The organism is Modicisalibacter radicis, from assembly GCF_900961225.1.
Classification (GTDB): domain Bacteria; phylum Pseudomonadota; class Gammaproteobacteria; order Pseudomonadales; family Halomonadaceae; genus Modicisalibacter.
The window spans coordinates 170,509-280,554 of sequence record NZ_CAAHFN010000054.1 but is presented as its reverse complement, the minus strand read 5'-3'; the positions used below and the strand labels follow the sequence as shown (position 1 = coordinate 280,554).

The 110,046-nt window shown below is 66.7% G+C and carries 105 protein-coding genes and 9 tRNA genes (2 of these 114 cut by a window edge); 61 read left to right on the top strand and 53 right to left on the bottom strand.

Annotated elements, in window-relative coordinates:
• Positions 1-962 carry the 3' portion of a D-alanyl-D-alanine carboxypeptidase/D-alanyl-D-alanine endopeptidase gene (gene dacB, locus HR9077_RS06930; protein ID WP_136066283.1) on the top strand. It extends 481 nt beyond the left edge of the window, so only the last 962 of its 1,443 coding nucleotides appear in the window; the start codon falls outside the window, past its left edge; it ends in the stop codon at positions 960-962.
• A 151-nt stretch (positions 963-1,113) separates the two neighbouring features.
• Complete coding sequence (locus tag HR9077_RS06925) at positions 1,114-2,451, top strand: deoxyguanosinetriphosphate triphosphohydrolase (protein WP_136066282.1); 1,338 nt, start codon at positions 1,114-1,116, stop codon at positions 2,449-2,451.
• Positions 2,452-2,562: 111 nt separating this feature from the next.
• Here HR9077_RS06925 and HR9077_RS06920 read toward each other — a convergent pair whose 3' ends face one another.
• A complete protein-coding gene (locus HR9077_RS06920; protein ID WP_136066281.1) occupies positions 2,563-2,766 on the bottom strand; it encodes a cold-shock protein in 204 nt (67 codons plus the stop codon).
• A 226-nt stretch (positions 2,767-2,992) separates the two neighbouring features.
• Here HR9077_RS06920 and HR9077_RS06915 point away from each other — a divergent pair, with 226 nt between their 5' ends.
• The 3 genes from HR9077_RS06915 to HR9077_RS06905 are packed head-to-tail and all read left to right on the top strand — an operon-like array spanning position 2,993 to position 5,962.
• On the top strand, positions 2,993-3,808 hold the full coding sequence (locus tag HR9077_RS06915; RefSeq protein ID WP_136066280.1) for a ribonuclease T2 family protein: 816 nt from the start codon (positions 2,993-2,995) through the stop codon (positions 3,806-3,808).
• Between the two features lie 47 nt (positions 3,809-3,855).
• Positions 3,856-5,484 (top strand): sodium:solute symporter family protein, encoded by a 1,629-nt coding sequence (locus HR9077_RS06910; protein ID WP_136066279.1) that lies wholly within the window; start codon positions 3,856-3,858, stop codon positions 5,482-5,484.
• Entirely contained in the window at positions 5,477-5,962 is a 486-nt protein-coding gene (locus HR9077_RS06905; RefSeq protein WP_136066278.1) for a hypothetical protein, read from the top strand. Before HR9077_RS06910 ends, HR9077_RS06905 begins: the two co-directional genes overlap by 8 nt.
• Here the strand turns inward: HR9077_RS06905 and HR9077_RS06900 are convergent.
• A complete protein-coding gene (locus HR9077_RS06900) occupies positions 5,959-6,870 on the bottom strand; it encodes a nuclease-related domain-containing protein (RefSeq protein ID WP_136066277.1) in 912 nt (303 codons plus the stop codon). The genes HR9077_RS06905 and HR9077_RS06900 overlap by 4 nt on opposite strands.
• An 86-nt stretch (positions 6,871-6,956) precedes the next feature.
• Positions 6,957-8,021, bottom strand: coding sequence for a diguanylate cyclase (locus tag HR9077_RS06895; protein ID WP_136066276.1), 1,065 nt, complete (start codon positions 8,019-8,021; stop codon positions 6,957-6,959).
• Between the two features lie 92 nt (positions 8,022-8,113).
• On the opposite strand from HR9077_RS06895, the gene HR9077_RS06890 reads away from it, so the two are divergent.
• Both HR9077_RS06890 and HR9077_RS06885 read left to right on the top strand, forming a co-directional pair.
• Positions 8,114-9,013: an NAD-dependent protein deacetylase gene (locus HR9077_RS06890; protein ID WP_136066275.1), complete on the top strand. Its 900-nt coding sequence runs from the start codon at positions 8,114-8,116 to the stop codon at positions 9,011-9,013.
• Positions 9,014-9,125: 112 nt separating this feature from the next.
• Entirely contained in the window at positions 9,126-9,785 is a 660-nt protein-coding gene (locus HR9077_RS06885) for a hypothetical protein (RefSeq protein ID WP_136066274.1), read from the top strand.
• Between the two features lie 90 nt (positions 9,786-9,875).
• Here the strand turns inward: HR9077_RS06885 and HR9077_RS06880 are convergent, their stop codons facing one another.
• The 13 genes from HR9077_RS06880 to HR9077_RS06820 form a co-directional block, all read right to left on the bottom strand.
• Positions 9,876-10,868 (bottom strand): aldo/keto reductase, encoded by a 993-nt coding sequence (locus tag HR9077_RS06880; protein WP_136066273.1) that lies wholly within the window; start codon positions 10,866-10,868, stop codon positions 9,876-9,878.
• A gap of 73 nt (positions 10,869-10,941) precedes the next feature.
• Positions 10,942-11,367, bottom strand: coding sequence for a YbaY family lipoprotein (locus HR9077_RS06875; protein WP_168380905.1), 426 nt, complete (start codon positions 11,365-11,367; stop codon positions 10,942-10,944).
• A 62-nt stretch (positions 11,368-11,429) separates the two neighbouring features.
• Positions 11,430-11,804, bottom strand: a complete 375-nt coding sequence (locus tag HR9077_RS06870; protein WP_136066271.1) for a translation initiation factor Sui1 — start codon at positions 11,802-11,804, stop codon at positions 11,430-11,432.
• 100 nt (positions 11,805-11,904) lie between these two features.
• Positions 11,905-12,600 carry an HAD-IA family hydrolase gene (locus tag HR9077_RS06865; RefSeq protein WP_136066270.1) on the bottom strand — a complete coding sequence of 232 codons (696 nt, stop codon included), beginning with the start codon at positions 12,598-12,600 and terminating at the stop codon, positions 11,905-11,907.
• Between the two features lie 181 nt (positions 12,601-12,781).
• Positions 12,782-14,089, bottom strand: a complete 1,308-nt coding sequence (locus tag HR9077_RS06860) for a TRAP transporter large permease (RefSeq protein WP_136066269.1) — start codon at positions 14,087-14,089, stop codon at positions 12,782-12,784.
• The gene (locus tag HR9077_RS06855; RefSeq protein WP_136066268.1) at positions 14,086-14,676 is read right to left on the bottom strand and encodes a TRAP transporter small permease; all 591 of its coding nucleotides are present in this window, start codon (positions 14,674-14,676) and stop codon (positions 14,086-14,088) included. The genes HR9077_RS06860 and HR9077_RS06855 overlap by 4 nt, the downstream gene beginning before the upstream one ends.
• Before the next feature lie 69 nt (positions 14,677-14,745).
• Positions 14,746-15,765, bottom strand: a complete 1,020-nt coding sequence (locus HR9077_RS06850; RefSeq protein WP_136066267.1) for a TRAP transporter substrate-binding protein — start codon at positions 15,763-15,765, stop codon at positions 14,746-14,748.
• Between the two features lie 35 nt (positions 15,766-15,800).
• Positions 15,801-16,904 (bottom strand): LacI family DNA-binding transcriptional regulator, encoded by a 1,104-nt coding sequence (locus HR9077_RS06845; protein ID WP_136066266.1) that lies wholly within the window; start codon positions 16,902-16,904, stop codon positions 15,801-15,803.
• A gap of 183 nt (positions 16,905-17,087) precedes the next feature.
• Positions 17,088-18,074, bottom strand: coding sequence for a 2-hydroxyacid dehydrogenase (locus HR9077_RS06840; RefSeq protein ID WP_136066265.1), 987 nt, complete (start codon positions 18,072-18,074; stop codon positions 17,088-17,090).
• Positions 18,075-18,117: 43 nt separating this feature from the next.
• On the bottom strand, positions 18,118-19,086 hold the full coding sequence (locus HR9077_RS06835) for a sugar kinase (RefSeq protein ID WP_136066264.1): 969 nt from the start codon (positions 19,084-19,086) through the stop codon (positions 18,118-18,120).
• Positions 19,087-19,171: 85 nt separating this feature from the next.
• Positions 19,172-20,245, bottom strand: a complete 1,074-nt coding sequence (locus HR9077_RS06830; RefSeq protein ID WP_136066263.1) for a LacI family DNA-binding transcriptional regulator — start codon at positions 20,243-20,245, stop codon at positions 19,172-19,174.
• A 370-nt stretch (positions 20,246-20,615) separates the two neighbouring features.
• Positions 20,616-21,671 (bottom strand): aldo/keto reductase, encoded by a 1,056-nt coding sequence (locus tag HR9077_RS06825; RefSeq protein WP_136066262.1) that lies wholly within the window; start codon positions 21,669-21,671, stop codon positions 20,616-20,618.
• A 260-nt stretch (positions 21,672-21,931) separates the two neighbouring features.
• Entirely contained in the window at positions 21,932-23,359 is a 1,428-nt protein-coding gene (locus HR9077_RS06820) for an NAD-dependent succinate-semialdehyde dehydrogenase (protein ID WP_168380904.1), read from the bottom strand.
• A gap of 214 nt (positions 23,360-23,573) precedes the next feature.
• On the opposite strand from HR9077_RS06820, the gene HR9077_RS06815 reads away from it, so the two are divergent.
• Positions 23,574-24,632: a right-handed parallel beta-helix repeat-containing protein gene (locus HR9077_RS06815; RefSeq protein ID WP_168380903.1), complete on the top strand. Its 1,059-nt coding sequence runs from the start codon at positions 23,574-23,576 to the stop codon at positions 24,630-24,632.
• A gap of 43 nt (positions 24,633-24,675) precedes the next feature.
• Here the strand turns inward: HR9077_RS06815 and HR9077_RS06810 are convergent, their stop codons facing one another.
• Positions 24,676-25,032, bottom strand: coding sequence for a hypothetical protein (locus HR9077_RS06810; protein WP_244613070.1), 357 nt, complete (start codon positions 25,030-25,032; stop codon positions 24,676-24,678).
• 204 nt (positions 25,033-25,236) lie between these two features.
• On the opposite strand from HR9077_RS06810, the gene HR9077_RS06805 reads away from it, so the two are divergent.
• Together HR9077_RS06805 and HR9077_RS21880 are read left to right on the top strand one after the other, a co-directional pair.
• A complete protein-coding gene (locus HR9077_RS06805; protein WP_136066259.1) occupies positions 25,237-25,536 on the top strand; it encodes a DUF4235 domain-containing protein in 300 nt (99 codons plus the stop codon).
• Positions 25,537-25,659: 123 nt separating this feature from the next.
• Complete coding sequence (locus tag HR9077_RS21880) at positions 25,660-25,812, top strand: hypothetical protein (RefSeq protein ID WP_168380902.1); 153 nt, start codon at positions 25,660-25,662, stop codon at positions 25,810-25,812.
• A gap of 67 nt (positions 25,813-25,879) precedes the next feature.
• Here the strand turns inward: HR9077_RS21880 and HR9077_RS06800 are convergent, their stop codons facing one another.
• The 3 genes from HR9077_RS06800 to HR9077_RS06790 form a co-directional block, all read right to left on the bottom strand.
• Positions 25,880-27,268, bottom strand: a complete 1,389-nt coding sequence (locus HR9077_RS06800; protein ID WP_136066258.1) for an SLC13 family permease — start codon at positions 27,266-27,268, stop codon at positions 25,880-25,882.
• A gap of 114 nt (positions 27,269-27,382) precedes the next feature.
• Positions 27,383-28,258 carry a DMT family transporter gene (locus HR9077_RS06795; RefSeq protein WP_136066257.1) on the bottom strand — a complete coding sequence of 292 codons (876 nt, stop codon included), beginning with the start codon at positions 28,256-28,258 and terminating at the stop codon, positions 27,383-27,385.
• Positions 28,259-28,332: 74 nt separating this feature from the next.
• Positions 28,333-29,187 (bottom strand): DMT family transporter, encoded by an 855-nt coding sequence (locus HR9077_RS06790; protein WP_136066256.1) that lies wholly within the window; start codon positions 29,185-29,187, stop codon positions 28,333-28,335.
• A 222-nt stretch (positions 29,188-29,409) separates the two neighbouring features.
• Between HR9077_RS06790 and HR9077_RS06785 the strand changes: the two genes are divergently transcribed.
• Together HR9077_RS06785 and HR9077_RS06780 are read left to right on the top strand one after the other, a co-directional pair.
• Complete coding sequence (locus HR9077_RS06785) at positions 29,410-29,646, top strand: DUF4175 domain-containing protein (protein WP_136066255.1); 237 nt, start codon at positions 29,410-29,412, stop codon at positions 29,644-29,646.
• The gene (locus HR9077_RS06780) at positions 29,639-31,168 is read left to right on the top strand and encodes a sodium:solute symporter family protein (RefSeq protein WP_136066254.1); all 1,530 of its coding nucleotides are present in this window, start codon (positions 29,639-29,641) and stop codon (positions 31,166-31,168) included. The genes HR9077_RS06785 and HR9077_RS06780 overlap by 8 nt, the downstream gene beginning before the upstream one ends.
• Here HR9077_RS06780 and HR9077_RS06775 read toward each other — a convergent pair.
• The 5 genes from HR9077_RS06775 to HR9077_RS06755 all read right to left on the bottom strand — a co-directional run bounded on the left by HR9077_RS06775 (position 31,165) and on the right by HR9077_RS06755 (position 36,024).
• Positions 31,165-31,485, bottom strand: coding sequence for a hypothetical protein (locus tag HR9077_RS06775; RefSeq protein ID WP_136066253.1), 321 nt, complete (start codon positions 31,483-31,485; stop codon positions 31,165-31,167). The genes HR9077_RS06780 and HR9077_RS06775 overlap by 4 nt on opposite strands.
• 61 nt (positions 31,486-31,546) lie before the next feature.
• Positions 31,547-32,611, bottom strand: coding sequence for a class II fructose-bisphosphate aldolase (gene fba / locus HR9077_RS06770; RefSeq protein ID WP_136066252.1), 1,065 nt, complete (start codon positions 32,609-32,611; stop codon positions 31,547-31,549).
• 90 nt (positions 32,612-32,701) lie between these two features.
• Positions 32,702-33,865 carry a phosphoglycerate kinase gene (locus tag HR9077_RS06765; protein WP_136066251.1) on the bottom strand — a complete coding sequence of 388 codons (1,164 nt, stop codon included), beginning with the start codon at positions 33,863-33,865 and terminating at the stop codon, positions 32,702-32,704.
• 60 nt (positions 33,866-33,925) lie between these two features.
• Positions 33,926-34,960 (bottom strand): type I glyceraldehyde-3-phosphate dehydrogenase, encoded by a 1,035-nt coding sequence (locus tag HR9077_RS06760; protein WP_136066250.1) that lies wholly within the window; start codon positions 34,958-34,960, stop codon positions 33,926-33,928.
• A gap of 86 nt (positions 34,961-35,046) precedes the next feature.
• Entirely contained in the window at positions 35,047-36,024 is a 978-nt protein-coding gene (locus HR9077_RS06755) for an MDR family oxidoreductase (RefSeq protein WP_136066249.1), read from the bottom strand.
• 217 nt (positions 36,025-36,241) lie between these two features.
• Here HR9077_RS06755 and HR9077_RS06750 point away from each other — a divergent pair, with 217 nt between their 5' ends.
• The 5 genes from HR9077_RS06750 (at position 36,242) to HR9077_RS06730 (ending at position 40,243) form a co-directional block, all read left to right on the top strand.
• On the top strand, positions 36,242-36,613 hold the full coding sequence (locus HR9077_RS06750) for a diacylglycerol kinase (protein ID WP_136066248.1): 372 nt from the start codon (positions 36,242-36,244) through the stop codon (positions 36,611-36,613).
• A gap of 229 nt (positions 36,614-36,842) precedes the next feature.
• Positions 36,843-37,499 (top strand): adenylate kinase, encoded by a 657-nt coding sequence (gene adk / locus HR9077_RS06745; protein WP_136066247.1) that lies wholly within the window; start codon positions 36,843-36,845, stop codon positions 37,497-37,499.
• Between the two features lie 144 nt (positions 37,500-37,643).
• On the top strand, positions 37,644-38,330 hold the full coding sequence (tsaB, locus tag HR9077_RS06740; protein ID WP_136066246.1) for a tRNA (adenosine(37)-N6)-threonylcarbamoyltransferase complex dimerization subunit type 1 TsaB: 687 nt from the start codon (positions 37,644-37,646) through the stop codon (positions 38,328-38,330).
• A gap of 327 nt (positions 38,331-38,657) precedes the next feature.
• Complete coding sequence (locus HR9077_RS06735) at positions 38,658-39,473, top strand: undecaprenyl-diphosphate phosphatase (protein WP_136066245.1); 816 nt, start codon at positions 38,658-38,660, stop codon at positions 39,471-39,473.
• The gene (locus HR9077_RS06730) at positions 39,470-40,243 is read left to right on the top strand and encodes a class I SAM-dependent methyltransferase (RefSeq protein WP_136066244.1); all 774 of its coding nucleotides are present in this window, start codon (positions 39,470-39,472) and stop codon (positions 40,241-40,243) included. The genes HR9077_RS06735 and HR9077_RS06730 overlap by 4 nt, the downstream gene beginning before the upstream one ends.
• On the opposite strand, the gene plsB is transcribed toward HR9077_RS06730, so the two are convergent.
• A complete protein-coding gene (gene plsB, locus HR9077_RS06725) occupies positions 40,222-42,744 on the bottom strand; it encodes a glycerol-3-phosphate 1-O-acyltransferase PlsB (protein WP_136066243.1) in 2,523 nt (840 codons plus the stop codon). The genes HR9077_RS06730 and plsB overlap by 22 nt on opposite strands.
• Before the next feature lie 111 nt (positions 42,745-42,855).
• Between plsB and HR9077_RS06720 the strand changes: the two genes are divergently transcribed.
• Positions 42,856-43,977 carry a phospholipase D-like domain-containing protein gene (locus HR9077_RS06720; RefSeq protein WP_136066242.1) on the top strand — a complete coding sequence of 374 codons (1,122 nt, stop codon included), beginning with the start codon at positions 42,856-42,858 and terminating at the stop codon, positions 43,975-43,977.
• A 184-nt stretch (positions 43,978-44,161) separates the two neighbouring features.
• Here the strand turns inward: HR9077_RS06720 and HR9077_RS06715 are convergent, their stop codons facing one another.
• On the bottom strand, positions 44,162-44,809 hold the full coding sequence (locus tag HR9077_RS06715; RefSeq protein WP_136066241.1) for a YecA/YgfB family protein: 648 nt from the start codon (positions 44,807-44,809) through the stop codon (positions 44,162-44,164).
• A 73-nt stretch (positions 44,810-44,882) separates the two neighbouring features.
• Here HR9077_RS06715 and HR9077_RS06710 point away from each other — a divergent pair, with 73 nt between their 5' ends.
• The 3 genes from HR9077_RS06710 to HR9077_RS06700 all read left to right on the top strand — a co-directional run bounded on the left by HR9077_RS06710 (position 44,883) and on the right by HR9077_RS06700 (position 48,503).
• Positions 44,883-45,431, top strand: a complete 549-nt coding sequence (locus HR9077_RS06710; RefSeq protein ID WP_136066240.1) for a SprT family zinc-dependent metalloprotease — start codon at positions 44,883-44,885, stop codon at positions 45,429-45,431.
• Positions 45,432-45,603: 172 nt separating this feature from the next.
• Complete coding sequence (gene acs, locus HR9077_RS06705) at positions 45,604-47,553, top strand: acetate--CoA ligase (protein WP_136066239.1); 1,950 nt, start codon at positions 45,604-45,606, stop codon at positions 47,551-47,553.
• 287 nt (positions 47,554-47,840) lie between these two features.
• Positions 47,841-48,503, top strand: coding sequence for a response regulator (locus tag HR9077_RS06700; RefSeq protein ID WP_136066238.1), 663 nt, complete (start codon positions 47,841-47,843; stop codon positions 48,501-48,503).
• A gap of 108 nt (positions 48,504-48,611) precedes the next feature.
• On the opposite strand, the gene mntR is transcribed toward HR9077_RS06700, so the two are convergent.
• The 6 genes from mntR to HR9077_RS06670 all read right to left on the bottom strand — a co-directional run bounded on the left by mntR (position 48,612) and on the right by HR9077_RS06670 (position 57,194).
• Entirely contained in the window at positions 48,612-49,025 is a 414-nt protein-coding gene (gene mntR, locus HR9077_RS06695; protein WP_136066237.1) for a manganese-binding transcriptional regulator MntR, read from the bottom strand.
• Between the two features lie 16 nt (positions 49,026-49,041).
• Complete coding sequence (locus HR9077_RS06690; protein WP_136066236.1) at positions 49,042-50,319, bottom strand: Nramp family divalent metal transporter; 1,278 nt, start codon at positions 50,317-50,319, stop codon at positions 49,042-49,044.
• A gap of 155 nt (positions 50,320-50,474) precedes the next feature.
• Positions 50,475-54,425 (bottom strand): hybrid sensor histidine kinase/response regulator, encoded by a 3,951-nt coding sequence (locus HR9077_RS06685; protein WP_136066235.1) that lies wholly within the window; start codon positions 54,423-54,425, stop codon positions 50,475-50,477.
• Positions 54,426-54,538: 113 nt separating this feature from the next.
• A complete protein-coding gene (locus HR9077_RS06680) occupies positions 54,539-55,054 on the bottom strand; it encodes a hypothetical protein (protein WP_136066234.1) in 516 nt (171 codons plus the stop codon).
• Positions 55,055-55,145: 91 nt separating this feature from the next.
• A complete protein-coding gene (locus HR9077_RS06675; RefSeq protein WP_136066233.1) occupies positions 55,146-56,927 on the bottom strand; it encodes a sodium:solute symporter family protein in 1,782 nt (593 codons plus the stop codon).
• A 6-nt stretch (positions 56,928-56,933) separates the two neighbouring features.
• On the bottom strand, positions 56,934-57,194 hold the full coding sequence (locus tag HR9077_RS06670; RefSeq protein ID WP_136066232.1) for a DUF4212 domain-containing protein: 261 nt from the start codon (positions 57,192-57,194) through the stop codon (positions 56,934-56,936).
• Between the two features lie 766 nt (positions 57,195-57,960).
• Between HR9077_RS06670 and HR9077_RS06665 the strand changes: the two genes are divergently transcribed.
• From HR9077_RS06665 to ttcA, 3 genes are all read left to right on the top strand, one after another.
• Complete coding sequence (locus HR9077_RS06665; RefSeq protein WP_136066402.1) at positions 57,961-59,778, top strand: putative nucleotidyltransferase substrate binding domain-containing protein; 1,818 nt, start codon at positions 57,961-57,963, stop codon at positions 59,776-59,778.
• Positions 59,779-59,788: 10 nt separating this feature from the next.
• Positions 59,789-60,406 carry a 3'-5' exonuclease gene (locus tag HR9077_RS06660; RefSeq protein WP_136066231.1) on the top strand — a complete coding sequence of 206 codons (618 nt, stop codon included), beginning with the start codon at positions 59,789-59,791 and terminating at the stop codon, positions 60,404-60,406.
• A 140-nt stretch (positions 60,407-60,546) separates the two neighbouring features.
• The gene (ttcA, locus tag HR9077_RS06655) at positions 60,547-61,419 is read left to right on the top strand and encodes a tRNA 2-thiocytidine(32) synthetase TtcA (RefSeq protein WP_136066230.1); all 873 of its coding nucleotides are present in this window, start codon (positions 60,547-60,549) and stop codon (positions 61,417-61,419) included.
• An 86-nt stretch (positions 61,420-61,505) separates the two neighbouring features.
• Here ttcA and hpxO read toward each other — a convergent pair whose 3' ends face one another.
• The 3 genes from hpxO to hemN all read right to left on the bottom strand — a co-directional run bounded on the left by hpxO (position 61,506) and on the right by hemN (position 65,030).
• Positions 61,506-62,681 carry an FAD-dependent urate hydroxylase HpxO gene (gene hpxO, locus HR9077_RS06650; protein WP_136066229.1) on the bottom strand — a complete coding sequence of 392 codons (1,176 nt, stop codon included), beginning with the start codon at positions 62,679-62,681 and terminating at the stop codon, positions 61,506-61,508.
• A gap of 106 nt (positions 62,682-62,787) precedes the next feature.
• Positions 62,788-63,534, bottom strand: a complete 747-nt coding sequence (fnr, locus tag HR9077_RS06645) for a fumarate/nitrate reduction transcriptional regulator Fnr (RefSeq protein WP_136066228.1) — start codon at positions 63,532-63,534, stop codon at positions 62,788-62,790.
• 71 nt (positions 63,535-63,605) lie between these two features.
• Complete coding sequence (gene hemN, locus HR9077_RS06640) at positions 63,606-65,030, bottom strand: oxygen-independent coproporphyrinogen III oxidase (protein ID WP_136066227.1); 1,425 nt, start codon at positions 65,028-65,030, stop codon at positions 63,606-63,608.
• Between the two features lie 114 nt (positions 65,031-65,144).
• Here hemN and HR9077_RS06635 point away from each other — a divergent pair, with 114 nt between their 5' ends.
• The 11 genes from HR9077_RS06635 (at position 65,145) to HR9077_RS06585 (ending at position 74,981) form a co-directional block, all read left to right on the top strand.
• On the top strand, positions 65,145-65,867 hold the full coding sequence (locus HR9077_RS06635) for an alpha/beta family hydrolase (RefSeq protein WP_168380901.1): 723 nt from the start codon (positions 65,145-65,147) through the stop codon (positions 65,865-65,867).
• 81 nt (positions 65,868-65,948) lie between these two features.
• Positions 65,949-66,024 (top strand) — tRNA-Val (locus tag HR9077_RS06630).
• 20 nt (positions 66,025-66,044) lie between these two features.
• A tRNA-Asp gene (locus tag HR9077_RS06625) sits at positions 66,045-66,121 on the top strand.
• An 83-nt stretch (positions 66,122-66,204) separates the two neighbouring features.
• Positions 66,205-66,281 (top strand) — tRNA-Asp (locus HR9077_RS06620).
• A 41-nt stretch (positions 66,282-66,322) separates the two neighbouring features.
• Positions 66,323-66,399 (top strand) — tRNA-Val (locus HR9077_RS06615).
• Between the two features lie 14 nt (positions 66,400-66,413).
• A tRNA-Asp gene (locus HR9077_RS06610) sits at positions 66,414-66,490 on the top strand.
• A gap of 190 nt (positions 66,491-66,680) precedes the next feature.
• Positions 66,681-68,693, top strand: coding sequence for an NADPH-dependent 2,4-dienoyl-CoA reductase (locus tag HR9077_RS06605; protein ID WP_136066226.1), 2,013 nt, complete (start codon positions 66,681-66,683; stop codon positions 68,691-68,693).
• Between the two features lie 152 nt (positions 68,694-68,845).
• Positions 68,846-69,910 (top strand): threonine aldolase family protein, encoded by a 1,065-nt coding sequence (locus HR9077_RS06600; protein WP_136066225.1) that lies wholly within the window; start codon positions 68,846-68,848, stop codon positions 69,908-69,910.
• Positions 69,911-70,111: 201 nt separating this feature from the next.
• Positions 70,112-72,034, top strand: coding sequence for a PrkA family serine protein kinase (locus tag HR9077_RS06595; protein ID WP_136066224.1), 1,923 nt, complete (start codon positions 70,112-70,114; stop codon positions 72,032-72,034).
• Positions 72,035-72,112: 78 nt separating this feature from the next.
• Positions 72,113-73,396 carry a YeaH/YhbH family protein gene (locus HR9077_RS06590; RefSeq protein ID WP_136066223.1) on the top strand — a complete coding sequence of 428 codons (1,284 nt, stop codon included), beginning with the start codon at positions 72,113-72,115 and terminating at the stop codon, positions 73,394-73,396.
• A 37-nt stretch (positions 73,397-73,433) separates the two neighbouring features.
• A complete protein-coding gene (locus HR9077_RS06585; RefSeq protein WP_136066222.1) occupies positions 73,434-74,981 on the top strand; it encodes a SpoVR family protein in 1,548 nt (515 codons plus the stop codon).
• Positions 74,982-75,010: 29 nt separating this feature from the next.
• On the opposite strand, the gene HR9077_RS06580 is transcribed toward HR9077_RS06585, so the two are convergent.
• On the bottom strand, positions 75,011-75,322 hold the full coding sequence (locus HR9077_RS06580) for a high-potential iron-sulfur protein (RefSeq protein ID WP_136066221.1): 312 nt from the start codon (positions 75,320-75,322) through the stop codon (positions 75,011-75,013).
• A 271-nt stretch (positions 75,323-75,593) separates the two neighbouring features.
• On the opposite strand from HR9077_RS06580, the gene HR9077_RS06575 reads away from it, so the two are divergent.
• From HR9077_RS06575 to HR9077_RS06565, 3 genes are all read left to right on the top strand, one after another.
• The gene (locus tag HR9077_RS06575) at positions 75,594-76,130 is read left to right on the top strand and encodes a methylated-DNA--[protein]-cysteine S-methyltransferase (RefSeq protein ID WP_136066220.1); all 537 of its coding nucleotides are present in this window, start codon (positions 75,594-75,596) and stop codon (positions 76,128-76,130) included.
• Between the two features lie 68 nt (positions 76,131-76,198).
• A complete protein-coding gene (locus HR9077_RS06570; protein WP_031382355.1) occupies positions 76,199-76,474 on the top strand; it encodes an Lrp/AsnC family transcriptional regulator in 276 nt (91 codons plus the stop codon).
• Between the two features lie 13 nt (positions 76,475-76,487).
• Positions 76,488-77,363: a DNA/RNA non-specific endonuclease gene (locus HR9077_RS06565; protein WP_458692913.1), complete on the top strand. Its 876-nt coding sequence runs from the start codon at positions 76,488-76,490 to the stop codon at positions 77,361-77,363.
• A gap of 80 nt (positions 77,364-77,443) precedes the next feature.
• Here the strand turns inward: HR9077_RS06565 and HR9077_RS06560 are convergent.
• The 4 genes from HR9077_RS06560 to HR9077_RS06545 form a co-directional block, all read right to left on the bottom strand.
• Positions 77,444-77,530, bottom strand: a tRNA-Leu gene (locus HR9077_RS06560).
• 39 nt (positions 77,531-77,569) lie between these two features.
• Positions 77,570-77,656: transfer RNA gene (locus tag HR9077_RS06555), tRNA-Leu, on the bottom strand.
• 24 nt (positions 77,657-77,680) lie between these two features.
• Positions 77,681-77,767, bottom strand: a tRNA-Leu gene (locus HR9077_RS06550).
• 86 nt (positions 77,768-77,853) lie between these two features.
• Positions 77,854-77,940, bottom strand: a tRNA-Leu gene (locus tag HR9077_RS06545).
• A gap of 204 nt (positions 77,941-78,144) precedes the next feature.
• On the opposite strand from HR9077_RS06545, the gene rnr reads away from it, so the two are divergent.
• The 9 genes from rnr to HR9077_RS06500 all read left to right on the top strand — a co-directional run bounded on the left by rnr (position 78,145) and on the right by HR9077_RS06500 (position 86,135).
• On the top strand, positions 78,145-80,559 hold the full coding sequence (rnr, locus tag HR9077_RS06540; RefSeq protein WP_136066219.1) for a ribonuclease R: 2,415 nt from the start codon (positions 78,145-78,147) through the stop codon (positions 80,557-80,559).
• Positions 80,556-81,404, top strand: coding sequence for a 23S rRNA (guanosine(2251)-2'-O)-methyltransferase RlmB (gene rlmB / locus HR9077_RS06535; protein ID WP_136066218.1), 849 nt, complete (start codon positions 80,556-80,558; stop codon positions 81,402-81,404). The genes rnr and rlmB overlap by 4 nt, the downstream gene beginning before the upstream one ends.
• A 150-nt stretch (positions 81,405-81,554) precedes the next feature.
• Positions 81,555-81,953, top strand: a complete 399-nt coding sequence (gene rpsF / locus HR9077_RS06530; RefSeq protein ID WP_136066217.1) for a 30S ribosomal protein S6 — start codon at positions 81,555-81,557, stop codon at positions 81,951-81,953.
• 26 nt (positions 81,954-81,979) lie between these two features.
• On the top strand, positions 81,980-82,207 hold the full coding sequence (gene rpsR / locus HR9077_RS06525; RefSeq protein WP_031382360.1) for a 30S ribosomal protein S18: 228 nt from the start codon (positions 81,980-81,982) through the stop codon (positions 82,205-82,207).
• 13 nt (positions 82,208-82,220) lie between these two features.
• The gene (locus HR9077_RS06520) at positions 82,221-83,072 is read left to right on the top strand and encodes a hypothetical protein (RefSeq protein WP_136066216.1); all 852 of its coding nucleotides are present in this window, start codon (positions 82,221-82,223) and stop codon (positions 83,070-83,072) included.
• A 15-nt stretch (positions 83,073-83,087) separates the two neighbouring features.
• On the top strand, positions 83,088-83,534 hold the full coding sequence (gene rplI / locus HR9077_RS06515; RefSeq protein WP_136066215.1) for a 50S ribosomal protein L9: 447 nt from the start codon (positions 83,088-83,090) through the stop codon (positions 83,532-83,534).
• A 196-nt stretch (positions 83,535-83,730) separates the two neighbouring features.
• Positions 83,731-85,119: a replicative DNA helicase gene (gene dnaB, locus HR9077_RS06510; protein WP_136066214.1), complete on the top strand. Its 1,389-nt coding sequence runs from the start codon at positions 83,731-83,733 to the stop codon at positions 85,117-85,119.
• A gap of 123 nt (positions 85,120-85,242) precedes the next feature.
• Complete coding sequence (locus HR9077_RS06505) at positions 85,243-85,542, top strand: hypothetical protein (RefSeq protein WP_136066213.1); 300 nt, start codon at positions 85,243-85,245, stop codon at positions 85,540-85,542.
• A gap of 290 nt (positions 85,543-85,832) precedes the next feature.
• Complete coding sequence (locus tag HR9077_RS06500) at positions 85,833-86,135, top strand: DUF6482 family protein (protein WP_136066212.1); 303 nt, start codon at positions 85,833-85,835, stop codon at positions 86,133-86,135.
• Between the two features lie 27 nt (positions 86,136-86,162).
• Here the strand turns inward: HR9077_RS06500 and HR9077_RS06495 are convergent, their stop codons facing one another.
• Complete coding sequence (locus tag HR9077_RS06495) at positions 86,163-86,555, bottom strand: thiol-disulfide oxidoreductase DCC family protein (RefSeq protein ID WP_136066211.1); 393 nt, start codon at positions 86,553-86,555, stop codon at positions 86,163-86,165.
• A gap of 220 nt (positions 86,556-86,775) precedes the next feature.
• Here HR9077_RS06495 and hemH point away from each other — a divergent pair, with 220 nt between their 5' ends.
• On the top strand, positions 86,776-87,765 hold the full coding sequence (gene hemH / locus HR9077_RS06490; protein WP_136066210.1) for a ferrochelatase: 990 nt from the start codon (positions 86,776-86,778) through the stop codon (positions 87,763-87,765).
• A gap of 21 nt (positions 87,766-87,786) precedes the next feature.
• On the opposite strand, the gene HR9077_RS06485 is transcribed toward hemH, so the two are convergent.
• The 7 genes from HR9077_RS06485 to HR9077_RS21875 all read right to left on the bottom strand — a co-directional run bounded on the left by HR9077_RS06485 (position 87,787) and on the right by HR9077_RS21875 (position 93,983).
• A complete protein-coding gene (locus HR9077_RS06485; RefSeq protein ID WP_136066209.1) occupies positions 87,787-88,176 on the bottom strand; it encodes a Na+/H+ antiporter subunit G in 390 nt (129 codons plus the stop codon).
• Positions 88,177-88,224: 48 nt separating this feature from the next.
• On the bottom strand, positions 88,225-88,494 hold the full coding sequence (locus HR9077_RS06480; protein ID WP_136066208.1) for a K+/H+ antiporter subunit F: 270 nt from the start codon (positions 88,492-88,494) through the stop codon (positions 88,225-88,227).
• On the bottom strand, positions 88,488-88,985 hold the full coding sequence (locus HR9077_RS06475) for a Na+/H+ antiporter subunit E (RefSeq protein ID WP_136066207.1): 498 nt from the start codon (positions 88,983-88,985) through the stop codon (positions 88,488-88,490). Before HR9077_RS06475 ends, HR9077_RS06480 begins: the two co-directional genes overlap by 7 nt.
• On the bottom strand, positions 88,982-90,577 hold the full coding sequence (locus HR9077_RS06470; protein WP_136066206.1) for a monovalent cation/H+ antiporter subunit D: 1,596 nt from the start codon (positions 90,575-90,577) through the stop codon (positions 88,982-88,984). Before HR9077_RS06470 ends, HR9077_RS06475 begins: the two co-directional genes overlap by 4 nt.
• Positions 90,574-90,924, bottom strand: coding sequence for a Na+/H+ antiporter subunit C (locus HR9077_RS06465; protein ID WP_136066205.1), 351 nt, complete (start codon positions 90,922-90,924; stop codon positions 90,574-90,576). The genes HR9077_RS06470 and HR9077_RS06465 overlap by 4 nt, the downstream gene beginning before the upstream one ends.
• Positions 90,924-93,728 (bottom strand): monovalent cation/H+ antiporter subunit A, encoded by a 2,805-nt coding sequence (locus HR9077_RS06460; protein WP_136066204.1) that lies wholly within the window; start codon positions 93,726-93,728, stop codon positions 90,924-90,926. Before HR9077_RS06460 ends, HR9077_RS06465 begins: the two co-directional genes overlap by 1 nt.
• 93 nt (positions 93,729-93,821) lie before the next feature.
• On the bottom strand, positions 93,822-93,983 hold the full coding sequence (locus HR9077_RS21875) for a hypothetical protein (RefSeq protein WP_168380900.1): 162 nt from the start codon (positions 93,981-93,983) through the stop codon (positions 93,822-93,824).
• 289 nt (positions 93,984-94,272) lie between these two features.
• On the opposite strand from HR9077_RS21875, the gene HR9077_RS06455 reads away from it, so the two are divergent.
• Both HR9077_RS06455 and HR9077_RS06450 read left to right on the top strand, forming a co-directional pair.
• Positions 94,273-95,574 carry a lytic murein transglycosylase gene (locus HR9077_RS06455; protein ID WP_136066203.1) on the top strand — a complete coding sequence of 434 codons (1,302 nt, stop codon included), beginning with the start codon at positions 94,273-94,275 and terminating at the stop codon, positions 95,572-95,574.
• A gap of 52 nt (positions 95,575-95,626) precedes the next feature.
• A complete protein-coding gene (locus HR9077_RS06450) occupies positions 95,627-96,673 on the top strand; it encodes a DUF748 domain-containing protein (RefSeq protein ID WP_136066202.1) in 1,047 nt (348 codons plus the stop codon).
• A 36-nt stretch (positions 96,674-96,709) separates the two neighbouring features.
• Here HR9077_RS06450 and HR9077_RS06445 read toward each other — a convergent pair whose 3' ends face one another.
• On the bottom strand, positions 96,710-97,423 hold the full coding sequence (locus HR9077_RS06445; RefSeq protein WP_136066201.1) for a 16S rRNA (uracil(1498)-N(3))-methyltransferase: 714 nt from the start codon (positions 97,421-97,423) through the stop codon (positions 96,710-96,712).
• A gap of 132 nt (positions 97,424-97,555) precedes the next feature.
• On the opposite strand from HR9077_RS06445, the gene phaR reads away from it, so the two are divergent.
• The 7 genes from phaR (at position 97,556) to HR9077_RS06410 (ending at position 102,534) form a co-directional block, all read left to right on the top strand.
• On the top strand, positions 97,556-98,011 hold the full coding sequence (gene phaR, locus HR9077_RS06440) for a polyhydroxyalkanoate synthesis repressor PhaR (RefSeq protein ID WP_136066200.1): 456 nt from the start codon (positions 97,556-97,558) through the stop codon (positions 98,009-98,011).
• Positions 98,012-98,092: 81 nt separating this feature from the next.
• A complete protein-coding gene (gene purD, locus HR9077_RS06435) occupies positions 98,093-99,379 on the top strand; it encodes a phosphoribosylamine--glycine ligase (protein WP_136066199.1) in 1,287 nt (428 codons plus the stop codon).
• A gap of 49 nt (positions 99,380-99,428) precedes the next feature.
• Positions 99,429-99,878, top strand: coding sequence for an acyl-CoA thioesterase (locus HR9077_RS06430; protein WP_136066198.1), 450 nt, complete (start codon positions 99,429-99,431; stop codon positions 99,876-99,878).
• Position 99,879: 1 nt separating this feature from the next.
• Entirely contained in the window at positions 99,880-100,752 is an 873-nt protein-coding gene (locus HR9077_RS06425) for a phosphoribulokinase (protein WP_136066197.1), read from the top strand.
• A gap of 28 nt (positions 100,753-100,780) precedes the next feature.
• Positions 100,781-101,122, top strand: a complete 342-nt coding sequence (locus HR9077_RS06420) for a histidine triad nucleotide-binding protein (RefSeq protein WP_136066196.1) — start codon at positions 100,781-100,783, stop codon at positions 101,120-101,122.
• 148 nt (positions 101,123-101,270) lie between these two features.
• The gene (gene coq7 / locus HR9077_RS06415) at positions 101,271-101,912 is read left to right on the top strand and encodes a 2-polyprenyl-3-methyl-6-methoxy-1,4-benzoquinone monooxygenase (protein ID WP_136066195.1); all 642 of its coding nucleotides are present in this window, start codon (positions 101,271-101,273) and stop codon (positions 101,910-101,912) included.
• Positions 101,913-101,925: 13 nt separating this feature from the next.
• A complete protein-coding gene (locus tag HR9077_RS06410) occupies positions 101,926-102,534 on the top strand; it encodes a DNA-3-methyladenine glycosylase family protein (protein ID WP_136066194.1) in 609 nt (202 codons plus the stop codon).
• 2 nt (positions 102,535-102,536) lie between these two features.
• On the opposite strand, the gene HR9077_RS06405 is transcribed toward HR9077_RS06410, so the two are convergent.
• The 3 genes from HR9077_RS06405 to HR9077_RS06395 form a co-directional block, all read right to left on the bottom strand.
• Entirely contained in the window at positions 102,537-102,965 is a 429-nt protein-coding gene (locus HR9077_RS06405) for an OsmC family protein (protein ID WP_136066193.1), read from the bottom strand.
• Between the two features lie 71 nt (positions 102,966-103,036).
• A complete protein-coding gene (gene murU / locus HR9077_RS06400; RefSeq protein WP_136066192.1) occupies positions 103,037-103,714 on the bottom strand; it encodes an N-acetylmuramate alpha-1-phosphate uridylyltransferase MurU in 678 nt (225 codons plus the stop codon).
• Positions 103,711-104,751 (bottom strand): aminoglycoside phosphotransferase family protein, encoded by a 1,041-nt coding sequence (locus HR9077_RS06395; RefSeq protein WP_136066191.1) that lies wholly within the window; start codon positions 104,749-104,751, stop codon positions 103,711-103,713. The genes murU and HR9077_RS06395 overlap by 4 nt, the downstream gene beginning before the upstream one ends.
• Before the next feature lie 164 nt (positions 104,752-104,915).
• On the opposite strand from HR9077_RS06395, the gene HR9077_RS06390 reads away from it, so the two are divergent.
• The 4 genes in view from HR9077_RS06390 to rsmA are tightly spaced (at most 29 nt apart) and all read left to right on the top strand, a layout consistent with a single transcriptional unit that may run on beyond the window.
• The gene (locus HR9077_RS06390) at positions 104,916-107,333 is read left to right on the top strand and encodes an LPS-assembly protein LptD (RefSeq protein ID WP_136066190.1); all 2,418 of its coding nucleotides are present in this window, start codon (positions 104,916-104,918) and stop codon (positions 107,331-107,333) included.
• A gap of 14 nt (positions 107,334-107,347) precedes the next feature.
• The gene (locus HR9077_RS06385) at positions 107,348-108,655 is read left to right on the top strand and encodes a peptidylprolyl isomerase (protein ID WP_136066189.1); all 1,308 of its coding nucleotides are present in this window, start codon (positions 107,348-107,350) and stop codon (positions 108,653-108,655) included.
• Entirely contained in the window at positions 108,648-109,676 is a 1,029-nt protein-coding gene (gene pdxA / locus HR9077_RS06380; RefSeq protein ID WP_136066188.1) for a 4-hydroxythreonine-4-phosphate dehydrogenase PdxA, read from the top strand. Before HR9077_RS06385 ends, pdxA begins: the two co-directional genes overlap by 8 nt.
• A 29-nt stretch (positions 109,677-109,705) precedes the next feature.
• Positions 109,706-110,046, top strand: the 5' portion of a protein-coding gene (rsmA, locus tag HR9077_RS06375; RefSeq protein WP_136066187.1) for a 16S rRNA (adenine(1518)-N(6)/adenine(1519)-N(6))-dimethyltransferase RsmA. 487 nt of this gene lie beyond the right edge of the window; 341 of the gene's 828 nt are visible here — the first part of the coding sequence; its start codon is at positions 109,706-109,708; its stop codon lies off the right edge, out of view.

Sequence of the window (110,046 nt, the reverse complement as noted above, 5' to 3'; positions counted from 1 at the left end):
CGCGGACCGACAACGCCTACAGTGCGCTGCTCTCCTCGGCGGCGGTGAATTACGGCAACTGGTGTCTCAACGTGCTGCCCGGCGGCCGCCAGGGCGACGAAGCACGCATCCTGAGCTGCGATACCGTCGAGCCCACCACGCGCATCGACAATCACGTGACCACCGTGGCCCGCGGCGGCGACACGCGTATTAGCGCCGAGCGCATCACCGACGCCCAGGGCGACGTGCTGGCGATCCGTGGCCAGATCCCCCTGCAAAGCTATCCACAGGCGGTCTATCGTGCCAGTTCCGATCCGGCCGGCCAGGCCGCGCAGACGCTGATGGCGATGCTCGCACGGGCCGGAATAGCGGTCACCGGGGGCAGCGCGATCAGCGATACCCGGCCGCCCGACAGTGCCCGGCAGCTTGCCGCGGTGGATGGCAAGCCGCTGCAGGAGCTGCTGCTGCGCACGCTGAATTATTCCAACAACTTCATGGCCGACACCCTGAGCCTGGACCTGGTCGACACCCCGCGGGCGAACCTGGCCGAGGGCGGCGAGGCGCTCGAGGCGTTCGTCGACGGCGTGCCCGGCCACGGGCCGGTCACCCTGCTCAGCGGCAGCGGCCTGACCACCGAGAACCGCACCTCGGCCCGGGGCGTCAATGCCCTGCTCGAGGCGATGTACCGGCGTCCGGCGCTGTTCCCGACCTTCGTGGCCGGGCTGCAACTGCCGGAAAACGGCCCGATGCGCTTCATCCGCCGCGGCGACCCGCTGTTCCAGAGCCATGTGATGCTCAAGACCGGGACTCTCAACCAGCCCTATGCGGTACGCTCGATCGGCGGCTACTTCCGCACCCTGGAGGGTCGCTGGGGCTCGTTCAGCGTGCTGGTCAACGGTACTTCGCAGACCCCGTACCTGTCCTGGTCGCAGGTCCTCGACCCGCTGTCCGAGGACCTGGCGGCGATGATCCGAGCTTACTGAGTGCGCGCGAGCGACGATAGCCATGCTGGTGCCTTGAGCTGCCGCCGGGATGGCGCTTCGAGCAACACGGGGTTGGTCCCGTGGCCCGGCTAGTGACGTAGAATAACGACAGGCCCTATCACCACGCCGTCGCCACGACCAAGGGAGCACCATGACGCAGATGCACTGGGAACGCCTGCTCGATCCGCATCGGCTCAACGACAAGCCGCGCGCCGCGCGTGACGAAGTCGGTCGTAGCCCGTTCCACAAGGATCACGATCGCATCGTCTTCGCCGGCTCGTTTCGGCGCCTGGGACGCAAGACGCAGGTGCATCCGTTGACCGACAACGACCATATCCATACTCGCCTGACCCATTCGCTGGAGGTCGGCTGCGTGGGGCGTTCGCTGGGCATGATCGTCGGCGAGAAACTGTCCCACCGCCTGCCGGACTGGATCACTCCGGCCGACCTGGGGGTGATCATCCAGGCTGCCTGCCTGGGGCACGACATCGGCAATCCACCCTTCGGCCACGCCGGCGAGTACGCCATCCGCGACTGGTTCAAGCGTGCCGGAAGCGACGGCAGCGGCCTGCTCGAGGGGCTCACGGAGACCCAGCGCGAGGATCTGCTGACCTACGAGGGCAACGCCCAGGGCTTTCGTATCGTCACCCAGATCGAATACAACCAGTTCCGCGGCGGCATGCGCCTGACCGCGGCGACGCTGGGCACCATGCTCAAGTACCCGTGGACGGTCGAGCATGGCGGTCGCGCCGGCAAGTTCGGCGCCTACCAGTCGGAACGGGTCACGCTCGCCGAGGTCGCCGAGCGCCTGGGTCTCAAGCGACGCGACGACTGGGCCTGGTGCCGCCATCCCCTGGCCTACCTGGTCGAGGCCGCCGACGATATCTGCTATGCACTGCTCGATCTCGAGGATGGCCTGGAAATGGGCATTCTGCGTTTCGACGAAGTCGCCGATGTGCTGACTCAGATCGCCGGGGGCGAGCCGGCCGAGTACCCCGATATGCGCGCCGCCGGCGTCTCGCAGCGGCGCTGCATCGCCGCGTTGCGCGGAGCGGCGATGGAGCGTGCGGTCAACGATGTCGGCGAGGTGTTCGTCCAGCATGAACAGGAGCTCCTCAACGGCGCGTTGCAGGACGATCTGCTCGAGCTCTGCCACCCGGACCTGGGCTGGGGCGTCACCTCGGCCAAGCAGCTGGCGCGCGAGCGAATCTTCCAGAACGAGCGCAAGGCCAAGCTGGAGATCGGCGCCTATACCACGCTGGGCATTCTGCTCGAGGCGTTCATCGGCGCCGCCCACGAACTCCATCATCACGGCAGCTCGACCTTCAAGCATCAGCGCGTGCTGGCGCTGATCGGCGAGAACACCCCCAGGCCGACCTGGACGCTGTACGACAGCTATCGGCGGATGCTCGATTTCATCGGCGGGATGACCGATCACTACGCCGTGGACCTGGCGCAGGAGATGGGCGGGCGCCTGAAGGGGGACTAATAGTGCGGGTCTGGAAGGGGCGGCTCGAGCGTCAGACACAAAAAAACCGGGCCCGCCTGAGCGGGCCCGGTCACTCGAAGCCTTGCGGTTCGAGAGCGATCCAACCGGAAGTTAGAGCGCCTTGATGTTCGCGGCTTGCAGGCCTTTCTTGCCCTGAGTCACGTCAAAGGAAACCTCTTGACCGTCCTGCAGAGACTTGAAGCCTTCGGCCTGAATTTCCGAGAAGTGGGCGAAAAGGTCGTCACCGCCGTCGGCGGGAGAGATGAAGCCGAAGCCTTTGCTGTCGTTGAACCACTTGACTGTGCCAGTTGCCATTTTGACTATCCTTGCGCGCTAGGCGCTCTTTACGATTTGCCGGGTGATACCCCGAGATGCAGTGGGTAAAACAAAGGAGATATACCAGGCTACCGAAGGACTCGAGTACAACTGACTATATGCAACTTGCTAACCTACTGAGTTCAATGTGCCACAGTCCCGTGCGGATCGTCAAGGTCCACGCCGGCCCGAGGCCATCGACATCAACGACAGGCGGTAAGACACCATGAAGCGAGCCATCCAGGGGGTCGTCCCGGGCGGGGGATTCGTCGCCGCGCTGTTGCTGGGCGCCTGCCTTGCCGTGTCGGCATCGGCCCAGGCGCAGCCGGCCCTCGACGCCGGGGGGTTCGCTCACTACACGCTGGCGCTGACCTGGCACCCCGGGTTCTGCGAAACACGCAATCAGCCGCCTCGCGAATGCCGCGATCCGCGCCTGCGCGATGCCGCCGATGAGGGGTTCGTGCTGCATGGCCTGTGGCCCTCGCTGCCCGAACGCTTCGCCGCGCGGGGCATGACGCGCCAGCGCTGGTGGGCCGAGGGGTGCTTCGCCGAGCGGTCGCGTCCCCGGGGCGGCTTTTGCCGCGCGCACTCGCCGTTCGAACTGCCCGAGGCGCTGGCCGATGAGCTCGACGAGGCCATGCCGGGTCGCGCGAGTTGTCTCGATCGTTATCAGTACGCCAAGCATGCCGCCTGCCTGAACCTGCCTGCCGAGGCCTATTTCGACACCGCCGTGGACCTCGTCGCGGCGGTCAATGCCAGTGCCTTCGCCGATTTCGTGGTGCTCAACCAGGGTGGCACGGTGGCGCGCAACGCATTGATCGAGGCCTTCGGGGCGGCCCTCGGCGGCGCTGACGGGCGCGCCCTGCAGCTGGTTTGCGGCGGGCGCGGCAACCGGCTGCTGACCGAAGTGCGCATCGGTATCGATGCCGACGCGCTGGCGACGTTCCCGGCCGCGGAGAGCCTGATGCCGCTGCGTCGCGGGCGCTGTGCCGCGAGGGTGCGCATCGCCGATTTCGAACTCGGCCAGCCGGCAATGCAGTGAAACCCTGCTAATTTAGAGTCGTATGTGTCTTTGAAAAGGGCAGGGACGTGAGCGAGTTCACTTGGCTGGATAGCACGGTTCTGGTGATCTATATCCTGGCGATCGCCTTCATCGGCGCGCGTTTCGGGCGTGGCCAGAGCGATACCCAGGATTACTTTCTCGGCGGTCGCAAGATCCCCGGCTGGGCGATCGGCCTGTCGGTGATGGCCACCCAGGCCAGCGCGATCACCTTCATCGGCGCGCCGGGCTGGGGCTTCGACGGAGGCCTGGAACGACTGGTCACCTTCATCAACGTACCGATCGCCATGGCGGTGCTGATCTTTCTACTGGTACCGGTCTTCCACCGCGCCGGAGTCTACAGCATCTACGAACTGCTCGAGCGCCGCTTCGGCCCGGCGACGCGCAGCTTGAGCGCGGCGCTGTTTCTGGTCGCCCGCGGGCTGGCCACCGGGGTGGTGCTCTATGCCCCGGCGCTGGTGCTGTCGGTGGTCACCGGCTGGGACGTCAACCTGACGATCGTGGTCATGGCGGTGCTGGCGGTGAGCTATACGGTGCTCGGCGGGATCAGCGCGGTGATCTGGACCGACGTGATCCAGATGTTCGTGCTGTGGATGGGTGCCATCGTCAGCATGTTCCTGCTGATCGGCAGCCTGCCCGGCGGCTGGAGCGATGTCCTCGCCTTCGGTGCCGCCCAGGGCATGTTCGATGCCATCGACCTGTCGCTCGATCCCACCGTGACCTACTCGCTATGGGCGGGACTGATCGGCGGGGTATTCCTGCACATCGCCTATTTCGGCACCGACCAGAGTCAGATCCAGCGGGTGTTGACCAGCCCCAGCATCCAGGAGGGACAGCGGTCGCTGTTGATAGGCGGCTATCTGTTGATTCCGCAGATGCTGCTGTTCCTGTTCATCGGCGTGATGCTTGCCACCTACTACGACCAGCACGGCCTGACGGCGCCGGACAATCTCAACGAGCTGTTTCCCCGCTATGTGGTCAATGCCTTTCCCCCGGGGCTCGCCGGGCTGGTGATCGCCGGGGTGTTCGCGGCGGCGATGTCGAGCCTCGATTCGGCGCTCAATTCGCTGTCGGCGGTCAGCGTGCGCGACTTCTACAGCCGCTACGCCAAGCGTGACGCCAGCGAGGCGCACTACCTCAAGGTGTCGCGCTGGGCGACGGTGTTCTGGGGCATCTACGCCACGTTGTTCGCCTTCTTCGCCGGTAACCTCGGGCCGGTGATCGAGGCCGTCAACCGCATCGGCTCGTGGTTCTACGGTGCGCTGCTGGGGGTCTTCCTGCTGGGGATGCTCAGCCATCGCACCAATGCCCGCGGCGCGATGGCCGGGCTGATCGCCGGCATGGCGGCGGTGTGGCTGGTGTCGAGCACGCAGGACATCTCCTGGCTCTACAACAACGTCATCGGCGTGGCGGTGTCGCTGGCGGTGGGTTATGGCGTCAGCCTGACGTCGCCGGCGCCGAACCGCGAGCAGCTCGCCGACGTGGTGATCGACGAGACCGCGCCGGACATGCAGGCGGTGCTGTCGACGCGCGCCGGCAAGGCCAGCGAGGTCACCGCCGAAGCGCGGCTGACGCGTCGGCGCTGCATCGGGCTGCTGGTCTGGTTCTGCGTGGTACTCACGGCGCTCGCGCTGTTCCAGAGCTGGGCCAATGGCTGATTACGCGCTGCCGCGGCGTATCGACGAAGCCACGGCCATGGCACGCCTGGCCCGGCTGGGGGCGCGGCGTTTCGAGTCGGCGCGACTGGGACTGTGGGCCTATCCGTTGGGCCTGGCGGACGCCTCGCCGAGCGCCTGGCTACTGTGCCACCGCCAGGCACGCCGGGCCTTGCTGTGGCCGGGGCCACTGCCCGAAACGCGCGATGCCGCCGACGAGGTGTCGCTGGCCGGGGGAGAGCCGGTGCCGCCCGAGCGTGTGGCGCGGCTGTGGTTCTGGGAGCGGCTGGCCTCGCGGCGGCTGCGCAGCGCCCGGCTCCAGGAACGCGCGCCCGATGCGGTAACGCTGCCGTTGTGGCTGGGCTATGGCGGGGGGCGGGCGACGCGTCGGCTGATCGTGGTCAGCGCCGTTTCCGGCGAGGCGCTGGTGGCGCTGAAGCCGGCGGTGCTGGCCGGGTTGCGCGGGGCCGGCGAGGGCTAGACCGACGCGCGTTCGCGGCGGCGATCGTCGAGCAGCGCGGCGCGCCGGGTCAGCGCGCGGGCCACGTCGTCGTGCATGGCATCGCTGAACTCGCCGAGTCGCGCCTCGGCGAGCAGCCGGGCCAGCCCCTCGCCGCTGACCACCAGCAGGTCGTCGGGTGCCTCGCCGTTGTCGATCCGCCAGCCGGGCAGCACCAGCACGCCACGCACCGGCACGTCGAGCCCGCACTCGCGGGCCAGCCAGTGGCGCATCCAGCCCGCCGCCTGGCGGGTCTTGCGCAGCGGCTGGCGCTCGCTCCAGCCGGGGAAACGCAGTCGCTGGCTTTCCACGGTGACCTTGTCCCGGGGCTGGCCGGCGGCATCCAGCGGATGAGTGCGCGCGCGGGTCTCGATCACGAACACTCCGAAGGGCGTCAGCGCCACGTGGTCGATGGTGAAGGTATCGCTGGGGATATCGTGGAACACGAAGTAAGGATGGTCCTCGGGGCGAATCAGGCGTTCGAGTTCCTGGCCCACCGCCAGCTCGCAGGCCAGGCCCAGCTTGAGCCGGCGGATGCGCTGGAAGTCGCGCATCAGCAAAAAGCAGAACAGCAGCACCAGCGCCGAGCAGAGCAGCCCGTAGAGTGCCCACTCGAACCAGATCTGTTCGTCGGCGAAGAGCATGCGGCCCATGCCGAAGGTCAGCGGCGCGAGGATCACGATCGGCCCCAGCGCGCCGTTGAGGAACAGGCTGGTGAAGGCGCGGTCGAGCCGGTCGCGCAAGGCCTGGCCGGGCTCGCGCAGCGGCCGGGCGTCGAACGGCGAATGCACGCGGGCATCGTGCAGGTTGCGCAACGCCACCACGATGCCGGCGGTGGCGCCGAGCGGTGCCAGGAAGATCAGCGGTAACAGGTATTCCAGCCAGACCATCTCATACATCCTTGCCGCGACGGGGCGAATGAAACGCCCATTCTAGCCAAGCCCGCCGTCGCTCACCATGCATCCGCCGGCACGGTTCAGGCCGAGCGGGTGACGGGGGTATAGGCGACCACCCGGTTGCGGCCCTGGGTCTTGGCGCTGTAGAGCGCCTGGTCGGCGTGGCGCAGCCAGTCGTGATAGTCGCTCAGGGTGTCGGCCGGCTCGGCCAGTCCGATACTCAGCGTGCAGGGCAGCAGGGTGTCGCCCTGGACATCGGGATGCGGAAAGCGTTCGCGCAGCCCGTCGAGCAGTGCCAGCGCCTGGTCGATGGGCGTGTCGGGCAGCAGCACGCCGAACTCCTCGCCGCCGTAACGGCCCACCAAGGCCCGCTCGCCCAGCGCCTCGCGCAGGAAGGTCGCGGCGCGACGCAGGATCTGGTCGCCCATGGCATGGCCGAAGGTATCGTTGATCTGCTTGAAATGGTCGAGATCGATGAGGGCCAGGGTGACCGGAGGGTGTTCGTCGGCGAAGTGGCGTTCGACCAGGGTTTCCCAATGACGGCGGTTGTACAGTCCGGTGAGGCCGTCGGTACGGCTGAGCCGGGTCAGCAGGCGTTTCTGTTCGACCAGCGCCTTGGCCTGGCGGTAGACGATCTGGCCGATCGTCAGCGGGTAGACGATCAGCAGCGGCAGGCTGGCGAGCAACGTCAGCGGCGTGGGCACCAGTGCGAAGGTCGGCGGATCGAGGATCAGCCAGCCGCCGGCCGCGCCGCCAGTCAATGCGATGAGCCCGTGGGCGAGCATGCGCAGCCCGCCGACGGCGATGTTGTTGAAGCACAGCAATGTGGCGAAAACCGCGCTGGGTAGTACGCTGAAACCCATCGCCGCGATCCACATGCCGCCGAGCAGGGTATCCAGCAGCAGCAGCCGGCGTTCGTGCGTATGCGGGTCGCCGCTGCGCGTGGACCACCAGCGGGCAATGTGCGGCCAGGCCAGGCCGTTGATCGCCAGCAGCATCCACAGCGGCCACCCGGCGGCGTTTTCATGAAGCGTCGCCGCGACGCACAACGAGCCCAGCCCCAGGCCGATAATGCGAGGCAGGTAGGCGCGCCGGGAGAGGGCGAGGCGCGGATCGCGGCGGGGTGTGGAGGCGTCGGCAGACATGCGGCGTTACGGTCCTGATCTGGCACCCGGGCAGGGTGTGTGAGACGTTTTACCTTGACGCAAAACCCGACTTGCGGCCAGTGGAAAATGGCATGACAACGATCAACGATAGTCCCCCGGCGTCGGCTCCCGGGCTAGCGCCGGGTGGCGCTGACGGCACCGCGTCGCAGGATCGGCTCGAGGCCCTGCTGGCGTTCGTCGAACGTCACCCGCGGCTGATGGTGCTCACCGGCGCCGGGGTCAGCACCGAATGCGGCATCCCCGATTACCGTGATGCCAAGGGCGCCTGGAAGCGCTCGCCGCCGGTCCAGCATCAGGCGTTCATGGCCAGCTTGGCGACCCGGCAGCGCTACTGGGCGCGCAGCCTGATCGGCTTTCGTGCCATCGAGGGCGCCCGCCCCGGTCCGGCGCACCACGCCCTGGCGCGGCTCGAGGCGCTCGGGCGCGTCGCCACGCTGGTTACCCAGAACGTCGACGGATTGCACCAGCGTGCCGGCTCCCGGCGCGTCATCGATCTGCACGGGCGCGCCGAGATCGTGCGCTGCATGGGCTGTGGCGCCAGCCGCATGCGTCATGCGCTGCATCAGCAGCTGGCGGCCCGCAACCCCGACTGGCTCGGGCTGGACGCGACGGTCGGCCCGGACGGTGACGCGGATCTCGACGGCCTGGATTTCTCGCGCTTCTGCGTGCTCGATTGCACCCGCTGCGGCGACGGCATCTGGAAACCCGACGTGGTGTTCTTCGGCGACAACGTGCCGCGCACGCGGGTCGATGCCGCCTTCGCGGCCCTGGCCGAGGCCGATGCGCTGCTGGTCGCCGGTTCGTCGCTGATGGTCTATTCGGGGTTCCGTTTCGCCCGTCAGGCGGTGCGCGACGGCAAGCCGATCGCCTGCATCAACCGCGGCCACACCCGGGGCGATCCGCTCTATTCCCTCAAGCTCGACGCGCCGGTGGGCGAGACGCTGACGGCCCTGGCCGAGGCGCTGAGCTAAGCTAAGCCTGCCTCGTGCCGGCATCAAGTTTTCCCTGCGACGGCCGTTATCGGCTATTCGACCGGCGAACGACGCCGGCTGGATTACCCGATAAAGCAGGGAAGGGAACGTCATGCAACTCGTCAGCAAGATTCTCGTCGCCGCGGCGCTGGCCGCCGTTTCCGCTCCGGCGGCCGCGGGCCAGTGGTCGCTGGGGGCCGGCGTCGGCACCACCGGTTACGAAGGCAGCGTCAGTTACCGCTTTCACGACAACGTCGCGCTCACCGGTAGCTACAGCGGCTTCGCCTACGACGACATCGATTACGACAGCGACGATGTCGACTACCGCGGCGATTTCGATCTCGACGTCTACGGCCTGAGCGTCGACTACTTCCCGTTCGCCGGGCGCTTCTACCTCTCGGCGGGGGTGGTGCGCCCGGATATCGCCATGCAGGTGGTGGGTCGGCCCAAGGCGGGGGGATCCTACGAATTCAACGGTCAGACCTACACGGCCGCCGAGGTGGGCACCCTCCAGGGTAACGTCAGCCTGGGCGATTCCGTGCAGCCCTACCTGGGGCTGGGCTGGCGCGGCAGTCATCAGCCGGGCCTGGGCGTGTTCGGCCGGCTCGGGGTCTTCCTGACCGATGCCGAGGTCGATCTGCGCGCCACCGGCGCGGCCAGCGACCCGCGCCTGGCCAGCGACGTCCAGCAGGAGGAGGATGATCTGCAGGACGACGTCGACGAATTCGGCGTCTATCCGGTGGCGATGGTGGGGCTCGAGTATACCTTCTAAGACGGCGCCGCTTTGCCAGCCGACACGCCAAAGCCCGGGCCGACGAGCCCGGGCTTTTGCATGATGCGCGCGTTTCAGTGTTTCAGCGTTTCAGCGTGTCGGCGGGGCCATGAATTCCGGACCCACCGGATCGCTGACGTGCTCGGCGAGGAGCCGGTCGATCTCCGCCAGGTCGTCGGCGCCGAGCTTCCAGCCGTCGATGGCCTCGAGCGGCGCCATCTGGTCGGGGCGCCGGCCGCCCCACAGCGCGATGCCGTTGGCGTGGCTGTCGAGCAGCCAGCGCACGGCGAGTTCCAGGACGTGCTTGCCGTGACGCTCCCGGGCGAGGCGCTCGAGGGCGTCCACCGCGGCCAGGTACTGGCCGTAGCGCGGCTCCTGGAACTTGGGGTCCTTGTTGCGCAGGTCGTCGCCCTTGAACTGCGTGTCGCGCTGCATCTTGCCGCTGAGCAGGCCGCGACACAGCGCGCCGTAGGTCAGCATGGTCAGCCCTTCGCGCTCGGCGTAGGGAACGATGTCGCGTTCGGCGTCGCGCTCGAACAGGTTGAGCGGCGGCTGCACGCTGTGCAGCGGCGCGACCTCGCTGAAGGCCCGGCACTGCTCGACGCTGAAGTTGCTGACACCGATGGCGCGGATCTTGCCGTCGCGATAGAGCCGCTGCATGGCGCTGGCGGTTTCCTCCATCGGCACCTCGGGGTCGGGCCAGTGGATCTGGTACAGATCGATCGTCCCGGTACCCAGCCGGCGCAACGAGTCCTCGACTTCCCGTTCGATGCGCGCTGCCGTGGCGTTGCGTACCAGCGCGGCGATGCCTTCGCCCCACTCGAGGCCGGCCTTGCTGGCGATCACCAGTTCGTCGCGGCGGCCATGCTCGGCGAGCGCCTTGCCGACGACCTCCTCGGAGTGGCCGAAGCCGTAGGCCGGGGCGGTGTCGATCAGCGTCACGCCCCGCTCCAGCGCGGCGTGAATGGTGCGGATCGCCTGGGCGTCGTCGCTGCCGCCCCACATCCTGCCGCCGATCGCCCAGGTGCCCAGGCCGATGCGCGAGGCGGACAGGCCGGTGTCGCCGATCTCGAGGGTTTCCATGGGAACGCTCCCTGTTGTGGTGGATAGGTGCAACAAGGCTGGTAGGTTCCGTCGGCCTTGGCAAGCCGCCGGATCAGGGTCGGTTGGCGGCTGCCGGCTCGACGGTGACCTCGACCGGGCCTGCCGCGGTGTCGTCGGCGAGTACCACGACCGGTTCGGGCGAGGCGTAGAGCAGCCGGCCGTCGGCGCGGATCTCGGCGCGCAGCACGTAATCGCGACCGGCCGTGACGGCGTTGGCGTCGTAGCGCAGCACGATGGGGATCGGCCCGGCCCCCAGGCGTGTGTAATTGCCTTCGGCGATCACCCCGCCACTGGCCGAGCCTTCGCGCAGGGTGACGTTGAGTTCGGCGTTGCGCGGCAGGTCGAACGATTCATCGGCGCTGACGCGCGCCTCGAGATTGGCGAAGCGCGGCGTCAGCGCACAGGCGCCCAGGGCGAGCAGGACGAACAGTGCCAAGGCCAGTCGCAGGGGCTGTTGCAGGCCGGGGTGGCGGGTCATGACGACTCCTGATGCAGTAGGAAATGACATTGAGGGGCACCGACCGCGGCACACGCCGTCGTTCAGCCGCCGGCCAGCTTGACCGTATAGCCCCGGGATTCGAGCTCGGCCTTGAGCACCTGGCGATGATCGCCCTGGATCTCGATGACCCCGTCCTTGATCGCGCCGCCGGTGCCGCAGCGCTTCTTGAGCGCCTTGGCCAGTGTCTTGAGTTCTGCGTGGACGAGCGGCACGCCGTGCAGCGTGGTCACGCCCTTGCCCTTGCGACCGCTGGTCTCGCGGCGGATGCGCACCACGCCATCGAGCGCGGCGATGCGTTCGGCCTCGGCCTGATCGGCGCACTGGCAATCGGCGAGCGGCTGGCGGCAGGCGGGGCAGGTATCGCCATGCTCGGTGGAGTAGACGAGCCCGCGGAGCTGGTCCTGAAGTGAGGCCATCAAGCGGTTCCTGTCGAAGGGCACATGGAGTGTCGATGATAGCGCAGCACGGCGCCGGCGACGATGGCCGGCGGGATGATGTGACCGCCCCCGGTCGGCGTCAGCGGGCGGCGGCGATCGGCGCGGAGCGGCGCTCGGATCCGGCGAGATGGGCGAGGATGCCGGGCAGCTGGCCCATGTCGGTCATCGAAATGGCGCCATCGGGGGTCTCTTCCTCGGCGGGGAAACGGTTGATGTGCACCACGCGCATGCCGGCGGCGAGCCCGGCGGCGACACCCACCGCGGCGTCGTCGATCACCACGCACTGCCCGGGGGCGAAGCCCATGCCACGCGCGGCATGCAGGAACAACCCCGGGTCGGGCTTCCAGCACTGCAGCGTATAGCCGCTGTACAGGCGTTCGTCGAAATAGCCCCGCAGGCCGGTACTGTCCAGCGCATTGCGGATCTTGTGCTCGGGGCCGTTGGAGGCCACGCAGCGGGGGTGGGCGGACAGGGCCTCGAGGGCTTCGCGAACGTGCGGGATGGGCTGAAGCTCGCGGGCCATGCGCAGGGCCATGGTCTTGCGCATCTCGGCCTCGGCGGCGCTGCGCACCGCATCGTCGAGGGTGCCGTGACGGCGTTCCAGCTCGGCGACGATGGTCATGAAACGCACGCCGCGGAACTCTTCCATGTACTGTCGTGCGGCGAAGGGCAGGCCCACGCGATTCAGCGTATCGGCCATCACTTCCGCCAGCAGCGGTTCGCTGTCCACCAGGGTGCCATCGCAGTCGAAAAGCAGACAGAGGGGTTGGGACATTGGTCGCGTCTCTTGCGGCTAGCCTCGATACAGCGGGCTCATACTCTTGGTTATCGGCAAGGCCGGCACGCGGTTGAGGGTGAATTGCCTTTGTTTCAAGAACACTGTTTTATAACACTCTAGCGTAACCTGGCGGATTTGTCGCCCGGATCGTGGGATCCGGGCGAGACATTGCAAAAACCTAGACGAAGTCCGGCGTCAGCCAGCGCGGGATGGTCAGCACCAGCTCTGGAAAGACGATCAGCAGCACGATCACCGCCACCATCACCGCCAGGTAGAGCAGCGTGGTGCCCAGTGCCTTGAGCAGCGGGATGCCGCCGATCTTCGCCGAGATCATCAGGCACAGGCCGTAGGGCGGGGTGATCAGTCCCAGGCCCAGGGCCATGACGCCGATTACCCCGAACTGCACCGGGTGCACGCCGGCCTGCATCGCCAGCGGCTGGAAGATCGGCGCCAGGATCGCCATCGCCGGCAGCGAGTCCATGAAGGTGCCGAGGATCAGCATCACCACCGCCATGACGATCAGCAGCGTGGTCGGGTCGTCGATGGTGACCCCGGCCATCAGCTTGGGCGGAATCTGGTAGAAGCTGATCAGGTAGCCGAAGATCGCCGCGCCGACCAGGCTGAACAGCGACAGCGAGCACAGCCGCACGGTGCTGGTCGAGGCTTCGAGCACATGCCTGAAGGTCAGCTCGCGGTAGACGAAGAAGCCCAGCGCCAGGGCATAGAGCACGGCGATCACCGCGGCCTCGGTGGGGGTGACCAGGCCCAGGGTGATGCCGCCGATGATGACGATGGGGATCCCCGCCGCCAGCAGGCCGTCCTTGCCCGAGCTCATCAGCTCGGAGAACGTCGCGCGCTGGCGCACCGGCACGTCGTAGCGGCGCACGTAGAGCAGGTTGAGCAGCAGCTGGGCGACGCCGATCATCACCCCCGGCAGGATGCCGCCGAGGAACAGCCCGGCGATCGATGTGTTGGTCAGCGCGCCCCACACGATCATGTTGATCGACGGCGGAATGATGATGCCCATCACCGAGGAGGCGGCGGTGACGGCCACCGCGAAATGGGTCGGGTAGCCTTCGCGCTTCATCGCCGGGATCAGCACCGTGCCGACGCCTGCGCTGTCGGCGGTCGACGACCCCGAAACGCCGGCGAACAGCATGCTGACCATGACGTTGACATGCGCCAGCGCGCCCTTGAAGTGACCGACCAGGCGCATGCACAGGGTGATCAGACGGTCGGTGATATGCGCCGAATTCATCAGGTTGCCGGCGAGCAGGAACAGCGGCACGGCGAGCAGCACGAAGGAGTCCATGCCGTTGTACATGCGCTGGAACATCACCCACATGGTCAGGCGCGGATCGAGCAGGATCATGCCGAAGGCGGTCAGCACCAGCGACATGGCGATGGGGATGCCGGCGACGATCAGCACGCCGAGCAGGGCGAACAGCAGCCAGGGCAGGATGAAGGCCCATTCCATTGGCATCATGAGCGTGGCCCTCGCGGTTGTTCGCTGACGGCAAGCGTCGCGTCGTCGGCGCTGGCGAGCTCGTCCAGTTCATTGGGCGTGTTGAGGGCGGCTTCCATGGCGTTCATGCCGTGCAGCGCGGCATGCAGCAGTCGCTCGAGGCTGTACAGCACGATGAACACGCCGCTCACAGTGAACGCCGAATAGACGTAGATCATCGGCAAGCCGGACGCGGTGGCGCTACGCCGCAGGCCGGAGATGGCGAAGTCCTTGCCGTAGACGATGAAGATCACGCCCACGGCGAAGCAGGACAGATCGCGGATCAGGCGGGTCGCCAGATCGGCCCGGGTGCCGCGCGGAAACGCCTCGAGCACGAAATGGTCGGCGTGATAGACGCCGATCGCCGTGCCCAGCATGATCAGCCACTGGAAGGCGAAGCGGCTGAACTCCTCGGTCCAGTAGAGTCGCGGTAGCAGGGGCAGGTTGCGGCTGACGATCTGGTAGACGATCAGCAGGATGAAGCCCAGCAGCAACGCCAGCAGGATCGCGTTGAGCAGGCGCTCGAGCCCCCGGTTGAGGCGTGACAGGCCATGCAGCAGTGCGGCCATGGCATTGTCCTCGTGATTGATGAGATGAAAAGACCGGCAGGGCACCGCTCACGGTGCCCTGCTGCAGAGTCACTTGCCTGCGTTGACGATCTTCCGGTGCAGTTCGCTCAGGCCCATCTCGTCGATCACCTGCTCAAGCGGATCGGCGACGATCTCCATCATGCGCTGGCGATCCATGGGGTAGAGCGTCGCGCCCTCCTGCTCGAGGGTCTCGAGGGCTTCGGCATCCTGCTTGAGCTGGACGTCACGCGCATAGCTGGCGGCTTCCTCGGCGGCGGCCATTACCGCCTGCTGCTGACTGTCGTCGAGCCCTTCCCAGCTCATCTGCGACAGGGTCAGCAGGCGCACGGTGATGTCATGCTCGGACAGGCCGATATGCGGCGCGACCTCGTGAAAGCGCATGCGCTCGATCCACTCGGCCTCGTTGAGCAGGCCGTCGATCGCGCCCAGTTGCAGGCCGGTATAGATCTCCTTCCAGGCCATCACCGTGGGTTCGGCGCCCAGTGCCTGCCAGGCGGTGATCAGCGGCTTGGTGGGGTTGGTGCGCAGCTTCATGCCCTCGAGGTCGTCGAGGCTCTCGAGCGGGTGCGTACTGACGATCTGGCGCTTGCCGCCGCCGAAGAAGGCCAGCACCTTGACGTCGGTCTCGTCCTCGATCCTGTCGGCGATCTCGCGGCCCACCTCGCCGTCGAGCACCGTGCGCCAGTGCGCGACGTCGCGGTACATGAAGGGAATCGAGAACACGTTGGCGGTGTCCGAGAAATCGGTGATCAGGCCGGGGTTGATGATCGACAGGTCCAGCGCGCCCGCCATCTGCTGCTCGAACATCTCGGTCTCGTGGCCGAGCACCGAATTGCCCATGATGGTCACGCCGATGTCGCCATCGCTCTTCTCGGCAACGAGTTCCTTGAACTTCTCGGCGCCCAGTTGATAGGCGGTGTCCTCGGCGCCGCCATGGCCGAAGCGCAGCTCCACGGCCTGGGCGGCGCCGGCGAGACCCAGCGAGAGGGCCAGCATCGCCCCGGCGAGCAGCCCGCGACCTGGTCCAGTATTCCTGAACGGTTTTGGATCGATCCATCTATGAGTCATGAGTCACCTCGTTGTTATCGCCTGCATCGGGCAGGTCAGGGGGTGGTGAGCCGTCTGGCGTGCTGTGCGCTGGCCTTCGACGTCGTGGCCGGATCCTGATGGCGTTCGGCCGCGTCGCTCGATTCGCGCACCTGGAGTCGGGGCGAAAGTATCACTTGCTCCCGCGCCCCATCGGGGTCGGCGATGCGGCGAAGGGCGAGACGCGCCGCCTCTTCGCCGATGGCGTAGGGGTGGGTGGCCACACTAGTCAACGGCGGGTCGCTGAGCGCGGCTTCCTCGACGTCGTCGGTGCCCACCACCGCGCAGTCGACGCCGGGTGTCAGGCCCAGCCGCTTGAGGCCGAGCATGGCGCCGAAGGCCATCAGGTCGTTGTGGCAGACCACCGCGCTGGGCGGCGTCGGTTCGGCCATCAGGGTCTGGATCGCCTCGAAACCGGCACGCCGGGTCAGCGCGGTACGCAGATGTCGCGGGGCCAGGCCGTGGTCGGCGATGGCCGCGAAGTAACCGCGCCAGCGCGCCAGGGTCGCCGAGTGCTCGGCCTCGCCGCCGATGAAGGCGATCTGGCGGTGGCCCCGCGCGACCAGGTGGTCGACGGCCAGCCGCACGCCCTGCTCGAAGTCGGTGCCGGCGTAGTCGAAGGGGGGCTCGCCGACATGCCGCAGGACCTGCACGCAGGGTAGGTTCCAGTCGCTCAGGGTCGCGATCAGCGCGGGGTCGGTCCCCTCGGAGGGGCACAGCAGGATACCGTCGACGCGGTGCTCGCGCATGCGCTCGAGAAAACGCAGCTGGCGCTGCGGCGAGTCCTCGCTATTGGCCAGGAAGGACACGTAGTTCTCGCGGTGCAGCGCAGCATCGATGCCCGCGACCATGGCGCCGAAGAACGGATTGGCGATGTCGTAGACCACCACGCCCAGGGTATGCGTGCGGCTGCTGCGCAGTGCCGCCGCGCCTCGGTTGTAGACGTAGCCCAGCGTCTTGATCGAGGCCCGCACGTTGTCCCGGGTGCGCTCGGCGACCAGCGGGCTCTCGCGCAACACCAGCGATACCGTCGAGCGCGACACGCCGGCGTGCGCGGCGATGTCCTCGAGGGTCACGCTGCCGGGGCGGGGTGAGCTGGGGTGTGTGGGTTGCCGGGCCATCGTGGCTCCACTCGAACGCTTTTGGATTGATCTAAATCGTAGGAGAGCATTGCCGGGGCACCAATTACCCTTTAGTGGCAAGTCATCATCGAATGGACCTTCCCAGGTGCCCTTGTGGGTGAGGCGCGCCGAGAAACGCCGCCCGGGGAGGGCGGCGCTTGGTCGGGCCGGATCGGCGCGGGGTCAGCGTTGGCGACGTTCCCAGGCGGCTTCGTTGACCAGGCTGAGGGGGCGTTCGCCGTTGAGCGCGAGCGTGACATTGTCGACCGCGCGCTGGGCCATGGCGGTGCGCGTCTCGTGGGTCGCCGAGCCGATGTGCGGCAGCGCCACGACGTTGGCCATCTGCGGCAGCGGTGAATCGGCGGGCAGCGGTTCGCGCTCGAAGACGTCGAGCCCCGCGGCACGGATATCGCCGGCTTTCAGCGCGGCGATCAACGCGGCTTCGTCGACCACCTTGCCGCGGGCGATGTTGATGAAGATCGCGCTCGCGCGCATGCGCGCGAACTGCGCGGCACCGAACAGGTGGGTTGTCTCGGCGGTCAGCGGCACGGTGACGCAGACGAAGTCGGCGCTCTCGAGCAACTCGTCGAACTCGCAGCGCCGGGCGCCGAGCTCGGTTTCCAGCGAGGGCTTGGGCGAGGCGTGGGTGTAGAGCACGTTCATGCCGAAGCCCAGTGCGCCGCGCCGCGCCACGGCGGCGCCGATACGACCCAGTCCGACCATGCCCAGGGTCTTGCCGTGCACGTCGGTGCCGTACAGCGGCGCGCCGATGCCTTCCTTCCAGTCGCCGCGCTTGACGAAGTCGGCCAGCTCCACGACCCGCCGCGCGGTGGCCATGATTAGCGAGAAGCCGGTATCGGCGGTGGTTTCGGTGAGCACGTCCGGCGTATTGCAAAGCAGGATGCCACGGCGGGTCAGTTCATCGACCGGGTAGTTGTCGTAGCCCACCGAGATGCTGGCGATCGCTTCCAGGTGCGGGGCTCCGTCGAGCAGTTCGGGGGTAATCCCGAGGCTGGCCCCGACCAGCCCGTGGGCCTCGCCAAGTGCCTCGCGGAACGCCGGATCGTCCGCCGAATCGAGATCGGGGAAGTAGTCGACATGGAACTGCTCGCTGAGCTGCTCCAGATGCTGATCGGCGAGTCGCCGAAAGGCGACGATACGTTTTTGCATGGTGGCTCCTGTTGTCATGGTCGTCGGCGTTGTCGCTGCCGATTCAATCCAGCGTGGGCAACGCGCTTTCCAGCTGCTGCAGGCGTCCTCGGTGCGGCAGGCCCTCCATGTCGCCGGGCACCTGCACCGCCTCGGCACCGATCAGGTTGCCGCGGCGCAGCGCGGCGTGCGGTGACAGGCCGTCGAGCAGTGCGCTGACCACGCCCACCGCGAAGCCGTCTCCGGCGCCCACGGTATCGACGACCTTGTCCACCTTGACGCCTTCCACGGTGAAACTCTCCGTGTGGCTGCGGTAATAACTGCCCTCGGGGCCGAGCTTGACGATCACCGCCCTGGCGCCCCGCTCGAGATAGAAACCCGCGATGTCGTGGGCCGAGTCGAGCCCTGTCAGCCGGCGGCCTTCGGCGAGTCCGGGCAACACCCAGTCGGCGCGCGCGGCCAGGTCGTTGAGGGTATCGCACATCTCGCGTTCGCTGGGCCACAGGCTGGGGCGCAGGTTGGGATCGAAGGAGATGCTGGCGCCGGCCTTGCGGGCACGCTCGAGCATGTGCTCGGAGAGCGCCCGCGCGGTGTCCGACAATGCCGGGGGAATACCGGTGGCATGCAGGTGGCGAACCGCCGCGAAGTCCACCGCGCCGGCATCGGCGGGGCTCAGGTGGCTGGCGGCGCTGCCGCGGCGCACGTACTCGACGTGGGGGTCGGAACCGTCCTCGGTGCGGGCCTTGAAGACCAGTCCGGTGGCGTGTTCGGGGTCGCGGACCAGGTGACGGCAATCGAGCCCTTCGCTTTCCAGCATGCGGCGAATGAAGCGGCCGAAGCTGTCGTCGCCGACCCGGCTCAGCCAGCCGACGTGAAAGCCCAGCCGGGCCAGGCCGATGGCGACGTTGGTGTCGGCTCCGGCGATGCCGCGGGTGAAGCGCTCCACCTCGGCCAGGTCGCCGGGCGCCTCGGCGGCGAACAGTGTCATCGCCTCGCCGAAGGCGAGGATTTCCGGATTGTCTGCGCGGCTCATGGGTAGGCTCCTGTGGCGTTTCATTGAGGGTGGCTGTTCGGCAGGCTCGTCGACGGGGCCGGCTCGCACCGGCCAGGGGAGAGGGTCATCGAGAGCATCCGTCGGCGGGTTCGCGGCGTCGTGGCCGCTGCGTCGAGCCGCGCGGAATCAGCCGCGCCACGAAGTCGGTGCGCCGTGACGGCGCGTGGCGAGGATTCTCGTCGAGTCGTCGCAGCAGGCTGTCCACGGCGGCCCGGCCGATCGCCTCGGTGGGCTGGGCGAGGGTGGTGATCCCCGGGCCTGCCAGCGCGCACCAGTCGAGCTCGTCGATGCCCAGCAGGCCGGTTTCACCGAGCGTCACATCGAGCGCACGCAGGGCATGGGCCACCGCCAGGGTGACGTTGCCGTTGGCGCACAGCAGCGCCCGGGGGCGCTCGTCCGCGCCGTTCACGAAGGTCGCCAACGTCTTGCGCAGCGTTGCTTCCCGGGTCTCGCCGGCGTGGGGGTCCTGAACGTACACCTCGCCGTCGAAATCGCCCTGTGCCCGACGTTCGTGAAAGCGTAGCAGGCGAGCCTGGCGCGAGCTGGCCGCCTCCGGCGGCTCGCTGACATAGAGCAGGTGCCGGTAGCCCCGCTCGAGCAGATGATCCACCGCCGTGTCGATGACACGGGCATTGTCGAGCCCCACCACGTCGGCCTCGAAAGCGCCGAGAGTGCGGTCGAGAAGCACCAGCGGGGTGCCCTGTTCGGCGAGCGCCACGAGCTCGTCGCTGGGTCGGCCGGCGGCGTTGACCACCAGCCCCTCGACCCGATAGGCGGCGAGCAGCGCCAGATGTTCGCGCTCCTGAGCCGGGTCGTTGTCGGTGTTGCACACCAGCAGTGAAAAGCCGCGCTCGCGGCAGGCTTGCTCCACGCCGTGGAGCACGTCGACACTGAACGGGTTGCGGATGTCCGCCACGACCATGCCCAGCAATCGCGAACGCCCACCCTTGAGGCCGCGCGCCATCTGGTTGGGGCGATAGCCCAGGCGCGCGATCGACTGGCCGATACGCCCCTGCAGCGTCGCCGAGAGCCGCTCCCGCTCACCGCCCAGGTAGCGCGACACACTGGTCTTGGAAACCCCGGCGTCGCGGGCGACCTCGAGGATGGTCGAGCGGGCGGCGTTCTTGCTGTCACTCATGGGTGTCGTTCGTCATGGGCTGATGTCAGCGTCGGGCTACGAGCTACGAGCTACGAGCTACGAGCTACGAGCTACGAGCTACGAGCTACGAGCTACGAGCTACGAGCTTAGAGCTACGAGCTTAGAGCTTAGAGCCTAGAGCCTAGAGCCTAGAGCCTAGAGCCTAGAGCCTAGAGCCTAGAGCCTAGAGCCTAGAGCTTTCGGCGATGATTGATGGAACCGTTCCCATCGTAGAGCTGTCGGGTCTCTCGGGCAACGCAGAAGCGCCTAGACAAAGGTCTTGGTAGGGGCTCGAGGCGGCGGGTCGATCGGTGCCAAGAAAAGCACCGCCCGGTGGGCGGCGCGATGGAAGCCGGAAAAGCGCAGGGTTTCACTCCCCCAGGTGATTGGCGTGCAGCACCCGGTCGGCGGGGCCGAAGCGGTCGGCCGCGGTATTGTGCTGGTGCCAGTAGGGGTAGAGCAGCGCCGGGCGGCTGACTTTCTCGATGGCGGCGATCTCGTCGGGCTTGAGGGTAAGCTCGGCGCTGGCCAGATTGTCCTTGAGCTGAGCGTCCTTGCGCGCCCCGATCACCGCGGTGGAGACGCCGGGGCGGGTCAGTGTCCAGGCCAGCGCGACCTGGGCGGCGGAAACGCCGTGGCCGTCGGCGATCTCGACCAGGGTGTCGATCAGATCGAAGAGCTTTTCCTCGTCATGGATCGGCGGCTCGGTCCAGCCATGGCTGAAGCGCGTGCCGTCGGGATTGCGCTGGCCGCGGCGATACTTGCCGGAGAGCAGGCCACCGGCGAGCGGGCTCCAGACCATGGTGCCGAGTCCCTGGTCGACGGCCGCCGGCATCAGTTCGAACTCGGCGTCGCGGGCCTGGGCGGTATAGTGGATCTGTTGGCAGACCGGCTCGATGAAGTTGTTGCGTTCGCAGATCTTGAGCGCCTTCATGACGTGCCAGGCGGACCAGTTGGAGACGCCGTAATAGCGGATCTTGCCGTCGCGCACCAGTTGATCCATGGTCGCCAGCGTTTCTTCCAAGGGCGTCAGGCCGTCCCACTGGTGCATCAGGTAGAGGTCGAGATGCTCGGTCTGCAGCCGTTTCAGGCTGGCCTCGCACTGGCGCAGGATGTGGTGGCGCGACAGCCCGCCGTCGTTGGGTCCCTCGCCCATCGGGAAGCGCACCTTGCTGGCGATCAGCACGTCGTCGCGCTTGGCCTTGAGCGCCTCGCCGAGGATCTCCTCCGAGCGACCCTCGGAGTACATGTTGGCGGTATCGAAGAAGTTGACGCCATGGTCGATGGCCATGTCGATCTGACGCTGGGCGTCGCCCAGGCCGGTGTCGCCGACGCTGGCCATCTTGCCGACGCCGCCGAAGGTCATGGTGCCCAGGGTCAGCGACGAGATGCGCAGGCCGGACTGGCCGAGATTGCGATAGTCCACAGTGCTTTCCTTGTGCATGCAGCCTCACGCGTGAGGCCTGTTGGATTAGGGTGATCGCAGATAGCGTTGTCACTCGGGGCTGATCCATCGACAAGTCTGCGAGGAGGCGCTGTAAATACCTCCATGTACGCTACCGACGCCTTCCATGGCGTCGGACCTCCTCTTCGGCTTGTCCCCGGCGCCCCTCGTCAGATTCAAATGCGATTGACCTGCCTGTCGTATGAAGCCTGTTGCAAGGCGAGGGGGCTAGCAGGGTGCAATCAGGCCGCGACGTAGACGGTGCGCACGTTGAGGAACTCGCCGAAGCCGTATTCGCTCTGCTCGCGTCCGTAGCCGCTGCCCTTGACGCCACCGAACGGCAGCTCGGCGAACGGCGTGGTCGGGCGGTTGACGAAGCTCATGCCCACCTCCAGACGACGCGCGACCTGCTCGGCGCGCTTGACGTCCTGGCCGACCACGGTGCCGCCCAGCCCGTAGGGGCTGTTGTTGGCCAGCTCGATGGCATGCTCGGTGTCGTCGGCGGTCACCACCGAGGCCACCGGGCCGAACAGCTCCTCGTCGAAGGCCGGATTGCCGGGCGCGACGTTGGTCAGCACGGTCGGCGCGTACCAGGCGCCGGGCTTGTCGAGGATCTCGCCGCCGGTCTCGATCTGGGCGCCGTTCTGTACGGCCCGCCTGACCTGGTCGTGCAGGTCGTCGCGCAGGTCCTTGCGCGACATCGGGCCGATGTTGGTGCTTTCGTCCATCGGGTCGCCCACGCGCAGTTTCTGCACCCGGTCGACGAGGCGCTCGGTGAAGCGCTCGACCAGCCGCTCGACCACGATCAGCCGCTTGGAGGCCGCGCAGCTCTGACCGGTGTTGTCGAAGCGCCCGTCGATGGCGATCTCGACCGCCTTGTCGACGTCGGCGTCGTCGAGCACGATCAGCGGATCGATGCCGCCGAGTTCCAGCACGCTGGGCTTGGCCAGTTCGCCGGCGGTGGCGGCCACCGCCTTGCCGGCCTCCTCGCTGCCGGTCAGCGTCACCCCGCAGACGATCGGATCGCGCATGATGTCGGCGATCTCGCTCGAGGACACCGGCAGCCAGGTGAAGGTGCCGTCCTCGAAGCCGGCGTCATGGAACAGCTGGGTGATCAGCTTGGCGCTGCCCGGCACGTTGGAGGCGTGCTTGAGCAGGCAGGCGTTGCCGCCGGCCAGGTTGGGTGCGGCGAAGCGCACGACCTGATAGAGCGGGTAGTTCCACGGCATCACGCCGAGTACCGCGCCCATCGGGTCGCGGACCACCTCGGCCTTTTGCGCGCCGGCCACCTGCTTGGGCTTGGGCGCCATGAAGTCTTCGGCATTGTCGGCGTAGAAGCGCACGATGGCCGCCGAGATCTGGGTCTCGGCGATGACGTCGCCGAATTTCTTGCCCATCTCGTGACAGATCACCTCGGCGATATCGGCCTGGCGCTTTTCGATCAGGTCGGCCACGGCGTGCAGCTTCCTGGCGCGTTCGGCGACCGGCAGCGTGCGCAACTCGTCGAAGCCGCGGCGGGTAGCGTCCAGCTTGGCCCTGATCGCCGCTTCGTCGAGCATATCGTGTTCACCGATCACCTTGGCGTTGGCGGGGTTCACGGCGGTTAGCGTCTTGCGGCTCATCACATCCTCCTTGGCGTTGATGGCTTGGGCGTGCGTCCCTTCGTTCATTCGCCTGCTCACAGTGTAGAAGTGATGACGAGGGTCTGCTTCTTCAAGGCGTGACATCGGTTCGTGTCGTGCACCGGGGCGTATTCGCGCGATGGCTAGGCAGGCCGATTTCGTTCACAGTAGCGGGCTGTGGTCCGACGACGAGGGCCTGATAGAGGAGGAGTTCGTGAAGCCGTTAGCTGACCCAAGACAGATCGGAAGGCGCGTCTGCTCAATGCTGGTGCTGATCATGGCTCTTGCCGCGGGGCTGGCATCGGCCGACCCCGAGGCGGATTGCGACCGCCGCGTCAGGCCGGGCGAGGATCTGCAGAATGCCCTCGACGGCCTGCCGCAGAACGACCGGCACCTGACGGTATGCCTGGACGCGGGCACTTATCAGCTCAACGAAATGGTGGTGATAGAACGCGGCAACCTGACGCTGCGCGGCCAGGCGAGCGAGGGGCAGGAGGCCACGCTGCTGCGAATGCAGGAGGGCATTTCCAGCCCGGTGCTGGTGCTGGGCGATGCCTACCATCGCGAGCCGCAACGCCCCATTCGCCGGGTCACGGTGGAGCGCCTGGCGATTCGTGGCGACGCCAGTACGGCGCGTGAATTCAAGCCGGCGCTGCCTTATCTGAGCAACAGCGGGCTGATCGTCAGGCGCGGTGAAGGCATCGTGCTGCGCGACCTGGACATCCGCCACTGTCGCAGCGCCTGTCTGCTGACCGAGTATCACAGCAGCGACGTGCTGATCGAGAACAACACCATGAGCCAGGCCGAGTGGGATGGCTTGTCGCTCAACCGGGCCGGACCGACGCGGGTCGTCGGCAACGTCATCGAGGACAACGTGGCGGCGGGCATCACCGTCGAATACCTGCAGGGCAGCGAGGTCGTCGATAACGTCATCGCCGATAACGGCTCGCATGGTCTGTACCTGGCCGACGCCGAACACAACCGCTTCAGCAACAACCTGATCAGAAACAACCAGCTGGCCGGGGTCTTCCTGACCTGCTCGATCCGTCACCGCGATCCGGTGCTGTGCTGGGACGACAGCTTCAGTCGCGACAACGTGTTCAGCAACAATCGCTTCGAGCACAACCGCTACGGCTTCCGCATCGCGGTGGACAAGGCCGCCAACTGCCAGGAGCGCGGCGGGCCGCCGACCAATGTCTCGCGGGGCGATGTCTTCGTCGACAGCCCCAACAAGGAGCCCGCCTGGGAGGAGTATGGCCGGTGCATCGCCTATGACGGCAGCCGGACCCTCGAGGCGTCGAATCCGCAGAGCCCCGGGTGAGCGCCGCTCGTGTGGGGTCTACCGTTCGGCCCCGGGCGTGCGTTCAAAGTGCTGCCAGGCGGCGCGAATTGGCGGTGCTGCGACGGTGATAGGGTTCCAGCGTGCGTTGGCCGGTTTCCCACCAGGGCGCGCAGCTGCCGGTGCACAGGCTGAACAGCGATTGCTGAAGCTGGGCGGCGACCTCGATGCCGGCATCGAGCTTCTCGGTGACCATGCGCTGGTTCTCGTCGAGCATCGCCGGGCTGGTGGGCACTCGGGTACACCAGAGGTTGTTGCGCAGGGCGATCGTCGACAGCGACGAGGCCCAGAGTTCGTAGGTCATCAGGCTGACTGACCAGATGCCGCTGAGGGCTGCCGGGGAGAAGGGCATCAGCGGGTCGAGAGCGGAGGTTTGACGCATGGGCGAATACCGTGGTGGGCTTGGCTATATGGGTTTATCGGCAAGGGCACCGATCGTCTTCAATGCATACTACAGGGATACCGGCTGTCGTGCTGCATTGCAACATCGGCATCCGCAACCGTCTCGACTACGCTGAAATGCGTGGCGCCTCGCCGTCATCCGACGGCACGGCGATCAGGGAAGGGCCGCAAACAGGAGACGCTCATGAGAGATGAAATGCTTTGGTCGTTGCTCAGCACCGGGGCAGCTATTGCCGCGGGCGTGGCCGCCAGGAATGGTGCGCGCAAGGCCTACGAACGCAAGATCGGCAAGCCCCCGCTCGATCCTTACGAGCGGGATGTGAAGTGGCGTCATGCGCTGCTATGGGGGGCGAGCACCGGCATGATCGTCGGCATGTCGCGAATCATCGGCCGGCGCGCCGGCAGCGAGGCGGTGCGTCGCGTCCAGCGTCGCCGTCTGCGGCGCCAACGGTTGCTCGATTACGATCGCCGCCCGCTGGGCTAGCGCGGCTCATCGGCTTCATGGCCGGCACGCGCCGGCCATGCGACTAAAGACCAATTGATTAGACTAAAGTCTAAGACTGGGGCATAATGGTCGTTAACTTGTAACCAGCAGGGGCAAGAGACCATGACTACCCAGACTTCATCCCTTTCCAACGTCGCCCAGGCATCCGTGTTGAAGCGTGTCGGCGCGAAAGCCTATCGCCTGCTCGAAAGCATGACCGAGAGCGCCTATCGGGGCTTCCTGGCCCAGAGCGCAGGCCGCTACGGCATCGAGTGAGACATCGGCCACGCTGGCCAGCAGGCGGCAATGCCGCCTGCGTACGGCCCGCCTCGGCGTATCGATTTCAGATCCAGCCCAGCAATTGCCACCATAGATAGTCCAGCGGCCACAGCACGATCAGGCTGACGGTCGCCATGACCAGCAGTATCCGCATGGCGTCGCGCAGCGGCAGTCGGGCGCTGATCAGGCCGACCACCAGCGGCGGTGCCTGGTAGGGCAGCAGCACGGTGGAAAACCCCACTACCTGGCTCATGGCGATCGCTTCCGGCGACCAGCCGGTGATCGTGGCCATTTCCGGTGCCAGCGGGGTCAGCACCGCCGGTACGCCGGGCAGCGTGATCAGCGACCCCAGCGCCATCGCCAGCCCTCCCAGCAAACCGAAGGTCGCCGCATCGCCGGCCTCGCCCAGGGGCAGCGCGACGAGCAGTGAATGCGCCAGATACGCGCCGAGCCCGCTTTCATGCGCCAGTGCGCCGAGGCTGACGATCCCCGCCACATAGATCAACGACTCGACGTTGAGCGACTGCAGCGGCTGGGCTTTCATCAGCCCGCTGCCCGGGAACAGGCAGACGAGCGCGATCGCCATGCCGATCCAGGCCGGCGAGACGCCGTGCCAGGCATCGCTCAGCCACAGCAGTACGGCGGCGACGAGCAGCCAGGCGAGCCCCTTCTGCGCCCCGCTCAAGGCGGGCGAGTCGGCGGCTTGCCGCGCCTCGGGACGCGGGTCGCCATCCGGGAAGAGCCGCAGCATCACCCACACCAGGATGACCGCCTTGAGCAGCCCGAGCACCGGGAAGTGCAGCAGCAGGTAGGCACTGTAGCTCGGCGGGGCGCCGAGTACCGTCTCGGCGGCGCCCATCAGCACGTTGTTGGGCACGTTGGCCGGCAGGATGGCGTAGGTGGGCAGGAATGTGCCCATCATGCCGCCGAGAATCACGCCGGTGCGTCCGCGCCGGCCTTCCGTATAGCCGAGATGATCGGCCAGGGTGATCAGGATCGGCGTCAGCAGGACGATGCGTCCCATGCCCGAAGGCATGACGAAGGCCATCGCCAGGCCCAGGGCCACCACCCCGCCTACCGCCAGCCGATAGGAAGGCGACAGCAGCGGCCCGGCGCGGCTGGCCAGGTTGCTCCCCAGCCCGGTGTAGTGGATGGCGGCGCCGATCACCAGCCCCGAGAACACCAGCCAGGTCGCCGCCGACGAGAAGCCGGCGAACACCGTGTCGGCACTCGCCACGCCGGCCACCGTGCACAGCGTGAAGAACACCAGGGCGGTCAGCCACTGTGCCAGCCAGCCGGTTGCCCACAAGGCGATCGACAACACCATCACGCTGGTGACGCGCAGCAGCGGATCGGCCGCAGGCCAGCCCAGCAGGAATCCCGCCACCCCCAGCAGCCCTGCCAGGACGATCAGGGTTCGGACCGGTAAGCGCAGGAGCAGGAGGGCGGGCATGGCGTTTTCCGAGGGGGCTGGGTGCGGGGGAAGCGCCGAGTTTAGCAGGCGAACCAGCGGCCCACGAGGCTCGGCCAGGACGCCGTGGCTGTCGTTCGGGGATGAAGTGCTGAATCAATGCCGGCGAACGCTCAATGTCGTGACGGTGATGACGATCATCGCCATGCCCAGCCACTGGCTGAGGCCGAGGGTTTCGCCCAGCACCAGCAGACCGAACAACGATGCCGTGACCGGCTCCACCATGGCGATCATCGAGGCCAGGCTGGCCGGGGTGCGGCGCAGGCCGGGCAGGTAGACGGCAAACGACAGGCCGACACCGAAGAACCCGAGCAGCAGAAAGCCGCCGAGGTCGGCGGAGTGCAGCGCGGCCATTACCCGGGTGCGATCCACCAGCAGTGCAAGCACGATTACAAAGGTGGCAAAGGCGATGGCCAGCGTGGTAGGCACGGTGCCGCGTGCGGCGGCATTCTGAAAGGCCAGGATGAACAGGGTGTACGACAGCGCCGAGGCGATCCCCGCCGCCACACCGACCGCGGTTATGTCTGATGCGCCGCCATCGAGGAGGCCGGTGAGCAGAGCGACGCCGAGCAGGACCAGCGCGATGGCCGCTGCCTTTCCCCAGTCGGCGCGCTCGCGGCCGGCCAGGAAGGCGGCCAGCAGCACATAGATCGGCGCGGTGTACATCAACGTGGCGGCGACCGCGACACTGGTGCGGTCGATGGCAATCGCGTAGAAGGTCAGATTGCCGGCGACCCCCAGCCCCGCCAGCACCGACCATGGCCAGTGATGCCGGCCGCCCACCCGTTGCGAACCGCCGGCTAGGCGATGTAGTGCCCACCAGAGGAGGATGCACGCCAGCCCGACCGCACCGCGATAGAAGGTCACGACCAGCGGACTCCAGCCGTGGGTCATCAAGAGCCCGCCGATCCCGCCGGACACGCCCCATAGAAATGCCGCCAGCATGACCAGCGCCGGGCCCTTGAGCTGCATACCTATCCTCCTTGATGAATGCATATTGCGCTGCACTATCTACAGCGCGTTGTCAGGCTAGTCGATAACCGTCGTCAGCGCTGGCGAACGCTCAGATAGGTCACCGTCACCAGGATGATCGCCATGCCCAGGGCCTGGGCCGGGCCGAGGGTGGTGCCGAGTACCACGATCCCGAACCACGACGCGGTGACCGGTTCCACCATGGCGATGATCGAAGCCACGGTGGGCGAAGTCCTGCGTAATCCGACGATATACAGCAGGAACGACAAGCCAACGCCGAACAGACCGAGCAGCACGAACCAGCCGATATCGGCCGAGCGCAGCGCGGCAACGGCCTGGGCGTGGTCGATGAAGGGAAACAGGCAGGCCAGCACGGTCAGGAAGGCGACCACCAGCACAAGATGCGGGCGACCCTGGAGCGACGCGTACTTGAAGCCGAAGATGAACAGCGCATAGGCCAGCCCCGCGCCGATGCCACAGGCGATGCCGAATGCGGTGAGGCCGCCGGCGCCGGTCACGCCGGTCAACAGCACGACACCGACGAGGACCAGGGCCAGGCATAGCCAGGTAATCAGCGAATTGCGCTCGAGGCCGGCGATGAAGGCCACCAGGTAAACGTACACCGGGGCGGTGTACATCAGCGTTGCCGCGACCGCTACGTTGGCGTGCCGGATGCTCAGGAAATACAGCGCGAAGTTGCCGGCGATGCCCACCCCGGCCAGCACCGCCCAGAATAGCTGGTTGCGATTGCTGCGCAGGCCTTCCCCGGGTTGCAGGCACAGCCAGGCGCACAGGCAGAGGAAACCGATGGCGGCCTGATAGAACGCGACCACGAGCGGTTCCCAGCCGTGCTCGATGAGAATGCCCGCCAAGCCACCGGCCACGCCCCACAGGGCAGCCGCCGCGATGATCCACGGAATGCCCGTCACGGACTCCTCCTTGAGTCGGCCCCTGAACGGGGCGAAATACTGAACCTGACAGTATGGCCGACCCGGCGAGAGGACCCAAGGTCATGAGCTCGATGGCTGCACTTGGCGGTGTGACTGGGGTAGGCTGTGTTGCCAATTTCCAGCGAGTCGCAATGGAGCGTGCCGGCGAGCGCGACGCCATGGCGATGTCGTGGGTCATTCACCGCACAAGAGAGTCGCTTCATGCATCGCTATTTCGTCCTGCCCACCACCTTGCCTGGGTGGGGGCTGTTGATCGCCTTCTTGGCGGTGTTGGCGCTGGGGCTGTGGCCGGTCATCGGCTGGGTCAACCATGCGCCTGGCTGGCTGGGCATGCCTGCCATCGTCGTCTGGAGCTACGTGGTCGTGTTTGCCAGTTGCACCGTGATGGCGATCGCCAATCGCTTCGTCGACGACGACGCAGGGTCTGGCGATGACTAGTTCGCTCCCGCTGACGATCACCCTGGGCTATGTGCTTGTGGTCATGGCGGTCGGCCTGCACGCGCGGCGCGGACGGCGCATGGACAGTCTCGAGGAGTGGGGCGTGGCCGGGCGCAGCATGGGGCCGGTGACACTGTACCTGCTGATCGCCGCCGGCAGCGTCAGCGCCTACACCTTCATGGGCGCGCCGGGGTGGGCCTACGCCAAGGGCGTGCCGGTGTTCTACGTGGTGGTGTATCTCGCCTACCTGGCGCTGGTGGCGTGGTATTGCGGGCCCCGGGTGTGGGCGTTCGGCGAACGCTTCGGGCACGTCACCCAGGCCAGTGCCATCGCCGACCGCTACCAGAGTCCGTTCCTGGGCGGCCTGTCGGCGCTGGTGATGTCGGTGGGGTCGCTGGCCTACGCGGTGCTGCAGACCGTCGGTTCCGCCTACATCCTCACGGTGATGAGCGGCGGGGCGATTCCGGTATGGCTGGGGGTGATCGGCGTGCTGAGCTGCATCGCGCTGTACCTGTTCGTCAGCGGCCAGCGGGCGATCGGTCGTACCAATGCCTTTCAGGGCGTGCTGATGTTCGTCGTCGCCTGGGCGGTGGGGCTGTGGGCGGTGCACTCCGCCACCGGTGGCTGGCGCTTTGCCGCGGTGTTCGATCGGGTGCGCGACGAGCATGCCGCCTGGCTGAGCCTGCCCGGCGCCGGCGGCGACATGAGCTTCCGCTTCTGGACCACCTCGGTGATCGTCTCGATGCTCTCCTTCATGCCGCCGGTGTGGACGCAGTGGATGAGCGCCGCCTCGGCCGCCACCATCCGCCGCAGCGCCACCTGGCTGCCCGGCTATTATCTGGTGATCCTGCCCATGGTGATGGTGGGCTTCATCGGCATCTATACCCTGCCGGAGCTGGCGCGCAGCGACACCGTGGTGCTGGAATACGCCATGCAGCACCTGCCGGCGCTCCTGGTGGGGCTGCTCGGCGCCGGCACGCTGGCGGCGTCGATGTCGTCGTGCGAGCCGTTCATCCACTCGGTGGCGCTGAGCTACGGCAAGGACGTCATCCAGCCGCTGTGCGGGCTCTCGGACGCCACCACCGCGCAGCTCACCCGCTGGTTGATCGTGCCGCTGATGGCGTTGATTGTAGCTCCGCTGGCGATCGCCGAACCGGGCAGCCTGGTGATGATCCTGCTGGTGGGGCTGGGCTTCGCCACCCAGGTGTTGCCGGCGTTCATCGGCATGTTCCTGTGGCCGCGCGCCTCCCGCGCCGGGGTGATCGCCGGCATCGTCGTCGGCTTCGTCGTCACCACCGCCTTCACCACGCTGTGGAAGCATCCGCTGGGCATTCACGCCGGTTTCTGGGGCCTGATGGCCAACCTGCCGATCTTCGTCGCGGTGTCGCTGGCCACCCGGCCGGTGGAGGCCGCGGTGACCGAGCGGTTCTTCCGTATCGCCGCGCCGCACTGGTACCGGCGTCGCGGTGAACAGGCGATTCGGGCCCACAACACCCGAGAAAGCGCAGCACGCGGCGATTAGCGCGCGTCGCAGTTCGCCCGGTAGTCTCGGGCGTCGACGCCGAGTGTCACGTGTTCGCTGACCTTGCTGTAGAAGAACGCGTCGCTGTCGTCTTCCGGCGAGGCGAGCGTATACGTTCCACAGACGCCATAGCCCTTGTTGACCGCGTGGGTGGCGGTCAGCTCGACCTCGATTTCGCCGGGGCGTTCGCCAGCCAGCGAGGTGGCGATGGCCCGCTCGATATGCTCGTCGAGCTGGCTATCGGTGTACGCCTGGTAGCCGAAGATCGCGGCGAAGGCGATGACGCAGGTGACGAGCGGGATGATCAGGTTGTGCATGGCTTGTCTCCGGTAGCCAAGGCCACCGCCGGCGTCGGCGGCGAGCGTTGTTACGTTGCCTTCAGCCGGCCAGCGCCGCCGGCTCGCTCGCGGCGTAGCGCTGGGCCATCGCCTCCAGACCGAGCGGCTTGATGCGGCTGGCATTGCCGGCTGTGGCGAAGGTCTCGAAGCGATGGACGCACAGCTCGCGCATGGCGGCTACCGATTCCTTCAAGTACTTGCGCGGGTCGAATTCGGCCGGGTTGTGGGCCAGGAAGCGGCGAATGGCACCGGTCGAGGCCAGCCGCAGGTCGGTGTCGATATTGACCTTGCGCACGCCGTGGCGGATGCCCTCGACGATCTCCTCGACCGGCACGCCGTAGGTCTCGGGGATCTTGCCGCCGTGTTCGTTGATGACCGCGAGCCACTCCTGGGGCACCGAGGAGGAGCCGTGCATCACCAGGTGCGTGTTGGGAATGCGTTCGTGAATATGCCGGATGCGCGCGATGGACAGCGTGTCGCCGGTGGGCGGCCGGGTGAACTTGTAGGCGCCATGGCTGGTGCCGATGGCGATCGCCAGGGCATCGACGCGGGTCGCGGCGACGAAGGCGGCGGCTTCCTCGGGGTCGGTGAGCATCTGCTCGTGGGAGAGCGTGCCCGAGGCACCGATGCCATCCTCCTCGCCGGCCTGGCCGGTTTCCAGGCTGCCCAGGCAGCCCAGCTCGCCCTCGACGGAGACCCCGCAGGCGTGCGCCATCTCGACCGTGCGGCGGGTGACCTCGACGTTGTAGGCGTAATCCGCTGGCGTCTTGCCGTCTTCCTCGAGCGAGCCGTCCATCATCACCGACGAGAAGCCCGCCTGAATGGCGCGCTGGCAGATCGCGGGGCTGGTGCCATGGTCCTGGTGCATGACCACCGGAATGTGCGGAAACTCCTCGATCGCGGCCAGGATCAGGTGGCGCAGGAAGGGCGCCCCGGCGTACTGGCGGGCGCCGGCGGAGGCCTGGACGATCACCGGCGAATCGGTGGCGTCGGCGGCTTCCATGATGGCGCGCATCTGTTCCAGGTTGTTGACGTTGAAGGCGGGCACGCCGTAGCCGTAGTCGGCGGCGTGGTCGAGGAGCTGGCGCAGGCTGATCAGGGCCATGTGGGTGCGTTTTTCCTGAAGGTCATAAATGGGCGGCCAGAGCGCCGCCCCGGGTCGGTGATGCTGGATTTGTCGGGTTTTCAGCTCGGCTTACCTGGCCGCATCCTGCAGGGCCGCCACCGCCGGCAGTTGCTTGCCCTCGACGTACTCGAGGAAGGCGCCGCCGCCGGTGGAGATATACGAGACCTTGTCCTCGATGGCGTACTTGTCGATCGCCGCGAGGGTATCGCCGCCGCCGGCGATGGAAAAGCCGTTGCTCGCGGCGATCGCCTTGGACAGCGCTTCGGTGCCCTTGCCGAACTGGTCGATCTCGAACACCCCGACCGGGCCGTTCCAGAGGATGGTGCCGGCGTCCTTGAGCAGCGCGCCGAAGCGCGAGGCGGTATCGGGGCCGATATCGAGGATCATCTCGTCGTCGCCGACCTGATCGACCGGGCGCACCACCGCCTCGGCCGATTCGGAGAACTCGTTGGCCACCACCACGTCGCTGGGCAGCGGGATCTCGACCTTGGCCATCAACGCCTTGGCCTGGTCGATCAGGTCGGCCTCGTGAAGCGACTTGCCGACGTTGTGGCCCGCCGCGGCGATGAAGGTGTTGGCGATGCCGCCGCCGACGATCAGCTGGTCGCATTTCTCGGACAGTGCCGTGAGTACATCGAGCTTGGTCGAGACCTTGGAGCCGCCGACGATGGCGACCATCGGGCGCGCCGGCGTGGCCAGGGCCTTTTCCAGCGCCTCGAGCTCGCGGGCCAGTAGCGGTCCGGCACAGGCGTCGTCGGCGTAGCGCGCCACGCCGTGGGTCGAGGCCTGGGCGCGGTGCGCGGTGCCGAAGGCGTCCATGACGTAGATGTCGCAGAGTCTGGCGTAGGCCCGGGCCAGCACCTCGTCGTCGCTTTTCTCGCCGCGGTTGTAGCGTACGTTCTCGAGCAGCACGACCTCACCGTCGGCGACCTCGATCGGGTTGTCGAGGTAGTCGTCGACCAGCCGCACCGGCTGGCCGAGCAGCTTGCCGAGGTGGGCGGCGACCGGGGCCAGCGAGAACTCGTCGGCGGGCTCGCCTTCGCTGGGCCGGCCCAGGTGGCTCATCAGCAGCACCTTGGCACCGGCGTCGCGCGCTGCCTCGATGGTCGGCAGGCAGGCGCGGATGCGGGCGTCGGAGGTAACGCTGCCCTGCTTGACCGGGACGTTGAGGTCTTCGCGAATCAGCACGCGCTTGCCGGCGAGTGCCAGGTCGGTCATCTTGCGCACGTTCATGGGCGGATGCTCCTAGTGTTGAATCCGGTTTGGCCGCGTTCGGGTGCGGGCGGACAATGGCTAGGGCCGCGCATCGAGTTCGGCCAGCCGCGCGGCGACCTCGAGCATGCGGTTGGCGAAGCCCCATTCGTTGTCGAACCAGCTGAGCAGCTTGACCAGATGGCCGCCGGCGACCCGGGTCTGAGTGGCGTCCACGATACCCGAGCGCGGATCGTGGTTGAAGTCGACCGAGGCCATGGGTTCTTCAGTGTAGCCGAGTCGTCCGGCCAGGCGCGTGCGGCTGGCCTCGGCGAGCAGCGCGTTGACGGTGGCGGCGTCGCACGCCCGGTGCACCGAGATCGCCATGTCCATCGCCGAGACATTGATCGTCGGTACCCGCACGTGGAGGCATTCGAAGCGCCCGGCGAGCTTGGGCATCAGCCGCTCGATGCCGCGCGCCAGCCCGGTGTCGACGGGAATGATCGACTGCATCGCCGAACGCGTCAGGCGCAGGTCGGACTTGTGGTAGGCGTCGATCACCGGCTGGTCGTTCATCGCCGAGTGGATGGTGGTGGTCACGCCGTGCTCGATACCCAGCGCCTCGTCGAGCACGGTGAGGATCGGGATCAGACAGTTGGTGGTGCACGAGGCCGCCGAGACGATGCGCATCGCCGGCTCGAGCGCGGCCTCGTTGATGCCGCCGACCACCGTCAGGTCGACGTCGGACTCGGCGGGTTGCGAGAACAGCAGGCGCCGGGCCCCGGCGGCGAGGTGAAGCTCGGCGGTGGCGCGATCCTTGAAGCTGCCCGAGCACTCGACCACCAGGTCGATCCCCAGCTCCTTCCAGGGCAGGCGTTGCGGGTCGGGCTCGCGGAGCAGGGTGATTGCCCGGCCATTGATCAACAGCTGGTCGCTGTCGATGGCGACCTCGCCGGGAAAGCGCCCGTGGGTGGTGTCGTAGCGGGTCAGGTAGGCGACGGTCGCCGGGTCGGAAAGTTCGTTGATCGCCACCACCTCGAGCCCCGCGTCGTGCCCGAGCTCGGGGCGCTCGACCAGCGCGCGCAGCACACACTGGCCGATGCGGCCGTAACCGTTGATGGCGATGCGGTGGGGCATGATGAGCTCGGTGCGGGTGACGAACGGAAGGCGATTCTAGCGCAAAGCGCGCAGCGCCCCAACCGGCCGGCTCTCAGGCCAACGGTTCAGTCGATGTGCGGATTGAGCAGCAGCCGGCCGTGGATGTCGCCGTTGGTCATCGCCTCGGCGCGCTCGGCGATCGTCTCCATGCCGAGCTCCTCGTAATGCATGGCCTGGCGCACCGCCTCGGGAAGGTCGGCGATGTGCTTCCAGGCCTCGCGACGCCGGGCCAGGGGCTGCATCGCGCTGTCGACGCCGAGCAGCGAAACCCCGCGCAGGATGAACGGCATCACCGTGGTGGGCAGGTCGCTGCTGCCGGCCAGGCCCACCGCGACAACCAGTCCGTGGTACTCCATCTGCGCCAGCACGTTGGCCAGGACGTTGTCGCCGACGGTGTCGATGGCGCCGGCCCAGCGGCTCTTCTCCAATGGTCGCGGGTCGCCCTCGAATTCGTGGCGCCCGAGTACCTCGGTCGCGCCAAGCTCCCTGAGCCATGAGTCCTGATCGGGTTTGCCGGTGACCGCATGCACCTCGTAACCGTAATGGGCGAGCATCTTCACCGCCCAGCTGCCCACGCCGCCGGTGGCGCCGGTGACCACCACCCGCGCGCCGCGCGCCAGGCCGGCGTCTTCCAGGCGCATCACACTGAACATGGCGCTCAGCCCGGCGGTGCCGAACAGCATCGCCTCGCGGGTGGAGAGCCCTTCGGGGCAGGGCACCAGCCACTCCTCGTCGACCCGCATGGTCTCGGCGAAACCGCCCCAGTAGCGTTCGCCGACGCCCCAGCCGGTGAGGATGACCTTGTCGCCCGGCGCGAAGCGCTCGCCCTCGCAACTGCGCACCGTGCCGGCGAAGTCGATGCCCGGCACGAACGGGTAGTCGCGGACGATCTTGCCCTTGCCGGTCACCGCCAGGGCATCCTTGTAGTTGAGATCGGAATAGTCGATGTCGACGGTCACGGCACGCTCGGGGAGGCGGTCCTCGTCGATCGTCTCGACCCGGGCGCGCGGGTCTTCATCCTTGAGCATCAGCACGCGGGGCATGGTTGTCTCCTGACGGTTAGGCGTCTCACGGTCATCCCAGACTAGCCGCCGTATCCGGGGGCGGCAATAGCGCTTCGGCGCGAGTGCTTGCCAGGGCGGGGGCCTTTGCTACCATCGACGGATTGTCCGGCGCCGCTGCCCGAAAGCGGACGCTGCCGCCCCGGTGACGTGGGCGCTACAGGCGTGAACAGGCGCAAAACAGGAGCGAAATGGCAGCATGAAACCACGCGAAACCGGCTGGCGGCACCTGATGCACTCGACCCGCTACTCCCTCAAGGGCTTCAAGGCGGCGTTCTGCAACGAGGCGGCCTTTCGCCAGGAGGCGGTGCTGTGTGCCTTGCTGCTGCCGCTGGCCTGGTGGGTCGGCGAGACCCCGGTCGAGTGGCTGTTGCTGATCGGCAGCTGTGTGGCGGTGCTGATCGTCGAACTGCTCAACAGCGCGGTGGAAACCGTGGTCGACCGGATCGGCCCCGAGCACCACGTGCTCTCGGGGCGCGCCAAGGACATCGGTTCCGCCGCGGTGATGCTGTCGCTGCTCATGGCCGGGCTGACCTGGGGGCTGCTGCTCTGGCAGCGACTGCTCGGCTGAGCCCGCCGGCGCGGGACGGCAGGCAAAGCGCGCGGCCGGCTTCTACAGTTAGGGTAACAAGGTGGGTGCGTCAGGCTGTCGCGTTCAGTCGTTTGTCTGCTTGTCTGGCCGCGACGCCCCCGGTATCGTCACGGGTCTTTCTCCTGGTCACGGACGGCGCCGCCTCCGACATCCACTTAGCCAGCGTCAATAACAATTGGCCGCGAAAAAATCTAAAGGAGCAGCACAGATGCGTTTGATCCTCTTGGGCGCCCCCGGTGCCGGCAAAGGTACGCAAGCCCAGTTCATTTGCGAGCGCTTCGGCATTCCGCAGATTTCCACCGGCGACATGCTGCGCACCGCGGTCAAGGAAGGCAGTGACCTGGGTCTCAAGGTCAAGGAGATCATGAACAGCGGCGGGCTGGTGTCCGACGACATCATCATCGCCCTGGTCAAGGAGCGTATCGGCCAGCCCGACTGTGCCAACGGCTTCCTGTTCGACGGTTTTCCGCGCACCATTCCGCAGGCCGACGCGATGAAGGAGGCCGGCGTCAGGCTCGATCACGTGGTCGAGATCGCCGTCGACGACGAGGAGATCGTCAAGCGCCTGGCGGGCCGCCGGGTGCACCCCGGTTCGGGGCGCGTCTACCACCTCGAGTACAACCCGCCCAGGGAAGAGGGCAAGGACGACGTCACCGGCGAGGCGCTGATCCAGCGCGAGGACGATCGCGAGTCCACGGTGCGCAACCGGCTGGCCGTCTATCACGAGCAGACCGAACCGCTGGTCGCCTACTATCGCGAGTGGGCCGAGCAGGCGCCCGGCGAGGCGCCGGCCTACCATCGCATCGTCGGCATCGGCACGGTCGACGACATCAAGCGTCAGGTGGTCGAGGCGCTGGAAGGCTGACGCCGCGACGTTGCCCTTTCGCGAAGCGGTCAGCCCGGCCCCGGTGGCCGGGCTGTCCGTTTCCGGGCGGCTCGCTGCATGTGGCTTTTGCCGGCTCGTCGCCGACCGTATAATGCCCGCGCCATTCCATCAGACGTAATTGCCATGTCGACATTGCTGGCCCTGGATGCCTCCTCGAGCGCCTGCTCCTGCGCCCTGTGGCGTGACGGCGAGGTGCTGTCGCGCTTCGCGCTGACCCCGCGCGAGCACACCCGGCGGTTGATGCCGATGATCGACGACCTGCTCGCCGAGGCCGGGCTGCGCCCCGCCGATCTCGATGCGCTGGCCTACGGTCACGGCCCGGGCTCATTCACCGGGCTGCGGATTGCCGCCGGTGTCGCCCAGGGGCTGGCGTTCGGCCTCGAGCGGCCGCTGCTCGGCGTGTCGACGCTCGAGGCGCTGGCGCTGGCCGCCCACCATCAGTTGCACGTGCGCTACGTGGTGTCCGCGCTCGATGCACGCATGGGCGAAATCTACGTCGCCGCCTATCATTGCCGCGACGGTGAACTCGCCACGTTGAGCGACGAGGCGGTGATGCCGCCCGAACGTTTCGAGCTGCCCGCCGGGAGGCGCGACGTCGACTGGTGCGGCGTGGGCTCCGGCTGGGCGCTGTGGGAAGCGATGCCGGTGTGGGTGCAGGACGCCATGGCCCAGCGCCTGGCCGAGCGCCAGCCCAGCGCCGAGTGGATGGTTCGACTGGCGGCCCGGGCGCATGCCCGCGGCGAAGGCCGGGCGGCGCACGAGGTCACGCCGGTCTATCTGCGCAACGAGGTGGCCTGGAAGCGGGCATAGCATGCATTTTCCAACCCCCGGCATGTCGGGCGCTGGCGGCAAGGCGAAGCAAGGGTCTTTGCCATGGAGGGCAAAGGTAGCGCCCAGGGGCGGGTTTACAGCGCCCTTGCGAAGGCTTGCCGCCGGAAAGCGATCGAGTTGTGAAAGGAACAGGCGTGAAGGGAACTCTTGGCGGAAGCGAGCTTGGACCGCACGCACCCGTTGGCCGTTCCATGGCCGCTCGTTGAACGGCCCTCGGTACGACTGGTTTATCCTCGCCGGGTCTCTTCGCGGCGCCATGTCGCCGGGCGTTCCGGCGGACTTCGCTGATCACAAGGATTGCTGACAATGGATTGGTTCCAACTGGTTGCGCTGTCGCTCATCCAGGGGCTCACCGAGTTCCTGCCCATCTCCTCGTCGGCGCACCTTATCCTGCCCTCTCAGATCCTCGGCTGGCCCGACCAGGGGCTGGCCTTCGATGTCGCCGTGCATGTCGGCACGCTGGCGGCGGTGGTGATGGCCTTTCGCCGCGAGGTGGCGAGCATCGTCGCCGGCTGGTTCGGTCAGTTCGCCGGCAGCGGGCCGCTGGCCACGCGCCAGACCGACGCCAGCTGGCTGGGCTGGATGGTGCTGCTGGCGACGCTGCCGGCGGTGATCGTCGGGGGCTTGTTCAACGACCTGATCGAGACCTCGCTGCGCTCGTCGCTGGTGATCGCGCTGGCCACGCTGGGCTTCGGGCTGTTGCTGTGGTGGGCGGACGTGCGCGGCAGCCGCAGCCGCGAGCTGGCCAGCCTGACCCTCAAGGCGGCGCTGATCATCGGCCTGTTCCAGGCGCTGGCGCTGATTCCCGGCACCTCGCGCTCGGGGATCACCATCACCGCGGCGCTGTTGCTGGGTTTCGACCGCCAGAGCTCGGCGCGCTTCTCCTTCTTGCTGTCGATTCCGCTGATCGTCGCCGCGGGTGCGCTGAAAGGCCTGGAGCTTGCCGAGGCCGGCACCGACGCGACGTTGCACGATGTGCTGCTGGGTGCCGGACTGTCGTTCATCGCCGCACTGGTGTGCATCAAGCTGTTCCTGGCGGCGCTGGATCGCATCGGCATGTGGCCGTTCGTCGTCTACCGGCTGGTGCTCGGCGTCGTGCTGCTGGGCTTGTGGCTGGCATGACGCCGGCGCTGCCCGTGGTGGTCGGCGAGTCGCTGCGCCCGCTCGCCGCGCGGTTGGGGTTGCCCTGGGCGGAGCACCCGCCGGCCGGTGGCCTGTGGCTGACCGAGACCGCCTCGGGGCTGGCGATCGCCGGCGATCCGGCCTGCTATGGCAAGCCGCTGTCGGCCGACTTTGTCGCCGGCAAGGCCGATCATCGGCGCCGCTTCGGCGGTGGCCGAGGCCAGCTGGTGGCCAAGGCCTGCGGGCTGGCCAAGGGGGTGACGCCGAGCGTGGTGGATGCCACCGCCGGGCTGGGCCGCGATGCCTTCGTGCTGGCCGGGCTGGGAGCCGAGGTGCTGATGCTCGAGCGCGTGCCGGCGATCGCCGCATTGCTCGAGGATGCCCTGGCGCGGGCAGGCCGCGACATCGAGGTGGCCGAGATCGCCGCGCGGATGCGGCTGTGTTGCATCGATGCCGGCGATTCCAGGGCATTGCTTGCGGCGGCGAGCGAGGCACGCATCGCTCCGCAGGTGATCCATCTCGACCCGATGTTTCCGCACCGCGACAAGTCGGCGCTGGTCAAGAAGGAGATGCGCCTGTTCCGCGAACTCGCCGGCGACGACGACGATGCGCCAAGGCTTCTCGAAGCGGCGCTGGACGTCGCCACCCATCGGGTGGCGGTCAAGCGCCCGCGCAAGGCGCCGCCGATCGCCGGCCCCCGGCCGGCCCATACCCTCGAGGCCAGGACCAGCCGCTACGATCTCTACGTTCACCGCTCGCTGCGCGTCTGAGTGCATGCCTCGTCCTCCGGCGAGGTGGCGCTGAGCATTTCCGGATCGGCCACCTCGCGCTGCCGGGCGAGTTGCAGAAGGCGGTGACGCAGGGTCGGGTCGAACAGGCTGCGGCTGCGTGACAACGCTTCCTGAAGCAGGCTGTCGAAGGCCAGCTTGCCGTTTTCCTGCCATAGCCAGCCTTCGCCTTCCAGGGTGTCCAGCAGTCCGCTGAACAGGCGTCGGTCGAAGAATTCCGGGGCATTGAGCCCCGAGAGCAGCGTCAGCCGTTCGGCGAGCTGCCGGCTGTGCTCCTCGAGGTCCTCGCGGGTCAGGCTGGCACTGGGCCGGCTCAGCAGGGCCGCCAGCAATAGATAGCCACGCTCCAGGGTCGGTTGGGCCAGCCGGCCCAGCAGTTGCAGTTGTTCGGCCTCGACGCTGAGCCCGGCGGGGCGCTGCCAGGTGGCGTCCTGGCGTTCGAGCAGGCCGTGCCGGGCGAGGGTGTCGAGGGTGGCGCTCAGTGCCTGGCGGAAATCCGCCGCCGGCAGGCTGGCGAACTGCTCCCGGGCGATCAGCGGCCAGGCCGGGGCGAGGCGCTGGTTGAGCGTTTCGAGGTCGAAGCGCGGGTTGTTGCGAAAGGCGAAGGCCACCAGCGCGGGCAGCGCGAACAGGTGCTGGACGTTGTTGCGATACCAGGTCAGAAGCGTGGCCTGCTGACCGTTGGCCAGGATCAGCTCGCCGAGTGCCTGCGGGCGACGCTCGATGAAGCCCAGCCAGGCGGCCTCGGCCAGCCAGTCGCGCGGTGTGCCATCGGGCAGGCTGCGTTGGCCGCCGCCGGGCAGGTCGCGCTGCAGCGCGACGAGCAGGGCCAGCTGACGCTCGATCAGTTCCGCCTCGATCGCCTGGTGCGGCGTCGCCAGCAGTACCAGTGCGCACAGGTTGACCGCGTTCAGCGCCGCGGCGGCATTGATGCGCAGGCTCAGTTCGCGCCCCAGGCGGGGCACGGCCCGGGTCAGCCACGGCGGTCGGGTATCGCGGGGCGCACGTCGCCAGTCGGGCGCCTCGCGGTCGAGGAACTCGCTCAGCTTGAGGGGGTCGCCGATGTTCACCTGGACCCGGCCGAACGGCTGGCGCAGCTGACCGAGCACGCGCAGCAGGTCGAAGGGCGATTCCTGCTTCTTGCGTCCGCCCTGCAGCTCCTTGAGATAGCTGGCGCTCTCCAGCACCTTCTCGTAGCCGATGTAGACCGGCACGAAGGCCAGGTCGCGGCGCGTGTCGGGGGCGCCGCGCAGGTAGGAGCGCAGGGTCATCGCCAGCATGCCCGGACGCGGGGTAAGCAGCCGGCCGCTGCGCGAACGACCGCCCTCGATGAAGTATTCCACCGCGTGGCCGCGGGACAGCAGGCGGTGCAGGTATTCGTTGAACACCGCGCCGTAGAGCCGGTTGTCCTTGAAACTGCGGCGCAGGAAGAACGCCCCGCCGCGGCGCAGCAGCGGACCGATCAGCGGCATGTCCAGGTTGCGCCCGGCGGCCACCTGCGGCGGCGTCAGGCCTTCGCGGTAGAGCACGTAGGAGAGCAGCAGATAGTCGATGTGGCTACGGTGGCAGGGCACGTAGATCAGCGTGTGGTCGCCGGCCAGCGCCTTGACGCGGTCCATGCCGTTGACGCGTACCCCGGCGTAGAGCTGGTTCCACAGCCGGTGCAGCAACTGGTCGAGAAAGCGCAGCACCGGATAGCTCATGTTGGAGGCGATCTCGCGACCGTAGCGCCGCGCGCGTCGTTCGCCGCGCGCACGGGACTGGCCCAGCGCGGTGCTGGTCTCGGCGATGGTGCGCTGGATCTCGGGGCTGGCGAGCAGGCCGTGAATCAACGTCCGGCGATGCGACAGGTCGGGACCCAGGACGCGGGTGCGCACGCGTCGGAAATGCACCCGCAGCACCCGCGAGACCTTGCGACTGGTCAGTGCGCTGGGACGCTCGTCGAGCAGGGCGCGAAGCGACAGCGGCTCACCCAGGTGCAGTTCGACGTTACGGCCGTTGACCAGCACCGACAGCGCGCGGCGCAGGCGCCCGGTGAGCTGCCAGCTGTCGGCGGCGAGCATCTTCCAGAACCCGAAGTCCTTGCCCGGGGCGCGGCCCCAGAACACGCTGACCGGCACCAGTTGGACGTCGTTGCCGGGCGATGCGGCGAGCGCGTCGATGATCGCGGCCAGCGGCGATGGTCGGGGCCGCCGACGTGGCCACAGTCGGCGCTTGTGCACCGGCAGCGCCAGGGTTCCGCGTAGCGTCAGGGTGCCCAGCTGCCAACGTCGATCCGGATCGGGCAGGCCGTGGCGACGGCAGAAATCGGCCAGCAGCAGGCGATCGGAGAGCGCCGGATGCGGCAGTACATAAAGCGTGGGACGATCCGGGTCGATAGCGAGCCGTTCGGGGGCGGGTTCGACCAGGCGCAGTTCGGCCCAGCCGGCGAGCAGGCGACGCAGCGCGGTGCGCAACGGGTCCAGCGGGTTAAGCAAAGCCATCCGAATGCCGATTCAGAGAATGTTCAGGCATTATAGCGACATGACCCGCCCGAATGTCGGCGCCGCCGTGCGTCGGTGCCGGTGGAAACGACTGGGAACAGGGGGCAGGCGATGCGCGGGGTTTGGCGAGACGGCAACCGGTTCGCGTTGCTGCCGGAAAGCACATGCTTTCTGCCGGCGATGACCGAGGCGATCGCGGCGGCTCGACAGTCGGTCATACTCGAACTCTATCTGGTGGAATCGGGGCGCCTGGCCACCCAGCTGATCGATGCGTTGATCGCCGCGGCGGCACGCGGCGTACCGGTACTGGCGCTGCTCGACGGCTACGGGGCGATGGGCCTGCAGGCCGACGACCGTCGCCGCCTGGCCGACGGTGGCGTGGCGCTTCGCTTCTTCAATCCACTGGCCTGGCGGCGGCTGGCCCACAACCTGACCCGCGACCATCGCAAGCTGCTGGTGGTCGACGGCCGCACCGCCTTCACCGGTGGCTTCGGTGCCAGCGACACCTTCCTCGATGCCTGGTTCGAAGTCGCGGTGCGTATCGAGGGCCCGGTGGTCGCCGACTGGATGCGGCTCTTCTCGCGGTTGTGGGACTCGCCGCTGACTCGCGGCGAGGGCGACCCGCGGCTGGTCCAGGGCCTGCAGCTGGCGATCGCCCCGCTCGAGGACTATCAGGGCATGCGCGGCCGGGTGGTCTGGGGGCAGGGTTACCGTTACCAGGCGGTTCGACTGTCGTTGCATCAGCAGATCGGTAGCGCCCAGCGTCGCATCTGGTTCTGTACGCCCTATTTCGTGCCCACGCTGAGCCTGCGCCGGCGCCTGGCACGGGCGGCCAGGCGCGGTGTCGACGTCCGCCTGCTGCTGCCCGGCGAGGCACACGATCATCCGGGGATTCGCTACGCCGGCCAGCGCTTCTACCGGCGTCTGCTGCGTGCCGGCGTGCGCATCTACGAATATCAGCCGCGCTTCATCCACGCCAAGTTCTCGCTGGCCGACGACTGGGCGACGATCGGTTCGTGCAACTTCGACCACTGGAGCCTGCAGTGGAACCTTGAGGCCAACCAGGAGATCCACGACCCGCGCTTCGCCAGGGAGGTGGCGGCGCTGTTCGAGGGCAACTTCGCGCAGAGTCGCGAAATCCTCGCCGAACAGTGGGACCGGCGGCCGCTCGGCCAGCGCCTGCGCGAATGGCTCTACGGCACGCTGGATGCCTGGGTGACGCGGCTCAAGTAGTCTTCCGGGCTGCGGTGTCGGCAAGGTTGTCAGAGACAGGCCGGGCCGGTCATCCTGCTCGTCGCTCGTCGCTCGTCGCTCGTCGCTCGTCGCTCGTCGCTCGTCGCTCGTCGCTCGTCGCTCGTCGCTCGTCGCTCGTCGCTCGTCGCTCGTCGCTCGTCGCTCGTCGCTCGTCGCTCGTCGCTTAGCGGCGGCTTTTGCCGCCGCGCCCGGCAGGCTTCTTCTTGCGCGGTGCCGGCTTGGGTTTTTCCGGCGGCACGCGATAGTGCAAGTAAAGGTCGAGCACCAGTTCGGGGAGCTGAACCACCAGGCGTTCGGCCTCGCGCGGTTCGGCGATGAACTCGGCCATGTCGGGTTCGTCGTCGAACAGCCCCGATAGCGCCATGAACGGCAGCAACAAGGTTGCCGCGGCTTCCTCGTCGTCCTCGAACCAGGCCGCCTCGTCGAGGAACACCCCCTCCATGAAGCCGGCACACCAGTCGCCGATCGGGGTTTCCTCGGGGGCGATGCCGCCGAGGGTCAGCTCGAACGGCAGTTCGGGCAACTGGCCCTGTTCGAGCGCGACGATGGCATTGCCGCGCAGGCGTTCGAGCAGACCGAGAATCGTCTCGCGCTCGTCGTCGTCGGCGAATGCCGGCTCGCCATGGAAGAGTTCGCTGATCCAGGTCGCCGCCGGCACCTCGCGGGGGGCGACGGCCAGCGCGACCAGAAAACCGTGGGCGCCGATGATGTCCAGGGCATCGGCGCCGGCGCGCTCGGAATCGAGAAAATCGTCGAGCAGGGCCAGCGCATCGTCGTCGAGCAGCGGCTGCGGCGGGGGCGTTTCTGACATCGGCTGGATTCCTCAAGAACGAAGGCTGGGCGCGCTTGCCGCACGCCGCGTTGGTCGGCATTCTAGCACTCCTATGCAAGTACCGACGCTCCCGACTCCCGATGCCGGCTGGCTGGCCGCTCTAGATCGCGACGCCCTGCATGCCGCCGCGCATGCGCGCGCCGCCGAAGCCTGGCGACTGGCCTGCGAAGTGCACCCGCATCTGCCGCGTCCGACGGTCTGGCTCGACCTGCGCGGCAAGGGCGCCGGCCAGGCGCACTTCGGTCGTGGCGGGCTGCGTTTCAATCCGCAGCTGCTCGCCGAGAACCGGCTGGCGTTCTTCACCGACGTGATCCCCCACGAAATGGCCCACTGGCTGGTCCATCATCTCGACGAAGGCCCGCGAGTGCGGCCCCACGGACGCGAATGGAAGCACGTGATGCGTACTCTCTACGGGCTCGAGCCCCGCGCGACGCATCGCTTCGACACCCGGACGGCGAGCCCGGCGCCGTATCGCTACCGCTGTGCCTGTCGCGAGCACTTCTTCAGCCGTCGCCGTCATGCCAGCGCGCGCTCCGGGCGGGACTATTTTTGCCGCAAGTGCCGCGGTGCGCTGGTCTATGCCGGTTGCGTGGCTACCTGACGCATTCGTAATCGCATGATATAAAAGAGAAAATTGCTGCGACCAATGTCTAATTGGGGGGCTTGCCCCTGCTGGGTATAAGCTGTCTACAATTGCAATGTTGGTCTGGCCGATCGGCGCCGGACCGGCTCGACGAGATCGAGGCCACCACTTCCAGGGATAGAGGCGCGACATGACCGAGCAGCAGAAAGTCCATCCAGTCAGTGAGGAATTCGCCGCCAACGCATGGGCCGACAAGGACAAGTACCTGTCGATGTACCAGCAGTCGGTCGACGACCCTGAAGGCTTCTGGGCCGAGCAGGCCAAGCGCCTCGACTGGTCCAGGGCGCCGACCCGGATCAAGCACACCACCTTCGATGCCCACGACGTGGACATCCGCTGGTTCGAGGATGGCGAGCTCAACGCCTGCCACAACTGCCTGGATCGCCACCTGGAGCGTCGCGGCGATCAGCCGGCGATCATCTGGGAAGGCGACGACCCCAATGATTCCAGGACCTACAGCTTTCGCGAACTGCACGCGCGGACCAGTCAACTGGCCAACGCCCTGAAGTCGATGGGCGTCGGCAAGGGCGATGTCGTCACCCTGTACATGCCGATGGTGCCCGAGGCGAGCATGGCGATGCTGGCCTGCGCGCGCATCGGCGCGATCCATTCGGTGGTGTTCGGCGGCTTCTCGCCGGACGCGCTGGCCCAGCGGGTGGTCGACGCGCAGTCCAAGGTGGTGATCACCGCCGACGAGTCGATACGCGGTGGCAAGCGTGTCCCGCTCAAGGAGAACGTCGACGCGGCGATGACCCGCGACGGCACCGATGTGGTCGACAAGGTGCTGGTGGTCAAGCGCAGCGGTGGCGAGATCGACTGGCACGACGGTCGCGACGTGTGGTTCCACGAACTCGTCGATGAGCAATCCAGCGACTGCCCGGTGGAGCCGATGAACGCCGAGGACCCCCTGTTCATCCTCTATACCTCGGGCTCCACCGGCCAGCCCAAGGGGCTCAAGCACACCACGGGCGGCTATCTGCTGCACGCCGCGCTGACCCATCAGTACGTGTTCGACTACCAGGAGGGCGAGGTCTACTGGTGCGCCGCCGATGTCGGCTGGATCACCGGGCACAGCTATATCGTCTACGGGCCGCTGGCCAATGGCGCGACCACCCTGATGTTCGAGGGCGTGCCCAGCTACCCGACGCCGGGACGCATCGGCGAGGTGATCGACAAGCACAACGTCTCGATCCTGTATACCTCGCCGACCGCGATCCGCGCGCTGATGGCCCACGGCGACACGGTGATGGACTCGAGCCAGCGCACCAGCCTGCGCGTGCTGGGCTCGGTCGGCGAGCCGATCAACCCCGAGGCCTGGGAGTGGTTCCATCGAGTGATCGGCAACGGCCAGTGCCCGATCGTCGACACCTGGTGGCAGACCGAGACCGGCGGCATCATGATCGCGCCGCTGCCCGGCGCCATCGATCTCAAGCCGGGCTCGGCGACGCGGCCGTTCTTCGGCGTGCTGCCGGCGCTGGTCGACAACCAGGGCAACATCCTCGAGGGCGCGACCAGCGGCAACCTGGTGCTCCTCGATTCCTGGCCGGGCCAGGCGCGCTCGATCTGGCAGAACCACGAGCGCTTCGTGCAGACTTACTTTTCGGCCTACCCGGGCATGTACTTCACCGGCGACGGCTGCCGGCGCGACGAGGACGGCTACTACTGGATCACCGGGCGCGTCGACGACGTGATCAACGTCTCGGGCCACCGCATGGGCACCGCCGAGATCGAATCCTCGCTGGTCGCCCACAAGGCGGTGGCCGAGGCCGCGGTGGTCGGCTACCCCCACGACATCAAGGGCCAGGGTATCTACATCTACGTCACCCTGGGTGACGAGTACGAGCCCAGCGACGAGCTCAAGAAGGAGCTGACCCAGTGGGTGCGCAAGGATATCGGCCCGATCGCCTCGCCGGACGTGATCCAGTGGGCGCCGAGCCTGCCGAAGACCCGCTCGGGCAAGATCATGCGGCGCATCCTGCGCAAGATCGCCGCCAACGAGACCGATGGCCTGGGCGATACCAGTACCCTGGCCGATCCCAGCGTGGTCGAGGATCTGATCGAGAATCGCGCCAACCGCTGAGTCCCGTTCAGCCAGTGCCGTCGTCCACCCGGAGTCGCCAGCTCCTCGAACAGGCGGATGTCTGAAGGGTGGGGGGCACGCCAGCTCGGCGACGGTTTCTGGCATCTCTCGCCGGCCTTCAGGGGCCGGCTTTTTCATGGCCGATCGCGAGCGTTGACAGGGGGCTTCGCTATGCTTGGGAATCGGCGTGGGCATGGGGTAACATGCCAGTCACCCTAGGCGACAGGTCCGGCCGCGAAGAGTTCCCGACGCGACGGCTCGCTGCAGGAGGATCCGGAGGAGACTCAATGGCTTTTGCCCAGAAATTTATCGTCGCCGATGATCACCCGCTGTTTCGTGCGGCATTGACCCAGGCGCTGCGACAGGTCGCGCCACAGGCCGAGATCGTCGAATCCGATACCATGGATGCGACGACCGAGGTGGTGACGCGTCATCCCGATGCCGACCTGATTCTACTCGACCTGCACATGCCGGGCGCGCACGGTTTCTCGGGGTTGATCCAGTTGCGCGGTCAGACCCCGGAAATCCCGGTGGCGGTGATCTCGGGTAGCGACGAGCCGCATGTGGTGCGTCGTGCCATCGATTACGGCGCCTCGGGATTCATTCCCAAATCGTCCTCGTTGAGCGAAATCGCCGCGGCGGTCAGTGAGATACTCGGTGGCGAGATCTGGCTGCCCGAATCGCTGGCCAGCGTGCTCGGCGAGTCCGACGAGGAGGACACCCGTTTCGCCGAAGCGATCGCCTCGCTGACCCCGCAGCAGTTCCGTGTGCTCAACATGCTCACCGAGGGGTTGCTCAACAAGCAGATCGCTTACGAGCTCAGCGTCTCCGAGGCGACCATCAAGGCACACGTCACGGCGATTCTGCGCAAGCTGGGGGTGCATTCGCGGACCCAGGCGGTGATCGCCGCGCAGAAGCTCGAGGTCGAGCCGCCCAAGGTCGAGTCATGAGCGTCAGCGGGTGACTCGATAGGTCCGCCGCGACTCGCCCGGTAACGTGAAAGGCCGCCGCCGCTTTCAGTGGGGGCGGCCTTTTCACGGCGTGGCTGGGGCCATCGCTCAGCGCTGGCGCTCGAGGAACTCACGCATGGCGGCCACCGTCTCCTCGCTGCAATGATGCTCGATGCCTTCGGAGTCGGCCCGGGCCACCTCCTCGGGGACGCCCAGCGCACGCAAGGTATCGAGTACCACGCGATGGCGCTGGGCGACGCGTTCGGCCAACCCCTCGCCCTGGGCGGTCAGAAAGATGCCGCGATAGGGGCGGGCGATCACCAGACCGTCGCGCTTGAGCTTGGCGATCACCTTGGAGACGGCGGCCGCGCTGACCCCGAAGCACTCGGCGAGATCGCTGGCGCGCGCCTCGCCGAGCTTGGCATGCAGGTGAGCGATCTCTTCCACGTAATCCTCGACCAGCTCGGTCTGATGGTCCTGCCGCACGCGCTTGAAATATTCATGTTTGGGCAGTGAGTTCATTCAGGACCTGGCTCGGTTAACCCGCGAGGGTGAAAAACAGCACATAGGCATTGAGGACAATGATCAACGTGCAGATGACGCCGCCGATCAGGGTCACGGCCTTGTGATTGACCAGATTGCCCATGATCCTGCGGTTGGCCGTAAAGCATAGCAGAGGTAGCAGGGCGAACGGGATGCCGAAGCTGAGAATCACCTGGCTGGCGACCAGTGCCTTCTGTTCGGAGACGCCGAGCATGATCACCACCAGTGCCGGAACCATGGTGATCAGCCGCCGCAGCCAGATCGGGATCGTGAAGTTGACGAATCCCTGCATGATCACCTGGCCCGACAGGGTGCCGACGATCGACGACGACAGGCCGGCCAGCAGCAACGCCACGCCGAAGATGTGGCTGGCGGTCACCTGTCCCATCATCGGCGCGAGCAGCTTGTAGCTATCGCTTATGGTGGCGATGTCGACGCGCCCCTGGGCGTGGAATACCGCGGCGGCCATCGCCAGCATGCTCAGGTTGACCAGCCCGGCGATCGCCATGCCGATGATCACATCGAGGCGGTAATACTTCATGAGCCGCAGGCGCTGGGCGTCGTCGGTGACCTTGATGCGGTCCTGCGATAGCGCCGAATGCAGGTAGATGACATGCGGCATGATGGTTGCCCCGAGTATCCCCGCCGCCAGGTAGAGCGAATAGCCATCCGGGAAGCCGGGCACCAGCAGGCCCTTGAGCAGCGGTTCGACGGCCGGTCGGCTGAGCACCATCTCGAGCAGGAAGCCCGACGCGACGGCGATGATCATGGAGCCGATGAGAATTTCCATCAGCCGGAAGCCATGGCGGTGCAGGTGCAGGGCCAGATAGGTGATCGCCCCTGTCAGCAGCGCGCCCTCCATCAGCGACAGGCCGAACAGCAGGTTGAAGGCCAGCGCCGCGCCCAGGAACTCGGCGAGGTCGGTGGCGATGGCGACGATCTCGGCCTGGACCCAGTAGAACCACACCAGCGGGCGCGGATAGCGGGCGCGGATGACCTGCGGCAGGTTGCGGCCGGTGGCCAGGCCCAGGCGCGCCGACAGCGTCTGGATCAGCATCGCCATCAGATTGGCGGTCAGCACGACCCACAACAGCGCATAGCCGTAACGCGATCCGGCCTCGATATTGGTGGCGAAGTTGCCGGGGTCGATATAGGCCACGGCGGCGATCAGCGCCGGACCGAAGAACGGTGTCCAGCCCCAGCGCCGGCGTTTGCCGCGCAGAGCAAGGGCCGCCTTGTCGCGAATAGCCGTGTCGGAGATCGATTGCAGCATCGTGAGACTCTTGACTGACTGATGTCGGGGGTTGATTAACCGCAGTTAATAACTAGTCCATAGGTTAATTGGAAGTCTTCACGAGGGCCAATAGGCGTTCGGGAAAGAATCGATTGGCAAAAGCTATCGATTCGGCGCGACAAGGCCTGCGGCGGCTAGGTGTCCTGACGCGCGGCGCGACTGGCCTGCAGGGTCCGCGTCAGCAGAGCGCGCAGCGCGGCGGGACGCACCGGCTTGAGCAACAGTTGATAGCCGCCGCGCTTGATCTCCTCGGCGACCTCCTCGGTGCGGTCGGCGGTGATCACGATGCCCGGCACCGGTCCATGGCAGCGCTCGAGCAGGGCCTCGAGGGCCATCAGGCCGGTGACCTCGTTGTCGAGGTGATAGTCGGCGAGGATGGCATCGGGATCGTCGTCGAGGTGGCGAAGCACCGATTTGGCGCCGCCGATCGAGGTGGCGGTGAACACCTCGCAGCCCCAGCCGGTCAGCATCGCCTTCATGCCCTCGAGGATCAGCGTTTCGTTGTCGATGCACAGGATGCGCGTGCCCTTGAGCTTGTTGCTGGCGCGGCTCTTGGGTGGCTCCTCGCTGGCCCTGGCCGCCTGTTGGGCGCTGACCAGCGGCACCTCGACGGAGAACACCGTGCCGACGCCCTCCCACGAGCGCACCTTGAGCGGGTGCTCGAGCACCCGACTCATGCGGTCGGCGATCGACAGCCCCAGGCCCAGGCCCTTCTCGCTCTCCTTGTGACGCGAGGCCTGATCGAGGCGCCGGAACTCCTGGAAGATCTCGGCCTGCTTGGAGTCGGGGATTCCCGGGCCGGTATCCCAGACCTCGATCGCCAGCCCCCCGGCACGGCGCCGGCAGCCCAGCAGCACGCGGCCGTGCTGGGTGTAGCGCAGCGCGTTGGAGAGGAAGTTCTGCACGATGCGGCGCAGCATCTGTGCATCGCTGTCGATCCACTTGTCGGTGGGCACCACCACCAGGTCGAGGCCGCGTTCGTCGGCCATCACCTCGAATTCGGCGCGCAGCGGGCGGAAGATGTCGGCCAGCGCGAAGTGGCTGCGACGCGGTGTCAGCGCGCCGGCGTCCAGCTTGGAGATATCGAGCAGGGTGCTGAGCAGTTCCTCGGCGGCCTGCAGCGAGTTGTCGATATGCCCCAGGGTTCGCGAATGATCGCTGGACAGCTCCTCCTGCGACAGCGCCGAGGTGAACAGCCGCGCGGCATTGAGCGGCTGCAGCAGATCGTGGCTGGCGGCGGCCAGGAAGCGGGTCTTCGAGGTGTTGGCGTCCTCGGCGACCTGCTTGGCCTGGCGCAGCGCCTGCTCGGCCTCGGCGCGCACGCGGTTCTCCTGGCGCAGCGCGGCGTTGGCTTCCGACAAGGCCTGGGTGCGCTCGCGCACGCGCTCCTCGAGATTCTCGTTGGTCTCCTTGAGGGCGATCTCGGCCAGGCGCCGCTCGGTGATGTCCTGGTAGAGCGCGAAGAAGCCGAGTATCCCGCCGCTGTCGCCGAAGTGTGGCGTATAGGTGACCAGCAGGTAGCGGGTGCCGCCATCGTCGTCCAGCGAAACCTCGAAGTTGACCCTCTCGCCCTCCAGCGCGCGATGCATCCAGGGCATGCGTTCGCGGGCCACGGCGGCCGGGATGACGTTGTCGACGCGCTCGCCGATCACCGCGTTGCGATCGACGTTGAAGACCTGCTCGTAGGCGCGGTTGGTGAAGAGGTAGCGGTATTCCTTGTCGAAGTAGGCGATCAGCGCCGGCACGTTGTCGGTGTAGATGCGGATGTTGTTCTCGGAGCGGATCAGCGCTTCCTCGGTGCGCTTCTGCTGGGTGATGTCCTGGTAGGTATAGACGAAGCCGCCGCCGGGCATCGGGTTGCCCTGCACCTCGAGCACGCTGTCGTCCTGGCGATAGCGTATATAGCGGTGCGGATGGCCCTGACGGATATTGTCCATCAACAGCTCGACGTGCTCCTCGGGGTCGCCGGGCCCGTATTCGCCGTTGAGGGCGTTGTAGCGCAGCACCTTGTCGAACGGCGCGCCGACCCGTATCAGGTGGTCGGGAAAGCGGAACAGTTCCAGGTAGCGCTGGTTCCAGACCACAAGGCGCAGGTTCTGGTCGACCACGCTGATGCCCTGGTTGATGTTCTCGATGGTCGCCTGCAGCAGCGCGCGGTTGAACTCGAGCACTTGGGAGGCTTCGTCGACGATCGAGATGACGTCCGAGATGCCGATGCCGCGGCCCTGCAGGGCCGAGTTGACGACGATGCGCGCCGAGGAGGCGCCGAGCACCGAGGCCAGGAAACGTTCGGTGAACTGGATCACGTCGATCGAGGCGCGGGTATTGTGATCCAGAGTCTGGCCGTTGCGCAGCGCGTAGTCGTCGAAGGCGCGCTCCACCTGGCCGGCACCCAGGAAGCGTTCGCACAGCACCTTGAGATCGCCCACCGTGGTGGCGCCGGTCCAGGGCCGGTTGATCGAGGTCTGACGGGTCTCGACGCTGTCGACGAACAGCGAGGCCTGGATGCGCTCGACTACCCGCTGCGGGGTGATCTGCGAGACGAAGATGTAGCAGAACAGGTTGAGACCCAGCGACAGCATCACGCCGTGGGTGAAGGGACTGCCGATGTTGAGCGAGAACAACCGGTCGGGAGCCAGCCATTCGATGCCCAGCGGGCCGTTGGCGAGCCAGCCGCCGGGCACCACGCCGGCATTGATCAACGCCGGCAGCAGCAGAGTGTAGGCCCAGATCGCGAAGCCCACGTTCATCCCGGCGATCACCCCGAGACGGTTGCCGCGCTTCCAGTAGAGCCCGCCGAGCAGCGCCGGAGCGAACTGCGCCGCGGCGGCGAACGACAGCATGCCGGTCGAGGCCAGCGAGCTGAACTCGGCGATCAGCTGGTAGAAGACGTAGGCCAGCGCGAGGATCACCACGATGGTCACGCGCCGCGCGCGCAGCACCAGCCGCCCGTAATCGCGGGCCTTGGTGTCGAACCAGCGCAGCCGGAACAACAGCGGAATGACGATCTCGTTGGAGATCATGATCGACACCGCCACGGTGGCGACGATGACCATGCCGGTGGCCGCCGAGAAGCCGCCGATGAAGGTCAGCAGTGTCAACAGCGGGTTGTCCAGGGCGATCGGCAACGCCAGCACGAAGGTGTCGGGCTCGACGCTGCCATCGGGGAACAGTGTCAGCCCGGCGGCGGCCAGCGGCAGCACGAAGATGGCGAAGGCCACCAGGTAGACGGGCAGCAGCCAGCGCGCCCGGGCGGCATCGTCGCTATGGGTGTTCTCGACCACGGTGACGTGGAACTGCCGCGGCAGGCAGAAGATCGCCAGCATCGCCAGCAGGGTCTGGGCCCAGAAGCTCTGGCCGAAGTCCTGCTCGGTGAGCTGGCGCTGAAGCTGCAGGAAGCCGTCGGCGCGGGTCAGCATGTCGCCCATGCCGTCGAACACGCCCCAGGTGACGTAGGCGCCCAGGGTCATGAAGGCGCCCAGCTTGATCACCGACTCGAAGGCGATGGCGTGGATCAGCCCCTCGTGGTGTTCGGTGGCGTCGGTATGACGGGTGCCGAACAGGATCGCGAACAACGCCATGACCGCGGCGACGTAGAAGGCGGTATCGGCGAACAGCGGCGCGCGGGTCATGTCGGTCGAGGCGGTCAGCACCGTGAAGGCGGCGGACACGGCCTTCAACTGCAGGGCGATGTAGGGCAGGGTGCCGATCAGCGCCACCAGGCTGGCGAAGGCCGCCAGCGACTGGGTCTTGCCGTAGCGCGAGGCGATGAAGTCGGCGATCGAGGTGACGTTCTGGCGCTTGGCGACGCGGATCATCTTGGCCAGCGCCGGCCAGAACAGCAGGAAGGTCAGCAGCGGACCGACGAAGATGCTGGCGAACGACCAGCCCGAGGTGGCGGCCTGGCCGACGGCGCCGTAGTAGGTCCAGGAGGTGCAGTAGATGGCCAGCGCCAGGCTGTAGATGACCGGGCGTCGATTGGCCGGACCATGGCGGCGCGCATTGCGGTCGCCACGCCAGGCGATGAAAAACAGGATGGCGATGTAAAACAGCGAGACGGCGATCAGCAGCCAGCCTGGAAACATGAGTACTCTCCCTTGATCTGCGGCCATTCTAGGACAATGCCGGTCTCGAGGGCAGTAGCGGGCCAGGCTGTTACGTCGTCGTCCGAGGGCTGGACGCCCGGCGGTGCGCCTTGTCAGTCATCGGCGCATAGCGCCTGGAACAGCGGGGCGTCGCGCTCGAGGCGTCGCAAGCGCGCGGTGTCGGGCTGGCGGCTTTCACCGGCGAGCGGCACCATCTCCCGTGTCGTGCAATTCATCAGGTACGCCTGATGCGTCAGCAGGTCGCGATACGCTCTTTCGAACCGGTAGAGGATGAATTCGACCAGGCGTTCGCCGTCGGTCCGCGAGGCGACCAGGTTCTCCCGATCGACCACGCTGAACGCCGTGGTCAACGGGTAGAGATAGGTCCAGGGGCGCCACGGCATCCGACTCTTTTCGGTCGATATGACCTGCGCCGATTCGGGTAACTGCTGCTTTTTATAACCGTACCAGGCGTATTCGTAGTTGATCTGGTAGGCCAGCATGCCCAGCCCCGCACAGACCGGAACGATCCAGCGCGGCAGGCGCTTGCCGCTGAGAAAGCGCAGCAGCAGGGCCACGCCTGCCGCACCCAGGCCAGCGAAGGCCGCCGCGACCAAATGCCATATCATAGTGGGTCCTTGCTCAAAGAATCGGGCTTCCCACTGGGAAGCCCGATTCGATTGGAGCCAGCGAGCTGACTCGTCAGGGTTGCATTATCGCTCAGTGGTCGACCGCGGTACCAGCCCCCTTGGGATAGCGCACGCTCTCCACCAGGTCCTGAATTTCCTGCGGCGGTTCCTCGGTGGCGTTGGCGACCAGGAAGGCCACGGCGAAGTTGATGATGGCCCCCACGGCGCCGATGGACAGCGGCGAGATGCCCAGCACCCAGTTGGCGGCATCGTCCGGCAGATTGTTGGTGCCGGGGATGAAGAACCAGCCCTTGTAGACGAAGATGTAGATCAGGGTGAAGATCAGGCCGGAGAGCATCCCGGCGATCGCCCCCTTGTTGTTCACCCGCTTGGAGAAGATCCCCATCATCAGTGCCGGGAACAGCGAGGCGGCGGCGATGCCGAAGGCCAGCGCCACGACCTGGGCGGCGAACCCGGGCGGGTTGGCGCCGAGATAGGTGGCGACGACGATGGCCACGGACATCGAGATACGCGCGGCCCGCAGTTCGCCCTTCTCGGTGATCCTGGGATTGATCGCCCCCTTGATCAGGTCATGACTGATCGCCGAGGAGATCGCCAGCAATAGCCCGGCCGCTGTGGACAGCGCTGCGGCCAGGCCGCCTGCGGCGATCAGGCCGACCACCCAGCCGGGCAGATTGGCGATTTCGGGGTTGGCCAGTACCAGTATGTCGTTGCTGACCTCCAGTTCGTTGCCCTCCCAGCCGCGGCCGGAGAAGTCGGCCGAGCCGTTGTACATCTGGATGTTGCCGTCGTTGTTCTTGTCCTCGAAGGTGATCAGCCCGGTCTCCTCCCAAGTGCGGATCCACTCGGGGCGGTCCGCGTAGGCGATGGGGTTGGCGGCGGCGTCCTCGTAGTTCTCGACCTGGCCGGCCATGTCGGGGTAGATGGTGGTCGCCAGGTTGAGGCGTGCCATCGAGGCCACGGCCGGTGCGGTCAGGTAGAGCAGGCCGATGAACACCAGCGCCCAGCCGGCGGACCAGCGTGCGTCGGCCACCTTGGGTACGGTGAAGAAGCGGATGATGACGTGGGGCAGGCCGGCGGTACCGATCATCAGCGACAGGGTGAACAGCACCATGTTCAGCTTGTTGTCGACCATCGCCGTGTACTCGTTGAAGCCCAGCGCAGTGACCACTTCGTTGAGCTTGGCCAGCAGTGGCTCGCCGGAGGCGTTATGGTCGGAGAACAGGCCCAGCGCCGGTATCGGGTTGTCGGTCAGCTCCAGCGAGATGAACACCGCCGGAATGGTGTAGGCGATGATCAGCACGATGTACTGGGCCACCTGGGTATAGGTGATCCCCTTCATGCCCCCCAGCACCGAATAGAAGAACACCACCACGGCGGCGATGATCAGGCCGGTGGTCGCATCGACTTCGAGGAAGCGCGAGAAGGCCACGCCGGCGCCGGCCATCTGACCGATGACGTAGGTGACCGAGGCCACGATCAGGCAGATTACCGCTACCATGCGCGCCGTCCTGCTGTAGAAACGGTCGCCGATGAACTCGGGTACGGTGAACTTGCCGAACTTGCGCAGGTAGGGGGCCAGCAGCATGGCCAGCAGCACGTAGCCCCCGGTCCAGCCCATCAAAAAGGTCGAGTTGGAATAGCCGCCGGCGGCAATGAGGCCCGCCATGGAGATGAACGAGGCCGCGGACATCCAGTCGGCACCGATCGCCATGCCGTTGGTGATGGGGTGGACCCCGCCGCCAGCGACGTAGAAATCCTTGGTCGAGCCGGCCTTGGCCCATATCGCGATGCCGATATACAGGGCGAAGGAGGCGCCCACGAAGAGGACGTTGATTGCGAATTGACTCATGCCGGCTTACTCCCCGAGGCCGAATTGCTTATCCAGCCGATTCATCTTCCAGGCATAGAAGAAGATCAAGCCGATGAAGGTCAGGATGGACCCCTGTTGTGCGAACCAGAACCCCAGGTCCGTACCGCCGACGGGGATGCCCATGAGCAGGGGGCGCAGCAGGATAGCGCAGCCATAGGACACCAGTGCCCAGACGATCAGGCAGCCGGTTATCAGGCGAAGGTTCGCCTTCCAGTAGGCAGCAGCATTGGATTTGTCATCTGCCATATTGTTGCTCTCCGCGTATTGGGGATGGGAAGTGGCTATGAAGTTATATTGACCCAGCAGGGCAATCGCTCGTCTACAACAACGCTCATCATGAACTCTTTGGGTAGCTGACGCAGGTCGCGCCGGGAGATGGTTTGACCGGTTGAGCGCTATCCGGTCGTTCATTCTTGCGCGACTAAGGTCGTCTTCCCGTCATGTCATGATCCGTTGTCCAGGCGCATTATCGACGTGCGATTGCCCTGTGTGACTCATCAGCAATATTGGGCAACAAAAGCAAAAAGTAAAATCCTCTACCTTAGTATCATGAGGAAATGCTGATTAAATATTCCTGTTTAAAAACAGTGTCTTGTTTATATATGGGCAAGTCTGTCAGGCTTGTGCGGCACTACCTATAGGACGATGGTCTAGGCAGGAATACATGGGACAATAGTCTAGGTGGGGGCGTGTAGATCGATAGTCTATCTTTTGTCGGAAAGCAGTGAGTTGTTATCCTGAGTCGATGAGGTAACTGTCGCCAAGTCGTGTCGATGCGCGGAACAAGACATTCGTTGAATGACCGCAATGATGACACAGGTCGGGAAAGAGTAAGCGAAACGTCATTGATATTGAACTTTCGCCTATGTGTTGACTGCATGGCGCCTTGCTCAAGGATGAAAACCCACGTGATTGAAACGACGCGGCAGCACGAGCAGACCATTGCCGGGAACGGCGGCCTGACCGCCAAGGCCACGCGATGGCGCGGGACCGACATGACGAGGGCTGCATGATGGTCGATATCGACCTCTCACAGCCACCTTTCACGTTGCTCGACGGGGTCGGGCGCGAGCGTGTGCTCAGTGGCGTCGACCTGGCCTATTTCGATAGCGACGAGGTCATCCTCGAGGCTGGCCAGCCCGGCGAGTTCGTGTATCTCATCCACAAGGGCGAAGTCGCCGAGTTCGATCCTCATGCGCCGGATTCCCAGTCGCGCATCGGTCATTACACGGCCGGCGACCTGTTCGGCGCCATCAGCATCCTCAACGGCACCAGTCGCTATCGCTTCAAGGCCGACCAGGAAAGTCTCTGCTACCTGATGCCCAAGGCGCTGTTCGAGCGCCTGTGCGACGACTACCCGGCCTTCGCCGAGTTCTTCCGCCGGGGGCTGGCGCAGAAGACCCGCTTGTTGGCCGAACGGCGTGTCGAGAGCGGCGTGAACATGGCCGGCTTCATGCTCGCACGCATCAGCGAGTGCATGCGGGCACCGCTGATCGTCGAGGCGGCCACCAGCATTGCCGCTGCGGTGGCACGGCTCAACGAGAGCCATGCCGACAGCCTGCTGGTTGCCAGGGACGACCGCTTCGGCGTGGTGACCAAGACCGACCTGCTCGATGCGTTGGTGGTGGAGGGCGCGACCCAGGAACGTCCGGTGGTGGGTATCGCTCACTTCGAGCTGGTTTCCGTCGGCCCCGACCAGTACCTGTTCGAAGCCCTGGTGCAGATGACTCGCCATGAGGTCGCCCGAGTGGTGGTGGTCGAGCGCGGCCGGCCGGTCGGCGTGGTCGAGTTGACCGACGTGCTCAGCTATTTCTCCAGCCGCTCCTACGTGGTCAGCCTCGAGCTCGAACAGGCCGACGACCTCGAGGCCCTGGCTCGTGCCAGCGCGCGGCTGCCGGGGCTGGTCCAGGCCCTGATGGCCCAGGGGGTCAAGCTCAGGTTCGCCATGGACCTGCTGGCGGCGCTCAACGGGCGCATCGTCAACAAGGCATTCCAGTTTCTGGTCGAGCCGAGTTACCGGAGCCAGAGTTGTCTGCTGGTGATGGGCAGTGAAGGGCGTGGCGAGCAGATCCTCAAGACCGATCAGGACAATGCGCTGATCGTCGCCGATGACAGCGATTGGCCGTACTGCGCCGCCGCCATGCAGCGTTTCACCGAAACGCTCTATACGCTGGGCTACCCGCCCTGTCCGGGCAATATCATGGTCTCGAATCCGGCCTGGGTGAATAGTGAAAGCGGCTGGCGAAGGACGATCACCGGCTGGGCCGAGCGCCGCGACGGCGACTCGCTGATGAACCTGGCGATCATGCTCGACGCCCATGGCGTGGCCGGCGATATCCGCTTGCTGGAGCGCCTGCGCGGGCATCTCTTCGAAAGCTGTTCCCGCGATGAACTGCTGCTGTCGCACTTTGCCCGGGCTGCGCTGCATTTCGCCGCGCCGCTGACCCTGTTCGGCACGCTCAAGAAACCCCGCCACGGTATCGATATCAAGAAGGGAGGCATCTTTCCGATCGTGCACGGGGTGCGCACCCTGGCACTGGAATGCCGCATCACCGCGACATCGACCCTGGCCCGGCTGGAGTTGCTGGCCGAACAGGGGCGGCTGGAGGCGGACTTCGCCGCGGACCTCGGCGAGGCGCTGGCACTGTTCACCGAGCTGCGCCTCAAGCAGCAGCTGGCCCAGCTCAACGGCCGGCAGAACAGCGACGAACCCAATCTGGTGGTGGTCCAGAACCTGTCATCGCTGGAGCGCGACCTGCTGCGCGAGGCGCTGCATATCGTCAAGGATTTCCAGCAACGCCTGACCCACCGTTTCCATCTCGAATACTGACGAGGCTGCGATGATACGTTCCCTGCGCCGTGTGGCTGACCGCCGCCGGCAAGCCGATGGTCGCTACGGCTGGCTGTTCAACCCCTACACCGGCGAGGAGACGGTGGCCATCGACTGCGAGACCACCGGCCTCGACACCAAGACCGCCGAACTGGTCTCGATCGCCGCGGTGCGCATCAAGGGCGAGCGGGTGCTGACCAGTGACTCGCTGGATCTGCGGCTGCAGCGGCCCGCCAGCCTGAGCGGCGATTCAATCAAGATTCATCGTCTGCGCGGAGTCGATCTGAGCGATGGCGAGTCGCTGAGCGACGCACTGGAGAAATTCCTCGACTTCATCGGCAACCGGCCGCTGCTGGGCTGGTGCATCGATTACGACCTGGCGGTGATCAATCGCCATCTGCGGCCGCTGTTCGGCTTCGATCTGCCCAACGTGTGCCTCGACATGACCCAGATCTACCTGCGCGAGATGCGCCGAACGCGGCCGCAACTGGAGCCGACGGTGAGTTTCGAGACGGTTGCCGAGGCGCTCAAGGTGCCGGTCATGGGGCGTCATACCGCGCTTGGCGATGCCGTGACCACGGCGCTGATGTACGTACGCCTGAAGAAGGGCGCGCTGGCCGCGGGTTAGGAAGGCGCGTCGCAACCCGTTTTCCGTGGGCCGCCATTGCCAGCTGCGCTGGCCCCGGCCAGTCTCCCGGGAGCATCGCAAGTCGTCGGGCACGGTGGTAGCATGGGCGCGCCTTCATATCCCTGCGTGTCGTTCGACCCATGCAAGCATCTACCGGTTCTCCCCAGGGGACTTCCCAAAGTACCCCCAAACGCGAGTTCAACAAGCTCCAGAAGCGCCTGCGTCGCCAGGTCGGCAACGCGATCATCGACTATGCGATGATCCGGGACGGCGACAAGGTGATGGTCTGCCTGTCCGGGGGCAAGGACTCCTACACCATGCTCGAGATCCTGCGCAATCTGCAGCGCAACGCGCCGGTCGACTTCGAACTGGTGGCGGTCAATCTCGATCAGAAGCAGCCCGGCTTCCCCGAGCACGTGTTGCCCGAGTACCTGGACGGCATCGGCGTGCCCTACCATATCCTCGAGCGCGACACCTACTCGGTGGTCAAGGAGAAGACGCCCGAGGGCAAGACCACCTGCTCGCTGTGCTCGCGGCTGCGGCGCGGTTCGCTGTATGGCTACGCCGAGGAGATCGGTGCGACCAAGGTGGCGCTGGGGCACCATCGCGAGGACATCCTCGAGACGCTGTTTCTCAACATGTTCTATGGCGGTTCGCTCAAGTCGATGCCGCCCAAGCTGCTCTCCGACGACGGCAGGAACATCGTCATCCGTCCGTTGGCCTACTGCCGCGAGGCGGACATCGCCGAGTTCGCGCGGCTGATGGAATTCCCGATCATTCCCTGCAATCTGTGCGGCTCGCAGCCCAACCTGCAGCGCCAGGTGATCAAGGAGATGCTTGCCGACTGGGAGCACAAGCACCCCGGACGACTGGAGACGATGTTCAAGGCGGTCACCAATGTCGCGCCGTCGCAGCTCGCCGATCGTGAGCTGTTCGATTTCCGGGGCCTCGAGGACAAGCAGCGGCGCATGAACGAGGGGCGCATCGAGGCCTTCGACCTGTTGGCCCTCTGAGCAAAGCCACAAAAGACAACGCGAGACACAATAGCAGAGGCCGCCGGTCTACCGGCGGGCCGTTTTGCCTGGGCTGCGAAGGCTAGTCAGCCCAGCGGGCCGCCGCGGATGGTCTTTTCGATGCCGCCCATGATGCTCGAGCCGTCCTCCTCGGCGAGCTCGGCATACCAGGCCCGGGTCGCCGCTGGATCCGCGCCGTGGGTGGTCTCGGCGCGCTTGCGGGCGCGGCTGACGATCTCGCCGACCCGCTCGACGCGCGCCTCGTCGTAGGCCTTGAGTGCGGCGGCAACGTCACCCTCGGCATTCTCCAGCACCCGGGCCAGCACCCAGCCATCCTCCATCGCCTGGCAGCCGCCCTGGCCCAGATCGGGCGCCATGCCATGCGCGGCATCGCCAAGGATCGCTGCGCGTTGGCCGACCAGGTGGCTCAACGGCTCGATGTCGTGGATCTCGACGCGGGCCATCTGCGCCGGGTCGAAGCGTTCGATCAGCCGCTGCACCGGCTCGGCCCAGCCGGCGAAATGCTCGCGCAGCTCGTCACGGTAGCGTGTCGGGTCGCTGATGGTTCCGGGCGGCAGCGGCACGTCGAAGAAGCAGTAGAACTCCGGGTTGGCGGCGTCACCGCTCATCGGCATCAGCGACACCCGCTGATGATCGCCGACGTACTGGTCCCAGTGGTCGAGCGGGGCAAGGTCTTCGCTTGCCGGTACCCGCACGTTCCAGTTGACGTAACCGCAGTAGCGGCGCGCCACGGCCTGGCCGAGCACCTTCTCGCGCAGCCGCGAATGGGTGCCGTCGGCGACCACCAGCAGGTCGGCGGTCCGCCGGCTGCCATCCTCGAAATAGGCGGTGACACCCTCCTCATCGCTGTCGAAGTCGCTGCAGGCGGCTCCCAGGCGCACGTGGCGCTCGCCCACCGCGTCGAGCAGCAGTCGCTGCAATTCGGCGCGGGCGATCGGGCAGGCGCGTTGGCCGACCGCCTCAAAGAGCGGCGCGAGGCTGAATTCGGTGAGCGGCTCGCCGTACTGGGTCGCATAGCGCATGTGGCGCATGTCGCCGCTGACACGTTCGACGGCCTCGCCGAGACCCAGCCGGCTTAGCACCTTGACGCCGTTGGACCACACCGAGATCGCCGCCCCCACCGGACGTAGCTCGTGGACCCGGTCGACCACGCTGACTCGGTGTCCGGCCTGCTGCAGGGCCAGTGCCGCGGTCAGCCCGCCCATGCCGGCGCCGATGACGAGAATGTTCAAAGCTGCCATGAAGCGTTCCGTTGTCGTCCTTGGAAGGCGATCGGCAAGCCGGGCTCCCGACCTGACCGAACCGCCCGGGGTGCCATGCCAAGCGATGGCGCGGTGCCTGGAAATGCTATGCCTGGCAGCCTTCGCCCTCGGCCAGGCCCTGCAGGGCCTGGTAATCGAGGATGTTGACCTCGCGGCCCTGGATCTCGACCAGCCCCTGCTGCTGAAAGCGGCCGATGATCCGGCTGACCGTTTCCACCGCCAGTCCCAGGTAGCTGCCGATGTCGGCGCGTGCCATCGACAGGCGGAAGCTGTAGGGCGAGTAACCGCGGCGGCGGAAGCGCGTCGACAGATTGACGAGAAAGCTGGCCAGGCGCTCGTCGGCGGTCTTGCGCGACAACAGCCGCAACATGCGGCGATCGTCGCGGAGCTCCTTGCTCATGCTGCGATAGAGCTGGTTGCGCAGTTCGGGCATGCGTTCCGAGAGCTGGTCGAGGTGATCGAAGGGAATCTCGCAGACGGTGGTGGTTTCCAGTGCGATGATGCTGCCGGGATAGCGCTGTTCGTCGATGCCATCGAGCCCTACCAGTTCGCTGGGCAGATAGAAATTGGTCAGCTGGTCCTCGCCGTCACCCTCGCTGGAGAGCTGCTTGAGGCTGCCCGAGCGCACCGCGAACACGCTGGTGAACGCATCGTCCTGGCGCAGCAGCGCCTCGCCGCGCTTGAGCGGTGCGCGGCGTCGGATGATTGCATCGAAGCTGTCCATCTCATCCAGCTCGAGGGCCAGCGGCAGGCACAGCGAACTCAGGCTGCACGTCTGGCAGCGCGCCTGCTGCATGCGTGAACGCCGTCCCTGAACGGCATGATCGATCATGACTGTCTCCCGATCGGTTGATCCCATGTCACTATGGAGCAGCCTTCGGGCAGAATAAAGCGAATTTCTGCTCATGAGCGGCCTCGTCGAATCCGTGAATGGCGGGACGGTTCGGCCGATGGCCGGGCGCCGAAGGGCATGGCCAGATGGCGCAGCAGCAGATGCCCCGAGGCCGTGACGTCCAGCGTGGCGCCGTCGCGCTGCAGCAGCCCATCGCGCCGGGCGGGTTCGAGCGCTTCCAGCGCCTCGGCGAAGTAGTCGGGCGCGTCGATCGCGAAGCGTTCGCTGACCTCGCCCAGATCGAGTCGCAGATCGCATATGAGGCGCTGGATGACGAAGCGCCGGATCCGGCCGTCGAACGACAGTCGCAACCCGCGGCGGGTGGCCAGGCGTCCGGCGTCGAGTGACGCCGCATAATCGTTCATGCGCGTCGCGTTACGGGCGTAGCAGTCGTCGAGCTGGCTGATCGCGGACACGCCCAGCCCCACCAGGTCGCAATGCCCATGGGTGGTGTAGCCGTGGAAGTTATGCTGCAGACGCCCCTCGTGCTGGGCGACGGCCAGGCTGTCGTCGGCTCGCGCGTAGTGCTCCAGGCCGATGTGCACATAGCCTGCCGCGGCGAGCCGCTGATGGCTGGTTTCGAGGATCGCCAGCGTCTCCTCTGCGTCGGGCAAGGCGCTGGCATCGATGTGCCGCGGGGCCTTGAAACGCCTAGGTCGGTGCGCGCAGTTGAAAAGCGAGAGTCGTGCCGGCGCCAACTCGACGATCTGTTCCAGCGTCGTCGCGAAGCTTTCACGGGTCTGGTGGGGCAGGCCGATGGTCAGGTCGAGATTCAGCGAGGCGAAACCCAGCCGCTGAGCCTCGTCTACCAGGCTTTCGGTCAGTGACCGGGACTGGACCCTGTTGATCGCGCGCTGTACCCGCGGATCGAAATCCTGAACGCCGAGGCTAAGGCGGTTGAAGCCCAGCGCCTGGAGGTGACGCAGCATGAACACGTCGGCGGCGCGCGGATCGATCTCGATGGCGTAGTCGCGATCGGTGGCGTTCGACAGGCCGAAACGGGCATGCAGCCGGTCGATCAGGTCGCTCATCTGGGACAAGTTCAGGAATGTCGGCATACCGCCGCCCCAGTGCAGTTGCTCGACCGGGCGTGCAGGTCTCAGATGGCGACCGACCAGCGTCATCTCTCGATCCAACCGGCTCAGATAGGGCTCGGCGCGGCGGTTGCCGGTGATGTCTGTCCTGTTGCAGACGCAATAGAAACATCGCTTGCGGCAGAACGGGATGTGAACATGGATCGACAGCGGCCTAGCCTGCTGGTTGCTGGTCTCGAGCGCCTCGGTGAAGTCGCTGGCGCCGAATTCGTCGGTGAAATCCAGCGCCGAGGGGTAGGTGGTGTTGCGCGGCCCGTTGTGGCCGTAGCGGCGAATCAGTGCCGTATCCTGGGCCTCCGACGAGGCGGCGGTCGCAGGGGGATCGGCAGCGGTGGCGGACATGGATGGACTCTCGTGCCTGAAGCAATGACGCCATCATACAAAGCTCGGCCAGGCCAGCGTCTGACCTGGGTCAAACGCGCGGGATGCCGGGCGCCAGCATGTCGAAGGAGCGAAATGGACGTTTATAGACAGTGGAACTATCGGTGGATTTCGCCCGATGCCCTGGCCGATGCCCTGGCGGGTGCGGATGACGCCCGGCTTTATGTCGACGGCCTGGGGCCGCTGGAAAAACTCGGCGAGGCGTGCCACGGCCGCCTGCTGCTGGCGCACGGCGCGGGTGCGGGCCAGGACGCGGCATTCATGCTGCGGCTGCGCCGGGCCCTGGCGGACGAAGGCGTGCAGACCCTGGCGCTGGAGTTCGCCTACATGCAGCGCATGCGCGAGGAACGGCGGCGCCGGCCACCGCCTCGCGTCGAGCGGCTGGTCGAGGAGCTTCGTCGATGGCGCGAGGCCGTCACCGTCGAAGGGCTGAAGCCGGCCTGGCTGGGCGGCAAGTCGCTGGGTGGACGGGTCGCCAGCCTGCTCGCCGCCGAGGCGGGCGCTCCCGGGCTGATTCTGTGCAGCTATCCCTTCCACCCGCCGGGAAAGCCCGAGCGGACGCGGCTGGCGCACTGGCCGGCGTTGCGCTGTCCGACGCTGGTCCTTCAGGGCACGCGGGATCCGTTCGGTAGCCAGGACGAGGTCGCCGGCTATACACTGCCGAGCTCTGCCGGGGTGCATTTCCTCGCCGACGGCGAGCATGACTGGCGCCCGCGCCGCGTCTCGGGGCGTAGCCAGCAAGAGCTGATCGACGAGGCCGCCGTGGTGACGGCTCGTCACATGGCGGCGTCGGCGTGATGGGGGGTCGCCTGCCCCGTCTCGGCGCCGAAAGGCGTTGACATTCCAGCGTTGCCCGGTAGAATGCAGCGCCACGTGACCGGGTGGTTAGCTCAGTCGGGAGAGCACCAGCCTTACAAGCTGGGGGTCACTGGTTCGAACCCAGTACCACCCACCATTCACGTCGCGAAAACATGCGGACCGGTAGTTCAGTCGGTTAGAATGCCGGCCTGTCACGCCGGAGGTCGCGGGTTCGAGTCCCGTCCGGTCCGCCATTTTTCGTGCCGATTTCGCCCGGCGATTTCGGATTGACCAGGCAGCTACGTATCAACGCGGTGACAGCGCGATGCGCGAATGCGGACCGGTAGTTCAGTCGGTTAGAATGCCGGCCTGTCACGCCGGAGGTCGCGGGTTCGAGTCCCGTCCGGTCCGCCATGTCTGTCGAAGTCCTGTTGGTCGTTTATCTCGTGTCAGACGGGTGATTAGCTCAGTTGGTTAGAGCACCAGCTTCACATGCTGGGGGTCACTGGTTCGAGTCCAGTATCACCCACCACGCGGTTGCAATGCGGACCGGTAGTTCAGTCGGTTAGAATGCCGGCCTGTCACGCCGGAGGTCGCGGGTTCGAGTCCCGTCCGGTCCGCCATTTCCTGTACTGTGCCATTCGCCATCTCGCATCCCGCGTTGCCGAGCAGCCCGCTCGCATCCAGCCTGTCTTGCTTCCGTCTACCGTCTACCGTCTACCGTCTACCGTCTTTGGCCTTGGTCGCGATTGTTTCCATGCGGCGATTCGCTACACTGTTCATACAGTTGTTTGAATCTGCCGAGGGGCCGCCGTGAGCGCTTATCCGCACCTGTTCCAGCCATTGACGCTGGGGTCGATCACCCTGTCGAATCGCGTTCTGATGGGCTCCATGCATACCAACCTCGAGGAAGCGCCGGATGGCTTCGCGCGGCTGGCGGCGTTCTATGCCGAGCGCACGCGCGCCGGTGTGGGGCTGATCGTCACCGGCGGCATCGCGCCCAGCGCCGAGGGGGCGGTCTTCCACGGCGCGGCCAGGCTGACCGACACCGCGGAGGCCGAACGGCATCGGGTGGTGACCGAAGCCGTTCACGCCGAGGGCGGACACATCTGCCTGCAGATCCTGCACGCGGGGCGCTACGCCTATTCCCCCGATCTGGTGGCGCCCTCGGCGATCCAGGCACCGATCAACCCCTACCCGCCGCGCGCGCTCGGCGGCGACGAGATCGAGCGGGTGATCGCCGACTACATCGAGTGCGCCCGGCTGGCCCGGGCGGCCGGCTACGACGGCGTCGAGGTGATGGGCTCCGAGGGGTATCTGATCAACCAGTTCATCTGCGCGCGTACCAATCACCGCGACGACGAATGGGGCGGGGCGTTCGAGAATCGCATGCGCTTCCCGGTGGCGATCGTCGAGCGTATCCGCGCGGCGTTGGGCGACGAGTTCCTGATCATCTTCCGGCTGTCGATGATCGACCTGGTCGAGGAGGGCAGCACCTGGCAGGAGGTGGTCGCACTGGGGCGCGCCGTCGAGGCCGCCGGGGCGAGCCTGATCAATACCGGCATCGGCTGGCACGAGGCGCGGGTGCCGACCATCGTCACCAGCGTGCCACGGGCGGTGTTCAGCGAAGTGACCCGGCGCATGAAGGCCGAACTCGGCGTGCCGTTGATCACCACCAACCGCATCAACATGCCCGAGGTCGCCGAACGGGTGCTGGCCGACGGCCATGCCGACATGGTGTCGATGGCGCGGCCGTTTCTCGCCGACCCGCAGTGGGTGAGCAAGGCGCGCGACGGCGACAGCGCGGCGATCAATACCTGCATCGCCTGCAATCAGGCGTGCCTGGATCATACCTTCCAGGGCAAGCTGACCTCGTGCCTGGTCAATCCTCGCGCCTGCCATGAGACCGAGCTGACGATCACGCCGGCGGCGAGGCCCGGGGCGGTGGCGGTGGTCGGTGCCGGACCGGCGGGTCTGGCCAGCGCGGTGACCGCGGCCCAGCGCGGCCACCGGGTGGTGCTGTTCGAGCGCGAGGCCGACATCGGCGGCCAGTTCAACTTCGCCCGGCGCATCCCCGGCAAGGAGGAGTTCGCCGAGACGCTGCGCTATTTCCGCGAGATGCTCGTGCGTCACGGCGTCGAGGTGCGTCTCGATACCGCCGCGGATGTGGAGTCGCTGCGCGCCTTCGATGCGGTGATCCTGGCCAGCGGCGTGCGCCCGCGTGCGCTCGAGCTGCCCGGCGCCGATCACCCCAGCGTTATCGATTACCCGACGGCGATCCGCCATCCCGAGCGGGTCGGCCGGCGGGTGGCGATCATCGGCGCCGGCGGCATCGGCTTCGACGTCGCCGAACTCTTGAGTCATGCTGGACATCCAGCGCTCGACCCCGCCGCCTGGTGCGCCGAATGGGGCGTCGACCTGACGGTCACTGGCCCTGGCGGTCTCAAGCCCGCGGCGGCACCGGCGACGCCGCGCCGGATCCATCTGCTGCAGCGCAAGACCTCGAAGCCGGGCAAGGGGCTGGGCACCACCACCGGCTGGGTGCATCGCGCCGCATTGCGCCATCGTGGCGTGCAGAGCTGGGCGGGGTGCGAGTACCTGGGCATCGACGACGAGGGGCTGACGCTGCGCGTCGACGGCGAACGGCGCTGCCTGGCGGTCGACAGCATCGTGGTCTGCGCCGGCCAGGAATCGGTGACCGAGCTGCTCGCGCCGCTGCAGGCGGCCGGCGTGGCAGTGCGGGTGGTCGGCGGCGCCGATGAGGCCGCCGAGCTCGACGCCAAGCGGGCCATCGACCAGGGCACCCGGGTGGCGGCGGCCATCTAGCGGGGGAGGACAATCGGGGCGCGGCGTGCGCGGCGGCTCGCACCCGTCGCGCACGGTGATAGACTAATGTCGCGTGCTACCCGCGCCGACGCCGGGTCGCGATGGCACCCTGTCGTGGCCCGCAACAATAACAGTCCTCAAAGGAACCCGACATGTCCGCCGATTGCTCTCCACGCTTCGTGGCCAGCGACAATACCTCCGGCATCTGCCCCGAAGCGTTGGAGTACCTGCTCAAGGCCAACGCCTGTGACGACCTCGCCTACGGCAACGACAGCTGGACTCAGCGCGCCGCGGATCGCTTTCGCGGCTTCTTCGACTACGACTGCGAGGTGTTCTTCGTCTTCAACGGCACCGCCGCCAACTCGCTGTCGCTGGCGGCGATGGGACAGAGCTATCACAGCGTGATCTGTCATGAGCTGGCGCATATCGAAACCGACGAGTGCGGCGGTCCGGAATTCTTCTCCAACGGCTCCAAGCTGCTCACCGCCAGCGGCGAGAACGGTAAGCTCACCCCCGAGGGCATCGAGCGGCTGGTCACCCGGCGCAGCGACATCCACTACCCCAAGCCGCGGGTGGTCTCGATCACCCAGGCCACCGAAGTGGGCACGGTCTATACCCGCGACGAGTTGCTCGGTATTCGCGCGATGGCCGACAAGCACGACCTGCGGCTGCACATGGATGGCGCACGTTTCGCCAATGCCTGCGCCTCGCTCGATGCCTCGCCGGCCGAGCTGACCTGGCAGGCCGGCGTCGACGTGCTGTGCTTCTCGGGCACCAAGAACGGCCTGCCGATGGGCGAGGCGGTGGTCTTCTTCAACCGCGAGCTGGCCGAGGATTTCGACTACCGCTGCAAGCAGGCCGGTCAGCTGGCGTCCAAGATGCGCTTCATCGCCGCGCCCTGGCTGGGGCTCATCGAAACCGGCGCCTGGCTGGACAACGCCAGTCACGCCAACGCCATGGCCGGTTACCTGGCCGAGGGGCTGGCGGCGTTGCCCGGCACCGAGCTCATGTTCCCGGCACAGGCCAACAGCGTGTTCGTCAAGCTGCCGCCGGCGGTGCTGGCCCGGTTGCGCGAACTCGGCTGGACCTTCTATACCTTCATAGGTGCCGGTGGCGCTCGCTTCGTGTGCGCCTGGAATACCACGCAGGAACTGCTCGATGGCCTGCTGCACGATATCCGCCTTGCGCTGGAGGCGGGGCATTCCAGTGTCGGTTGACCGATTCGCGTAATCGTCGTCGAACCAAACGGGGCGCCCTAAGCTCTTAGTAGAAAAAGCGGGGCGCCATGCGGTTGCGTTGAAAGACCTCATGCCAAGCTCTCCCTCGTCAGCGCTTCAATCCGTCTACGCTGATCAATAGCCGGCCCGACAACGCTGTCTGCCTTCAGCGACCGGGCGTCGCGATCCAAGGAGGCCTCAATGAGCATCTTTGATCATGTCCAGAGCCGTTACGAGCAGGCTCGGCAGGAAGAGATGAGTCTGCAGGAGTACCTGGAACTGTGCCGCAAGGACCCTGGCGTCTACGCCAGCGCCTCGGAGCGCATGTTGCAGGCCATTGGCGAACCCCAGGTCATCGATACGTCGAAGGACTCCCGCCTGTCGCGTATCTTCACCAACAAGGTCATCCGGCGTTACCCCGCCTTCTCGGAGTTCTACGGCATGGAGGAGGCGATCGAGCAGATCGTCGCCTATTTCCGGCATGCCGCCCAGGGGCTCGAGGAGCGCAAGCAGATCCTCTACTTGCTGGGCCCGGTCGGGGGCGGCAAGTCGTCGCTGGCCGAGCGGCTCAAGCTGCTCATGGAGCGCATTCCGTTCTACGCCATCAAGGGCTCGCCGGTCTTCGAGTCGCCGCTGGGGCTGTTCTCGCCGGAGGAGGACGGCGAGCTGCTCGAGAAGGAATACAACATTCCGCAGCGCTATCTCAGGAGCGTGATGTCGCCGTGGGCGGCCAAGCGGCTCAAGGAGTATGGCGGCGACATCTCGCAGTTCCGGGTGGTGCGCCTGTATCCCTCGCGGCTCAATCAGATCGCCGTGTCCAAGACCGAGCCCGGCGACGAGAACAACCAGGACATCTCCTCGCTGGTCGGCAAGGTCGATATCCGCCAACTCGAACTGTATTCCCAGGACGACCCCGACGCCTACAGCTTCTCCGGCGGCCTGTGCAAGGCCAACCAGGGGATCATGGAGTTCGTCGAGATGTTCAAGGCGCCGATCAAGGTGCTGCATCCGTTGCTGACGGCCACCCAGGAGGGCAACTACAACCCCACCGAAGGCATGGGGGCGATTCCCTTCGATGGGGTGGTGCTCGCCCACTCCAACGAGAGCGAGTGGCAGACCTTCCGCAACAACCGCAACAACGAGGCGTTCCTCGACCGCGTCTACATCGTCAAGGTGCCGTACTGCCTGCGCGTCTCCGAGGAGATCAACATCTACAAGAAGCTGCTCGAGCATTCGTCGCTCAACGAAGCGCCCTGCGCGCCGGATACCCTGCGGCTGCTGGCGCAGTTCTCGATACTCTCGCGTCTCAAGGAGCCGGAAAACTCGAGCATCTATTCGAAGATGCGCGTCTACGACGGCGAGAATCTCAAGGATACCGACCCCAAGGCCAAGTCGATCCAGGAGTATCGCGACAGCGCGGGCGTCGAGGAGGGCATGGACGGGCTGTCGACGCGCTTCGCCTTCAAGATCCTGTCCAAGGTCTTCAACTTCGATTCCCACGAGGTGGCCGCCAACCCGGTGCACCTGCTGTATGTCCTCGAACAGCGCCTCGAGCACGAGCAACTGCCCAAGGAGGTCCACGAGCGCTACCTGCGCTTCATCAAGGAGTACCTGGCGCCGCGCTATGTCGACTTCATCGGCAAGGAGATCCAGACCGCCTACCTCGAGTCCTACAGCGAGTATGGCCAGAACATCTTCGATCGTTACGTGACCTATGCCGACTTCTGGATTCAGGACCAGGAGTACCGCGATCCCGAGACCGGCGAGCTGTTCAATCGCCAGGCACTCAACGAGGAACTCGAGAAGATCGAGAAGCCGGCGGGCATCTCCAACCCCAAGGATTTCCGTCACGAGGTGGTCAACTTCGTGCTGCGCGCGCGGGCCCAGAACAACGGCATGAACCCGAGCTGGCAGTCCTACGAGAAGCTCAAGGGGGTCATCGAGCAGAAGATGTTCGCCAACACCGAGGAACTGCTGCCGGTGATCTCCTTCAATGCCAAGGCCTCGGCGGCCGATCAGCGCAAGCATGAGGATTTCGTCGCGCGGATGGTCGATCGGGGGTATACCGAGAAGCAGGTGCGATTGTTGTCCGAATGGTATCTGCGCGTGCGCAAGTCGCACTGACGGTAGTTGCCCAGGCGACGGGAAAGGCGGGGCGTTCGTGCCCCGCATGCCGCGTCGCAACCCGTAGGGGAGGCACGCATGAGCTATTTCATCGATCGACGTCCCAATGCCCGGCACAAGAGCGCGGTCAATCGGCAGCGCTTTCTGGATCGCTACCGAACGCACATCAAGCGCTCGGTGGAGGAGGCCGTCAACCGCCGTTCGATCACCGACATGGAGCGCGGCGAGAAGGTTTCGATCCCCGCCCGCGACATTTCCGAGCCGGTCTTTCAGCATGGCCCGGGCGGCCGTCGCACGGTGGTCAGTCCGGGCAACCGGGAGTTCGTCGAGGGCGATCGGCTGAAACGACCCGGTGGCGGGGGTGGTGGGGGCGGCGCCGGCGAAGGCGGTGCTTCCAACCAGGGTGAGGGAATGGATGAATTCGCCTTCTCGCTGAGCCGCGAGGAGTTCCTCGACTTCGTCTTCGACGGCCTGGAGTTGCCGCACCTCGAGCGCAAGCAGCTCAAGGATCTCGAGGAGGTGCGCCCGGTACGCGCCGGGCTGGCCCGCGAAGGGGTGCCGGCGCGCATCAATATCGTGCGCTCGATGCGCGAGGCGCAGGCTCGCCGCATCGCCATGCGGGCGCCGCTGCGGCGGGCGCTGCGCGAAGCCGAGGAGGCGCTCGAGGCCGAGGAGCGCAAGGACCCGGTATTGCGCAATCCGGCGCGCATCCAGGAACTCAAGGCGGACATCGAGCGCCTCGAGCAGCGTATCGAGGCGGTGCCGTTCATCGATACCTTCGACCTGCGCTACAACAACCTGGTCGATCAGCCGCAGCCCTCCAACAAGGCGGTGATGTTCTGCGTGATGGACGTCTCGGGCTCGATGACCCAGGCCCACAAGGATATCGCCAAGCGCTTCTTCCTGCTGCTCTACCTGTTCCTGGAGCGCAGTTACGAAAAGGTCGAGCTGGTCTTCGTGCGCCACCATACCGCCGCCAAGGAGGTCGACGAGGAGGAGTTCTTCTATTCGCGCGAGACCGGGGGCACCATCGTTTCCAGTGCCCTGACGCTGGTCGACGAGATCATCCGCGCGCGCTACCCGGCAAGCCAGTGGAATCTCTACGTGGCACAGGCCTCGGACGGCGACAACTGGGACGACGATTCCACCACCTGTCGTCAGCTGCTGGCCAAGTCGTTGATGCCGCGATTGCAGTATTACACCTACGTTGAGATCACCCCGCACGCTCATCAAGCGCTCTGGGAGGAGTACGAGAGCGTCCAGGCCGACTTCCCGGAGCGCTTCGCCATGCGCCAGATCGTCGAGGGCGGCGACATCTATCCGGTTTTCCGCGAACTCTTCCGGCGTCGCGCCACGCAGTGAGCTTTGGCCCATCGGTCGCATGGGCAGAGGAGGCCGTATGACCCGACGCACCCCCATCGCCACCGGCTCGGACTGGGACTTCGACACCTTGACCGCCTACGAGCGGGAGATCGCCCGTCTGGCCGATGAATACCGGCTCGATACCTACCCCAACCAGATCGAGATCATCACCTCGGAGCAGATGATGGATGCCTACGCCAGCGTGGGCATGCCGATCGGCTATCACCACTGGTCGTTCGGCAAGCAGTTCCTGTCGGTCGAGCAGGCCTACCGTCGCGGGCAGATGGGGCTGGCCTACGAACTGGTGATCAACTCCGACCCCTGCATCGCCTACCTGATGGAGGAGAATACCCTGATGATGCAGGTGCTGGTCATGGCGCACGCCTGCTATGGCCACAACTCGTTCTTCAAGGGCAATTACCTGTTCCGCACCTGGACCGACGCCTCGGCGATCGTCGACTATCTGGTGTTCGCCCGCAGATACGTGGCCGAGTGCGAGGAGCGCCACGGCGTGTTCGCCGTCGAGCAGCTGCTCGACGCCTGTCACGCCCTGCAGAATCATGGCGTCGATCGCTACAAGCGCCCCTCGCCGATCTCGCCCGAGGAGGAGGCGCGTCGTCAGGTGGAGCGTGCCGAATACCTGCAATCCCAGGTCAACCTGCTGTGGCGAACCATCCCCGAGAACGTCGCCGACAGCGGCCCGCACGGCGACGCGGAGGATCCGCTCGGTCTTCACCAGCACGGTCGCTACCCGGCCGAGCCGCAGGAAAACCTGCTCTACTTCATCGAGAAGAACGCGCCGCTACTGGAACCCTGGCAGCGCGAGCTGGTGCGCATCGTGCGCAAGCTGGCGCAGTACTTCTATCCCCAGCGCCAGACCCAGGTGATGAACGAGGGGTGGGCGACGTTCTGGCACTACACCATCATGAACCGGCTCTACGACGAGGGGCTGGTCAACGAGGGGCTGATTCTCGAGTTCCTGCAGTCGCATACCGCGGTGGTCAGCCAGCAGGGCTTCGACAGCCCCTACTTCAACGGCATCAACCCCTATGCGCTGGGCTTCGCGATGTTCAGCGACATCAAGCGCATCTGCGAGGAGCCCACCGAGGAGGATCGCGAATGGTTTCCCGACATGGCCGGCAGCGACTGGCTGGAGACGCTGCATTTCGCGATGCGCAACTTCAAGGATGAATCGTTCATCCAGCAGTTCCTGTCGCCCAAGGTGATTCGCGACCTCAAGCTGTTCGCGCTGGTCGACGACGATCAGGACGAGATGCTGACCATCGCGGCGATTCATGACGACCGGGGCTACCGGCGCGTACGCGAGGCGCTGTCTGCCCAGTACGCACTCTCGGTACGCGAACCCAACATCCAGGTCTGGCAGGCCGATATCCGTGGCGACCGTTCATTGACCCTGCACCATGTACAGGATCGGCGGCGGCCGCTGTCCAAGAGCGTCTACCCGGTGTTGCGCTACCTGCACCAGCTATGGGGATTTCCGGTCAAGCTGCACTCCATCGAGGGCGACGAAGTCGTGCGCCGCTATCAATGGCCGCTACCCGCCGACCTCGAGGAGCGGGCCTAGCCAGTGGGCGCGCGCGCCGGGCAAGCGCCTCAGCCGCGGGCCCAGGACTGACACCAGCCGGCGGGCGCTACGCTGTGCCGGGGAAACAGCCGGCAGCCCTGGTTGGCCTCGGTGTAGAATATGCAATTGTCACAGCGTTCGCCCCGTGAGTAGGCGGGATGATCGCTGGCCTGGCTGGCCTCGGTAACGTAGTTGAGCGCCCTGGCCTGGGGATTGCTCGGGTCCAGCGGCGGCAGTTCCTGGGCGCGAGCCTGGCGGGCTGCCACGCTGGCCCCGAAGGGCAGGGCAACGAGGCCGAGCAGGCCGTGGCGTATGAAGTCGCGGCGACTGTGGTTGGCCATGGTATCTCCTGGTTCAGGCGGGTCGATGGCTCGGTGGCCGGTTGTGGGTCGTCGGTCCATCGGGAGCGGCAATGTCAGGCTGCCGGCCGGGGCCGAAAGGGTGCCTTGCGCCTCGGGCGTGTCGTTGTCTGGTGAACGTTGCCCGATGTGTCGCTGGCAAGCTTAATCGAAAATCGTCGGGTTTGAAGGCTGAGCCCATACTAGTCGATCGGACACGCGCGCGCTGCGGCGAGTCGTGCGTCAATCGGTCGCGTCAGCTCAAGGAGACGTCATGCGCTTCACCACATTCGAAAGCCCGATCGGGGCGCTCACGCTGGCGGGTGACGAGGCCGGTCTGCGCCACCTGTATTTCGCTGCCGACGTGTCGGGCGACGCTTCGCCGGGCGACGCCTCGCCGGGCGACGCCTCGCCGGGCGACGAGCTCACAGCCGGCTGGCGGCGTGACGACGAAGGGCTGGGCCAGGCGCGCGACGAGGTGCTCGCCTACCTGGACGGACGTCGTCGCAGTTTCAACATGGATATCGCGCCCGAGGGCAGCGAGGCGCAGCGCGAGGTATGGGCCGCGCTGATGCGCATTCCCTACGGCCATACCCGGACCTACGGTGAGCTTGCCCGGCGCCTGGGCGAGTCCTGGGCGGTGATTACCGTGACCAGCGCGGTCGCCGCCAACCCGCTGCCGCTGCTGGTGCCCTGTCACCGCGTCGTCGCCGCCAACGGGGTGGGCCGCTATCCGGGCGGCGAGTCGCTCAAGCGCCAGCTGCTCGCCATGGAATCGGGCGAGTCCAGGGGCGTGATGCCTGCCTCCTGAGCGACGCGGCTGGTATACTCCTGCGCAATCGCGAGCCGTCGGCTCGCGCCGGTAGCAAGGAGAGACCGATGCAGAACGCCGTGATCCTGATCAATGCCGAGAAAGGTCGCATCAACAGCGTCGCCGAGCGCTTGGCCGAACTCACCGGTATCAGTGAAGTGTATTCGACCTGTGGCCGCTACGATCTGGTCGCCATCGCCCGCACGCCCGATTTCGAGAGCCTCGCCACGCTGGTCACCGAACGCCTGAACCAGGTCGAGGGCATTCGCGAGACCGAGACGCTCAACGCCATGCAGGTACACTCCCGGCACGATCTCGAAACCATGTTCAGCGTAGGCTTCTGATGGCGTCCGAGCGATGCTGCCGGATGGCGAGGGCGCGATGATCGGTGCGTTGCCCTTCGTGCGCCGCCAGGTACGCAATCTGGGCGTCTCGCTGGCCTTCGTGGTGGTCGCCAGCGGCCTGTGGTACTGGCAGGAGCGCGACGTCCGCGAGCGGCTGGTGTGGATGGGCATACCGGACTGGACGCTCGACGACCCGCTGGCGATAAACCGCGTGCTGCGCAACGACGGCGTGCTGGTCGGCTGGTCGGACCTGCGCGTCAACCCGTTGTGGGTCAGTTATCAACTTCGCGCGGTGGACGATGCGCGAATCGGCGAGCGGCCCGACTTCCGCCGCGACTGGCGGACCCTGTGGCCGATCGCCACCGACAGCTACTTCGGCAGCGGCTACGATCGCGGCCATATGGCGCCCAATTACGCGATCGCGGCCAGCCATGGTCGCGAGGCCCAGCGCCAGACCTTCCTGATGTCGAACATCTCGCCGCAACGTCCCGATCTCAACCGCCAGTTGTGGCAGCGCCTCGAGGAGGTGGTGATCGACCGTTTCGCGACGCGTTTCGGCACCCTGCAGGTGATAACCGGGCCGATCTTCGGCGAAGGCATCGGCGGCTTCTTCCGCCGGGTGGGGTTCGTCGAGGTGCCCGAGGCGTTCTACAAGATCGTCGTGGTGCCGGGCGGCGAGCCGCGGGCGCTGGCCTTCGTCATGCCCCAGGACGTCGCCGGCAATGAACCGCTCGATCGCTATCTGGTGAGCATCGATGAAATAGAGGCCCGTACCGGGCTGGATTTTTTCCCGCAATTGCCGGGGCCGGTCGAGCATCGCCTGGAATCGTCGGTGAAGACCGCCGGCTGGCATCTGCAGGAGGTGGCGCGGTTGCCGGCACGCTATTGAACCAGGCGGATACGCCGGCGAATGCGCGATTCATGGGCAGGCGTCGAGTGGGGTGGCCCGGAGGGGCAAGGGGAAATCGATGGTGCCCAGAAGAGGACTTGAACCTCCACGTCCGTAAGGACACTAGCACCTGAAGCTAGCGCGTCTACCAATTCCGCCATCTGGGCAGCGGCTACAGCGGGGGAGCGATCGACTCATGATACGCGTGGTGCCCAGGAGAGGACTTGAACCTCCACGTCCATAAGGACACTAGCACCTGAAGCTAGCGCGTCTACCAATTCCGCCACCTGGGCGTATCATGCCGGCCTGTATTCGCGTGGTGCCCAGGAGAGGACTTGAACCTCCACGTCCATAAGGACACTAGCACCTGAAGCTAGCGCGTCTACCAATTCCGCCACCTGGGCGAATACACGGCCTTTCGATCGGGGTACTGCTCAAACTGGGGACTTTCACCCCGGCGTCGCCTCGACTAAGCAGGGCGGCGTCGTTCTGGTGCCCAGGAGAGGACTTGAACCTCCACGTCCATAAGGACACTAGCACCTGAAGCTAGCGCGTCTACCAATTCCGCCACCTGGGCAGGTGGCCCCGAATCATACCGATTCCGCGTTCGAATGCAAGCGCAAAAAGCGGTCTGGGTGGCAGCCGTAGCGGCAATGGTTGGGTCGTATCCCGCGCAGCGCTATACTGCGCGGATGATACTATATTCACTCGTCTTTCCGCGTTTGCCACGCTTGCCGCGCTCGCTGCCGCCCGAACAATTCAATTCAAGGAAGCTCCACGTATGAATCACTGGACGTTAAGCGACGATCCCCAAGCGGCGCGGGAGGCCGACAAGTACGACAAGCCGGTCCCCAGCCGCGAATATCTGCTCGCCCGACTCGAGGAGTACGGCAAGCCGATCACCGACGAAAACATGAGCCGCATGCTGGGCCTCGAGGACGAGAACCAGCAGGAAGCGGTGCGCCGGCGACTGGCCGCCATGGAACGCGACGGTCAGATCCTGCGCAACCGTCGCGGCGCCTATGCGCTGATCGACAAGCTCGATCTGATCAAGGGCAAGGTGCTGGGTCACCGTGACGGCATCGGCTTTTTGCTTCGCGACGACGGCAAGAAGCCCGATCTGGTGATCCCGCCGCGCCAGATGCGCCGGGTCTTCCATGGCGACCACGTGCTGGTGCGGGTCAGCGGCCGCGACCGCCGGGGGCGCGACGAGGCGACCATCGTCGAGGTGCTGGCGCGCAATACCCAGACGCTGGTCGGCGTCTATCGCGCACGCTCCAGCGAGTTCGGCGTGCTGATTCCCGAGAACACCCGCATCGCCCAGGAGGTGATCATCCCCAACAGCGCCACCGGCGGCGCCCGGGACGGCCAGGTGGTATCGGTGCGCATCACCCAGCAGCCCGAGACCCGCGTCCAGCCGGTCGGTGAAATCGTCGAGGTGCTCGGCGAGCGCATGGACCCGGGGATGGAGATCGACATCGCCATCCGCAGCTACGAGATCCCGTCCGAGTTTCCGCCGGATGTCCAGGACGAGATCGCCAGCATGTCCGCCGAGGTGGCCGAGGCCGACAAGCAGCACCGGGTCGACCTGCGCGACGTGCCGCTGGTCACCATCGACGACGAGTCCGCCAAGGATTTCGACGACGCGGTGTGCGCCTGGAAGACCAAGTCCGGCAGCTGGAAGCTGCTGGTGGCGATCGCCGACGTCTCGCACTACGTGCGCCCCGGCAGCGCGCTGGACCAGGAGGCGATCTCGCGGGGCAACTCGGTGTACTTCCCCGGACAGGTCGTGCCGATGCTGCCCGAGCTGCTGTCCAATGGCCTGTGTTCGCTGAACCCCGACGTCGACCGGCTGGCGCTGGTCTGCGAAATGAACATCTCGCAGAACGGGGCGATCAGCCGCTATCGCTTCTATGAAGGGGTGTTTCGCTCCCACGCGCGGCTGACCTACAACAAGGTCGCGGCGATCCTCGACGGCGACGATGCCGAGGCCGACGCGCTGCGCGAGCAGTACAGCAAGCTGGTGCCGTCGCTGAAGAACCTGCACTCGCTCTACACGCTGCTGCGCGAGGCGCGGGTGGAGCGCGGCGCGATCGATTTCGAGACCACCGAAACGGCCATCCTGTTCAACGACGAGCGCAAGATCGAGGCGATCGTGCCGCGTTCGCGCAACGATGCCCACAAGATCATCGAGGAGTGCATGCTGGCCGCCAACGTCGCCACCGCGCGTTTCCTCGACAAGCACGACCTGCCGGCACTGTACCGCATTCACGAGAAGCCCTCGCCGGAGCGTCTCGACAAGTTGCGGCTGTTCCTCAACGAACTGGGGCTGTCGCTGGGCGGGGGCGACGATCCGACGCCCCAGGACTACCGCGACCTGGCCGAGGCGATCAAGGGCCGCCCCGATGCCGACGTCATCCAGACGGTGATGCTGCGCTCGATGAGCCGGGCGGTCTACTCGCCGCAGAACGACGGCCACTTCGGTCTGGCCTACCCGGCCTACGCGCACTTCACCTCGCCGATCCGCCGCTATCCGGACCTGCTGGTGCATCGCGCCATTCGCTCGGTGATCCGCGGTCCGCGCCAGACCAATACCGTGTTGCGGGCCGAGGGGGCGCCGGTCGAGCCGCCGAGCAAGTGGAGTCCCTACACCTTCGAGCAGATGCTCGAGCTGGGCGAGCACTGCTCGATGACCGAGCGGCGCGCCGACGACGCGACCCGCGACGTCACCGATTGGCTCAAGTGCGAGTTCATGTCCGACAAGGTCGGCGAGGTGTTCGACGGCACCATTGCCTCGGTGACCCAGTTCGGCATCTTCGTGCGTCTCGACGCGGTGTATGTCGAGGGGCTGGTGCATGTCACCTCGCTGCCCTCCGACTACTATCACTACGAGGCCGAAAAGCATCGCCTCAAGGGTGAACGCAGCGGCATGGCCTACCGGCTCGGCGATGGCGTCACCGTGCAGGTGGCGCGGGTCGACCTCGACGATCGCAAGATCGATTTCGAGCTGGTCGACGACAAACCGCGCCGTCAGCGTCCACCGCGCAAGCCGGGAGCGGAGAGCGCCGGCGGCAACCAGTCCGACAAGCCGGCACGCAAGAAGTCGCGGCGGCGCAAGCCGCGCCCCGGCAAGCAGGAGCGGAGTGGCGGTTCGGGAGGCGACAACCCCGACAAGCCTGCCCGGGAGCGTTCATGAGTCGTGGCGGCAACCCGCGCAACAAGCCTGCTCGCTCGCGTCATGCGCAGCAGGCGGGCGCCGGGCGTGGCGCCTTGCCTCCCTCCCCCGCGGGGCTGGACAGTGTGTTCGGCGTGCATGCGGTGGCCGCGTTGCTTGAACGCGGCGAGGCGCCTCGCGAGTTGTGGTTCCAGGCCGGTGCCGCCGAGCAGCGACTGAACGAGTTGCTCGCTGCCGCCCGGCAGGCGGGGACGCGTCTGGTCGAGCAGCCGCGCGAGGCGCTCGACGCTCTCGCCCAGGGCGGCAGTCACCAGGGGGTTATCGCCTTCTGTCCGCCGCTGGCGGCGCACAGCGAAGAGGAGCTGTGGCATCTGCTGGGCGGCTGGCCCCACGCCGAACCGCCCCTGCTGCTGATCCTCGATGGGGTCACCGATGTGCACAACTTCGGCGCCTGCCTGCGCAGTGCCGACGCCGCCGGCGCCCACGGCATCGTCGTCGCCAAGGACAAGGCCGCGCCGCTCAACGCTACGGTGCGCAAGGTCGCCTGCGGGGCCGCCGAGGCCGTGCCGGTCTATCGCGTCACCAACCTGGCGCGCGCCATGACGAAGCTGAAGGAGGCGGGGGTGTGGATCACCGGCACCGCCGGCGAGGCCGAGTCCAGCCTCTACGACATCGACCTCACCGGGCCTTGTGCGCTGGTCATGGGTGCCGAGGGGAAGGGTCTGCGACGGCTGACCCGCGAGGCCTGCGACGGCCTGGTCACGTTGCCCATGGCCGGCAGCGTGTCGAGCCTCAACGTCTCGGTGGCCACCGGCATCTGTCTCTACGAGGCGGTCCGTCAGCGCCGGCGGGCGTTGGCCGGCTGAAAGCCGGCCGCAGTTGCATGCGGCGTGTACCATCACTACAATAATGCGGTTCTTGGAACACCCTCACCCAGTTAATCACTGACTCCTTGCTTCCTCATGGCCAGCGCCGTCTGTCGCCACTGGGAAGCTGTCAAACCGTAAGGAGATACCATGCGTCACTACGAAATCGTGTTCATGGTCCATCCGGACCAGAGCGAGCAGGTTCCGGCCATGGTCGAGCGCTACACCAGCCTCGTCACCGAAAATGGCGGTACCGTGCATCGTCTCGAGGATTGGGGCCGCCGTCATCTGGCCTACCCGATCAACAAGATCCACAAGGCTCACTACGTGCTGATGAACATCGAATGCCGCGGCGAGACGCTCGACGAGATCGAGAACATCTTCCGCTTCAACGATGCCATCATTCGTAGCCTGGTTGTGCGCTGCAAGGAAGCCGTTACGGAAGCCTCGCCGATGATGAAGTCGACCGAGGACAAGGGCCGCCGTCGTGACGAGAAGTCCGACAAGCCCCGCGCCGAGCGCTCCGAAACCGCTGAAGAAGCCAACTGAAACGCCCACCCAGGAGGAGTTGATCCATGGCACGCTTTTTCCGTCGCCGCAAGTTCTGCCGCTTCACCGCCGAAGGCGTGAAGTACATCGATTACAAAGACATCGATACTCTCAAGGCCTACATCACCGAGACCGGCAAGATCGTCCCCAGCCGCATCACTGGCACGCGGGCACGCTATCAGCGCCAGTTGTCCACGGCGATCAAGCGCGCACGCTACCTGGCTCTGCTGCCGTACACCGACAGCCACCAGTAAGCGATTGCAAGTGATGTTGCCCCTGGCCCGCTGGGTAATGCGAGGCACGCCGCATGCCGCCGGCGCCGCGGCGCTTGCCGCCCTGGTGCCGTGGCTGTTCTGGTTCAGCGCCGCCGTCGCTGCCCTGGTGACGCTGCGTCGCGGTCTGGCGCCGGCCCTGCCGGTGATCGTCGCCGCGGCGCTGCCCACCGGCTGGTGGTGGGTGCAGGGCGATACCATCCCGCTGGCCAGCCTGTTGCTGGTGACGCTGATGGCCGTCGTGCTGCGCGCGCGGATGCGCTGGAGCGAGGCGCTGATCGCCGGCACGCTGGTAGCCGCCGCGCTGGTCCAGTTCGGCACGTTTCTGCCGCCGGGGGGCGCCGGACCGCTGCTCGAGCAGCTGCGCCAGAGCTCGACCGAGGTCAGCGGCATGCTCGACCAGTTGAGCGCCCAGGGCGTGGCGACCGAACAGCTCGCGGTACTGCTGATCGGCGGCATCACCGGGCTGATCGTGACACTGGCCGCGGTGGTCTGTCTGGCGCTGGCGCGTAGCTGGCAGGCGGGGCTGTACAACCCCGGCGGCTTTCGCACCGAGTTCCACGCCCTGCGCCTGCAGGGCCGCGAGTTGCTGCTGCTGGTCGTCCTGGCGGTGATCGGCGCGCTGCTCGCGGTGCCGGCATTGCCCATGCTCGGCTGGATACCGCTGCTGGTCAGCGGCGTGGCGCTGGTGCACGGCCTGGTGGGTCTCAAGGGGATGAACGGGCTATGGCTGGTGGCATTCTATGTACTGCTGCTGACCACCTGGCCCATGATTCTGATTGTGCTGCTGTTGGGTTGTCTGGATACGTTCGCGGACTTCCGCGCGCGCCTGGCCCGCAGCCAATGACAAGAGGTTAACGAGATGGAAGTCATTCTGCTCGACAATATCGGTAAGCTGGGCGCCCTGGGTGACAAGGTCACCGTCAAGCCCGGCTACGGTCGCAACTACCTGGTACCCTACGGCCTGGCCGTGCCGGCTACCAAGGACAACGTGGAAGCCTTCGAGGCGCAGCGTGCGGAGCTGGAAGCCCAGGCCGTCGAGCGCAAGCGCGAAGCCGAGGCACGTGCCGAACAGCTCAACGACATCGAGCTGTCGCTGGTCGCCAAGGCCGGCGAAGAGGGCAAGCTCTTCGGTTCGATCGGTCCGCGCGACCTGGCCGATGCCCTGGCCCAGGCCGGCATCGACGTCGCCAAGAGCGAAGTGCGCATGCCAGAAGGCCCGTTGCGTGCCACCGGCGAGTACGACATCCAGTTGCACCTGCATACGGAAGTCGACGCCACCGTGCGCATCGTGGTCGTCGCCGAGTAAGTAACGGCCGCAAGGTCGCTGTATCGGGCCTCGACGATCGAGCGCGGCAGCTTCGGCTGTCGCGCTTTTATTTTGTGGACGCCCTGCATGCCTCGCGCCCGACGCCGTGTCCGCTGGATCCCCGGGGGGCCTGGGGTAGAATGGCGTCGTCCGGGCATTGCCCGCCGCGCTCCCTCCACTGCTGGAAGCCTCGTCCATGAGTGACGCCCTGGAACTCGATCAGGAAACCGCCGCCCTCAAGGTGCCGCCGCATTCGCTGGAAGCCGAGCAATCGGTGCTCGGCGGGCTGATGCTCGACAACTCGGCCTGGGACACCGTGTCCGAGCTGCTGGTAGCCGACGACTTCTACCGCTACGAGCACCGCCTGGTGTTCAATGCCATGATCCCGCTTGCCGAGGGTGGTCACCCGCTCGACGTGGTGACCCTCTCCGAAGCCCTGGAGTCGCGCGATCAGCTCGACACGGTGGGCGGGCTGGGCTATCTGGCCGACCTGGCGCGCAATACGCCCTCGGCCAGCAATATCCGCGCCTACGCCAACATCGTTCGCGAGCGGGCCACGCTGCGCAAGCTGATCCAGGCCGCCAGCCAGATCGCCGAGAGCTCGTTCGCGCCGCAGGGGCGACCGTCCGATGAACTGGTCAACGAAGCCGAGCGACTGGTTTTCCAGATCAGCGAATCGCGGCCCAAGATGGGCGGTCCGATCGGCATGAGCGAGCTGCTCTCCAAGGCGGTCGACCGCATCGACGAGCTGTTCAACATGCAGGGCCAGATGACCGGGCTTTCGTCGGGCTTTCGCGATCTCGACGACATGACCTCGGGCTTCCAGCCTTCGGACCTGGTGATCGTGGCCGGGCGACCGTCGATGGGCAAGACCACCTTCGCGATGAACATCGTCGAGCATGCGGTGATCTCCAGCGACAAGCCGGTGATGGTGTTCTCGATGGAGATGCCCGCCGAATCGCTGATGCTGCGCATGCTGTCGTCTCTGGGACGCATCGACCAGACCCGGGTGCGGACCGGTCAGCTCGAGGACGAGGACTGGCCGCGGCTGACCTCGGCGGTCAACCTGCTCAAGGACAAGCAACTGTTCATCGATGATACCGCGGCGCTGTCGCCCAACGAGATGCGCTCGCGGGTTCGCCGCCTGGTCCGCGAGCACGGCAACATGGGACTGATCATGATCGACTATCTGCAGTTGATGCAGATTCCCGGGTTCTCCGAGAACCGGACCGGCGAGATCTCGGAGATCTCGCGCTCGCTGAAGGGGCTGGCCAAGGAGTTCGACTGCCCCGTGGTGGCGCTGTCGCAGCTCAACCGCTCGCTGGAGCAGCGCCCCAACAAGCGCCCGGTGATGTCGGACCTGCGCGAATCGGGGGCCATCGAGCAGGACGCCGACGTGATCACTTTCGTCTACCGCGACGAGGTCTACAATCAGGACAACCCCGACAACAAGGGATTGGCCGAGGTGATCATCGGCAAGCAGCGTAACGGCCCGATCGGCACCGTGCATCTGGCATTCATCGGCAAGTACACGCGTTTCGAAGACCTGGCGCCGGACAGCTACGGCCAGCACTTCGGCGAATGATGGCGGGCAGGCCCGCAAGGTCGCCGGGGTTGAGCCGATGGCAGGGGACCGTATAATGCCGCTCCCCGTGATAGGTTGGTGGGCGGCACCGCTTCCATCCACAGAGTCGACAAGGAGACAAGCATGGCGGGTGGATTTCGTCGTGGCAATCGCAATCGGACCCCGAAGCTCGAGGCGCGTGGCACGCTCGAGAGCGTGTCGCGCGAGGGGCCGTTCAAGGAGTGGCTGGGCATGCCGGATCTCTACCGCTACGCGCTGGTGGTCGACGGCGTGACCTACAGCTACCAGACCGAGGATGCCGAGTTGCCGGTCGGCGAGGGCGACTACGTGGTGTTTCGCTACAAGGAGACCAAGGCCGGCAACTGGGTGGATCGCAATTCGCTGGGCATCGCCATCGATCCTGCCACCTTCCAGCGCGACTGAGCCAACGGCCCGGGGCGACGGCTCGGGCCCATGTTCCGCTCCTGCCTGGCCAGGCTTGGCCTTGCGCGCCCCCGAAGCGCTGAACTTCCCTCCCGTTGGCTGGTCTGACCGATCGATCAACTCACCTTTTCCGTTGCCGATTCCCGGCATCCTGCCCTGCCGGTCAGGTGCGCGATGGCCCGCTACCCGGGCGGCGACAGGACACCTCGGACGCAACCTCGCTGTCATCCGTCCCGGGTAGCCTGGCGGGAAGCCAGCGTCCGAACATGCATCACACAGAGGAGGGAGCCATGGACATCCAGTCGCTCAAACACTACGTACGCGATCACGCCAACTTCGAAGTGCGCGTCATCAGCCATGCTGGTAGCCGCTGCTATCAGGTCGAACTCGAGGATATCGAAGGCGAGCGGCACTTGTTGACCCAGCGCGGCAAGCCGATGCTGTTCCGCGCCCTGGACGACGTCTATCTGGAACTCAAGCGCGCCGGGATTCACCGCGCCTATCTGGTGCAGTTCGTCGCCCATGACGAAATGATCGGGCGCGAGGCCCATTATCAGGAACCGCTGGCGTCACGCATGCCGCTGGTCTTTTGAGCGGTCGGCGTCACCGCTGGCGCAGATTCAGCGCAACGGGGGCAACCAGCGCCCCAGCGCAAAACGATGCCGGGCAACGGCCAGATAGAGCCGATCGAGCAGTGACCTGAATCCCGGCAGGTGCGACAGCCATACCAGCCGTCGGTAGCCGAGCAGGGCGAGCATCGCGCGTACCGCATCCATTCCCGCAAACCAGTTCCCCTCGCCATCCCGGGCAAACATGCGGCCCAGCAATTCCTCCCAGTCACGCCCCCAGGCGGCGGCGGAAAATCCCTCGGCACGGATATCCACGCAGCGGATGCGTTCGCGATAGGGGCGACGCCGAATCCAGGCGACCTGGCGCTGGCAGATCGGGCAATCGCCATCGTAGAGCAACGTCAAAGGCGCGCGGGCGTGTGCGGGGGCACGGGATAGTGTCATCGCGGTCGATCTCGCTTTTTCGTCGGTTGCACGACCACGCCAATCCGGGCTGCGGCGGCGTGCCGCTGTCTGGCAGCATAGCGTCCATTAAGGCGGTTGCCGACAACCTCGCTTCGTTGTACGAACCCTGTACAAATGCCGCCGATAGTATCAGTCAATTCCCGTGGTGGCCTGTCTCATTGGTACAATCTTCCGGGATAGCCCAGCAAGGAGACCTATCATGCCCAACGCCCGCTTCGGCGTACTACTGGCCAATCTCGGCACACCGGATGCACCGACCCCCGAGGCGGTGCGTCGTTACCTGGGGGAGTTCCTCTGGGATGAGCGGGTGATCGATGTCTCTCGGCCGCTATGGTGGTTGATCCTGAATGGCGTGATCCTGCGCTTTCGTCCGCGCAAGGTCGCCAAGGGCTACGCGGCGATATGGACCGACGAGGGCTCTCCGTTGCTGGCGATCGGTCGCCGCCAGCAGCGTGCGCTGGCCAGGCTCCTCGCCGAGCGGTTCAACGAGACGATTCCGGTCGAGCTGGCCATGACCTACGGGCAGCCGAGCATGGAGGCGGCGGGCAAGGCGCTGCGCGATGCCGGAGCCCAGCGCATTCTGGTGCTCCCGCTGTATCCGCAGTACTCGCGCTCGACCACCGCCGCGGTGTTCGATCGTCTGGCGCGTGCCCTCAAGCCCTGTCCGCACCTGCCCGAGCTGCGCTTCGTTCGCGATTACCACGACCATCCGGCGTATATCGGCGCGCTGGCGGCGAGCGTGCGCGAGCACTGGCGCAACCATGACGGCGAGCGCGGGCGGCTGATGATGTCCTATCACGGCATCCCCAGGCGCTATGCCGAGGCTGGCGATCCCTACCCGCAGCATTGCGGAACCACCAGCCGGCTGCTCGCCGAAGAGTTGGGGCTCGGCGATGACGAGTGGTTGATGAGCTACCAGTCGCGCTTCGGCCGCGAGGAGTGGCTCAAGCCGTATACCGACATGACGCTCGAGGCCTGGGGGCGCGAGGGCGTCGAGCACGTCGATATCATCAGTCCGGCGTTCGCCGCTGATTGCCTGGAAACGCTCGAGGAGCTCGAGGTGGAGAACCGCGACAACTTCGCCGCGGCCGGCGGCAGAACCTACCGCTACATAGCGGCACTCAACGACCGTGACGACCACATGGACCTGCTGGCGCAGCTGGTCGAACAGCACAGCCGCGGCTGGTAGCAGCGGCGTGCTTGACGACGTTCAGGGCAGGCGGCGCGCGTCCTCGTCCTCGTCGTCTTCATCCTGCTCCCTGAATTCGGCGATATCGCCGCGCGTACTCTCGAAACGGGCGAGCTTCTGGTGCAGGGCGCTCTTGGCCAGCAGGTGCGCCGACACCGGCGCGGTGACGAACAGGAAGATGGTGATCAGCAACTCCTGATAGCTCAGGCCCCCTTCGACCAGGCTGAAGTAGCTCATCGAGGCGATCAGTACACAGCCTACGCCCAGCGTGGTGGTCTTGGTCGGGCCATGCAGGCGCATGTAGAAGTCGCGCAGATGGGTCAGGCCCAGCGCACCGATGAAGGCGAACACGCCGCCGGCCACCAGGAAGAAGGCGATTACCCCCTCCATCACGGTATAGAATTCGATCATCTCACCCCCCTCCCGAGCGTGGCGTCCGATGTAATGCTGGCCGCGATGTCATTCGATGATGTCGCCGCGCAGCAGGTACTTGCAGACCGCCACGGTACTGATGAAGCCCAGCATGGCGATCAGCAGAGCGGCCTCGAAATAGGTCTTGTCGTTGAGCCAGATGCCGAACAGCACGATCAGCGCGATGGAGTTCACGTACATGGTGTCCAGCGCCAGGATGCGGTCGGGCAGGTCGGGGCCGATCGCCGCGCGATACAGCGTCAGTAGCGTCGCCGCGGTGAATAGCGCCAGGCTGATCCAGAGGGCGATATCTAGCATTCGAAGATCTCCTTGAGCGGGCGCTCGTAGCGCTGGTGGATCTTGTCGATGGTGGCTTGTACGTCGTCGGCGTTGAGCGCATGGATCACCAGCGTGCGGCGGTCGCGACGCAGGTTGGCCGAGACCGTTCCCGGTGTCAGCGTGATCGTGCTGGCAAGGATGGTGATCGTGAAGGCCTCCTTGAGCTCCAGCGGGTATTCGATGAACACCGGACTCATTCGGCTGCGCGGGTTGAGGATCAGCTTCGAGACCTCGTAGTTGGCGACGATGATATCGCCCAGCACGCGCAGCACGTAGCGCAGCAGTAGCCACGGCCGCTTGACGGTTGGCTGGCTCTCCCAGAAGGGCTGGGTAACCAGGGGAATGACCAGCGCCAGGAAACCGCCCAGCAGTAGCTGGCCCAGGGACAGGCTCTGCTGCAGCATCAGCCACATGGCCAGCAACAGCACCGAGAGGAGCGGCATCGGCAACCAGGGTTGTACCGGAATCATGGCTTGCCTCCTGTGGTATCGCCAGGCGCCTCACGCTCGATGATCGAGCTTATGTACGCTTCCTGATCGGCCAGCTGGTCGGCCGCGGCGTCGGTGAAGGCGGTCAGCGGTCCGCCGAAGATCACCAGCAAGGGCGAGGCGCCCAGCAGCAGCAGAATGCCGATCGCGCGCATGGTACCGACTCGACGCTGCCCCCGCTCGCTGTCCTTGTCGCGTTCGTGCTCCTTGTCGCGTTCGCCGCTCTCGTGTCGCTCGCGGCGGCGTTCGCCCCCGGAGACCCGCCAGAACAGCGTCGAGCCGGTGCGCGACAGGGCGACGATCGCCGCCAGGCTGCTGGTCAGCAGGATAGGCCAAAGCCACAGCTGTTGGGCGGGCGTGGCCGCTTCCAGAATCAGTGCCTTGCCCACCGCACCCGAGAAAGGCGGGATCCCGGCCACTGCCAGTGCCCCGATGAAGAACAGCGAACCCAGCAGTGCCACCTGATTGACGGCGCGACCGCGGACGATGCGCGCTCCGGCCTTGCCGCGCTGGTGGGCGATGATGTCGACCAGCAGGAACAGCCCGCCGGTCACCAGCGTGGTATGGACCATGTAGTAGAGCAGGGCGGCGTTGGCCTCGATGCTGTTCATGCCGATCCCGGCAAGCAGGGTGCCCACCGAGATGATGATCAAGTAAGCGACCTGGGTGCGCAGGTCGCGTGCCGAGAGGACCCCCAGGCCGCCCAGGGCCAGGGTCGCCAGCGACAGCCACCAGACCCAGGGCTGGGCAAGATAGGCCAGTGTGCCGGCCTGGGCACCGAACACCAGCGTGAAGACCCGCAGGATGGCGTAGATGCCGACCTTGGTGAGGATCGCGAACAGGGCCGCCACCGGTGCCGGCGCCGAGGCATAGGCACGCGGCAGCCAGAAGTACAGCGGCAGGATCGCCGATTTCAGCCCGAACACCACCAGCAACAGCATGGCGCCGGCCTCGGCGAGCGCCAGTCTGCTGCTGTCGAGTGCCGGCACTCGCGCCGCCATGTCGGCCATGTTGAGGGTGCCGAGGGTGCCGTAGAGCACCCCCAGACCGATCAGGAAGAGTGCCGAGCCGGCCAGGTTGAGCGCCACGTAGTGGAACCCCGAGTGGATGCGAGCCTTGCCGCCGCCGTGCATCAGCAGCGAGTACGAGGCGATCAGCAGCACTTCGAAGAACACGAACAGGTTGAACAGGTCGCCGGTCAAAAAGGCGCCGTTGATGCCCATCAGCTGCAACTGGAACAGCCCGTGGAAGTTGGAGCCCTCCTCGTCGTTGCCGGCGCTGGCGTAGAACAGGCTGCCGAGGGCGAGCAGCGCGGTCAGCGTGACCATCAGCGCCGACAGCCGGTCATGTACCAGGATGATGCCGAACGGCGGCTGCCAGTCGCCCAGCGCGTAATAGCGGATCGTGCCATCGGCGCTCTGGACCAGCAGCAGCGCGCACACCGCCACCAGCAGGGCCGTGGCGGAGAGGCCGATGATCCGGCGCGGCGTTGCCGGCCCCTCGCGGTTGAGCAGCAGCCCCAGCCCGGCGATCAGCGGTAGCAGGACGGGTAGAGCGATCAGGTGATCCATCAACTGCTCTCCTCCCGCGGCTCGTCGAGACGATTGCCGTTGACGTGATCGCTCCCCAGGTCACCGCGCGCACGCATTGCCAGAATCACCGAGAAGGCGGTCATGGCGAAGCCGATGACGATGGCCGTAAGCACCAGCGCCTGGGGCAGCGGGTCGGCGTAGTCGCCCCCGTGCTCCTCGATCACCACGGCGCCGGCGGTGGTCAGCCCGCCCATCGAGAACAGGAACAGGTTGACGGCATAGGAGAGCAGGGTCAGGCCCACCACCACCGGGAAGGTCCGGCCACGCAGCGCCAGGAACAGGCCGCAGGCGGCGAGCACGCCGGTGGTCATCGAGAACAGCGCTTCCATCAGGCCTTCTCCTTTTCCTTTTGCTTGCTGGGGCGGTGCGCGGTGGTCAGTTTGCCGAGATTGGCGAGGATCATCAGCGTGGCGCCGACCACCGTCAAATAGACGCCGAGGTCGAACAGCAGCGCGGTGGCCAGTTCGATATCGCCGATCAACGGGATATGAAAATGGCCGAACGACGAAGTCAGGAAGGGGTAGCCGAACACCCAGCTGCCCAGGCCGGTGAGCGTCGCCACGCCGACGCCGGCGACGGCGATCGGCTGGTACTGGAACGACATGCGTCGCTGACACCAGTCGACCCCGTGGGCGATGTACAGGAGGATCAGGGCCACCGCGGTGACCAGCCCGGCGATGAAACCGCCGCCCGGCGCGTTGTGGCCGCGCAGGAAGATGAAGATCGACACCAGCAACGCCAGCGGCAGGATGGTCTGCGACACGCTGATCAGGATCAGCGGATGGCGATCGCGCGACCACGGCCGGCCCTCGGCGTCGCTCGACGGCATGAACAGCCGCAGCCGGTTGAGCAACTTGTAGATGCCCACTGCGGCGATACACAGCACGGTGATCTCGCCCAGGGTATCGAAGCCACGAAAGTCGACGAGGATCACATTGACCACGTTGTGCCCGCCGCCTCCCGGCACGCTGTTGTCGATGAAGAAATGCGAGATCGACTCCAGCGGCCGGGTGAGCACCGCAAAGTTGAGGCTGGCGACGATGCCGCCGAACGCCGAGGCCATCAGCACGTCGCGCAGGATCCGCGGGGCGCCGGACTCCTTGGGGGTCCGCTGGGGCAGAAAGAACAGCGCCAGCATCAGCAGGATCATGGTCACCACCTCGACCGCCAACTGGGTCAGCGCCAGGTCGGGTGCCGAGAAGCGGGCGAAGGCCAGCGAGGTCATCAGCCCGACGATCGACAGCATCAGCAGCGAGATCAGCCGCCGGCGATGCAGGATCGCCGTGGCCAGGCCGGCGAATATCGCGATGCCCGCGCCGGCGATGAGCAGCCCGTCGAGCGGCTGCAGCGGCAATGGGCCGCGCAGTTCGGTGGCGCCGAGCAGGGTGCCGCCGACCAGGCACAGGATGGTGATCACCAGCCACAGCATGTAGCGCTGCAGCGAGCCGTTTTCCAGGGCGTCGATGACGCGTTGGGTGCCGTGCACCAGCCCCTGAACCGAGGCCTCGAACAGCAGTCGCGCGTCGCGGGCGCCGAACTGGCGCTGAAAGGCGAACAGGTGCCGACGCTGCCAGTACAGCGCCACGCCGCCGAACAGCGCAACGGCGCTCATCAGCAGAGGCAGGTTGAGGCCGTGCCAGACCGCCAGATGCAGCTCGGGCGCGCCCCCCGTCAGCGCCGCATCGCTCGCCGCGGTGAGCAATGCCGTCACGCTGGGTGCCGGCAGGATGCCGATGACCAGGCACAGCGCGGCGAGCAACAGCCCCGGGGCGATCATCAGCTTGGGCGGCGCATGCGGCGTCTTGGGCAGCTCGGGCGTCGGCCCATGGAAGAACACGTTGTAGACCAGGCGCACCGCATAGGCCGCCGACAGCAGGCTGCCCAGCGTGACCAGCGCCGGGATCAGCCAGGCCAGTCCGCCCAGCAACTGCGTGTCGAGGGATTCGGCGAGCAGCATCTCCTTGGACAGGAAGCCATTGAAGTAGGGCACCCCGGCCATCGCTGCCCCGGCGATGATCGCCACGGCGGCAGTCAGTGGCATCACCCGCCATAGCCCCTGCAGCTTGCGGATGTCGCGGGTCCCGGTCTCGTGATCGATGATCCCCGCGGTCATGAACAGCGCCGCCTTGAAGATCGCATGGTTGAGAATGTGGAACAGCGCGGCGACCGTCGCCATGTCGTTGTCGAGGCCCAGCAACAGGGTGATCAGACCCAGGTGACTGATCGTCGAATTGGCCAGCACGCCCTTGAGGTCATACTTGAGCAGCGCGAAATAGGCGCCGTAGAGCAGCGTCACCAGGCCGGTCAGGCCGACCAGGTAGAGCCACTCGGGACTGCCGGCCAGCGCCGGATGCATGCGCGCCAGCAGGAACACGCCGGCCTTGACCATGGTCGCCGAATGCAGGAAGGCCGATACCGGCGTCGGCGCGGCCATCGCGTGGGGCAGCCAGAACTGGAAGGGAAACTGGGCCGACTTGGTGAATGCCCCGAGCAGTACCAGCAGCAATGCCGGCAGGTAGCGCGGGTCGGCCTGGATCATGTCGCGGCTGTCGAGTACCACCTGCAGGTCGTAGCTGCCGACGATATGCCCCAGCAGCAACAGGCCGGCAAGCAGCGCCAGGCCCCCCGCCCCGGTCACGGTGAGCGCCATCCGGGCGCCCTTGCGGGCATCGCTCTGGTGATACCAGTAGCCGATCAGCAGAAACGACGACAGGCTGGTGAGCTCCCAGAAGAACCACAGCAGCAGCAGGTTGTCGGCCATGACGATGCCCAGCATCGCCGCCATGAACAGCAGCAGGAACGCATAGAAGCGCGGAGCGTTGTCGCTGGCCAGCAGGTAGTAGCGGGCGTAGACGATGATCAGCAGGCCGATCCCCAGGATCAGCAGAACGAACAGCAGAGACAGGCCGTCCAGGCGCATGGCGAGGTCCAGGCCCAGCGCCGGGATCCAGCTGTAGGCCTGGCGGAACACCTCGCCGTCGAGCACCGCCCCGGCATGATGGAGCGCGACCGCCAGCGCGATGAGTACTGGTGCGGCCGCCACGGCGGCACAGGCGCCACGGCGCTCGTTGGAACTCATGATGGGTAGCAGGCCGCCCAGCAGGGGCAGCAGCACAATCAGTAACAGCGGCATGAACGACTCGCTCTCGTCGTTGGCGTTCTGGCGGATCCGGCGCGAGGCGCGCGGTTGCGATAGATCACAGTTCAGCCGTTGCGGAAACGACCATCAAGCGAAATCGTGGGGCGGGTCGGTAAGAAACGGGCGTCTCACGGCACGGGGCGCGAGCATCCAGGCGGGGGTGCGGTCGACCGGACGCATGGTGGTCAGAGTATCGGCACCGGTGTGGCGGCGCGCGCGGGTAGATCCGCGCGGGGGGTGGCCCGTCATGGTGTCTTCCTCCCTTCGTGGCTTCCCGGCATGGCAGAACGTTGGTCCCTAGAGAAAGCTAGTCTACTGTTTTTGTTGGAATAAAATGCCGGTTGGCTGACGCCTTCGCGGAGTCAGTCCTCGACTCTATCACGGCCCCCGACGCCGATCTAGCGTATCCCGGCGACGCTCGCTTCACCCGGCCGGCCATTCACCGGGTTTCAGCGCTAGTCGCACGGCCTCTCGTGCGAGAAGATGAGCGCGCGTTTTTCCGTACCGTCACCCGCTCACTGCCAGGCAAGGAAGTTTCATGAATCGTCGCCTACCGGTTTCACTGCTTTTGACATTGTGGCTGCCCCTGGCGGGTTGCCAGGTCGACGCCAATGCCACCGATATAGCCGGCCGCGACGCCACGCTGGCACCCGATGCCGGCCAGGCAGCGGCGACCGGCAAGAATGGCGAGGCGGGCGGATCCGCTGAGCCCGCGGTGCGCCAGGATTTCGCCGCCTGGGTCGCCGACTTTCGTCGCCAGGCGCTGGCCGAGGGCATCAATGCGGTCACCCTGGCGGCGGCGTTCGATGGCGTCCGCTACCTGCCGCGGATCATCGAGCTAGACCGGGCCCAGCCCGAATTCACCCGTCAGGTCTGGGACTATCTCGATACCGCGGTCTCCCCGGCCCGCGTCAGGCAGGGGCGCGCGCAACTCGCCGAGCACCGTGAGGCGATCCGGGCCGCCAGCCGGCACTACGGCGTGCCAGCGGAAATCCTGGTGGCGATCTGGGGCATCGAGAGCAACTACGGCGGCAACTTCGGCAGTTTCTCGACCATCGATGCCCTGGCCACGCTGGGCTACGACGGCCGCCGTCCCGACTTCGCGCGCAGCGAGTTGCTCGCGGCGTTGCGCATCCTGCAGCGCGGCGACATCGACCGCGAGCACATGCGCGGCTCCTGGGCCGGCGCCATGGGCCACACCCAGTTCCTGCCGTCGAGCTTCGAGGATCACGCCCGCGACGGCGACGGTGACGGCCGGCGCGATATCTGGGGCAGCATCGATGACGTCATGGCCTCGACCGCCAATTACCTCGCCGACGCCGGCTGGCGCCAGGGCGAGCCCTGGGGCGCGGAAGTTCACCTGCCTGCGGATTTCGACTACGCCCAGACCGAACTGGACGTGCGTCGTGCGAGCCAGGCATGGCGGGCGCAGGGCGTTCAGGGAGTGCGCGGAGGAGGGCTGCCGGCGCTCGATCAGGCCTCGATCATCGCGCCGGCCGGCGCCCACGGCCCGGCCTTCCTGGTGGGCCACAACTTCCGCGTGATCATGCGCTACAACGCCTCGACCAGCTATGCGCTGGCCGTCGCCCTGCTGTCCGAGCGGCTGGCCGGCGAACCGGGGCTGGTCGGCGACTGGCCGCGCCAGGAGCCGGCGCTGTCGCGCAGCCAGGTCAAGCGTCTTCAGCAGTTGCTCAACGCCCACGGCTTCGACGTCGGTGCACCGGACGGGGTGATCGGGCCGAATACCCGGCGCGGACTGCGCGACTACCAGCGTAGCCTGGGGCAAACGCCGGACGGCTTCGCCACCGTGGGGCTGCTCGAGCGGCTCGAAGCCGACTGAGCCGAAAAGGCGCTAGACTCAAGTCTCACAAGGAAGGCGTGGGGGAACGGGGATGAAGGGACGCTATCGCTGGCCGCTGGTCATCGTCGTCGTGCTGGTCGTCGGCCTGGTCGCGCTGCGCATGGCCCTGCCCGGGCTGGTGCGCGACTACCTCAACGATCAACTGGCCGACATGGGCGCCTATCGCGGGCATGTCGAGGATGTCGACCTGGCCCTGTGGCGCGGCGCCTACACGATCAACGGCCTGACGATCGTCAAGGCCGAGGAAGAGACCCAGGTGCCGTTCTTCCACGTCGATGCGCTCGATCTGTCGGTCAGCTGGAGCGCGCTGTGGAAGGGCGCGATCGTCGCCGAGGCGGTGTTCATGAGCCCCGAGCTGAATTTCGTCGACACCCCCGGCGAGGGGGGCGGCCAAGCCGGCGAGGGCACCGACTGGCGAGTGGCGCTGCAGGAGCTGCTGCCGATCGACCTCAACCTGTTGCGGGTGAGCGACGGCCGGGTGCACTTTCGCAACTTCGGCTCGCAGCCGCCGGTGGACCTGGAGATTTCCGAACTCGACGCCACTGCCACCAACCTGAGCAATGCCGACCGCCGCGAAGGCGCGCAGGTGGCCGACATCGACGCCACGGGGCTGATGCTCAATCAGGCCTCCACCGAATTCCACGCCAGTCTCGATCCGCTCGGCGACATGCAGGATTTCACCCTGCAGCTGAGGGTGACCGGGATCGAGCTGACCCGGCTCAACGAACTGACCGAGGCCTACGGCGGTTTCACCTTCGAGTCCGGTTCGGGGGATTTCGTCATGGAACTGGAAGCCAACGACGGGCAATTGCAGGGTTTCGCCAAGCCGCTACTCGACAACGTCGACATTCTCGATCTCGAGGAGGACGCCAAGAAGGGCGTGCTGAGCGCCGCCTGGGAAGCCATGGTCGGCGGGGTCGGCTGGCTGTTCCGCAACCATCCGGAGGATCGCCTGGCCTCGCGGATCGAGATCAGCGGCAACCTCGACCAGCAGGACGTCAGCGCCTGGCAGGCGTTCGTCTCGGTGCTGCACAACGCCTTCGTCGATGCCTACCAGGCCAATTTCGAGAAGGAGTAGCCCGGAAACGGCCCGGTCGGCAATGCTCGAAGCGGTTTAGAAAAGCCGCGCCAGCAGGGCGGTGACCGCCGTCTCGACGCGCAGGATGCGCTCGCCGAGGTGGATGCCACGACAGCCCGCGGCGAGCAGGCACTCCACCTCGTAGGCGACGAACCCCCCTTCGGGGCCGACCAGCAGCACGCTGGGCCGATCGATGCCGCGCGGGCAGGCCTCGGCCATGCCCGGATGGGCGAGCAGCCCCTGCTTGCCGGCCAGCAGGCCCGGTAGACGGTCCTCGACGAACGGCTTGAAGCGGGTCTCGCAGGCGACCGTCGGCAGCACCGTGTCGCGGGCCTGTTCGAGCCCCAGCACCAGATGATCGTGGATCTTAGCCGGTGCCAGCTCGGGGGACTGCCAGTAGCTCTTCTCGACGCGTCGCGTGTGCAGCAGGGTGATCCGCTTGACCCCCAGGGCGGTGACATGTTCCAGCGTCCTGGCCAGCATGCGCGGGCGTGGCAGGGCGAGCACCAGGTGCACCGGCAGCGGCGCCGGGGGCGGCTGATCGAGGTCGAGCTCGGTGAACAGCGCGGCTCGATCGTCCAGCGTCGCCAGCCGCGCCGTGCCCCAGCGGCCATCGCGGATACCCACCGTCAGGCTGTCGCCGGGGGTGGCACGGTGTACTTCGCGCAGATGGCGCAGGCGGCGCGGGTCGGCGACGCGGGCCTGGCCGCCGGCATCCAGATCGGCGGGGTCGAGCAGGATCAGGTTCATGGGCGCTCCGGGCACGGGACGGCCATGATAGCCGAGGCCGCCGCGACTGACAGTGGTTTGCAAGCTTTGGTTTGCAAGAAAAGGGGTGCGGTGCACAATGCATCGATACCGATCAACGTGAGGAACAGCGCCGTGCGAGTGATACGTAAATATGCCAACCGCCGACTCTACGACACCCAGCAGAGTCGTTACGTGACGCTCGAGGATCTGCGGCGCCTGATTCTCGACGACGAGCCGTTCCGTGTCGAGGACGCCAAGAGCGGCGAGGACCTGACGCGGACCATCCTGCTGTCGATCATCATCGAGCAGGAGCAGGCCGACAGCAGTGCCGAGGTATTCTCCAACGACCTGCTGACCCAGATGATCCGCATCTACGCCATGTCGCAGCCGCTGCCGCTGGCGCGCTACCTGGAGCAGGGCACCCAGTTGATGCTCGAGCAGCAGAAGCACTTCAAGGACCAGTGGCAGCAGGCCATGCGGCATACGCCGATGGAGCTGATGCGCGAGATGGCCGAGGAGAACATGCGCTTCTGGCAGCAGACGATGAACCGCACCCAGCATCAGCGCGAAGACGACGAGAACGAGTGAGCCCGTCGCGGCCGGGCAGCACGCCATGCTTTCTGACATAATGCCGCGGATCGATCCCCCACTCGCGAGCAAGGTTAGTCAATGAAGGTTCTGATCATCGGCGGCGGCGGCCGCGAGCACGCCCTGGCCTGGAAAGCCGCCCAGTCCCCCTATGTGGATAGTGTCTATGTCGCACCCGGCAACGCCGGTACGGCGCGCGAGTCCAAGCTGACCAACGTGGCGATCGCCGCCGACGACCTGGACGGACTCGAGACCTTCGCCCGCGAGCAGTCGGTCGGGCTGACCATCGTCGGCCCCGAGGCGCCCTTGGTCGCCGGGGTGGTCGATCGCTTCCGCGCCGCCGGGCTGCCGATCTTCGGGCCGACCCAGGCAGCGGCCCAGCTCGAGGGGTCCAAGGCGTTCACCAAGGACTTCCTGGCCCGCCATGCGATCCCCAGTGCCGAGTACGCGACCTTTACCGCCGTGGAGCCGGCGCTGGCCTATCTGGCCGAGCGCGGTGCACCGATCGTCATCAAGGCCGACGGCCTGGCCGCCGGCAAGGGCGTGATCGTGGCCATGAGCGACGCCGAGGCCGAGGCGGCGATCCGTGACATGCTTGAGGCCAATGCCTTCGGTGATGCCGGTGCGCGCGTCGTCATCGAGGAGTTCCTCGACGGCGAGGAGGCCAGCTTCATCGTCATGGTCGATGGCGAGCACGTGCTGCCGATGGCCACCAGCCAGGACCACAAGCGGGCCGGCGACGGCGATACCGGCCCCAACACCGGCGGCATGGGCGCCTACTCGCCGGCGCCGGTGGTCACCCGGGCGGTGTACCAGCGCGTCATCGACGAGGTGATCCTGCCGACGGTGCGCGGCATGGCCGCCGAAGGCCATCCCTATACCGGCTTTCTGTACGCCGGGCTGATGATCGATGCCCAGGGCGCGCCCAAGGTGATCGAATACAACTGTCGCTTCGGCGATCCCGAGACGCAGCCGATCCTGCTGCGCCTCAAGAGCGATCTGGTAAGGCTGTGCCTGGCCGGTGCCGAGGGCCGGCTGGACGGCGAGACCTGCGACTGGGATACGCGTGCCGCGGTGGGCGTGGTGATGGCCGCCAGCGGCTATCCGGACAGCTATCGCAAGGGTGATGCGATCGCCGGGCTGGAAGCCGCCGAAGCCGTCGGCTGCAAGGTCTTTCATGCCGGCACGGCGGAAAACGACCAAGGTCGGATCGTCACCAGCGGTGGGCGCGTGCTATGCGTAACCGCCCTGGGCGAGCGGGTCTCGCGGGCCCGCGACCGCGCCTACGAAGGCGTCGCCGCGATTCACTGGGACGAAGCCTTCTATCGTCGCGACATTGCCCATCGGGCGATCACCCGGGAGTCCTGACACCCGGTATCCGGCAGGCCACGGCGCCTCACATTGACAGGGAGTGACCATGCAACGACTCGGACTCGAGTTTCCGCAAGCCCGGTGCCTGCATCGGCACGCCCTGACGGTGCGCATCGGCGATCTCAACTACGGCCGCCATCTGGGTCACGACGCCATCGTCGGCCTGCTTCACGAAGCCCGCGTGCGGGCCTTCGAGGCACTGGGTCATCACGAATGGGACGTCGCGGGGTATCCCAGCGTGGTCGCCGAGCTGGCGATCGAGTATCTCGGCGGGTCGCGCTGGGGCGACGAACTGGAGGTGGAAACCGCCATCCTGCCCGCCGAGGGCAAGGCGCTGGCCGTGTATCAGCGGCTCCAGCGCCCCGCGGACGCCCGCAGCGTGGCCGTGGCGCGCGTCGCCCTGGTACTGCTCGACCCCGAGCAGGGCCGCCCCGTCGAGGTCCCGGCGGACTTCAACGCGGCCCTGGCCGCCGCCAAGCCCATGGGAGCGGACTGAGATGTCCCGCGAATACCCGATCGTCGCGGTGACCGGTTCGTCCGCCGCCGGCACCACCACCGTGCGACGCACCTTCGAGCGCATGTTCACCCGTGAGGATGTCCACGCCGCCTTCGTCGATGGCGATGCCTTCCACCGCTACACCAAGGAAGAGCTGACGCGGATCTTCCGCGAGGAGCCCGAGCGCACCGACGAGCTCTCGCACTTCGCGGTGGGCGCCAACCTGCTCGACCGGCTCGAGGCGCTGTTCCAGGAGTACGGCGAACAGGGCACCGGCACCTACCGGCATTACATCCATGCCGAAGACAAGCGCATGATCGAGGCCGGCTACAAGGTCGGCACCTTCACCGAATGGCAGGACCTGCCGTGCGGCACCGACCTGCTGTTCTACGAGGGGCTGCACGGCGGTTTGGTCACCGGCGACTGCGACATCGCCCGGCATGTCGATCTGCTGGTCGGCGTGGCGCCGACCATGAACCTCGAGTGGATCCAGAAGATCGACCGCGACACCAAGCTGCGCGGCTATACCCAGGAGGCGGTGATCGACACCATCCTGGGGCGCATGCACGATTACGTGCGCTACATCCAGCCACAATTCTCGCGCACCCACATCAATTTCCAGCGTGTACCCACGGTGGATACTTCCAACCCGTTCGAGATCCAGGATATCCCCACCGACGCGGAGTCGTTCGTGGTGATCCGCTTTCGCGACCCCTCGACGGTGGATTTTCCCTACCTGCTGGCGATGATCCAGGATTCCTTCATGAGTCGTCCGCACACCCTGGTGGTGCCCGGCGCGCGGCTGTCGCTGGCGATGGAGCTGATCCTCGGGCCGCTGGTGCGCCACCTGCTGGCCCAGCGACGTTTTCGTTGACGAGCTGTTATCACTGCAAGGAGCCAATATGGACTGCCTGTTCTGCAAGATGATCAATCGCGAGATCGAGCCCGACGTGGTCCACGAGGACGACCAGGTACTGGCCTTCAATGACATCAACCCCCAGGCGCCGCGCCACGTTCTGATCGTGCCCAAGAAGCACATCGCCACCCTGAACGACATCGAGGAGGGCGATCTCGAGGTGGTCGGTCGGCTGCAGTACACCGCCGCCAGTCTGGCCCGCGAGTTCGGCTTCGCCGAAGACGGGTATCGCGTGGTGATGAACTGCAATGAAGATGGCGGCCAGTCGGTCTATCATATACACATGCACCTGCTGGGCGGCCGTCGCTTTACCTGGCCGGCTGGGTAGCCGGCGATCGGCGCACGAGTCGCGATCTTCCAGAGCGCGCGTCTCCAACGGGGCATACCGGGCCGCTCACGACCGTACGTCGCGTGCGGCCCGTCTCGTTGGAAACGCCGCACCGCCCTTATCTGGCTTCTCGATCAAGGAAACCGCCATGCATCGCAAGCTGACACGCAGCGATCAGCTGATCCATCAGTTCGATACCGTGCTGCGCACCCTGGTGCCGCACGCCGCGCAGCCCTCGCGGCCGTCGCCCGCCGGTGACACCCGCGACGAGTCGCTCGATGAACTCGAACGTCGCCACGCCGCCGGGCTGATGCGCATCAATCACACCGGGGAGGTATGCGCCCAGGCGCTCTACCAGGGCCAGGGGCTGACCGCCAAGCTCGCCGACACCCGCGTGCAGATGGAGCAGGCGGCGCAGGAGGAGATCGATCACCTGGCCTGGTGCGATGCGCGGCTGGTCGAGCTCGACGGGCGCACCAGCTATCTCAACCCGCTGTTCTACGCCGCCTCGTTCGGCATGGGCGCGCTGGCCGGCGCGGTCGGTGATCGGCTCAGCCTGGGCTTCGTCAACGCCACCGAGGAGCAGGTCGGCAAGCACCTTGATGCGCACCTCGAGAACCTGCCGCGCGGCGACCGGCGTTCCCGCCAGGTGCTCGAGCAGATGCGCGAGGATGAGGCCCATCATGCGCGCTGGGCGCTCGAAGCCGGCGGCACGCGATTCCCGGCGCCGGTGAAGTGGGGCATGTCGCTGATGTCGAAGGTGATGACCCGCAGCGTCTATCGGTTCTGAGCGCCCTGCAGCGATGAGCGAAGCGATCCACGCCCGCTTTCTGGCCATCGCCGAGGGGCTCAGTCCCACGCTCCACGATGCCATGGCGCGTGGCGGCCCGGTCGCTCCGCTGCACGGTGATATCGGTGCGCCACTGGCCGAGCGACTGTGCCGCTCGGTGGCCGGCCAGCAGCTCTCGGTCAAGGCGGCGCGCTCGATCTGGGCGCGCCTCGAGTCGGCGCGTGGCGACCTGCCGATGCACGAGTTCTTCCACGCGGTCAACTCCGAGGCGATCCGCGCCTGCGGCCTGTCGTCGGCCAAGACCCGAGCGATCTGCGCCATCGCCGCCGAGGCCCGCGCCGGTGGACTGGAGGCCGAGGCGCTGCGCCCGCTCGCTCATGCCGAGCGGGCGCGCCATCTCACCGCGCTATGGGGTGTCGGTCAGTGGACGGCGGACATGATCTCGATCTTCTACTTCGGCGACGAGGATGTCTGGCCCGACGGCGATGTCGCCGCCCGCAAGACCCTGACTCGCCTGACCAGCCCGCGCCGCAAGACCGTACGCACCGCGGCGCGTTTTGCCCCGTACCGCTCCTACCTCGCCTTGTACATGTGGCGCCACGTCGATGCACCGCCCCTGTAACCCTAGACGTGCCCGGTATCGACGATCTCGTAGGAGTGGGTCATGTCGACGCCACCCTGGGCGAGCATGATCGAGGCGCTGCAGTATTTTTCCGCCGACAGCTCGATGGCGCGCTGGACCTGCTTTTCCTTGAGCCCGCGACCGCTCACCGTGAAGTGCACGTGAATCCTGGTGAACACGCTGGGCACGCCATCGGCGCGCTCGGCGTCGACCGCGGCGACACAGTCGCTGACCGGCGCGCGGGACTTCTCGAGGATCTCCAGCACGTCGAACGAGGTGCAGGCACCGAGCCCCATCAGCAGCATCTCCATGGGGCGCGGTCCGGTGTTGCGGCCGCCGTGATCCGGCGGGCCGTCGATGACCACGCTGTGACCGCTGCCCGACTCGGCGACGAACTGGCGACCGTCGGTCCATTTGACGCTGGCTTTCATGATGGGCGTGTCCTCGTTATGGGGATGACTGGGTGTGAGTCGGCACAGCATACCAGCTGGCCGGCGCGGGCTCAGCGTCGCGCGTCGTCCTGGCGCAGCCAGCGGTCCAGCTCGGCCAGCCGCGCCGGTGTGCCGACATCGACCCAGTGGCCGCGATGGTGGCACCCGGCGACACGCCCGGCGGCCATCGCCTCGCGCAGCAGCGGGGCGAGCTTGAAGGCGCCGGGTGGCTCGCCGGCGACCAGCGCCGGGTCGATCAGACCGATACCGGCGTAGGTCAGGCGCGGCTCGCCGTTTTCGTGCATGCGCCCGGCGCTGTCGAGGTGAAAGTCGCCGGCGGCGTGGTGCCCGGGGTTGTCGACCAGTACCAGGCGCGCCAGGTCGTCGCCCAGCGGTGCCAGCCAGTCGCTTTCCAGGGCACACCAGACATCGCCGTTGACCAGCAGAAAGGGCGCCTCGCCGAGTAACGCAAGCGCCTGGCGGATGCCGCCGCCGGTTTCCAGCGGCTCGGCCTCGTGGCTGTAATGGATCGTCAGGCCGTAGTCGCGACCGTCGCCCAGGGCCTCGACGATCTGCGTGGCACGATAGCTGACGTTGATCACCACCTCGTCGATGCCCAGCGCCGCGAGGCGCTCGAGGTGGTGGGCGATCAACGGCTTGCCGGCGACGTCGAGCAGCGGCTTGGGGCAATGGTCGGTCAGCGGGCGCATGCGCGTGCCGAGCCCGGCGGCGAGAATCATCGCCTTCATTGCGCAAGCTCTCCTTCCGGAAAACCCTGCCGCACCAGCTCGCGCTGCAGCGCCGGGGCGAAATCGCTCTCCAGCCAGGCGCTCAGCTCGCCGAAGGCCGGCCACGGCGCCAGGCTGTCCTGCAGGTGGGCGAGGAACAGCGGCAGGCGCTCGAGATAGCCGCTCCTGGCGTCGCGCAGGGTCAGCCGGCAGAAGATCCCCAGCACCTTGAGCGAGCGTTGCGCCGCCATCAGATCGGCCTGGTAGCGGAACGTCGTGGCGCCGACGCCCTCCGCGAGCCGCCCATCGGTGATCGCCTCGCGGCGGAACGCCTCGATGAGCGCGGCGTAATCGGCCTCGGCGAAGCGCCGGTAGCGTCCGCGCAGCAGCGAGACCAGGTCGTAGCCGAGCGGACCGTCGACGGCATCCTGGAAATCGATCAACCACAGCCGGGCGTCGTGGCGCATCAGGTTCATGGCGTCGAAATCGCGGTGCACGGCGACCCGCGGCTGGTCCAGCGCGCTCTCGATCAGCCGGGCGCGGGCACTCGCCCAGCAGGACGGCGGGGCGATGCCCAGCAGCCCCTCGAGGCACCAGTCGGGGAACAGGTCCAGCTCGCGACCGAGCAGCGCGGCGTCGTAGGCCGGCAGTCCCGTGCGCGGCGCGCGACGTTGCAGCGCGGCGAGCAGTGAGAGCGCCTCGCGATAGGCGTCGTCGCCGGCATCGTCGGCCAGGCAGAGGTGCAGCGGGCTGTCGCCGAGATCCTCGAGCTCGAGAAAACCGTTGTCGAGATCGGCGTGATGCAGTGCGGGCACTGGCAGGCCGGCTTCGCGCCAGGCCTCGGCGACGGCCACGAAGGGCCGGCTGTCCTCCTTGTCGGGCGGCGCGTCCATGATGATCCGCGTGTGCGCGTCGTCCAGCCACAGCCGATAATAGCGGCGGAAGCTGGCGTCGCCGGCGGCCAGTTCGATTCGCAGCCTTTCGCCCGGGACGGCGTGGCGTTCGCCGGCCCAGCGGCGCAGGGCGGCGAGGCGGTCGGTTTGTCGCGCGTCGGCCATGCGGCCTCCTTGGTTGACGGGGTCGGTTCGCCGCCGCATGCTGAGGTCCTCCCAGCCCCTCACCATCGAGTTGGCCTCACCGATCCGGCGCCTTGGTGTCGAAGGAGGACGTGCGGCACCGGGGCTGTATAATACCGATTCCAATCGCCAAGGACAGAGGACCCATGGGCAAGCGATTGTTGTGGACTGCCCTCGCCGGCCTGGTCACCGGCGGCGCTCATGCGGCCCCGCCGCAGACACTGCCGGCGTCGCAACTCGACTGGCAGCCGTGGGGCGACGACGCCCCGTCCGATGCCGTATGCCGCGGGCGCTACGTGATGCCCGAGTATCGACTGGCGCCCGGCGACACGCCGCGCGAGGTGCGCTCGGCCTCCGACGAGGCCGACTACGGCGACGCGGGGGCCACCATCCTGCGCGGCGAGGTGCTGTTGCGGCGCGGCAGCAGCCAGCTCGAGGCGCCCCGGGTACGCGTCAACGCGGCTCGCGACACGGCCTTCGCCGAGGGCCCGCTGACCCTGCGCGACCAGGGCCTGCTGGTGCGTGGCGGTGGCGGTCGGCTCTCGCTGGACAGCGACGCCGCCCAGGTCGAAGACGCCCACTACGTGATGCATGACCAGCGCCTGCGCGGCGACGCCATTGCCCTGGCCCGGCTCGAGGACGGCCGCTATCGGCTGAGCGAGGCCAGCTTCACCACCTGTGCCCCCGACAGCCGCCTGTGGCGGGTGGTCGGCAACGACGTGATCATCGATCGCGAGGCCGGCTATGGCACCGCCAGGCATGCGCGGCTCGAGGTCGGCCGGGTGCCGGTGTTCTACTGGCCATGGGTGCGCTTCCCCATCGACGATCGCCGCCAGTCGGGCTTCCTGTGGCCGACCATCGGCGTGTCCGGCGACGGCATCGACTACGCCCAGCCCTACTACTTCAACCTGGCCCCGAACTACGATGCCACGCTGACGCCGCGCTGGCTGAGCAATCACGGCCTGCTGCTGGGGGGCGAGTTTCGCTACCTGTTCGGCGAGGACCTGGGCCAGATCGAGGGCGCCTACCTGGACAGCGATCGCGGCGGCGAAAGCGCCAATCCCAACGACGAGGACGACGCCTTCGAGGGCGAGGATCGCTGGTACGTCGATTACCGCCATCAGGGGCGCTTCGACCCGCGGCTGCGCTACAACCTGCGCTACGGTGCCGCCAGCGATGGCCGCTACTTCGACGACTTCGGCCGCGACTTCGCCGAGAGCGAGACCGACTACCTGTCACGCCTTGCCGAGCTCGACTACAGCGGCGAGACCTGGCAGCTCGAGGCCAAGGCCCAGGGCTACCAGAAGCTCGACTACCCGCTGGAAGATCGCGACAAGCCGTTCTACCGGCTGCCCAGCCTGACCGCCAACGCCCGCTGGTCGCAGGACAATGGCCTCTACCAGCAGTGGCGCTCCAACGCGACCTACTTCTGGCGCGATGTCGACGAAACCGAGGTGCCGCTGCGCGAATCGGCGACCGGCTCGCGGGTGCACCTGGCGCCGGCCGTCGGCTGGCGCTACGACCCGGGCTGGGGCTATCTCGAGCCGCGCTTCGAACTGCTGCATACCCAGTACCAGCTCGACTACGGTAACCGCGACACCGATCGCGAAGAGAGCCTGTCGCGCACCGTGCCGGTCGGCTCGGTGGACAGCGGGCTGATCTTCGAGCGCGACCTGTCGCTGTTCGACGAGGCCTGGCGCCAGACGCTGGAGCCGCGGCTGTATTACGCCTACGCGCCGGAACGCGACCAGAGCGACTTCCCCGACTTCGACACCGATGAGCGGGCGTTTTCCTATGACCAGCTGTGGACGCCTTACCGTTTCTCCGGCGGCGACCGGGTGGGCGACGTCAACAAGATCTCCTACGGCGTCAGCACGCGCTTTCTCGAGGACGACAGCGGCCGTCAGCGGCTTTCGCTGGCGGTCGGCCAGAGCGCCTATCTCGAGGATCGGGTGATCGGCATGGAGGGCGACCTGGCGCTGCCCGATCGCGAAAGCAACTACCAGGACTGGTACGATGCCACCCGCGACCGCTCGCCGATCGCCACCCAGCTCGACTGGCAGATCACCGATCGCTGGAGCACGCGTTACGAGTGGCTCTATGATGAACACCGCGAGGTCACCGAGCGTACCGCGACCTACCTGCGCTATCGTCACCCCGAGGGGCACGCGCTCAATCTCGGCTATCGCTGGGAACTCGAGGGCTTCGACCCCTCCGGGGATGCGGAGGATCGGCTGGGCTACAACCGCGAGGAGTTCGATGCTTCGTTCGCCTACAAGGTCGGCGCCCGCTGGGACCTGATCGGCCGTTTCACCTACGACAACACCAACGACCGGGCGCTCGACAAGCTCGCCGGCATCCAGTGGAACGACTGCTGCTATGGCGTCCAGGTCGCCTGGCGCGAGTGGATCGAGGACAACGACACCGCCAACACCATCGATGACGACTACACCGATCGCGGGCTATTCCTGCGCTTCGTCTTCAAGGGCCTGGGCGGCGTCGGTCAGGGAACCGACGAAGTCTTCGCCGAGTCTATCCCCGGCTATCAACCGACCCCGTTCTGAAAGAAGAGGTTTTCATGCGCAGACGTCTGTTTGCATCGCTGAGCCTGGCGCTGGTGCTGGCTTTTCCCGCGCTGGCGCCGGCCGCCGAGCAACCGCTCGACCGTATCGTCGCCGTGGTCAACGACGACGCCATCATGGCCAGCGAATTGCGCGACCGGGTTGCCCAGGCCCGCAGCCAGCTGGCCAGCCGCAATATCTCCATGCCCTCCGAGCAGGCGCTTAGCCAGCAGGTGCTCGACCGCATGATCGGCGAGCAGATCCAGCTGCAGATGGCCGAGGAAGCCAACCTCACGGTCGACGATACCGAACTCAACCGGGCGGTGCGTTCGGTGGCCGAGAACAACGGCATGAGTCTCGAGCAATTCGCCGACACCCTCGAAAGCCAGGGCCTGTCGCTGGCGGTGGTGCGCGAGCAGATTCGCCGCGAGATGCTGATTCGCCAGCTGCAACAGCGTCGCGTCGCCAGCCGGGTCAATGTCTCCGACCAGGAAGTCGACCGTTACCTGGCCCAGCAGGGCGGCGATCGTAACGCGCGCTACCAGCTCGGCCACATCCTCGTTGCGTTGCCGCAGTCGCCCTCGCCGGAGCAGGTGCGCAGCGCCCAGCAGCGCGTCCAGGCCATTCAGAGCCAGCTCCAGGACGGCGCCGATTTCGCCAGCGTGGCGGCGGCCGAGTCCGATGGCAACAATGCCCTCGAGGGTGGCAACCTGGGCTGGCGCAGCGGTGCCGAGCTGCCCAGCCTCTTCGCCGATGTGGTGCCGCAGCTCGGTGTCGGCGAGGTCAGCGAGCCGCTGCGCAGTCCCAGCGGTTTCCACCTGGTCAAGCTGCTCGATCGCCAGGGTGCCGGCCAGCAACAGCAGGCGGTGGTCGAGGAGCAGAAGATCCGTCATATTCTGATCGAGACCAATCCCAATCGCGACGGCGACCAGGCCCGCGCGCTCGCCGAGCGCACCCGTCAGCGCATCGTCGACGGCGAGGACTTCGCCAGCGTCGCCCAGCAGGTCAGCGACGACCGCGGCAGCGCGCTCAACGGCGGCGACCTGGGGTGGGTGCGCCCCGGGCAGATGGTGCCGGCCTTCGAGAACGCCGCCGGCCAGCTGGCGGTGGGCGAGATAAGCCAGCCGGTGCAGACGCGTTATGGCTATCACCTGATCCAGGTCGAGGAGCGCCGCCAGCGCGACGTGACCGGCGAGGCGCAGCGCAGCCAGATCCGCGACACGCTGTTCCAGCGCAAGGTCAATGACGAGCTGGAAGCCTGGATGCAGCAGATCCGTGCCGAAGCCTACGTCGAAGAACGGTTGAGTCCCTCCGGCGATGAGTGAGCCGCTGCTCGCCCTGACCACCGGCGAGCCGGCCGGCATCGGCCCCGATCTGGCGCTGATGCTGGCGGCCGAGGGCGGGCTTCCCGCCGGCCGGCTGGTGGCGATCGGCGACCCCGGGCTGCTCGCCTCGCGGGCCCGCCAGCTCGGTCTGGCGGTGGATGTCGAGCCGTTGGCGGTCCAGGCCAGCGTCCCGCCGCCGCGACGTGGCGTATTGCCGGTGTGGCCGGTCGCGTTGCGCGCGCCGGTCACCCCCGGCGTGCTGGATCCCGCCAACGGCGATTACGTGCTCGAGCTGCTCGACCGGGCGGTCGCCGCCTGTCGCGATGGCCGGGCCCAGGCGATGGTCACCGCGCCATTGCACAAGGGCGTGATCATCGAGGCCGGCCACGTGGGTTTCACCGGGCATACCGAATACCTGCGAGATGCCTGCGGCGTCGACGAGGTGGTGATGATGCTGGCCACGCGGCTGGGCGGCGCCCTGGGCGGCGGGATGCTGCGGGTCGCGCTGGCCACCACCCACCTGCCGCTCAGGGCGGTGGCCGAGGCCATCAGCGAGCGCGGTCTGCGCCGGGTGCTGGGCATCCTCGATGCCGACCTGCGTCGTCACTTCGGCATCGCCAGGCCGCGCATCGCGGTGTGCGGCCTGAACCCGCACGCCGGCGAGGACGGGCACCTGGGCCGCGAGGAGCTCGACATCATCATCCCGACCCTCGAACGGCTGCGTGGCGAGGGACTCGACGTCGAGGGGCCGTGGCCCGCCGATACGCTGTTCACCCCGCATCGCCTCGAGGGCGTCGACGCGGTACTGGCGATGTATCATGACCAGGGCCTGCCGGTACTCAAGTTCGCCGGCTTCGGTCAGGCCGCCAACATCACCCTGGGGCTGCCGATCGTGCGCACCTCGGTGGATCACGGCACGGCGCTGGACCTGGCCGGCAGCGGGCGCATCGATGCCGGCAGTTTGCGCGTGGCGCTGACGGTCGCCGCCGAAATGGCGCTGGCCGAACCGCCCGCCCGATGAGAACCGCAATTCAAGGAAATCCCCGCCGCATGTCTTCAGGTACCCGCGATCAGCGTCCCGAGCCGCCGCAACACCGGGCGCGCAAGCGCTTCGGTCAGAACTTCCTGCGCGATCCGGGCGTGATCATGCGCATCGTGCGCAGCATCGCACCGCGCTCCGGCGAGCGGCTGGTCGAGATCGGCCCCGGGCAGGGCGCGCTGACCGAGCCGCTGCTCGAGGCCGCCGACGGCGCGCTGGAGGTCGTCGAGCTCGATCGCGACTTGATTCCCGGGCTGCGTGTGCAATTCTTCAACTACCCCGGTTTCGTGATCCACGAGGGCGATGCGCTGGCTCTCGACTTCGCGGCGCTGAAGGGCGGGGGCGCGCCGCT

Bases quoted from the DNA above. Each gene is read 5' to 3' on its own strand.
- HR9077_RS06925 (WP_136066282.1), top strand. From the start codon at position 1,114: ATGACGCAGATGCACTGGGAACGCCTGCTCGATCCGCATCGGCTCAAC.
- HR9077_RS06920 (WP_136066281.1), bottom strand. From the start codon at position 2,766: ATGGCAACTGGCACAGTCAAGTGGTTCAACGACAGCAAAGGCTTCGGC.
- HR9077_RS06915 (WP_136066280.1), top strand. From the start codon at position 2,993: ATGAAGCGAGCCATCCAGGGGGTCGTCCCGGGCGGGGGATTCGTCGCC.
- HR9077_RS06905 (WP_136066278.1), top strand. From the start codon at position 5,477: ATGGCTGATTACGCGCTGCCGCGGCGTATCGACGAAGCCACGGCCATG.
- HR9077_RS06900 (WP_136066277.1), bottom strand. From the start codon at position 6,870: ATGGTCTGGCTGGAATACCTGTTACCGCTGATCTTCCTGGCACCGCTC.
- HR9077_RS06895 (WP_136066276.1), bottom strand. From the start codon at position 8,021: ATGTCTGCCGACGCCTCCACACCCCGCCGCGATCCGCGCCTCGCCCTC.
- HR9077_RS06890 (WP_136066275.1), top strand. From the start codon at position 8,114: ATGACAACGATCAACGATAGTCCCCCGGCGTCGGCTCCCGGGCTAGCG.
- HR9077_RS06885 (WP_136066274.1), top strand. From the start codon at position 9,126: ATGCAACTCGTCAGCAAGATTCTCGTCGCCGCGGCGCTGGCCGCCGTT.
- HR9077_RS06880 (WP_136066273.1), bottom strand. From the start codon at position 10,868: ATGGAAACCCTCGAGATCGGCGACACCGGCCTGTCCGCCTCGCGCATC.
- HR9077_RS06875 (WP_168380905.1), bottom strand. From the start codon at position 11,367: ATGACCCGCCACCCCGGCCTGCAACAGCCCCTGCGACTGGCCTTGGCA.
- HR9077_RS06870 (WP_136066271.1), bottom strand. From the start codon at position 11,804: ATGGCCTCACTTCAGGACCAGCTCCGCGGGCTCGTCTACTCCACCGAG.
- HR9077_RS06865 (WP_136066270.1), bottom strand. From the start codon at position 12,600: ATGTCCCAACCCCTCTGTCTGCTTTTCGACTGCGATGGCACCCTGGTG.
- HR9077_RS06860 (WP_136066269.1), bottom strand. From the start codon at position 14,089: ATGATGCCAATGGAATGGGCCTTCATCCTGCCCTGGCTGCTGTTCGCC.
- HR9077_RS06855 (WP_136066268.1), bottom strand. From the start codon at position 14,676: ATGGCCGCACTGCTGCATGGCCTGTCACGCCTCAACCGGGGGCTCGAG.
- HR9077_RS06850 (WP_136066267.1), bottom strand. From the start codon at position 15,765: ATGACTCATAGATGGATCGATCCAAAACCGTTCAGGAATACTGGACCA.
- HR9077_RS06845 (WP_136066266.1), bottom strand. From the start codon at position 16,904: ATGGCCCGGCAACCCACACACCCCAGCTCACCCCGCCCCGGCAGCGTG.
- HR9077_RS06840 (WP_136066265.1), bottom strand. From the start codon at position 18,074: ATGCAAAAACGTATCGTCGCCTTTCGGCGACTCGCCGATCAGCATCTG.
- HR9077_RS06835 (WP_136066264.1), bottom strand. From the start codon at position 19,086: ATGAGCCGCGCAGACAATCCGGAAATCCTCGCCTTCGGCGAGGCGATG.
- HR9077_RS06830 (WP_136066263.1), bottom strand. From the start codon at position 20,245: ATGAGTGACAGCAAGAACGCCGCCCGCTCGACCATCCTCGAGGTCGCC.
- HR9077_RS06820 (WP_168380904.1), bottom strand. From the start codon at position 23,359: ATGAACGAAGGGACGCACGCCCAAGCCATCAACGCCAAGGAGGATGTG.
- HR9077_RS06815 (WP_168380903.1), top strand. From the start codon at position 23,574: ATGCTGGTGCTGATCATGGCTCTTGCCGCGGGGCTGGCATCGGCCGAC.
- HR9077_RS06810 (WP_244613070.1), bottom strand. From the start codon at position 25,032: ATGCGTCAAACCTCCGCTCTCGACCCGCTGATGCCCTTCTCCCCGGCA.
- HR9077_RS06805 (WP_136066259.1), top strand. From the start codon at position 25,237: ATGAGAGATGAAATGCTTTGGTCGTTGCTCAGCACCGGGGCAGCTATT.
- HR9077_RS21880 (WP_168380902.1), top strand. From the start codon at position 25,660: ATGACTACCCAGACTTCATCCCTTTCCAACGTCGCCCAGGCATCCGTG.
- HR9077_RS06800 (WP_136066258.1), bottom strand. From the start codon at position 27,268: ATGCCCGCCCTCCTGCTCCTGCGCTTACCGGTCCGAACCCTGATCGTC.
- HR9077_RS06795 (WP_136066257.1), bottom strand. From the start codon at position 28,258: ATGCAGCTCAAGGGCCCGGCGCTGGTCATGCTGGCGGCATTTCTATGG.
- HR9077_RS06785 (WP_136066255.1), top strand. From the start codon at position 29,410: ATGCATCGCTATTTCGTCCTGCCCACCACCTTGCCTGGGTGGGGGCTG.
- HR9077_RS06780 (WP_136066254.1), top strand. From the start codon at position 29,639: ATGACTAGTTCGCTCCCGCTGACGATCACCCTGGGCTATGTGCTTGTG.
- HR9077_RS06775 (WP_136066253.1), bottom strand. From the start codon at position 31,485: ATGCACAACCTGATCATCCCGCTCGTCACCTGCGTCATCGCCTTCGCC.
- fba (WP_136066252.1), bottom strand. From the start codon at position 32,611: ATGGCCCTGATCAGCCTGCGCCAGCTCCTCGACCACGCCGCCGACTAC.
- HR9077_RS06765 (WP_136066251.1), bottom strand. From the start codon at position 33,865: ATGAACGTGCGCAAGATGACCGACCTGGCACTCGCCGGCAAGCGCGTG.
- HR9077_RS06760 (WP_136066250.1), bottom strand. From the start codon at position 34,960: ATGCCCCACCGCATCGCCATCAACGGTTACGGCCGCATCGGCCAGTGT.
- HR9077_RS06755 (WP_136066249.1), bottom strand. From the start codon at position 36,024: ATGCCCCGCGTGCTGATGCTCAAGGATGAAGACCCGCGCGCCCGGGTC.
- HR9077_RS06750 (WP_136066248.1), top strand. From the start codon at position 36,242: ATGAAACCACGCGAAACCGGCTGGCGGCACCTGATGCACTCGACCCGC.
- adk (WP_136066247.1), top strand. From the start codon at position 36,843: ATGCGTTTGATCCTCTTGGGCGCCCCCGGTGCCGGCAAAGGTACGCAA.
- tsaB (WP_136066246.1), top strand. From the start codon at position 37,644: ATGTCGACATTGCTGGCCCTGGATGCCTCCTCGAGCGCCTGCTCCTGC.
- HR9077_RS06735 (WP_136066245.1), top strand. From the start codon at position 38,658: ATGGATTGGTTCCAACTGGTTGCGCTGTCGCTCATCCAGGGGCTCACC.
- HR9077_RS06730 (WP_136066244.1), top strand. From the start codon at position 39,470: ATGACGCCGGCGCTGCCCGTGGTGGTCGGCGAGTCGCTGCGCCCGCTC.
- plsB (WP_136066243.1), bottom strand. From the start codon at position 42,744: ATGGCTTTGCTTAACCCGCTGGACCCGTTGCGCACCGCGCTGCGTCGC.
- HR9077_RS06720 (WP_136066242.1), top strand. From the start codon at position 42,856: ATGCGCGGGGTTTGGCGAGACGGCAACCGGTTCGCGTTGCTGCCGGAA.
- HR9077_RS06715 (WP_136066241.1), bottom strand. From the start codon at position 44,809: ATGTCAGAAACGCCCCCGCCGCAGCCGCTGCTCGACGACGATGCGCTG.
- HR9077_RS06710 (WP_136066240.1), top strand. From the start codon at position 44,883: ATGCAAGTACCGACGCTCCCGACTCCCGATGCCGGCTGGCTGGCCGCT.
- acs (WP_136066239.1), top strand. From the start codon at position 45,604: ATGACCGAGCAGCAGAAAGTCCATCCAGTCAGTGAGGAATTCGCCGCC.
- HR9077_RS06700 (WP_136066238.1), top strand. From the start codon at position 47,841: ATGGCTTTTGCCCAGAAATTTATCGTCGCCGATGATCACCCGCTGTTT.
- mntR (WP_136066237.1), bottom strand. From the start codon at position 49,025: ATGAACTCACTGCCCAAACATGAATATTTCAAGCGCGTGCGGCAGGAC.
- HR9077_RS06690 (WP_136066236.1), bottom strand. From the start codon at position 50,319: ATGCTGCAATCGATCTCCGACACGGCTATTCGCGACAAGGCGGCCCTT.
- HR9077_RS06685 (WP_136066235.1), bottom strand. From the start codon at position 54,425: ATGTTTCCAGGCTGGCTGCTGATCGCCGTCTCGCTGTTTTACATCGCC.
- HR9077_RS06680 (WP_136066234.1), bottom strand. From the start codon at position 55,054: ATGATATGGCATTTGGTCGCGGCGGCCTTCGCTGGCCTGGGTGCGGCA.
- HR9077_RS06675 (WP_136066233.1), bottom strand. From the start codon at position 56,927: ATGAGTCAATTCGCAATCAACGTCCTCTTCGTGGGCGCCTCCTTCGCC.
- HR9077_RS06670 (WP_136066232.1), bottom strand. From the start codon at position 57,194: ATGGCAGATGACAAATCCAATGCTGCTGCCTACTGGAAGGCGAACCTT.
- HR9077_RS06665 (WP_136066402.1), top strand. From the start codon at position 57,961: ATGGTCGATATCGACCTCTCACAGCCACCTTTCACGTTGCTCGACGGG.
- HR9077_RS06660 (WP_136066231.1), top strand. From the start codon at position 59,789: ATGATACGTTCCCTGCGCCGTGTGGCTGACCGCCGCCGGCAAGCCGAT.
- ttcA (WP_136066230.1), top strand. From the start codon at position 60,547: ATGCAAGCATCTACCGGTTCTCCCCAGGGGACTTCCCAAAGTACCCCC.
- hpxO (WP_136066229.1), bottom strand. From the start codon at position 62,681: ATGGCAGCTTTGAACATTCTCGTCATCGGCGCCGGCATGGGCGGGCTG.
- fnr (WP_136066228.1), bottom strand. From the start codon at position 63,534: ATGATCGATCATGCCGTTCAGGGACGGCGTTCACGCATGCAGCAGGCG.
- hemN (WP_136066227.1), bottom strand. From the start codon at position 65,030: ATGTCCGCCACCGCTGCCGATCCCCCTGCGACCGCCGCCTCGTCGGAG.
- HR9077_RS06635 (WP_168380901.1), top strand. From the start codon at position 65,145: ATGGACGTTTATAGACAGTGGAACTATCGGTGGATTTCGCCCGATGCC.
- HR9077_RS06600 (WP_136066225.1), top strand. From the start codon at position 68,846: ATGTCCGCCGATTGCTCTCCACGCTTCGTGGCCAGCGACAATACCTCC.
- HR9077_RS06595 (WP_136066224.1), top strand. From the start codon at position 70,112: ATGAGCATCTTTGATCATGTCCAGAGCCGTTACGAGCAGGCTCGGCAG.
- HR9077_RS06590 (WP_136066223.1), top strand. From the start codon at position 72,113: ATGAGCTATTTCATCGATCGACGTCCCAATGCCCGGCACAAGAGCGCG.
- HR9077_RS06585 (WP_136066222.1), top strand. From the start codon at position 73,434: ATGACCCGACGCACCCCCATCGCCACCGGCTCGGACTGGGACTTCGAC.
- HR9077_RS06580 (WP_136066221.1), bottom strand. From the start codon at position 75,322: ATGGCCAACCACAGTCGCCGCGACTTCATACGCCACGGCCTGCTCGGC.
- HR9077_RS06575 (WP_136066220.1), top strand. From the start codon at position 75,594: ATGCGCTTCACCACATTCGAAAGCCCGATCGGGGCGCTCACGCTGGCG.
- HR9077_RS06570 (WP_031382355.1), top strand. From the start codon at position 76,199: ATGCAGAACGCCGTGATCCTGATCAATGCCGAGAAAGGTCGCATCAAC.
- HR9077_RS06565 (WP_458692913.1), top strand. From the start codon at position 76,488: ATGCTGCCGGATGGCGAGGGCGCGATGATCGGTGCGTTGCCCTTCGTG.
- rnr (WP_136066219.1), top strand. From the start codon at position 78,145: ATGAATCACTGGACGTTAAGCGACGATCCCCAAGCGGCGCGGGAGGCC.
- rlmB (WP_136066218.1), top strand. From the start codon at position 80,556: ATGAGTCGTGGCGGCAACCCGCGCAACAAGCCTGCTCGCTCGCGTCAT.
- rpsF (WP_136066217.1), top strand. From the start codon at position 81,555: ATGCGTCACTACGAAATCGTGTTCATGGTCCATCCGGACCAGAGCGAG.
- rpsR (WP_031382360.1), top strand. From the start codon at position 81,980: ATGGCACGCTTTTTCCGTCGCCGCAAGTTCTGCCGCTTCACCGCCGAA.
- HR9077_RS06520 (WP_136066216.1), top strand. From the start codon at position 82,221: ATGTTGCCCCTGGCCCGCTGGGTAATGCGAGGCACGCCGCATGCCGCC.
- rplI (WP_136066215.1), top strand. From the start codon at position 83,088: ATGGAAGTCATTCTGCTCGACAATATCGGTAAGCTGGGCGCCCTGGGT.
- dnaB (WP_136066214.1), top strand. From the start codon at position 83,731: ATGAGTGACGCCCTGGAACTCGATCAGGAAACCGCCGCCCTCAAGGTG.
- HR9077_RS06505 (WP_136066213.1), top strand. From the start codon at position 85,243: ATGGCGGGTGGATTTCGTCGTGGCAATCGCAATCGGACCCCGAAGCTC.
- HR9077_RS06500 (WP_136066212.1), top strand. From the start codon at position 85,833: ATGGACATCCAGTCGCTCAAACACTACGTACGCGATCACGCCAACTTC.
- HR9077_RS06495 (WP_136066211.1), bottom strand. From the start codon at position 86,555: ATGACACTATCCCGTGCCCCCGCACACGCCCGCGCGCCTTTGACGTTG.
- hemH (WP_136066210.1), top strand. From the start codon at position 86,776: ATGCCCAACGCCCGCTTCGGCGTACTACTGGCCAATCTCGGCACACCG.
- HR9077_RS06485 (WP_136066209.1), bottom strand. From the start codon at position 88,176: ATGATCGAATTCTATACCGTGATGGAGGGGGTAATCGCCTTCTTCCTG.
- HR9077_RS06480 (WP_136066208.1), bottom strand. From the start codon at position 88,494: ATGCTAGATATCGCCCTCTGGATCAGCCTGGCGCTATTCACCGCGGCG.
- HR9077_RS06475 (WP_136066207.1), bottom strand. From the start codon at position 88,985: ATGATTCCGGTACAACCCTGGTTGCCGATGCCGCTCCTCTCGGTGCTG.
- HR9077_RS06465 (WP_136066205.1), bottom strand. From the start codon at position 90,924: ATGGAAGCGCTGTTCTCGATGACCACCGGCGTGCTCGCCGCCTGCGGC.
- HR9077_RS06460 (WP_136066204.1), bottom strand. From the start codon at position 93,728: ATGCCGCTGTTACTGATTGTGCTGCTGCCCCTGCTGGGCGGCCTGCTA.
- HR9077_RS21875 (WP_168380900.1), bottom strand. From the start codon at position 93,983: ATGACGGGCCACCCCCCGCGCGGATCTACCCGCGCGCGCCGCCACACC.
- HR9077_RS06455 (WP_136066203.1), top strand. From the start codon at position 94,273: ATGAATCGTCGCCTACCGGTTTCACTGCTTTTGACATTGTGGCTGCCC.
- HR9077_RS06450 (WP_136066202.1), top strand. From the start codon at position 95,627: ATGAAGGGACGCTATCGCTGGCCGCTGGTCATCGTCGTCGTGCTGGTC.
- HR9077_RS06445 (WP_136066201.1), bottom strand. From the start codon at position 97,423: ATGAACCTGATCCTGCTCGACCCCGCCGATCTGGATGCCGGCGGCCAG.
- purD (WP_136066199.1), top strand. From the start codon at position 98,093: ATGAAGGTTCTGATCATCGGCGGCGGCGGCCGCGAGCACGCCCTGGCC.
- HR9077_RS06430 (WP_136066198.1), top strand. From the start codon at position 99,429: ATGCAACGACTCGGACTCGAGTTTCCGCAAGCCCGGTGCCTGCATCGG.
- HR9077_RS06425 (WP_136066197.1), top strand. From the start codon at position 99,880: ATGTCCCGCGAATACCCGATCGTCGCGGTGACCGGTTCGTCCGCCGCC.
- HR9077_RS06420 (WP_136066196.1), top strand. From the start codon at position 100,781: ATGGACTGCCTGTTCTGCAAGATGATCAATCGCGAGATCGAGCCCGAC.
- coq7 (WP_136066195.1), top strand. From the start codon at position 101,271: ATGCATCGCAAGCTGACACGCAGCGATCAGCTGATCCATCAGTTCGAT.
- HR9077_RS06410 (WP_136066194.1), top strand. From the start codon at position 101,926: ATGAGCGAAGCGATCCACGCCCGCTTTCTGGCCATCGCCGAGGGGCTC.
- HR9077_RS06405 (WP_136066193.1), bottom strand. From the start codon at position 102,965: ATGAAAGCCAGCGTCAAATGGACCGACGGTCGCCAGTTCGTCGCCGAG.
- murU (WP_136066192.1), bottom strand. From the start codon at position 103,714: ATGAAGGCGATGATTCTCGCCGCCGGGCTCGGCACGCGCATGCGCCCG.
- HR9077_RS06395 (WP_136066191.1), bottom strand. From the start codon at position 104,751: ATGGCCGACGCGCGACAAACCGACCGCCTCGCCGCCCTGCGCCGCTGG.
- HR9077_RS06390 (WP_136066190.1), top strand. From the start codon at position 104,916: ATGGGCAAGCGATTGTTGTGGACTGCCCTCGCCGGCCTGGTCACCGGC.
- HR9077_RS06385 (WP_136066189.1), top strand. From the start codon at position 107,348: ATGCGCAGACGTCTGTTTGCATCGCTGAGCCTGGCGCTGGTGCTGGCT.
- pdxA (WP_136066188.1), top strand. From the start codon at position 108,648: ATGAGTGAGCCGCTGCTCGCCCTGACCACCGGCGAGCCGGCCGGCATC.